Raw genomic sequence first — 112,600 nt, forward strand, 5'->3', positions numbered from 1 at the left:
CTCCAGGTGCCAGCCCGGCCGGCCGGCGCCCCACGGCGAGGCCCAACTCGCCGTCGTCGGCTCCCCGTCTTTGTGGCCCTTCCAGAGCGCGAAGTCGCGGGGGTCCTTCTTCCTGCCGCTGAATTGAGCTTCGACGTCCGGGGCGCCCTGCATGTCGTCGACCTTCTGCCGCGTCAGCGAGCCGTACTTGCTCCAGGAGCGAACGTCGAAGTAGACGTCGCCGGAGCCGTCCGGCGCCGGGTAGGCGTGGCCCCGGTCGACCAGCTGTTGAATCAGGGCGTGCATCTCCGGGATGTGGCCGGTGGCGCGGGGTTCGTAGGTGGGACGGGAGACGCCGAGGGTGTCGTAGGCCGCGAGGAACTCCTGCTCATAGCGGTAGGCCAACGCCCACCATTCCTCCTCGCGGACGGCGCCGGGCTCGTCCTCGAAGTCCGGGCCGAAGGACGCCGCGGACTTGGCCAGGATCTTGTCGTCGATGTCGGTGACGTTGCGGACCACCGTGACGCGGAAGCCGCGGTACTGCAGCCAGCGGGTGAGCTGGTCGAAGGCGATGGCGGAGCGGATGTGCCCGACGTGCGGCATGCCCTGCACCGTCGCACCGCAGTAGTAGAGGCTCACTTTGCCCGGAACCAGGGGGACGAAGTTCCGGACTTCGGCGGATGCAGTGTCGTAAAAGCGCAGGGTCACCGCTCCAGATTAGCCGATGGCCCGGCTCCACCCGCCCGCAGCGCTGCCCGCGGTGTTGACCCGCGGTGTTGACCGCAGTCGTGACCCGCAGTGTTGAAGAGGCGAGCTACTTGCAGTACTCACCGATCTTGTTGATCTGTTCCCTGAACTGGGCCGTCTGCTCGGCAGTCTGGGTTCCATCTGCGGTGGCGGCCACCTCTTTCATCACGTCCGCCATCTTCTGGATCGGGGCCGCCACCTCCGGGGCCACCTTGTCCGCCACTTCCTGGTAGTGCTGGGCGATCTGGCCCGCACGCTCCTTCTGGGTTCCGCTGGGCACGAAGTTGTCGCCGTTGAGGAAGCTGCAGCTTTCCTGCACGCTCATCCTGGCCGGCGCCGGCGTGGTCCCGGATCCCGCGCAGCCGCTCAGCAGCGTTCCTGCGAGGAGTACGACGGCGGCTGCCAGCTTTTTCACGGTGTCTCCTGTTGTCGCGGGACCGGGACCTCTCCCCTAATGGTAGGCCCGGTCACGTCCGGCCGGAGCGGTAGACGAGGGCGGTGGCAATGGCCGAAATCCCCTCGCCGCGGCCGGTGAAGCCGAGCCCGTCGCTGGTGGTGGCCGTGACGCTCACCGGAGCCGCCGCCGCCTCACTGAGGACCCGCTGCGATTCCTCGCGGCGCGGCCCGAATTTCGGCCGGTTGGCGACAAACTGCACGGCGATGTTGCCGATTTCGAACCCTTCCGCGCGAACGATCCGGGCCGCCGCGGCCAACAGGGTCACTCCCGACGCCCCCGCATATTCGGGCCGGTCCGTGCCGAAGTGGGTGCCCAGGTCCCCCACTCCGCAGGCGGAGAAGAGGGCGTCGGCCGCGGCATGCGCCACCGGATCGCCGTCCGAATGGCCGGACAGCCCGCGTTCCCCTTCCCAAAACAGGCCACCGAGCCACAGCGGCCGGGCCGCGTCTTCAGGGGCGTAAGCGTGCACATCGACGCCGATTCCGGTCCGCGGGATGACCGGCAGGGCGGCGTTCGGGGGCACGTCGTTCGCGGTCGCCGTCATGGTCAGCCTTCCACCCAGCGCACACCAAGGGGTCCTTCGAGGAGACCCTCGGCAATGATCAGGTCCAGGGGCGTGGTGATCTTCAGCGACTGGCTGGCGCCGCGCACGGCGTGGACGGGTACGCCCAGGAGTTCGACGAGCATGGCGTCGTCCGTGACGGCGGCCGCCTGGCCGGCGTCGAATCCGGCAGCAGCGTCATGGGCGCGGCGGAGCGTGGCCAGGTCGAAGCCCTGCGGCGTCTGCACCGCGCGGAGCGTCTCCCGGGCCGCCGTGCCGGTCACCAGCTCCGGGGCAATGGCCGCGCCGTCTCCCGTCGTAGGCCGCACCGTCTTGACGGTGTCCACCACCGGCATGACCGGGATGACGGCTTTCGCACCGGCTGCCAGTGCACCAACCACGCGGTGGAAAACCGATTCCGGCGTCAGCGCGCGTGCAGCATCGTGCACCAGCACTGCCTGGGTTCCACTCTCCAGCACGGCCATGGCGGCGCGGACCGAATCGGCCCTGCTGGCCCCGCCGTCCACGAGCGTCAGCAGCGGGCCGCCGTCGACCAGCTCCCTGCTGAAGTCTTCGCACATGTCCCGAAGCGCCCTGTCGCCTTCGGGTAAGGCCACACAGACTTGCCCGGCCACGCCCGAGGCCACTATCCCCCGCAGGGCATGGATCAGGATGGGCTCGCCACCGAGCGGAACGCGTGCCTTGGGCATGCCGTAGCCGAGCCGCTGCCCGGAGCCAGCGGCGACGACGATGACGGCGGTGGCAGGGGTCCTCGATCCAGTATTCATGCGCTCAAGACTACGTCCCAGCCCCGTCCCGGCGCCGAAGCAGCTCGCAGTTTTTGTCGGACTGGGCGCTCAAAACGACAACGAGTGCGAGCCAGCTGTGCGCCCCGCTCCTGAAAGCAGGCAAAAAGAAACCCCGGCGGCTTTCGCCACCGGGGTTCAATTCTTGTCTCAGGAAGCCAGGACTTCGTCGAGAACGCTTGCGGCCTTCTCTTCATCCGTCTTTTCAGCCAACGCCAGTTCTGAAATCAGAATCTGGCGGGCCTTGGCCAGCATGCGCTTCTCACCTGCGGAGAGACCCCGATCGTGATCGCGGCGCCACAGGTCGCGGACGACCTCTGCCACCTTGATGACGTCACCGGAAGCAAGCTTCTCCAGGTTTGCCTTGTAACGACGCGACCAGTTGGTGGGTTCTTCAGTGAACTCAGCGCGCAGCACATCAAACACGTGCTCCAAGCCTTCCTTGCCCACTACGTCCCGGACCCCAACCAGGTCAACGTTTTCTGCTGGAACTTCAATGGTCAGATCACCCTGAGCCACCTTGAGCTTGAGATACATCTTCTCTTCGCCCTTGACGGTGCGCATCTTGATTTCTTCAATTTTAGCTGCACCGTGGTGAGGGTAAACTACTGTCTCGCCGACCTCAAAAACCATGTGGACATTCCCCTTTCCCGCAGACCAGTTTATCACGATTAAGGCATATGACTGCCATCGTTTGTGCCCTGGAACCGCATGAATCCGGGGAAAATGGCCGAAACGGAGCCCTCTGACCCCTTGACGAACGCGGATATTAGTGCATGTAACCGTCTTTGCCAAGGGTCTTCGGCTGGACCGTCCATGGCCCACGGGTAGCCCGCCCGGACACCCGGTAGGGCCTTGGACCGGTGCCGGGACCGCGCCTATGTGTACGAGCGGAATCCGCGTTTGCCGGCGATTGCGGATAGGCTATGGCTGAATACTGTTTCAAGACTCTCAAGGAGTGCGTGACGTGCGTTTCACTGCGATGAACCGGGGCCGGCGCGGCAAGCTGGCAATGGCAACGGCTGCACTTGGCATCGGCCTGCTGTCGGTAACCGGCTGCGGCTACATCAACCCCCAGCAGACCTCTGAGCAGTACGCCGCATCGGACGGAACCCACACGGACCTCGGCCCGCTGCAGCTCCGCAACATGATGATCATCTCGGCGGGCGAAGACAAGCCGGGCCGTGTCATCGGCGCGGTCTACAACGACTCGGACCGCGACGTGAAGTTGACCATCAGCGGTGTCGGCGGTGCGCAGGCCGAGATCTTGGTCCAGAAGAACTCCTACGCCCTGCTGAACGAGGATTCTGCGGACGAGGCGCTCCTCAGCGCCACCGGTGCCAAGCCCGGCTCCGTGCTGGAGGTCAGCGTGCGTGAAGACGGCACCAACCAGAACGCCAGGTTCAAGGTACCGGTCCTGGACGGCACCGTCGTCGACTACCAGCAGTACCTGCCGAGCACCGCGCCGACCGGGGGCACCGATACGGCCTCGCCGACGTCGACGCCGACTCCGACGAGCAGCGCGAACCACTAGCTTCCGCATAAAAGGAGGGGCACCCGGTCCGGGTGCCTCTCCTTTTTGCTGTCTCCTGCTGTCTGCTGCCCGACGCCCGTCCCGGGCCCGTGCGGCTCAGGGCTCGAACTTGTAGCCGAGCCCGCGGACGGTGATCAGGTACCGCGGCGCCGAGGGGTCGGGCTCGATCTTGCTGCGCAGCCGTTTGACGTGGACGTCCAGGGTCTTGGTATCCCCCACATAGTCCGAGCCCCATACCCGGTCGATCAGCTGCCCGCGGGTCAGCACCCGGCCGGAGTTCCGCAGCAGCATCTCCAGCAACTCGAATTCCTTCAGCGGCAGCGGGACCTGCTCGCCTCCGACGCTGACCACGTGCCGTTCAACGTCCATCCGGACCGGGCCGGCCTGCACAGTGCTGGAGATCAGTTCCTCCGGCTCACCCTGCCGGCGGAGCACGGCCCGGACGCGGGCGACGAGTTCGCGGGAGGAGTAGGGCTTAGTGACATAGTCATCAGCGCCCAGTTCCAGGCCCACCACTTTGTCGATCTCCGCGTCTTTGGCCGTCAGCATGATGACGGGGACGGAGGAGCGCTGCCGGAGCTGGCGGCAGACTTCGGTGCCGGACTGGCCGGGAAGCTGCAGGTCCAGGAGGACGAGGTCGGCGCCGTTGCGGTCAAATTCAGTGATGGCGTCAAGCCCGTTGTCCACGACCTCCACCTCGAACCCTTCCTTGCCCAGTAAATACGACAGCGGGTCGCTGAACGACTCCTCGTCCTCGACAATCAAAATCCTGCTCAAGCGCTGGCTCCTTGCTCATGGACGCCTGCGGCGTCACGTCTTTGGGGTTGTCCGGGGGGCGGGACGGCGGGCCGGGCGGGGGCCTGGGCCGCCGGTTTGCGCGCCTCGAGGGCGTCGGCGTCGTCCTGGCCCTCCATCTCCGGAAGCCTGATGGTGAATGTGGATCCCTGACCGGGCTGTGACCAGAGGGTCACTTCGCCGCCATGGTTTGAAATGACGTGCTTCACGATACTCAGGCCCAGGCCGGTGCCGCCGGTGTGCCGGGACCGGGCGGCATCTACCCGGTAGAAGCGTTCGAAGACGCGTTCCTGCTCGTCCGGGCTGAGCCCTTCACCCTGGTCCGTCACGGATACGGCAACCAGGCCGTCCTTGACGCGGACGCCGACGCCCACCCGCGTGTTTTCCGGCGAATACCGGATGGCGTTGTCGATCAGGTTCCGCAGTGCGGTCACGAGCAGGTCCTGGTCGCCGTAGACCATCGCGTCCGCGCGGCCGCCGACGACCAGTTGGATGTTCTTGGTCTCGGCGGGCAGCTGTGACCGGTCGACAGCCTCCGACACCACGGTGTTGATATCCACCGGCCGTCCCTGCTGCGCGACATTCGCGCCCTGCAACCGGGAGAGTTCAATGATGTCCTGGACCAGGGCGGCGAGCCGCGCGGATTCCTTGTGCATGCGTTTAGCGAAGCGGCGGACGGCTTCCGGATCGTCCGCGGAGGACTCCAGTGCTTCGGCCAGGAGCGAAATGCCGCCGACCGGAGTCTTCAGCTCATGCGAGACATTGGCGACGAAGTCGTTCCGGACTTCCTCGGTGCGGGTGAATTCGGTGCGGTCGTCGGCCAGCAGGAGGATGTATTCCTCGCCGATCATGGCCGCCCGGACCTGGACCACGATGGTGCCCTGGCCCAGCGGGCCGCGGGGCAGCTCGAGCTGTTTTTCGAGGATGACCCCGTCGCGCCGGACCCGGGCGGTCATTTCCAGGATCTGGTCGTGGACCAGAGTGTGGCCGCGCACCAGGCCGTAGGCGTAGGCTGCCGGACTGGCCCGCACTACGCCGTCGATCGCGTCCACCACCACGAAGGCGCGTCCGACGGCGGCCAGGACTTCCGCGGCACCGTCCGGGAGGGCAGGATCCTCGAACTCCAGGTCCGTGAGCTGGCGTTGCTGTTCGCTGACCCGGAACGCGAGCACGCCGAAAACGCCAAGCGAGAGGCCGATCAGGCCGGCAATCACACCGATGAGCATTGGATCCACGGCTCCAGCTTATGCGCTGCCCTGCGGCCTGATCTGACATCTCGTGCCATTCCGGCTCCGGTTCAGCTAACGTTCACCTATTGGGGCGTAACAGTTCACCGGGGACTGGAAGAGTTGACCGGTGAAGCGCCGAGAGGTGAACCGAAATAGGCCAGCCGCCGTCATGGCCGGCAATATTTCCGAGGAAAGGACGCACACGTGCGTAAGGTTTTTCAGGAAGAGCTCACCCAGGTAGGGGAACAGCTCGTCGAAATTTCCAAGCTGGTCAGTGAGGCCATCGAGAAGGCCGTGACGGCCTTCGAGGGCGCCGACATTGACCTGGCCGAGGACGTCATTGCGGCCGATGCCAGGATCGACTTCCTGCAGAACAGCCTCGACGAGCGCGCGATCGACATCCTGGCGCTGCAGGGCCCGGTGGCCAGCGACCTGCGCATGATCGTGGGCTCCCTGCGGATGAGCGCTTCGCTGGAGCGCATGGGTGACCTCGCCCGTCACCTCGCACAACTGGCCCGGCTCCGCTACCCCGCGGCGGTGGTTCCCGCCCAGCTGCAGGAGACGTTCCGCAGCTTTGCCGAGCAGGACCTGTTGATCGCCAACAAGCTCACGGAACTGCTGGAAACCCGCGACCTTGAGGTTGCCCGGGACATCATGAAGGCCAACAGCGCGGTCAACGATCTCCACCTGAGCGTGTTCAAGGCGATCGCGCGCAGCGACTGGCAGGAATCCCCCGCCACCACCGTCGACGTCGCGCTGGCCAGCCGCTACTTCGAGCGCTTCGCCGACCACGGCGTCTCTGTCGCCCAGAAGGTGACCTACCTGGTCACCGGGGCCTGGCAGCCGAACAGCATCGAGCACAGCTGACGCCGGCAGCACGGCGCAGCGTACGACGGCGGCCGGTCACCTCATGAGGTGACCGGCCGCTCGTCATTGCCTATTGCCTGGCTGCGCGGGCTCTACTTCTTGCCCTGGCTGGCGACAGCCAGGATCGCCTCGGCAGCGGCGTCCGGGTCGAGGTACGTGCCGCCCGGCTTCAGCGGCGCAAAGTTCTCGTCCAGTTCGTAGACCAGCGGGATGCCCGTGGGGATGTTCAGGCCGGCGATGTCCTCGTCGCTGATACCGTCCAGGTGCTTGACCAGGGCGCGGAGCGAGTTGCCATGGGCCGTGACCAGGACGGTCTTCCCGGCCCTGAGGTCCTCCTTGATATCCGATTCCCAGTACGGCATGAGACGGATCAGGACGTCCTTGAGGCACTCGGTGCGGGGAATGGCATCGCCCAGGTCGGCGTATCGGGGATCGCCCACCTGGGAGAACTCGGAGTCGTCGGCGAGGGGCGGCGGCGGAGTGTCGTAGGACCGGCGCCACAGCATGAACTGCTCTTCGCCGAATTCAGCGAGGGTCTGCGCCTTGTCCTTGCCCTGCAGGGCACCGTAGTGGCGTTCGTTGAGACGCCAGTCACGCTTGACATCGATCCAACCACGGTCGGCCGTCTCGAGGGTCAGGTTTGCCGTGTTGATGGCCCGCTTCAGCCGCGAGGTGTACAGGATGTCCGGGAGGATGTTGTTCTCCACGAGAAGCTCGCCACCGCGAACCGCCTCAGTGCGGCCCTGGTCGTTCAGGTCAACGTCCACCCAGCCGGTGAACAGGTTCTTGGCGTTCCATTCGCTGTGGCCGTGGCGCAGCAGAATCAGCTTGTAAGTCATGGTTTTCATCCTAGCCGAGCAGTCAGGGACGGTGCCGAGCGTTACATTTGCCCCGCATGTGTTCCCGCACGTGTTCCCGCACGGTCGCGGGATAGGGTGGGCCCGTGGTGCATAAGGCTGAGCGCGTGGATTCCTCTGTGATCAGGAGCGGTGCCAAGAGCGCGGTCCGCAGCGGGCGGCCGGTGGGCAACGTTACCCGCGGGACCACCAATCCCAACCGGATGCGCCGGCTGGACCGCTGGCTGACCGGACCGCAGGCGTGGCGGCTCCGCGCCGCGGCCGACCCGCTCGTCGTCGATCTCGGCTACGGCGAGTCCCCCGCCACCGCCGTCGAACTTTTCGAGCGCCTCGCGGCGATCCGTCCGGACGTCCGGGTGGTCGGCATCGAAATCGAGCCCGAGCGGGTCCGGCTGGCGAAAGAACTGGAACGGCCGGGCCTCAGCTTCCGGCTCGGCGGTTTCGAGCTCCCGGTGCAGGGCCGGCCGGTGCTGGTGCGCGCCTTCAATGTGCTGCGGCAGTATGAGGAAGCCGATGTTTCCGGTATCTGGCGGCTGGTGCAGGGCCGGCTCGCGCCCGGCGGCCTGTTCATCGACGGCACCTGCGACGAAATCGGCAGGCGCGTCACGTGGGTCGCCCTCGACGCCGAGGGACCGCTCAGCCTGAGCCTGTCGATGCGCTTCGGCAGTTTTGAGCTGCCGTCGGACGTGGCGGAACGGTTGCCGAAGGCCCTCATCCACCGGAACGTGCCGGGCGAAAAAGTCCATGCCTACCTCCACGCGATGGACCAGGCCTGGCTGGAGGCGGCGCCGCTGGCCTCTTTCGGGAACAGGCAGCGCTGGTCCGCGATGTGCCGTGGACTGGTCGACGCGGGCTGGCCGGTCGGTGACGGGCCGTCGCGTTGGCGGCTCGGCGAACTGACCGTAGCCTGGGACGCCGTCGCCCCCGACCCGTGGGCCCACGCCGGCAGGGTTCCCTGAGCGAGCCTGCGAGCTGAGGGTGCCGTGGGTGGGCCCACGCCGGCAGGGTTCCCTAAGCGAGCCTGCGAGCTGAGGGGGCCGTGGGTGGGCCCACGCCGGCAGGGTTCCCTAAGCGAGCCTGCGAGCTGAGGGGGCCGGTGGGGATTACCAGGGGCCGTAGGGTCCCTGGCTGCGGTTCCCGCCGCGGCCCGCGTCCGTGACAGCGGGGCGGACATCGGCGAGATAGACGGATGCCGCGGTTACGGCGGCGATTCCGAACAGGCCCAACGGGCCGAGGAGTCCCCCGCCACCGCCGCCCAGCAGTGAGACCAGGCCCACGGCCAGGGCGCCGCCGGTGAGCGCCAGCCAGAAGGTTTTGGTCCGCTTCGACACGGCTTCAAAAGCCGGGGCCTTGTGGCGGAGGCAATCGAAGAACGCCCACACCTCGATGACCAGGGCTACCAGGGCCAGGAGGAGATAGATCCCGGTTTCGACATAGAAAATAAGCGCGCGTCCGTCCATAACCCCCAGCCTAGCCGTCCAGAGTACCCAGGGCCTGCTCCAAATCGGCCCAAAGGTCCTCGACGTTCTCGATTCCGACGCTCAGCCGGACCAGGTTCTCCGGCACACTCACCGGCTCCGCCACGTGCCGGCGGCGCCGTTCAATCAGCGATTCCACCCCGCCGAGCGAGGTGGCCGGCAGCCACAGCTGCAGCGCACTGATCATCCGGTCGGCCGCGTCCGCCCCGCTGAGGCCCTGCGCTCCGCCGACCGGTGCGAATTCGATACAGAGGACGGAGCCGAAGCCCTTCATCTGCGCCTTGGCCCGGCCATGGCCCGGATCCGAGGCGAGGCCCGGGAAGCGGATGCTGGCGACCCTCGGATGGGTGCTCAGCCGCTCGGCGAGGTCGGCCGCCGACGCCTGCGAACGCTCAATCCGAAGGGCAAGGGTGCGCAGTCCGCGCAGCGCGAGCCACGCCTCGAAGGGTCCGGCGATGCCGCCATGGATGGTGCGGTGGTGCAGCAGCGTGGCGCGCAGACCGGCGTCGGACGTCACGAGGGCGCCGAGCACGACGTCGGAATGGCCGGAAAGGTACTTCGTCACGGAATGCAGCACGACGTCGGACCCCAGCGACAGCGGCTGCTGCACCAAGGGAGTCGAGAATGTGTTGTCCGTAACGACAATGGCGCCCGCGGCATGGGCAGCCCCGGTCAGCGCACGGATGTCGGCGACGCCGAGCATCGGGTTCGTCGGGCTTTCCAGCCAGAGCATGCTCGCTGCCGCCCCCTCCGCCGGCGTGAGCTGCGCCAGCACGGCGTCGGTGTCCGTGATATCCACCGTTCGCAGTTCCAGGAAGCCCTTTTCGGCCAGCTCGGTGGCCATCACCAGGGACCCGGCGTAGCTGTGGGACGGCATCACCAGCACCCCGCCAGCAGGCACCAGGGCCAATGCGGAACTGACGGCGGCCAGCCCTGAGGCGTACAGCAGCCCTGGAAGCCCGGCGCCTTCGAGCTGGCCCAGCGCCTCCTCGAACGGGTCCCAGGTGGGGTTGGAATACCGGCCGTAGCCGCGGTCGCCGTCGCCCAGGGGTCCCGTGCCGAAATAGGTCGAGGACAGCACAAGCGGCGGGTTGACTGGCTGGTCGCGGGTGCGTGGCGGGCGGCCGGACGCCACCACCACAGTTTCGGCGGCAAGCGAGGCTGCCTGCTCTTCGGAAAGACTCATGGTCACAGGGTACTTCGGCGGCACGCAGGGCTGCCAAGGCGTGACGCCGGCACACACTGGTGTCGGCGATTGTCGGTAGGCTAGAGCAGTGACTACCCAGAACCCCGGACTGTTTATCGCCTTCGAAGGCGGCGACGGCGCCGGCAAGTCCACGCAGACCGCAGAACTGGCCGGGGCGCTCGAGTCACGCGGCCTCACGGTGCTGCGGACCCGCGAGCCGGGGGGCACTCCGATCGGCGAAAAGTTGCGTTCCCTGGTGCTGGATCACGGGCACGGCCACATTGACGCCCACACCGAAGCCTTGATCTTCGCGGCCTCCCGGGCCGCCCACGCCAGCCAGGTGATCCGGCCCGCCCTCGAGCGCGGCGAGATCGTCCTTACCGACCGTTACATCGACTCCTCAGTGGCCTACCAGGGCGCGGGACGGGACCTCGGTACCGACGCCGTCCGGGAAATCAACGAATGGGCCACCTCCGGACTTCTGCCGAATCTTACGGTGCTGCTCGACGTCGACCCCGAGGTCGGCCGCCGCCGGCGCACCGCGGGCGATGCCGCCGAGGACCGCCTGGAATCCGAGGCGGATGAATTCCACGCCCGGATCCGGACCGCCTTCCTCGACCTTGCCGCCGCCCGGCCGGAGAAGTACCTCGTGCTCGCCGCGCACCTGCCGGTTGAGGCACTTTCCGCCCGGATCCTCGAACGCGTCGAGTCCTTGCTGGCCCTGTCCGGCAGCGTGACGGCATGACCGTCTGGGACGACCTCCAGGGCCAGCCTGCCGTCGTCGCGCAGCTGCGCCAGGCAGCCCAGGGCGAAGGACTCAACCATGCCTGGCTTTTCACCGGCCCGCCCGGTTCCGGCCGGTCCAATGCGGCGAAGGCATTTGCCGCGGCCCTGAACTGCGACCAGGAGGATGTCAGCCAGCGCGGCTGCGGGGAATGCGCCGCCTGCCGCACCATCCTCGGCGAAACGCATTCGGATGTGGCGTTCGTGCGCACCGAGAAGGTCACCATCACCATCGACGAAGCCCGCGAGCTGGTGGCCACCGCCGGAAACCGGCCGTCCTCGGCCAGGTGGCGCATCATCATCGTGGAGGACGCGGACCGGATGGCCGAACGCACCACCAACGTGCTGCTCAAGGCCATCGAAGAACCCACTCCCCGCACCGTGTGGATGCTGTGCGCACCTTCCCCGGCCGATGTGCTGGTCACTATCCGCTCGCGCTGCAGGTCCGTCGCTCTCCGGCTGCCGCCCGCCGCCGACGTCGCGGCACTGCTGGTCAAGCGCGACGGCGTGGACCCGGCCGTGGCGGAACGTGCGGCCCGCGCGGCGCAGAGCCATGTCGGCATCGCCCGACGCCTGGCCCGGGATCCGGAAGCCCGGGAGCGCCGGCTCGCAACGGTACGGTTCCCGCTGGGGCTCCGTGGCGTCACGGCGGCGGTCATGATGGCGGAGAAGCTCGTCAAGATCGCGACCGAGGAAGCCAACAGCTCCAACGATGAGCGCGATGCCGCGGAGAAGATCGCGTTACTTGCCACGCTCGGCGCACCGGAAAGCGGCACCCTGCCCCCGGCCATGCGCGCCCAGGTCAAACAACTCGAGGACGACCAGAAGCGCCGCGCGAAACGTTCGGTGACGGATTCCCTTGACCGCACGCTGACCGACCTGTTGTCCTTTTACCGGGATGTGCTCATCATCCAGATGGGGAACGCTGTTGAACTTGTCAACGTTGAACTCAGAAGCGAACTCGAAGAGTTCGCCGGACATTCCAGCGCGGAGACGACCCTTGCCCGGATGGACGCCATCAACAAGGCCCGTACCAGGATCACGACCACCAACGTTGCTCCGCTGCTGGCCATCGAGTCCATGGCCAGCAGCCTCATTTGACCCCGCCCGTGCCGCACCCGTCCGCTCGGTCTGATGCTGCTGGCAACACCGCTCCGTTCCAACCCCTTGAGGAGAACCGCATGAAGACTGCACGACCAGTGCCCGCCAGATTCCGGTCCATAGCGATCGGCGTGCGGGCTGTCGGCGCCATGGCCCTGGCCGCGGCGCTTGCCTCGTGCAGCCTCTTTGGCGGTGACGGCGGGTCCAAGGACGCCAACCCGGGGCAGCCCAATCCTGCCATTGCTGCTGCTGCGCCGGCTGAGCTCCGCAGCTTCTACTCGCAGCAGGTTAACTGGACACCTTGCGAAAGCGATTTCCAGTGCGCGAAGATCAAGGTCCCGATGGATTACGGCAATCCGGATGGGGAGAGCATCGAAATCACCGCCATCAAGCTGGCCACCAAGGGCACGAAGAAGGGCAGCCTGCTGGTCAACCCGGGCGGACCCGGCGGCTCGGGGTACGACTTCGTCAAGGACGCCGCGGCGACCAACATCTCGGACAAGGTCCGCGCGAATTACGACATCGTCGGTTTCGACCCGCGGGGCGTGAAACGCTCCGCTCCGGTCACCTGCCTTACCGACCCGGAGCGCGACGCCTCCCGTGCCAAGATCTACGCGCTGAACACCGACGCCGGTCTGGCAGAGGCCCTTGCCGACAACAAGGCGATCGCGGCCAAGTGCACCGAAAAGACGGGTCCCCTGTTGGGCCACGTCGATACCGTGAGCGCGACCAAGGACATCGACGTCCTGCGCGCCGCAGTAAATGACACCAAGCTGAACTACCTCGGCTACTCATACGGAACCTTCCTCGGCTCCACCTACGCCTCGCTGTTCCCGGACAACGTGGGCCGGATGGTCCTGGACGGGGCGCTCGATCCGTCGATCACCTACGAGGAACTCACCAGCGGACAGGCCAAGGCCTTCGAGAAAGCTCTGCGCGCCTACGTGCAGCGTTGCCAGCAGGAGAGCGGTTGCCCGCTGACCGGGAGCGTAGACGACGGCCTCCAGCAGATCCGCGATCTAATAGCGGCTGTGGAAGCGAACCCGATGAAGGCACGGGACGGCAGGATCGTCTCGGCGTCGAACGTGGTAACCGGGATCTTCGTGCCGCTGTATAACGACGACAACTGGCCGATCCTCACCCAGGGTCTCGACCAGATTCTCAAGGGCGACCCGAGTCAGATGCAGCGGCTCGCCGACTTCAATGCCGACCGGCAACCCGACGGCACCTACTCGTCGAACAGCACTTTCGCGTTCCACGCCATCAACTGCCTGGACCACCCGATGCTGACGGACGCCGCCGCGATGCGCGCCGACGAGCAGAGGCTGCGCCAGGACTCCCCGACGTTCGGCTACTATTTCGCCTACGGTGGGAGCAACTGCAAGGACTGGCCTTACGAGAGCGTCCGGACCCCGGCGCCGGTGGAGTACAAGGGCGCTGCCGAGATCGTGGTGGTGGGAACCACCGGTGACCCTGCCACTCCAGTGGAGTGGGCCAGCGCGCTGCGCAAGCAGCTCGGCACCGCTTCTCTGCTGACCTGGAAGGGCGAAGGCCACACCGCGTACGGTCGTTCCAACGATTGCATCCGCAATGCCGTGGACAGCTACCTGGTGGACGGCAAGTCCCCGGCGGACAACACCGTCTGCTGAACGCGGTTCTGGTTTCGGCGGCACCGCCAGGAGTGTGCAGTGCTACCGCAGGACGTCATGGTGCCTCATTTTGACCCGGGCGCCGGAACTCCATTACAGTTATCTCTTGCATGATCCGCCCGGTTTTCCGGGATTCATGCGGTTGCTTCCTTAGCTCAGTTGGTAGAGCGTCTCACTCGTAATGAGAAGGTCGCCAGTTCGATTCTGGCAGGAAGCTCGGGATAGACCCCCTAGGAACCAAGGTTTCTGGGGGTCTTTTCGTTGGTTTTTGAGCAACGCTGATTCGTGAGCGTTCCCCTATGTCCGTGCAATCCCCAACATATCGGTGCCTCGTCAGGATGGACGAGTCGGTGCCCGGTCGGCTACACGATGGTTTCCCCGAGGGCACCGCGTTCATCGCGCGCTAACTTTAGCCGGAAACCGGGAATCTCCATGGACAACGCCGGGGGAACAATGCCACCATGGCCGGATACCGGCAGGGTGACGCGGTGCGCGCCGCCACGGCTCGATAGCGAAGGCTGGCGAATCAATGTCAGAGTCAGATTTTGATGTGGTCGTGGGGCAGTACCATGCGGCACTCGACGCGGTAGGCCGGGGGAATCCTGCTCCGATGAAAAAGCTGCTGTCGAGGCGGGATGACGTCACGCTCGCCAATCCGCTTGGCCCTACTGTCCGAGGCTGGAGCGAGGTCGAGCAGACGATGGACAGGGCCATTTCCCAAGTCAGCGAGGGCGAGCCCAACCAATTCGAGAGAATCTCCGGGCACGCCGGAACAGATCTGGCGTACCTCGTGGAAATTGAACGAAACCGGATGAAGCTCGGCGGATCCGACGAGATGTCCTCAGTGGCGCTTCGGGTAACAACGATCTTCCGGCTGGAAGACGGGTTCTGGAAAGTCATCCACCGTCATGCGGATCCGATAACGACCCCCAGGCCGATCGAGTCCATCGTCCAGGCGTAGCTGGAGCCTGGAATAGCGTGCCCTCGCGGGTCTAGAGGCGGCACCGCAGCCATGAAGGTCCCCGCCGGGATCGGACCCTGAGTTCAGTACTGCCTGCGTCACAGGTTGGGATCGTGGATGTTCCCGCCCTCGTTACATCTGGGCGGGTCCGGCCGATAGGGACTATTAGGCCGCCCACTGCCGTTCAAGCAGTGCCGCTGAAGGACTCCCCCTAGGCTGGCGCCGAATTCGCCCTGCGGTGTACGCCACCGCTCTGGTTCCGCGAGGAGTAGTCGCGGGACCACCACCAGCTTTGAGGAAGTTGCATGAGCAATCCGATCCAGCGTCTCAGCGCCGCCGTCACCGCCGGAGCGATGTCCGCGGTTGTCCTGTCCACTATGTTCGGCGGCACCGCCAACGCGGCCACACCCGCTGCTGTTCAGGCACCCCTGCAGGTCTCCGCCTCGGGGACCTACACGGTTCGGTCCGGCGACACTCTCGGCGGGATTGCGGCCCGGCATGGGGTGAGCCTCGCGTCCGTCTTCGCGGCCAACAACATGAGCGCACGGACCATCATCTACCCGGGGCAGAAGATCAGGCTGCGCGCCGCCACCAAGGCTGCTGCACCCAAGCCGGCGGCTAAGCCAGCTGCCAAGTCCGCGGCCAAACCGGCGGCCGCTCCCGCCTCGGCGTCGCACACCGTGAAGCCCGGCGATACGCTCAGCGGAATCGCCGCAAAGCACCGGGTCAGTCTGTCAAGCCTCTTGGCGGCGAACGGCATGAATCTGCGGACCATCATCTACCCTGGGCAGCGGATCCGACTGAATGCCAAGGCCACACCGGCACCCGCCAAGCCCGCATCCAAGCCGGTCGCTAAGCCAGCGCCCAAGCCGGCCGCTAAACCCGCTGCCAAACCCGCACCGAAGCCGGCTGCCACGAAGTCCTACGTGGTCAGGGCCGGTGACACGTTGTCCCGGATCGCATCCAACCACGGCGTCAGCCTGTCAAGCCTCCTGGCCGCGAACGGCATAAATCTGCGGACCGTCATCTACCCGGGGCAGAAGATCGCCATTGCCGGAAAGACCACTGCTGCCCCTAAACCCGCGCCGACGGCGCCGTCGTCCTCACCGTCACCAACCCAACTGAAGACGATGGTGGCCGATACCGCCCGCCGCATGAAGGTGGATCCGTCCCTGGCATTGGCATTCGCCCTGCAGGAATCCAGCTTCCGCCAGAACGTCACCTCGTCGGCGGGTGCGATCGGCACGATGCAGGTCATGCCGACCTCCGGCGAATGGGCCTCCCAGCTCGTCGGCCGGCCTCTTGACCTGCGCAAGGCACAGGACAACGTCACTGCCGGGGTCGCCATCATCTCGGCCCTGATCAGCACCAGCCCGAGCAAAGAGATCGCCATCGCGAGTTACTACCAGGGCCAGTATTCGGTGATGAACCGGGGCATGTACGAGGACACGAAAGCCTACGTCGCCTCCGTCCTGCGGCACCAAAAGACCTTCCGCTAGACGGTTGCACCGGTCGCCGCGCGCCGACAGCTGGCAACGGCTCGTTGTGGCGGCTAGTGACGTGCCAGCTGGCAGGCGGCCTGATTTCGAAGGAGGCGTGCGCCCGTCACCGACAGGACCGCTGGCCGAACGGAATTGTTAGGAGTTCAAAGCCGCTGGCGTTGTGTTGCTGTTGCCGCCGCGGTGCCTTGCGGTGCCTCCAGTGCAGGTTGGCAGGTAGGCAGGTTTGCAGGCAGGGCAGGTTGCAGATGGTCCCTTCGTCGTAAATCTGTCGCGAGGTGTCGTCGTTCCAAATGCCGAGAGAGTGGAGTAGGGTGACCCTCGTCATATTCGAGGGAACTGGTCTCGGCCCACTTGACTTCGAGAGAAGAAAAACATGGAACGCCGAACATTTCTCGCTGTACCGCTGGCTGCCCTGGCCGCGCCCGGGGCATTGCTCGCACCCAAGGCCGGCCCGATTCTGGCCGCTCCTAGGGCGCTCAAGGGCGTAGCCCACGGAGGAGATGACGCCTCGGCGCTCCGGCAGATCCAGAGTCTCAAAGCGGATTGGTACTACTCGTGGGCGTCGGCGTATACAGTCACCACTAGCCCAGGATTTGTACCCATGGTCTTTTCCGCGAGAGCCCTGCTCGAACTAAACGCCATCGGCGACGTGATGCGCCAGCTTCCCGAGACGCGAGCCAGGCACCTCCTCGGCTTTAACGAGCCAGACCACCCCAACCAGTCCAATATGTCCGTCGATGAGGCCATCCGGCTGTGGCCCCAGCTCCAGTCCACCGGCCTGAGGCTGGGGTCTCCGGGAACCGTCAATCCAGCCGGGCCGTGGCTGGATCAGTTCATGACCAAGGCTAGGAGGAAAAACCTGCGCGTGGACTTTATAACCGTGCATCGCTACGCCTCACCAGATGCGCAGAGCTTCCTCGCAAGGCTTTCGTATCTGCATGCCAAGTATGGTTTGCCGATCTGGGTGACGGAATTTGCCGTCGCTGACTGGTCGGCAACCCCGTCACGACCGTCCCGGTACAGCGGACTCGAAATCCGACGTTTTATGAAGGATGCGATAGCCGGGATGCGCGCGATGCCGTTCGTCGAGCGATATGCGTGGAAAACCAGGCGGCCGTTCGACCCGGTCATGGGAGCGTCGGCCCTCTTTCACACGGATGGTCGACTTACAGCAACCGGCAGACTTTACGCATCGTTCTGACGGTCCTTCAGCCGCTTGCCCTCGTCGGTGCCCCGCAGTGCGCAGGACCGCCCGGCCTCCCCCAGGATGGCGGCCCATAGCGCTTCGACGGGTACGTCAGTGCCGCCCCGCTGTGCCATGGGTTGGCGGTCACTGTGCCGCCGCCCATGAAGGATCCGTCCCCTTTCGGCCCCACCACGATCGCTTCCTACACGTCGACCATGCCGACGCGAGGATTGCGCCGTTGTACCGCCTACCCATCAGCAGGGGCACGTAGCTGTCCTTCCAGCCCATCACGTCAACGTTCGTCCTCCCGCCGTCGTCTGCGCCCGTGGGAACATACGAGGCGGAAGTGGCACCTTCGAAGTCGTGTTCATTCATTCCGGACTTACTGACCGTCCTGGTAGCGGTACTTGTCGCCGGATGTCAGGAGCAGCTGCAGCCGCGGATAGGGTCTTGAAACCTTGTCTTTCCGCGGGCTGTCCGGAAGCCTTGGTGGATGGAACGGCCAGGCCGGAGGTTGCCAGTCCGAAGCCGGCGGCATTCTGCCGGAGCGTTCGGAACGAGAGCGGATCCCTCCTGGGGCCCGGTGGTGGGCTTTGGCCTGGTAAGTCTGGCGGCGGACGTGGTTTCCGACGGCGCCCGGCCGCTGGCGGGTCCGTTGCTGGCCCAGCTCGGCGCCTCGGCACTGCTCGTGGGCCTCGTGACCGGAGGCGCCGAGGCCGCCGCCCAGGGCCTGCGGCTCGTTTTCGGTCCGTGGGCGGACCGCACCCGCAGATACTGGACCTTCACAGTGGCCGGATACGCGCTCACGGCGGTCAGTGTCCCACTGCTTGCACTGGCTCCAGCTATAGGAGCAGCCGGCCTGATCCTGGCCTCTACGCTCATTCTCGGAGACCGCGTGGGCAAGGCTGTCCGCAGCCCGGCCAAGACCGTTCTGCTGGCCGCCGCGGCCAAGCCCGTCGGGCGCGGGCGCGGCTTCGCCGTCCACAAGTCCCTCGACCTCGCCGGGGCGCTACTCGGGCCGCTTCTGGTTTCGGCGGTGCTTGCCGTCACCGGTCTTATCACGGCGGCCTTCGCAGTGCTGGCACTTCCGGCTTCCGCAGCGCTGTTCCTGCTGGTCCGGCTGCGCCGCCGGGTCCCGGATCCGGGCGCCGGCGCACAAGCGGAGGGGTCGACGTCGGCATCCCCACCGACGGCGGCCCGGCGGCCGTCGTTGTTCACGGGACCCTTCCTGCTGTTCGGCGTCGCCGCCTTCTTCTGGAGCTCGGGCCTGGTGGCGTTCGGCGTCATCTCGTTCCACCTGACGACGACGGCGGCCGTTCCGGTCGCGGTGATCCCGCTGCTCTACGCCGGAGCGATGGGCGCCGCGGCGCTCGGTGCGCTTGCCAGTGGCGTGGTTTACGACCGCGTGGGAGGGGCTGTGCTCCTTGCGCTGCCCTTTATGATTGCTGCCGTGCCGGTACTGGCGCTGGCGCCGGGAACCGGTCTGGTCATGGCCGGGGTCCTGGTCTGGGGAACCGCCACGGGCATTCAAGATTCCACGGTCAAGGCGCTCATTGCCGACCTGGTGCCGGAACTCCGGCAAGGGACGGCGTACGGCGTCTTCGCGGCGTTCGAGGGTGCCGGGGCACTGGCGGGCGGCGCCCTGTACGGCGCGCTCTACGACGCCCGGCCACTGCTCATCGGGTCAGTGGCCGCGTTGCAGGTGGTCGCCGTCGTCGTGCTGCTGGCGGCGATGCGCAGCTCGCAGCGGACCTAGCCTCCGCCGGGTCCCCTCCCCGGCACAGGACCCTGGCCCCGCTGCTTGAGCGGCGCCGCCGGGTTGCGGCTTCTATGATTCATGCATGGGAGAGCTGGAGCTGGCGGGCATTGCGGCACGGCTTTATGCCTTGCCGTTCGACGATTTCGTGGCCGCCCGGACAGCCGCCGCAAAGGAAGTCGCCGCCTCCGCGCCGGGCAAGGGAGCCGCCGCGAAGGAACACCGATCCCTGGCTGCCGATGTGCGCTCGCTGCCCAAGCCGTCCGTGGCGGCGTGGGCCGTGAACATGCTCGCGGCGCACCAACCCGAGACCCTCACTGAGCTCGCCGCGTTGGGCCAGACCATGCGCGCCGCACAGGCTGCCCTGGATGCTGCCGAACTCCGCCGGCTAGCCCACCAGCGGCGGCAGCTCCTGGCCAGTGCCGTCAGGGATGCCCAGACTGTGGCAGAACAGCACGGCCGGAAGATCAGCGGTGCGATCGCCAGCGAAGTGGAAGAGACCCTGCGTGCCGCCACGGCCGACGAAGGCGCGGCGGCGGCCGCGCAGAGCGGCCGTCTGCTCCGGGGGCTGTCCGCCGACGGCGTCGACGTCGTGGAGCTCGCCGGTGCCGTGGCGCTTCCGTCCATCGCCGGCCCGGCAGTCGCCGGTATCGCCTCGACAGGTACATCCCCCTCGACGGCGCAAGGCAGGACGAAGGCGGCAAAGCAGCCGGCGCAGGCAGCAATGCCGGCTGCACAAGCGACCCAGCAGGCGATCAGGCAGACGACCAAGCAGCCGACGCAGCCCCGGCTGCGAGCGGTGCGGGAGGCGCCCCGCGCGGCCACGCCGTCCGTGCTCGAACGCGCCCGCGCCGCGTTCACCGCAGCCGAAGAGTACGCGCGCGAAGCCGCGGAGGACGCGCTCCGGTCCGGGCAGGAGCTTGACGAGACCAGGGCCCTGACGTCGGAGCTGGCCGAGGCGGCACGCTCTCTGAGGAAGCAGCTGGAACAGACGGAGCTGGACCTCAAATCGGCGCGCAAGCGACAGGAGCTGTTGGCTGCCCAGGCCCAGCAGGCGGTCCGGGCCGCAGACCGGGCACGGCGGCAAGAGGACCTCGCCCGCGAACGCGTACTGCGCCTTGGCAACACGCCGGACTAGCGAGCGAATACTGTCGGAGGCCGGTTGCACACTTGATTCATGGAAACGAATCAGTACTTTGAAGTGACATATCTGGACACCGACTGCGGCCGTATCCGCACGGAGACATTCGACGACGCCGCCGCTGCGGGGCGCTTCGCCAGCCGACGCGTTGCCGATGAAGACGGCTGGGCCACCATCGACACCGTGCCCAGCGTGGAGCGCCGGAAGGCTGCCTGAGCCGTCCCCGACGGGTGGTTTACCCGGCAGAAGGGCCTCCACCCGAGATAGGTGAAGGCCCTGCGCGGTCCCCGTTCAGCCGCCGCACATGTCCTGGCTGAACCGCGGTCCTGGGTCAGGCGAAGTCGGAAACCGCCGGGTCCGCACCGATGCGACCGGCGCCCCCGGCGGAGTTGTCCAGGCCGTTGATGGCCTGTACATCCGTTTCGTCCAAAGCGACGTCCAGGGCCGCGTAGTTCTCGCGGATCCGGGACTCGGTCACGGACTTGGGGATGACCACGTTGCCGATGGCGAGGTGCCATGCGATGACAACCTGCGCCGGCGTGGCGCTGTGCTTGGCCGCGATCTGAGCGATCACGGAGCTCTCCAGCAGCTCGCCGCCCTGGCCCAGCGGCGACCAGGCCTGGGTCAGGATGCCCTTGGCGGCATTGAATTCGCGTAGCTCGGCCTGGTTGAAGAAGGGGTGCAGTTCGATCTGGTTGATGGCCGGAACGACGCCGGTCTCGTCGATTAGACGCTGCAGACCTTCCTTGGTGAAGTTGGAGACACCGATGGTCTTGACGCGGCCCTGCTTCTGGAGCTCTATGAGAGCCTTCCAGGTGTCGACATATTTGTCCTGCTTCGGCTGCTGCCAGTGGATCAGGTACAGGTCCAGCGTCTCGAGGCCGAGCCGTTCCAGGGAGGCCTCGAACGCCGCCAGCGTCGATTCGTAGCCCTGGTCCGCGTTCCACAGCTTGGTGGTAATGAAGATTTCCTCGGGCTTGAGACCGGAGCGCTCAACGGCGCGGCCGACCCCGGCTTCGTTGCCGTAGATCTTCGCGGTGTCAATGTGGCGGAAACCTGCTTCGAACGCCTGGACAACCACCTTTTCGGCTACATCGTCTTCAACCTGCCACACCCCGTAGCCGAGCTGGGGAATGGTGTTGCCGTCATTAAAAGTCAGTACTGGAGAAGAAGTCATCCGACCATCCTGCCAATTTGCGTACCATCGGGCCAGAGCAGGGGCAAAGCTAAGCTACCCGCGTAACTCGGAATACCGTCCGGCGGCCAGCGCCGCCACGGCCTCAGCCCTCGGCGGCGGCTTCGCCAAGACGCCTTTCAGCGTCGCGGACGTGTTCCAGCACCGACTCGGCCCGCCGCCGGACCGATTCCGCGCCGGCGGGCACGGGACCGACCGCCAGCCGGAGCATCGCCGCCGCCTCCGCCGTCGTGGCGAGAGAGTTGCCCGCGGTAGAGAGCGAGCGGTGGACACCGGCCAGTGCGCCCGGAATGTCGAGGCCGTCGCTGGGTGAGCACCTCTGGGCCTCGACGCAGATCAGCCGGACCCGTACGGCGACTTCAGACAGTTCATTGGCGACGTCGACGAGTTCGGCGTAGAGCGCGTCGTCCTCCACACCGTCCAGGACCTGGTGGTATCGGTCCAGTCCGCGGATGAAGCGGTCATTCGCCCGCCGCCAGAGTCCCTTGCCGAGCTCGGCGTCGTCCTTCTTTCCCTGCCGGGCAGTAGTGAAGAATCCCAAGGGTCCCCTAGAGGTACTGGCCGGGACCGTGGTCCGGATCGGCGCGTTCTGACGGCGAGGTGTGGTCAGCCCCGGACCCGGGCGCGCCCGCCCGCTGGGGTTCACCGTTTTCGCCGATGACGACGCCCGGAGCGATCACCGTTCCGGGTGGCAACTGGCGAAGCTGGCGCTGGACGGCGGCGTGTTCCCGTGCTGCGTGCTGCGCCGCGAGGGCCGTCTGGATGCCATGGAAGAGGCCTTCGAGCCAGCCGACCAGCTGGGCCTGGGCGATCCGGAGTTCGGCATCCGAGGGCGTGGCGTCCTCGGAGAAGGGAAGATTGATCCGTTCGAGCTCCTCAACTAGCTCGGGCGCGAGGCCGTCCTCAAGCTCCTTGATCGAGCGTTCATGGATTCCGGCAAGACGGGCCCGAGCCGCATCATCCAGCGGCGCCGACTTAACCTCGTCCAGCAGCTGCTTCATCATGGTTCCAATCCGCATGACCTTGGCGGGCTCATCCACGAGGTCCTGCAGTTGGCTGCCCTTGGGACGCGGGGCTCCGGGCTGCCCGCCGTCCGGGTGACCGTGCGGTTCCGGCACCGCGGGCTGCCCCGGCTGCCCGGGCTGCCCCGGTTGCCCGGCCGGTCCCGGTTGCTGCCCTGCGCCCGGGGTCGGGGCAATGGCCTCGTCCAGGGTGGTGCCCTCGACGGCAACGTCTTCGGCAGGCTGGGTGGCGTTCGGATCGCTCATGGCTTCATACTCTCACGAGCCGGAGACGGGAACCGGCCGGCCGCTTCGCCGACCCGCAAGGTACGCAGGAAACAGCGGCACCCGCCAAACCGCAGCGTGACATGAAACGAACGGAGGACGCCGTCGCGCCTCAACGTGCGCGATGACGTCCTCCAGAATGTGGCTGGCAGGCCAGCAATACCGGGTCAGTAATATACCTGGTCAGTAATATACCGGGTCAGCAGCACCGACCCTGCGGGTTGCTGTCCTGGCGGTCCGTGTGGTCCCGCCAGAACTCGCGCTCCGTCAGCGGCGGGTCTTCGTGGCCCGAGCCTGCGTGGTGTTCCAGGTACTTCGCGTACGCATCCGCACCCATCACCCCGCCCAGATAGCGGGCGAAGCCCCGAAGGCTCTCAACCACTGCGTTCATGACCGGTTCCGCATCAGTGGTGCGCGGCCTTTTCGAACCGCTTATCCGCCGGGAGCTTGTTCCACTCGGCCAGGAGCTCACGCTCGGACGGAGTGGGTACCGGGCCAGCCGGAGCGAAAACGCGGGCCGGCAGTGCGGGGTCCTCGTGATCCTTGTTGGTCACGCCGGCCCTGGTGTTGCGGATCGCCTTGTAGGTGGCCAGCAACGCCGTCGTGATGACGATGATGCTGAGCACCACGAAGATGACCGAGAGCCAGCCCTGGATCGCCGTGTTGCGCACTACGGCCTCCATGGCAGGCACCGTCCTGGCTGTGCCGAAGGAGGTCTCGCCTTCGGCGAGGGCCTTGGAGAACGCCGCGTTGTTGGCGAAGTAGCCGACAGCCGGAGTGGAGGAGAAGATCTTCTGGTAGCTGGCTGTGATGGTTACCACGGCCGCGAAGGCCAGCGGGAGTGCCACAATCCAGAGGTACTTGAAGGAACCGCGCTTCGCCGCGATGGCGAGGCAGACGGACAGGGCGATGGCGGCCAGCAGCTGGTTGGCGATGCCGAACAGCGGGAACAGCGTGTTGATGCCGCCCAACGGGTCAGTCACACCCATCAGGAGCACCGCACCCCAGGCGCCCACCATGACGGCCGTGGCGAACCAGGCGCCAGGCCGCCAGGAGTGCTCCTTGAACTTCGGGAGGAAGTTGCCGATCGAGTCCTGCAGCATGAAGCGCGCGACGCGGGTACCGGCGTCGACGGCGGTCAGGATGAACAACGCCTCGAACATGATGGCGAAGTGGTACCAGAAGCTCATCAAGGCGGTGCCGCCGATGAACTGCTGCATGATGTGGGCCAGGCCCACTGCCAGGGTGGGAGCGCCGCCGGTGCGGGAGACGATGCTTTCCTCGCCGACGTTGGCAGCCGTATCGGTGAGCAGGCTGGGGCTGATGTTCACGCCGGAGAGGCCGAGGCTGTTGACCCAGGCAGCGGCAGTTTCCGCGGTACCACCGGTGAGGGCGGCCGGAGCGTTCATGGCAAAGTACAGTCCACGGTCGATCGAGATGGCCGCAACGAGGGCCATGATGGCCACGAAGGACTCCATCAGCATGCCGCCGTAACCGATGTAGCGGCTCTGGCGTTCCTTCTCGATCAGCTTCGGCGTCGTACCAGAGGAGATCAGTGCGTGGAAGCCGGAGAGGGCGCCGCACGCAATCGTGACGAACAGGAACGGGAACAGCGCGCCCGGGAAGACCGGACCATTGTCACGGCTGGCGAACTCGCTGAAGGCCGGGACGTTGATCTCAGGGCGGACCACGATGACGGCCAGCGCCAGCATCACAATCACGCCGATCTTCATGAAGGTGGAGAGATAGTCACGCGGGGCCAGCAGCAGCCACACCGGCAGGATCGCGGCGATGAAGCCGTAGATGATGATGGCCCAGGCGAGGGTGACCTTGTCCAGCGTAAAGAGCGCGGCACCCCACTCGGTGCCCGCGACGACGCCGCCGCCGATGATGGCGGCCATCAGCAGCACGAAACCGATCAGGGAAACTTCCATGATCCTCCCGGGCCGGAGGAAGCGCAGGTAGACGCCCATGAAGAGCGCGATCGGGATGGTCATGCCGACGGAGAAGACACCCCAGGGGCTCTCGGCCAGGGCGTTCACGACGACGAGGGCCAGGATGGCGACAATAATGACCATGATGAGGAGCGTGGCGATCAAGGCCGCGGTCCCGCCGACGACGCCGAGTTCCTCGCGGGCCATCTGGCCCAGCGAGCGTCCACCGCGGCGCATCGAGAAGAACATCACGAGGTAGTCCTGGACGGCGCCGGCGAGAACGACGCCGATGATGATCCAGATCGTCCCCGGGAGGTACCCCATCTGGGCGGCGATGATCGGGCCGACCAGCGGGCCTGCGCCGGCGATGGCGGCGAAGTGGTGGCCGAACAGGACGTTGCGGTCCGTGCGGACGTAGTCTTTGCCGTCGGCCTTGTATTCGGCCGGGGTGGCGCGGCGGTCGTTCGGCTTGAGCAGGTGGCGCTCAATGAACTTGGAGTAGAAGCGGTAGCCGATCAGGTAGGTGCAGACCGCTGCAAAGACAAACCAAATCGCGTTGACGGTTTCACCGCGGACAATCGCCAGCATGAACCAGGCAACGGCGCCCAGCAGGGAAATTGCCACCCAGATGGCGATCTTGGCGGGCGTCCATTTGCGCTCCTCGGCTTCGCGGACCGAGTCGTCCACGGACGTGGGCGGCAGCTCCGGATCCGGCGTGATGCCGTCCACGACCTGTAAGTTTTTTGGCGTGCCATCTGGCATTGTGCCCATGTCTCCTCCTTGAGAAACCCAGCCGGACAAAATCCACTCGACGGATCCGTCCCCAGGCACCCTACCAACCCGCCGATTGCAATCTTACGGATACGCGGCAGCCGTGCGCCAGACGGTCTGGAGGCGGCGCTGAACGGTAAAAGCGGCGCGACAAACGACGGGAGCGGCTAGCGCGGCGGATTGGCCAGCTGCATCAGTCGGGCCTCACAGAGATCGAGCCAGCGGACTTCGGCCTCGGTCTGGAAGATGAGCGAATCCAGGACCAGAAGCCGCGCCGTGTCGGCCGGGCGGTGCTGGGCCGCGGTGTCGCGCCGGGCCTTGGTGTAGTCCTGCAGGGCCCGGATTGAAACGCCTCGCTGGGCCTGGATGATGGCTCCGACGTCGACGCCGGGAAGCGTCAGCCCCAACGCCAGTTTGATGGCAAGCTCGTTCCGGGGAGGCGCGGCGCGGGAAACGGGAGAGCTAAACCAGCTGCTGACTTCGGTCTGCCCTTTCGCAGTGATGCGATAGATCACGTGGCCTTCGCCGTCCGCGCCCTCTTTTCGTACGAGGTCGTCACGTTCCAGCCGGTCCAGCGTCGTATAGACCTGTCCGATGTTCAGCGGCCAGGAGGCGCCCGTCCGATCCTCGAACTCGCTTTTCAGCCGGTAGCCGTAGCGGGGGCCCTCATGCAGCAGCGCGAGGAGACTGTGGCGTATCGACATGATGCTCCCGGAGGTAGCGAGGACGACAGCATACACGCGCCCCAAGACGCGTGTATACCGCGTATGGAACCACAATACGGGCACCTAGGGTCCCGAAGCAAAAGGAGTATTCCGGAGGTGGCATACGTCCCTAATTGCCCGCTGACTCCTACATCACGAGGAGGATCTTGCCAACGTGGTCGCCGGAGTCGAAGTAGCTGTGCGCGGTCTGGACCTGGTCCAGCGGGAACGTTTTGGCCACCAGCGGCCGGATCCGGCCGTCGGCGAGCAGCGGCCAAACGGCGTCCCGGACCGCGTTCATGATTACGGTCTTTTCCTCAGCCGGGCGCGGCCGCAGTGCCGTCGCAATGATGGCCGCCCGCTTGCGCAGCAGCTGGCCAAGGTCCAGCTCTGCCTTGCTCCCCCCTTGCAACCCGATCACGACGAGCCGCCCGTAGTCGGCCAGCGCGTCGACGTTCCCGCTGAGGTACTTGGCCCCGACGACGTCGAGGATGACGTCCGCACCCTTTCCGCCGTTCTGTGCACGCAGGCTCTCCGGAAAGTCCTCCTCGGCATAGTTGATCGCGATGTCGGCGCCGAGGAAAGCCTTCGCGGTGCCGACCTTCTCGGCCGTGCCCGCGGTCGTGGCCACCACGGCACCGAGGGCCTTCGCGAGCTGGATGGCCATGGTGCCGATGCCGCCCGTGGCTCCGTGAATGAGCACCGTCTCGCCCGGTTGCAGCTGGGCGGTCATGATCAGGTTGGAGTAGACCGTGGCCGCGACCTCCGGCAGGGAGGCAGCCGTGACCAGGTCAACGCCCTCGGGAACCCTCAAGACCTGCCCGGCCGCGACGGCGACCTGCTGGGCGTAACCGCCGCCGGCCAGCAGCGCCACAACCTTGTCCCCCACCGAGAAGGGCTTCGTGACTCCGGGCCCGAAGCCAGCGATCCGGCCGGACACCTCCAGACCGGGGATTTCCGAGGCGCCGGGCGGTGGCGGGTAGTGGCCCTTGCGCTGTTGGACGTCGGCGCGGTTAAGCCCCGCGGCGACGACATCGATCAGCACTTCTCCCGGGCCTGGCTCCGGGGCCGGGACCTCGCGTACTTCCAGGACCTCGGGGCCGCCGGGCTCGGAGATGTAGACAGCCTTCATGGAGAACTCCCGTTTCCTTGCTCACTTCGTGCAGGACTGCACCTGCGCCGGACGCCTCCGGCTGCAACTTCATCCAGAGTAAGTGGGGGAAGCGTCCGTGTCCGCGAGCGCAGCCACCTTTTTGTGGCAGCCGACTGCCTATGAAACACTACTCGTTAGGGAAGGTTGTCCGAGCGGCCGATGGAGCTGGTCTTGAAAACCAGTGTGCGGTAACCCCGTACCAAGAGTTCGAATCTCTTACCTTCCGCGTTGGAGCAGTTGAGAGGCCGGTTACGGGAAGCATGTGGCTCCCGATAACCGGCCTCTCTTGTGCGGTTTCTCGCGCCCACCGGAAATGAGCTCTCCCCCAGAGCCTGTGTACGGTTTTCGAGCCAGCCGTGATTTTCCAGTTCAGCTTTCGTTGCCGTGCCCGTGGATCGCTTATCGCTGAAGGCTTTTAGGAACTCGGCTTTCAGATCTCGCGGCCCCCGGCTAATCTCCCGAACCATTGAAACCGTCGGTCCCCCGGCATAGTCTCTCTGATGTCTCCACCACCCAGACGAACCCCCGCGCCCATGCAACGAGGCGTGAGCCGCCACGCAGAGCAGGAGTCCGCAATGCCAACACCTGACCACTCCACTGGAGCGCCATGCTGGATCGACCTGATGACCTCGGATACCGAAAAGGCCAAGGCGTTCTACGGCACGCTCTTCGGCTGGACCTTCCAGACGGGCGACGAGGAAAAATACGGCGGGTACATCACGGCGGCGAAGGACGGGAAAACCGTTGCCGGCATGATGCAGAAGGACGACGCCATGGCGGGTATGCCGGACACGTGGAGCACCTATTTGGGCTCCGATGATGCCGCAGCAACCGTGCAGGCAGCGGTCCAACACGGCGGACAGATTTATCTGGAACCCATGGACGTCCCGGAGCAAGGACGCATGGCCATGATCGCCGATGCCACCGGGGCATCCGTCGGAATCTGGGAGCCACACGAAATGCCAGGCTACGGGCTCGCCGCCGAGCCGGGCACACCGGCGTGGCACGAACTCCATGCCACCGACTACGACAAGGCGGTCAAGTTCTATCAGGACGTGTTCGGCTGGAACACCGACGTCATGAGCGACACTCCCGAATTCCGCTACACGACGTTGGGGGCCGGGGATTCCGCGAAGCCCGGAATCATGGATGCCTCCGGCTACCTTCCCGCCGAAGTGCCGGCGAGCTGGCAGATCTACTTCAATGTTCACGACACCGATGCGTCCATCGAGAAGGCGGTGGCAATGGGGGCAACGGTGATCGACGGTCCGGACAACACTCCATTCGGCCGGCTTGCCACCCTTGCCGACCCCACCGGCGCCATGTTCAAGATCATGGCAGACACCACGCAGGACAGCGCAGACGCCCGACCGCAGTCGAGCTGACCGCAGTCGACCTGGCCGCAGTCGACCTGGCCGCCGCAGAAAACCGTCAGAAGCGCGCCTCAGGAAATACTCCAGAAAGCTTCACAAAAACTTCTTGAGGAATACCGGCCAACCCCTTCCCTCCGGATTACTGGCCGGTATTCCCGCCAGCGTGCACCACGCCCGCCGGTTCCGCCGAAGAGGTGGCACGACGTATTCGGGCGGATCATATACTCGGCCGACTTGCTCCAGTACCAGAAATGTCTCAGGGGCTAGCACCTTAGCCTTCCCGCACTGGGCATGCCCTCCCCCGCGCTGCAGCACTGGACACTTTGCCAATATGTCCACTGCTCAGTCCGGCCGGAGGGCATGCTCATTTTTTGGTGTGGCGGACCCTTGGCGGGCGGTAGCGTGGGAGCCGATTCCCGACCGCCCGGGGCTTCGAGCGCCGGGAAGGGGCGAGCCGTTTCGTCCGCCGCCCAGCCGGGCCGATGGTATCCATGTGCCAGGAGGTACACCTGAGACTCTGCTACCATCTCGCGAATGGGCAGGGGAAGATTTCATCGGGCGGTCGGCATTGTCATCGTCTTTGCGGCCGGGGGCGCCGCGGCGCTGTTGTGGTTTGCGGTTGCCGCCGAAGGGCCGCGCCTTGACGAGTCGCCGAGCAAAGGGCTCGTCCTGGGCGTCTGGAATGTGCTCTACAACACCGACGCTCCGGCGCTGCGCAACATGGTCGCCGCCATTGCCCTCGCCCTCCTGCTGGCCGCCGGGATCGCGCTGCTGGAACGCCGGATCACTAACAGGTCGCGCCGTTCCGCGAACCCCCGGGACGCCCCGCTGGCGCCCCGGATCGTCATGGCGGATACCCGCGAGATCTTTGGCGGTCCCGTGACCGTGACGGTACTGATCCCGGCACATAACGAAGAAGCGTCGCTTCCCACCACGATCGCCTCACTCCTGACCCAGTCCCACCGCCCCGGGCGCATTATCGTGGTCGCGGACAACTGCACCGACAGCACGGTCGCCCTCGCCCGGCAGGCCGGCGTCGAGGTCATGGAGTCCGTCGCCAACACCCAAAAGAAGGCCGGCGCGCTCAACCAGGCACTCAAGCTGCTGCTTCCCGGCCAGGGCGACAACGACGTCGTAATGGTGATGGACGCTGACACCAGCCTCGACGACGGGTTCCTCGCCGCGGCAGCGGCCCGCTTCACCGACGACCGGGCCCTGATGGCGGTGGGCGGCCTGTTCTACGGGGAAGAAGGCCACGGCGTACTGGGGCAGTTCCAGCGCAATGAATACATCCGCTACGGACGTGAGATCCGCCGACGCCGGGGCCGCGTCTTTGTGCTCACCGGCACCGCATCCATGTTCCGGCCGCGCGCCCTGCGCACCGTCGCCGAGCAGCGCGGAGATTCCCTTCCGGGCAATCCGGGCGACGTGTACGACACCGTCGCCCTGACGGAGGACAACGAACTGACCATCGCCTTGAAGTCCCTGGGCGCCCTGATGATCTCGCCGGCCCAGTGCACGGTGGTCACCGAACTCATGCCCAGTTGGCGGACCCTCTGGTCCCAGCGCTTGCGTTGGCAACGCGGCGCCCTGGAGAACATCGGCGCCTACGGCGTGACCACGCAGACGGTCCGGTACTGGGCGCAGCAACTCGGCATCGGCTACGGTGTCATTGCCCTGAGCGCCTACTTCCTGCTGATCCTGCTGATGGTGTTCTCGCTCGACGTCTGGATCTGGTTCCCGTTCTGGCTGGTCCTGGGAGCACTGTTTACAGCGGAACGCGTCGTCACGGTGTGGAAGGGCGGCTGGCGTGCCCGTCTGTTGGCCCTGTCGTTATTCCCCGAACTTTTCTTTGACATGATCCTCAACATCGTCTACGTCAAAGGAATCATCGACATCGCGCTCGGACGCACCGCCAACTGGAAACACCTCACCCACGAGACCGCCCCCGTCAGAGTGAAGGTACCGGCATGATCCCGGCAGTCAGCCACCTTGTCCCCGCCGGGATCCTGCTTCCCGAGTCGATCCTGCACACCGGGTGGTTCGCCATCCTGGCAACCTTCGTGGCGATCAATACCGTCATGTATGCCGCCCTCGCCGTGGCGAAGATCCTGCCGAAGCTGCACCCCGGGTCCTGGCTTCCGGCGCGTCACGAACGGGCCGAGACGCGCAGCATCTATCCCGACGCGCAGCGGTAAGTACGCCCGAGCGAGGGCGAGGGACATGCCCAATCCTCAGCGGCACCGGTGGACACAGGGGCACCCTGCCCATCCGCCAGCCCGGGCGAGGGACATGCCCAATCCTGGGCGGCAGCGGTGGACACATGGGCACCATGCCCATCCGTCGGCCCAAGCGAGGGGCATGCCCCCGGGCGCCCGGTCAGCGCCCCAGGATGTCGCGGGCAATCTCGTCGGCGTCGTGCAGGGTACGCTGGCCGCTGCGGTAGGCGGGGCCGTTCTTCTGCCGGGCCTCTGCTGCGATGGCTGTCCCCCACTGCGCGGCGGAAAGCTGCAGCCCGAGGACGTAGAGGCCCTCCGTCACGGAACCGTTCGAGCCCAGCGGCCGGTACGGATGCGGGACAACGTCCAGGCCGGAGGTCTGCACCGGGACGCCTTCCACCGTCATCATCAGGCGCGCTCGTACCAGCCCCTCACTGAGCAGCTGTTCCAGCAGGGGTGACTCGTTGATGGTGACCCGGTTGGCCGGGGCGAGCGCTTCAATCAGGGATCGGGCCGCCACCGCCTCCCCCTGGGCATCTCCGGCGCCGGTCCCGCCAGAGGCCGGGCCCGCGGCACCCCGGCTGCCTGGGCCACCGTCCACCCACGGTGACGCCGCGGTGAAGGTCCCCGCCTCGCGGTCCACGCCGAACTTCGGGTCCGGTCCCACGAACCGGACGACGCCGGCCCGCGCCAGGGCTGCCAGCTGTTCGGCGCGCAGCGCGGGCGGCCCGCTTGCCAGTCCTTCAACGAAGGACTCGAACCAGCCGCGGAGCCCGGCCACCCACGACTCGTCCGTGATGCCACCGTCGGCCACCGCGGACTTGAGCACCGCCCGGCCATGGTGCAGGGCGCCGATCGTCATCTTCACCGGGTCGTCCTCGCCGAGCGCGGATCGCCGGGCATCGTCGAGGAGGTACTCCACGACGGCGGCGTCCAGCTCCGTCCGGGAGCCGAACGATCGGCCGGCCAGCGGCGCGGCCAGCCCAAGCAAGTTCAACCGGTGGGCCGGCCGGACATGCGCTTCGATCTCGGCGTCCACCGCGTCCTCCCACTTTGCAGCGCTGTGCGCATGGGGGCGCAGGGATTCCTCCAACGCCTGAAGGAACTCGGCGGGATCGGAGAGGATGGCGCCGGGGTGCGAGCGCGCGAGCGTCGAATAGTAGGCCCAGATGGCGTCGCGGTGCAGCAGGGGCCAGAGATCGTGGTCGAAGGCGGGCTGGATCCCCGCCCCCGCGAACCGGGCCAGCGCACTTTCGGTGCAGTACCGCAGCGTCACGGCCGAGGGGTAGTACCCGGCGAGGGCGGCCTTGGCCCGGTAGGGAGTGCCGCGGCGGGAGGCCGCAATAATGAGAGGTTCACGGCCGGAGGGCCGGTAGCCCAGGCGGCCATCCTCCCCGGCCACGAAGGTACCCCCGCGGCCCTCGGTGAGCTGGCCCATGACATCGAAGAAGTTCAGGCCCATGCCCCGCACCAGCACGGGCCTGGCCGCCGGCACCAGGGACCAGTCGACGTCCGCCGGCACCGACGGGGGCAGGTACAGCAGCCCCAGCTCCTCGGCCGCAGCCTTGAGCTCCCGCTGTTCCGGGTTGAGCCGCGATTCGAGATGGCCCAGGGCCAGCACCACGGAGTCGACGGTCAGCACCGCGCCGCCCTCGAGCCCGACGTCGAGCTTTCCGCGCGCGTTCCGGCCGCCCCCGAGTGCCGTGCCACTGCCGGATCCATTGGCGTCCTCAGCTCCGGTGCCGCTGCGGTGTCCAGCCCCGGCGGCCGCCGGCCGGACCGAGACCGCCGTCGTTTCGTGGAATTCCACCGAGACGCCGGCCGGCAGCCGGGAGAGCAGTTCTTCGAGCGTGGAACGCAGGTAGCGTCCGTACAGTGCGCGGCTGGGGAAGTCCGCGGAGCCCAGCCCCGCGAGTTCGGCGCGTTCCTCGGCGGTGAGCGAGGGGTGGGGCTGCCGCTGCTGCCGTTCGCGCCAGCGGTCGAAGGTGTCCCCGGCCAGCGGGGAGGCCAGTTCCGGGTCCTCGGGTATGACCGTGGGGTAAAACGACTGCGTGTTCATCAGGTACAAGCGGGACTGGCCGGGCTGCCACACATGGCCCGGGCCCGCGGGGTAGGGATCAACCACATCGATGTGGAGGGTGGCGTCCGGGCCTGCCGGTGCCCAGTTCGCGAGCAGCCGCTCCAGCACGCTTGTGCCCCGGGGACCGGCGCCTATCAGTGCCGTCCGGATGCTCTGCGATATGACCACGGCAACCAGCGTATCGGCAAGCGGGATGCCGCTTTACCGACGGATGCCGCTTTACCGACGGCTGCCGCTGGTCCCGTGACTTGCTAGCGGCGCGCTGATGTTGCTTGGATGGGATGATGACCACCACCGAAGCTGCTCACCCGTCCTCGTCCCGCCACCCAACCGGACCCGTCGGCGGTGCAGGAACCGCCCCTGAACCCGTCGATGAGAACATCTGGCTCGAGGAGACCTACGGCGAGCAGCAACTGGCCTGGGTCCGTGAACAGAACGCCCGGACCGAGGACCTGCTCGAGGACGCGCAGTACGCGGACCTCGAGTCCAGCATCCTGGAGGTGCTGGACTCGACCGACCGGATTGCGATGGTCGGCAAGCACGGCGGCTGGTACTACAACTTCTGGAAAGACCGTGACAACCCCAAGGGCCTGTGGCGCCGGACCAGCTGGGAGAGCTACCGGGGCGGATCACCGGAGTGGGACATCCTTTTGGACGTGGACGCCCTGGCCGCGTCCGAGGGCGAGGAATGGGTTTTCCACGGCGCCAACTTCCTCCGCCCGGCACAGGGCGAGCCGCACCGGCGGGCCCTGCTGGCCCTCTCCCCCGACGGCGGCGACGCCAACCGCTACCGCGAGTTCGACGTCGAGTCCCGCAGCTTCGTGGACCCCGCCGCCGGCGGCTTCGACCTGCCCACGGCCAAGGGCAATGCCTCGTGGCTCGATGCGGACACCCTGCTGGTGGCCACCACGGCGGAGGGGCTGCCCAGCACCACCTCCTCCTACGCCCGGACCGGCGTGAAATTGCACCGCGGCAGCTCCCTGGCCACGGCGGAGCGGGTGTTCGAGATCCCCGAGGACCACATGATGGCGCTCGTGGCCCACGACTCCACGCCCGGCTTCGAGCGGACCTTCGCCGTGGACTGGATCAGCTTCTTCGAACGGAACACCTCCGTGCTGCGCGACGGCCAGTGGGTGCAGCTCGATGTCCCGGCGGACGTGAACCTGAGCTCGCACCGCGAATGGCTGCTGTTCCGCCCGCAGAAGGACTGGACCGTCGACGGGACGGTGTACCCCGCAGGGTCCCTGCTCGCGGCCGGGTTCGAGGACTTCCTGGCCGGCAGCCGGGACCTCGCCGTGCTCTTCACCCCGGACGCACACACCTCGTTGCAGTCCTGGAGCTGGACGCGGGACTTCCTGCTGCTGAACCTGCTCCGCGATGTGTCCTCGGAAATCCGGGTGCTTGATCCGCTGCGCGGCGGCACGGACGGCGCTTGGGCCTCCACCGTGCTGGACGCCTGCCCGCCGCTGCACGATGTCAATGCCTACGCGGTCGACGACGAAGACGAAGCCAGCGACACTGACGACGACGGCACCGGCGGTACCGGCGGCGCCCCGGTGGTGGAGCGTGAAGCGCCCGGCGCCGGGAACGACTTCTGGCTCGTGGCCACGGGGTTTACCACGCCCAGCACCCTCACCCGGGGAACCCTGAAACGGGCGGGAACCGCCGAGGACGTCCCCGGCGTGGCCAGCACGCACGAGGTGGTCCGCTCCTCGCCGTCGTTCTTCAACGAGGAAGCCTACGAGGTTCAGCAGCACTTCGCCGTCTCCAAGGACGGCACCCGGGTGCCGTACTTCCAGGTGGCAGCCCGGGACCTGGTGCTCGACGGCCAGAACCCGACCCAGCTCTCCGGCTACGGCGGCTTCGAGATTTCCCGGACCCCGGCCTACAGCGGCGCGGTCGGCCGCGCCTGGCTGGAACGGCGCACCGAGGCGTCCTTCGGCGCCGAGGGGGACGGCCCACATTCCCGGGGCGGCGTCTACGTCGTGGCCAACATCCGCGGCGGCGGGGAATACGGTCCGTCCTGGCACCGCGCCGCGCTGCAGGAGAACCGCCACCGGGCGTATGAGGACTTCGCCGCGGTGGCTCTGGACCTGATCTCCCGCGGCGTCACCTCCCGGGAGCGCCTCGGCTGCGTGGGGGGCTCCAACGGCGGTCTGCTGGTGGGCAACATGCTCACCCAGTATCCGGACCTGTTCGGAGCCGTGTCCTGCGGGGTGCCGCTGCTGGACATGCGCCGGTACACCAAGCTGTCCGCCGGCTACTCCTGGATCGCCGAATACGGCGACCCTGACGTGCCCGAACAGTGGGACTTCATCAAGACCTTCTCGCCGTACCACCTGCTCAAGGACGGCGTGGAGTACCCGGAAACGTTCATCTGGACCGCCACCTCGGATGACCGCGTCGGACCCGTCCAGGCCCGGAAGATGGCCGCCCGGATGCAGGCCATGGGGATCCCCAATGTCTGGTTCCATGAAGCCCTGGAAGGCGGCCACGCGGGCGCCTCGGACAACCGGCAGGCGGCGGCGCTGCAGAGCCGCAGCCAGCATTTCCTGTGGCGGGCGCTGGCCGGCAACGCAGCCTGAGCCGGCACGCCCGGCAGCCGGGTAGCGCCGGGCAACGGGCGGGTAGCGTCCGGTCCGTCGGGGTAGCGCCGGGCACCGTCGGGCCGCCTGGCGCGGGCGGGACGCCGCCCAGCGTTCGTCGTTTTGCGCTGCATGCCCCCTTCTGCGTATCCTTGGTTGGCTAGTTACTAGCAATTGGAGACGTGCCAGAGCGGCCGAATGGGCTTCACTGCTAATGAAGTGTGGGGCACAACTCCACCGGGGGTTCAAATCCCCCCGTCTCCGCGTTTGGCCCCGGTCCTGGACCGGGGCCTTTTGCGTTCCCGGCGGGTTTCAGGCCCGGATGGCGGCCCGGCGGGACGGCGGCTCGCGGCCCGGCCGGACGGCACCCCGCGGCCCGGCAGGACAGCGGCCCGTGCGACGCCGGCGCCTACCTGGCGCATCCCGGCCCGGCGGGATGGCAGGATAGGCCCATGTCGAGCAGCAACGCAATTGACGCGATCATCGTGGGCGGCGGCCACAACGGCCTGGCCGCCGCCGCCTACCTGTCCAAAGCCGGCCGGAGGGTCCTGCTGCTGGAAAAGCTCGGGCACTCAGGCGGCGCGGCGGTCTCGGCCCAGGCGTTCGACGGCGTCGGCGCCCGCCTCTCGCGCTACTCCTACCTCGTCAGTCTCCTGCCCCAGCAGGTCATCGACGAGCTTGGCCTGCGGATCCAACTGGCCCGTCGGCGGTATTCCTCCTACACGCCCGAGCCGCACAGCAGCGGCCGGGGCCTGCTGATCGACAACGAGGACGCCGCCGCGACTGCCGCATCCTTTGCCGCTGTCGGCGCCCCGGCCGGGGAATTCGAGGCCTTCAACGATTTCTACGCCCGCTGCCGTGGGCTCACGGAGGCCCTCTGGCCGACCCTCACCTCGCCGTTGCCGACCCGGTCCGAGGCCCGTGCGCTGGCCGTCCAGGCCGGTGCGGGGGAGTCCTGGGACGCCATGGTTGAACGGCCCATCGGGGAGGTGATCGCCGAAAAACTCCAGCACGACCTGGTCCGCGGGGTCGTCCTGACCGACGCCCTGATCGGCACGTTCGCCCGGGCCGGCGATGAGGACCTGCAGCAGAACATCTGCTTCCTCTACCACCTGATCGGCGGAGGCACGGGCGACTGGGACGTGCCCGTCGGCGGCATGGGCGCGGTCTCCGGTGAGCTGGAACGCGCTGCCCGGGACGCCGGCGCCACGATCCTGACCTCGGCCGAAGTCACCGCCGTCCGTCCCGGCGGGATGGTCAGCTACCTCCACGACGGCGTCGAGCACCTGGCCACGGCACAGTGGATCCTGGCAAACGTGGCCCCGGTGGTCCTCGACCGGCTCCGGGCTTCCGGCACCTACCCGGCCGCCCCCGCGCCGCTAACGACGCGAAACCCCAACCACCTGCGCGAGGGCGCCCAGGTCAAGGTCAACCTGCTGCTCAAGAGACTCCCCCGGCTGCTGGATGGAAGCGTCAGCCCGGAAGCGGCCTTCGGCGGTACGTTCCACATCAATGAGACCTGGCCGCAGCTCGACGCCGCGTACCTCACCGCGGCCTCCGGGGCCGTCCCGGACCCGCTGCCCTGCGAGATCTACTGCCATTCCCTCACCGACCCGAGCATCCTGTCCCCCGAGCTCCAGGCGGCCGGCGCACAGACCCTCACGGTGTTCGGCCTGCACGTCCCGGACCGGCTGATCACCGGGGAGAACAACGAGGAGCAGCGTGCCGAACTGCAGGCCGCCGTGTTGAAGTCGCTGAACTCGGTGCTGGCCGAACCGGTCGAGGAGCTGCTGTTGGCCGGCCCCGACGGACAGCCCTGCATCGAAACGAAGACCACCCTGGACATCGAACGCGCCGTCGGGATGCCGCGGGGGAATATCTTCCACGGCGGCCTCGACTGGCCCTTCGTGGAGGACGGCGAACCTCTGGACACCCCGGCCCGGCGCTGGGGGGTGGCGACCGACGATCCGCAGATCCTGCTGTGCGGCTCCGGCGCCCGGCGCGGCGGAGCCGTCAGCGCCATCGGCGGCCATAACGCCGCCATGGCGGTCCTGGAATCCGGCCCCGCGGGCGCTGACCTCAGCCGGCCTGGCCAAGCACCAGCGGCAGTACCGCCCCGGCGCCGGCGAGCCTGAGGGCCCGTCCGGCGACGGTCACCGTCCAGCGGCTGTCGACCAGGTCGTCGATGAGCATTACGCTCTGGCCCTGCAGCCCGGTGAGGGCCGCTTCCAGTTCCGGCCCCACCACGAGCCGGTCCCAGACCCCGGCGAGCCGGTACGCGCTGTTGCCGCCGCGCCCGCCCGTGGGGCCGCCGTGTTCGAGCTGCAGCTGGCCGAGGTAGGGGATGCGGCCGATCTCCGAGATGCCGCGGGCCAGCGAATCCACCAGCGCGGGCTTGCCGCGGGACGGGACACTGATGATCGCGGCCGGCCGGCCTGCGCCGCTCCACCCCGGAGTGCGGGCGTCTCCGGCTCCCCATTCCCGCAGGACCTGGACGCAGGCCTGCAGCATGCCGGGGTCCACCGTGCGGTCCGGAGCCCCTGCGGCGAAGGCCTCACGCAGTGCACCGCCCCAGCCAAGGTCCGTGAGACGGGCCAGCGCCCGGCCGCCTGCTACGCTTTCCGCCGGCTTGATCTTGCCCTTCACGCTCACGCCGAGGCGGTCCATGCCGCTGGGCCACTGCAGCCTCGGTTCCAGCGGCACGCCGGCGCGGCTCAGCGTCTGGCCCGCGGCTTCCGTGGCGGAGGCGGCAATGTCTGCCGGGAACCACCGCCCGGCGCAGTTGTCGCAGCGTCCGCAGGAGTGCGCGGTCTCGTCGTCGAGGACCGAGGTGATGTATTCCATCCGGCAGCCGGCGGTGTCCTGGTAGATGACCATGGAATCCTGCTCGTCCACCCGGGCCTCGGCAATCCGGCTGTACCGTTCGGCGTCGTACGTCCAGGGCTGGCCGGTGGAGCGCCAGCCGCCGCCCACGCGTTCCACGGCCCCGTCCACTGCCAGCACCTTCAGCAGCAGTTCCAGCGGCGTCCGGCGCAGGTCCACGCGGGCCTCGAGCGCCACGGTGGACACGGCGGTTCCCGCTTCGGCGAGCGCCGTCAGGACAGCGGCGGCCTTCTCCTCCGACGGCATCGACGCGGTGGCGAAGTACTGCCAGATGTCGCGGTCCTCGGAGCCGGGCAGCAGCAGCACATCGGCGTTCGCGGCACCTCGGCCGGCGCGGCCCACCTGCTGGTAGTAGGCCACCGGCGAGGACGGGGCGCCCAGGTGCACGACGAAGCCGAGGTCCGGCTTGTCGAAGCCCATGCCGAGGGCGGAGGTGGCCACGAGGGCCTTGACCTGGTTGTCCTTGAGGAGCTGTTCCGCGCGTTCCCGGTCTGCAGGGTCAGTGCGTCCGGTGTAGGCGAGCACCTCGTGGCCCGCTTCGGCCAGGAGACGTGCGGTGTCCTCGGCCGCGGACACCGTGAGCGTGTAGATGATGCCGCTGCCGGGCAGGTCCGAAAGGTGCGTCAGCAGCCAGCCCAGCCGGTCGCGGGAGTCCGGCAGGCTCAGCACCCCCAGCCGCAGCGATTCCCGGCCCAGGGCGCCGCGGATGGTCAGCACCCCGGCGCCCAGCTGCTCCTCGATGTCGTGGACCACCCGGGAGTTGGCGGTGGCCGTGGTGGCCAGCACCGGCACGGACTCCGGCAGCTGCGTGATCAGGTCCGCGATGCGGCGGTAGTCGGGCCGGAAGTCATGGCCCCAGTCCGAGATGCAGTGCGCCTCATCGATGACCAGGAGCCCGGTGCGGCGGATCAGCTCCGGCAGCTGGTTCTCGCGGAAGGAGGGGTTGGTGAGCCGTTCCGGTGACACCAGCAGGACATCGACCTCGTCGGCGGCCAGCTGCTCGCGGACGGTGTCCCATTCCAGCTGGTTGGCGGAGTTGATGGCAACGGCGCGGACACCGGCCCGGGCCGCGGCCGCAACCTGGTCGCGCATCAGCGCCAGCAGCGGGGAAACGATCAGGGTGGGGCCGGCGCCGCGGCGGCGGAGCAGCAGGGAGGACACAAAATACACGGCCGACTTGCCCCAGCCGGTGCGCTGCACGACGAGGGCGCGCCGGCCGGCGTCGACCAGCGCCTCAATGGCCTCAAACTGGCCGTCATGGAACTCCGCGGCCGGGTGCCCGACCAGCTCGCGCAGCACCTCCTGCGCCTGTTCCCGCGTCCCGGAAACCCCTGCCGAACCGGTGGTGGAAGCACCGGCAGGAGCGGAGTTGAGTGCGGGAAGGACTGCAGCGTTCTGGTTATTGGCCATTGATTCAGTATCCCAGCCTCCTCCAAGGGCCGCGAAGCCGGGCACGGAAAGGTGGAAAACCTGGCCGCTTGCGCCGCCACTGCTCCTCCACAGGGTCCTTGGGCTTCCACGTAAGATAAGACGCGTGACTACGGACAAGACGAAGACTTTTGACCTCTCGGCCTCCTTCAAGGCCTACGACGTGCGCGGAATTGTGGGCGAATCCATTACCGCGGAAATCGTCGAGGCTGTGGGGGCGGCGTTCGTCGACGTCCTGGACCTCGAAGGTCAGACGGTGCTGGTGGGCGGCGACATGCGCCCGTCGTCCCCCGAGTTCAGCAAGGCCTTCGCCAACGGTGCCGCCACCCGCGGGGCCAACGTGCAGCTGCTGGACCTGATCTCCACCGACGAGCTCTACTACGCCTGCGGCTCCCTCGACGCGGCCGGTGCCGTGTTCACCGCGAGCCACAACCCGGCGGCCTATAACGGCATTAAGATGGCCAAGGCCGGCGCCGTGCCGATCTCCTCCGAAACCGGGCTCAAGGAGATCCAGGCCCTCGCCGAGGAATACCTCAACGCCGGCGCCATCCCCGAGGCCGCCAGCCGCGGCCTGATCGGCGTGCAGGACGTCCTCCGCGGCTATGCCGAGTACCTGCGCGGCCTCGTGGACCTCCGCGCGGGTCACGCCCGCTGAAGGTCGTCGTGGACGCCGGCAACGGCATGGCCGGCCTGACCACCCCGGCGGTGCTCGGTGATGCCATGCTGGCCAAGCTTCCGCTGGAAATCGTCCCGCTCTACTTCGAGCTGGACGGGTCCTTCCCGAACCACCCCGCCAACCCGCTGGAGCCGGAAAACCTGCGTGACCTGCAGGCCGCCGTCGTCGAACACGGCGCGGACATCGGTCTGGCCTTCGACGGCGACGCCGACCGCTGCTTCGTCATCGACGAGCGCGGTGAGCCCGTCTCGCCGTCGGCGATCACCGGAATGGTGGCCCGCCGGGAGATCGCCCGGGCGCAGGGGCTGGGCGAGGCCAATCCCATCGTCATCCACAATCTCCTGACGTCCCGGGCTGTTCCCGAACTGGTGGAACGCCACGGCGGCAAGGCGGTCCGTACCCGTGTGGGCCATTCCTTCATCAAGGCGGTCATGGCCGCAGAGGGCGCCATCTTCGGCGGCGAGCACTCGGCCCACTTTTACTTCCGTGACTTCTGGAACGCGGACACCGGCATGCTGGCCGCCATGCACGTCCTGGCAGCCCTGGGCGAGCAGGACAGTCCGCTGTCCGCGCTGGGCCGCGAATACGAACCGTACGTGTCCTCCGGCGAGATCAACTCCGAAATCGAGGACAAGGCCGCCGCCGTGGAACGGGTCCGGCAGGACTTCCGTTCCGAGGACGTCGAGGTGGACTACCTTGACGGCAGCACGTTCATCGCCACCGGCGGCAGCTACTGGTTCAACCTGCGGCCGTCCAACACCGAGCCGTTCCTGCGCCTGAACGTCGAAGCCACGGACAGGGGCACCATGGAACTCATCCGTGACCGCGTCCTGACGCTGGTCCGGGGCTAGACGGCGATGGAGATTCCCGAAAGCGGCGTGCGGACCGGAGAAAACCAGGCCGGGGCCCTGCAGCCGGCCGATCCCGCCGAAGACTCCTGGCGCGGATCCGTGCCGGAGGCCAGCGCAACCGATCTGGAGAACCTGCTCGGCACCGGAGTCGGCGCAGCGCAGGAACAGCTGGAGCGAAACGGCGGCTTCCTTCCCTTCGCCCTGGTGGTGGAGAACGACGGCGAGGTGCGGCTGGTTGCCGTAACGCCGGCCGACGCCGCGGAGGGCAGCGACGCGGATTTCGACGCGGATTCGATGATCAGCGACCTCACCGAGCTGCTCCGGCAGCACCGGGACGAGTTCCGTGCCGCCGCCGTGGTCTGCGACATCACCCTGCTGGAAGAAGACTCGGACGCCATTCATGTGGCCGCCGAGCACCGGGACGGTTCCCTGTTCGCCGCGGTCCTGCCCTACACCGCGAATCCGGAGACGCAGGAGCTGGAGTTCGGCCTGCTTTCCGCCGATACGAACAAGCCCGCCGTCTGGGTGGACTAGACCGGCCTCGGCTGGTGTCATGAAGATCAACGCCTTCGCGGATGTCAGCCTGCGCGCCATGATGGTGCTCGCAGCCGCTCCCGACGGCGGACTCCTCACCACCCAGAGCATCGCCGACGCCGTGGGAACGCCGTACAACCACGTCAGCAAGGCGGTCGCGAAGCTCCGCGAGCTGGGCCTGATCGAGATCGAGCGGGGCCGCCGCGGCGGGTCGAGGCTCAGCGGCGCCGGCCGCGCCGCCACCGTGGGACAACTCCTGCGCCAGCTGGACACCCGGACCGATCCGGCCGATTGCGTCGCCGCGACAGCCACCTGCCCGTTGGTCAACGAATGCCGGCTCCGGGCCGCCCTGTCCCGGGCCCGCGAGGCGTTCTACAGCGAACTCGACGGCATCGTCGTCGCGTCCCTGCCCACCTCGCGGCAAATGAACCCCGTGTTCCAGGCCATCGGGCTGCGCCCCGGGCTCTGAGCCGCCAGCCGGGCCGGCCGGCACGCCCGGGAGTCCCGGCGATTTGGCCATGTTTTCTACGCCGTGTAGAACTGAGCTATAGATACTCGTATTTCAAATGCGGGTATTCAGCCGGTCCGGTTGAAGACGCCCGGGCCACTATCTCAGGAGTCAACATACTCTCGGACAAGTCCTTCCCCGTCATCGAGGCCACTCTTCCGCTGGTCGGTTCCCGGATCGGGGATATCACGCCCAAGTTCTACGCCCGCCTCTTCGCAGCCCACCCCGAATTGCTGGACGGGCTCTTCAGCCGCTCCAACCAGCGCTCCGGCAACCAGCAGCAGGCCCTGGCCGGGAGCATCGCCGCTTTCGCCAGCCACCTGGTCAGCAACCCCGGAACCCTCCCCGAGACCGTACTCGCCCGCATCGCACACCGGCATGCCTCCCTCGGCATCACCGAGCCGCAGTACCAGGTGGTTTACGAGCACCTCTTCGCCGCCATTGCCGAGGATCTGGCCGACGTCATCACTCCTGAAATCGCCGAGGCCTGGACCGAGGTGTACTGGCTCATGGCGGACGCGCTGATCAAGCTGGAGAAGGGCCTCTACGCGGCGCAGGCCAACGGCAAGATGTGGAGCCCCTGGCGCGTCGCCGCGAAGACCGCCGCCGGCACCGGTGCCATGACCTTCACGCTCGAACCCGCCGATGACACCCCTATTACGCCCGCACTGCCGGGCCAGTATGTCAGCGTCAAGGTTCAGCTCCCGGACGGACTCCGCCAGGTCCGCCAGTACTCGCTCTCCGGTGACGCCGGCACCAGCCGCACTTTTACCACCAAGAAAGACGACGGCGGCGAGGTCTCGCCTGTACTGCACAACACGGTCCAGGTGGGCGACGTCCTCGAAGTGTCGAACCCCTACGGCGAAATCACCATCAAGGACAGCGACGGCCCGGTGGTCCTGGCCTCCGCCGGTATCGGCTGCACGCCGACCGCCTCCATCCTGCGTTCCCTGGCCGCGTCCGGCTCCGAGCGCCAGGTCCTGGTGCTGCATGCGGAGAGCACCCTGGACAGCTGGGCCCTCCGTTCCCAGATGACGGACGACGTCGAACGCCTCGACGGTGCGGATCTGATGCTCTGGCTGGAACAGCCGGTCGCCGGAACCAGGGCGGGCTACATGACCCTGCGCGAGGTGGACCTGCCGGCCAACGCCTCGCTGTACCTCTGCGGGCCGCTGCCGTTCATGAAGAGCATCCGCAATGAGGCCATCAACGCCGGCATCCCGGCCACCCGGATCCACTACGAGGTCTTCGGTCCGGACATCTGGCTCGCCAGCTAGCCGAGTTCGACGGCGGCCTGGCACCTTTCGCAGCAAAGGCGCTGGGCTGCCGTCGGGGTTAAACCGAGCAAACAGCCCGGACATCTGGCTCCCCCGCACCGGTCACCCGGCGGCCGGAACCCCGGTGATCGCGTGGCCGAAGCGCAACAGGTTGCCCGGGTCGTAGCTGGACTTTGCGGCCCTCATCCGTTCGTAGACCGCCGGCGACCATGCCCGGGCACGGTCAGCCTCATCGCCCGGCTCGCCGTGGAAGTTGACCAGCGTGTACCCGGTCGAATAGGGAGCCATCGCGGCGAGGATGGCACGGATGGATTCGGTGACGGCCGGCAGCACCGGCGGCAGCTTGAACCCGAGGAGGAACAGCAGGAACGCCGCGTCGCGTCCGGAGACGGCGTCCGGCAGGACACCGCCGCGGGACAGCGCCCCGCCCAGGGGCCGGATCTCGATCATGAGCAGCGGGCAGTCCGTACCGTCCCCGGCAAGCCTGAGCAGCTCCCCGACGGCCTCCTCGCCAAATTCCTTCAGGAGCGCGCCACCGTCCGTGAACGGGAGCGGATCCACCGGATCCATATGGATCTGGTCGACGTCCAGGTAGTTCATGGGCCCGGCCGTGTCCATCAAAGGGGTCGAGACCGCGCGCATCGGAGCAAGTAGCGCATCGCCTTCCTCCCGGTTCCCAAGGAAGGCCAGGCGCAGGTGGACCACAAACTGGCCCCGGAGCGGTGCGGGAACGAAGTCCATGTCCGGAAGGCGCAGCAGGGAGATCGACGGCGAGGCAGCGTCAGGAAGCGTGGGCAGCCACGCGCGGAACGCGGCCAGGACAGGGGCCGCATCCGCCCCGGGGTAAATAATCCCTCCGCCGTAGAACTCGCCCAGCGGAAAGAGGCTGAACTCGAGGGCGGTGACGATCCCGAAGTTGCCCTTGCCCCCGCACATCAGTGCGAAGAGCTCGGCCTCGGCATCGATCCGACGCAGCGCGCCGTCGGCAGTTACGACCTCCATGCTGCGGACGTGGTCCGCCGCGAAGCCGTGGGCGTGGCCCAGCACGGGCAGTCCCCCGCCGAGGGTGTATCCGACCACGCCGACGTCGGTGCTCGATCCGTGCAGTCCGATCAGCCCATGCGGGACGCTCGCTTCCAGGACGCTCCGCCATTTGACGCCGGCCCCGACCTGGGCGGTCCGTTCGACCGGATCGATCTGCACCTCCTGCAGCCGCCGCGTGTTGATGAGCAGCCCGCCGTCGACCGCCGATTCCGTGCCGTGCCCGGTGGACTGGACGGAGACCGGCAGTCGGCGTTCCGCCGCCCACTTCACCCCGGCGGCGACGTCCTGCGCGTCTGCGGCACCAAGCACGACGTCGGGCCGGTGGACCGTGGCGACGTTAAACGCGAACGTCTCCTCGGCGAATTCGGGACTGTCCGGCACGGCCACGATGCCGCTGACGGCCATGGACAAGGCATGGATGTCGTCGTTGACGAGCATGATGAACTCCTGAGGGCTCGCTTCAGCGAGCAGGTCGGGGGCACAGCTGCATGCGCCTGGAATGCCCCAGCACTCTCTCCGGTCGGCGGACGGCCCGGCTGATGAATGCGGTCGAGCCTAGTGTGCTTCCTCGGACCCTGGCTAGAGACCAAAGTCCCCCAGTGAACTACCTATCTGACACCCGTGGCCCGGCGCTGGCTTCGGGGGCTGATACCCACACCTCGGCCTCGGCGCCCGCCACGGCGGGACCGTACCCCAACACGAACTACGGCATCACCCTGGACACCGGCCTCATGGCCGGCTGGACCGTGTCCAGCCGGCCATCACGGGCACCGGCGCCGACAGCTCCTGGTTCTGGTCCCGACAAGCGACAGCTGCCGCTGACGACGGCGGCGCCGCACCTCTCGAAAAGGTGCGGCGCCGCCGTCGGTCACTGCTGCTGTGGTGCCGGCTGCTAGCGAGCCGCCAGACGGGACTTCAGTCCCACGAATTCGGCGCGGAGCGCCTTCGGCAGCGACTCGCCGAACCTGGCGAACCACTCTTCGATTGAGGCCAGCTCTGCCGCCCACTCCTCGGGATCCACGCGGACCGCGTCTTCAACGTGCGCCTCGGTCAGATCCATGCCCGTGAGGTCCAGGGAGTCTCCGGTCGGTACGTAGCCGATCGGCGTATCGACGGCGTCAGCCTTGCCTTCGAGGCGCTCGATGGCCCACTTCAACACCCGGGCGTTGTCGCCGAAGCCGGGCCAGGCGAAGCCGCCGTCGGCCGTGCGCCGGAACCAGTTGACCAGGAAAATCTTGGGCAGGCGTTCCTGGTTGGCCTTGGCGGACAGGTTGACCCAGTGGTTCAGGTAATCGCCTGCGTCGTAGCCGATGAACGGCAGCATGGCCATCGGGTCGCGCCGCAGTACGCCGACCTGGCCCGCGGCCGCCGCCGTGGTCTCCGAGGAGAGCGTCGAACCCATGAACACGCCGTTGGACCAGCTGCGGGCCTGCGTCACCAGGGGGATGGTGGTCTTGCGGCGTCCGCCGAACAGGATCGCGGACAGCTCGACACCGTCAGGGCTGAAGTATTCCTCGGCCAGCATGTCGATCTGGGAGATCGGCGTGCAGAAGCGGGAGTTCGGGTGGGCTGCCGGCTTGTCCGAACCAGGCGTCCAGGAGTTGCCCTGCCAGTCGGTCAGGTGCGCTGGGGTCTCCTCCGTCATGCCCTCCCACCACACGCCGCCGTCGTCGGTGAGGGCGACGTTGGTGAAGATGCTGTGGCCCTTGGCGATGGCGCGCATGGCATTGGGGTTGGTGCCCCAGCCGGTGCCAGGGGCGACGCCGAACAGGCCGGCCTCCGGGTTGGTGGCGCGCAGTTCGCCTTCCTTGCCGATCCGCATCCAGGTGATGTCGTCACCGAGGGTTTCGACTTTCCAGCCCTCGATGGTCGGATCAAGCAGGGCGAGATTGGTCTTGCCGCAGGCCGACGGGAAAGCCGCGGAGATGTAGTACTTCTTCTGCTCCGGGGAGGTGAGCTTGAGGATGAGCATGTGCTCGGCGAGCCAGCCCTCGTCGCGGGCCATGACCGAGGCGATACGCAGGGCGTAGCACTTCTTGCCCAGCAGGGCGTTTCCGCCGTAGCCGGAGCCGAAGGACCAGATGGAGCGCTCTTCGGGGAAGTGCACAATCCACTTGTCCGGGTTGCAGGGCCACGGGACGTCGGCCTGGCCGGGGGCCAGCGGGGCACCCAGGGAATGCAGAGCGGGGACGAAGAAGGCGTCTGTAGCGGTGATGCGGTCCAGGACCTCGGTGCCGATCTGGGCCATGATGCGCATGGAGGCGACAACGTAGGCACTGTCCGTGATCTCCACGCCGAACTTGGGATCCTCGGCGTCGAGGTGGCCCATGACGAAGGGGATGACGTACATTGTGCGGCCGCGCATGGAACCGGCGAACAGGCCCTGCAGCTTCGTCTTCATCTCCGCCGGAGCCATCCAGTTATTGGTGAAACCTGCGTCGCGCTTGTTTTCGGAGCAGATGAAGGTCTGCTCTTCGACGCGGGCCACGTCGGCGGGGTCGGAGAACGCTGCGAAGGACTTGGGGAACAGCTCCTCGTTCAGCCGGGTCAGGGTGCCGGCTGCTACCAGCTCGTCAGTGAGCCGGGTGTTCTCCTCTTCGGATCCGTCAACCCAGTGGATCCGGTCCGGCTGGGTCAGTTCAGCTATCTCTTCGACCCATGCCAGCAGACCGGCATGTGTGGTGGGTGCTTTTTCAAGCAGCGGCAGTCGCGCCAGATCGCCCATTACGGTTCCCTTCCTCGGGTTCAGTGGTGTGTCCTAAATGTAGGGCTAGATCACCCCGCAGAAATTGGCCCAGATGTGGGATGCCCGGGAGGCTGGAAATGAAAAAGCCCGGAAATTCAGGGAAGTAACGCTACGAACACACGCCCTTTAGTGATGAAGGTCACATAGACCGGTCTAGTCGCCGAGATTACACCTGTTTCGATTTGTAACTACGGCCCCTCCTCGCGTAAAGTAATTCGAGGTTCGGGGAGCGAGAAGTTCTCCAAGAGCCGAGAATGCGCCCATAGCTCAGCTGGATAGAGCGTCTGTCTACGGAACAGAAGGTCAGGGGTTCGAATCCCTTTGGGCGCACAGGAGAAAAAGATCCGCACCGGTCCGCCGGTGCGGATCTTTTCGTTTACCCCGCGAGGCGGTTACTCCGCTCGCTTGCCCCGCGAGGCGGTTACTCCGCGATCACCTCGGTGATCCAGCGTCGGATTCCATCGAAGTGCCTGCTGAGCAGCTCGTCGCCCAGCGGCTCGTTGCCGGTGGCGACGGTCTCACCCAGGCAGTGCCGGTCGGGGCCGGGAGAGCCGGGCGTAGGATTCTGCCATGACTGCACAGCTTGAGCGGGAATTCGATGTCATTGTGATCGGCGCGGGCGCCGCGGGTGAGAACGTGGCGGACCGCGTGGTCCAGGGCGGCTTGTCGGCGGTCCTCATCGAGGCGGAACTGGTGGGCGGTGAGTGCTCGTACTGGGCGTGCATGCCGTCCAAGGCGCTGCTCCGGCCCGGCACGGCCCTGCACGGAGCACAGTCGGTCCCCGGCGCCGCCCAGGCTGTCACCCGGACCCTCGATGCCGCTGCCACCCTGAAGCGACGTGACTACTTCACCTCCAACTGGCAGGACGACAGCCAGGTCAAATGGGTCGAAGATACTGGAATTGAGCTGATCCGCGGCCATGGCTGGCTCACAGCTCCGCGGAAGGTGGAGGTATCCGGGCTGGACGGCAACAGCTATGCGCTCACGGCGCGGCACGCCGTCGTGGTTGCGACCGGGTCCACGCCCAACCTGCCGCCGGTCGAAGGACTGGCCGGCGTCGAGTATTGGACCACACGCGAGGCCACGTCCGCCCGCGAGATTCCCGAACGGCTGGCCGTGCTCGGCGGCGGCGTCGCCGGCACGGAACTCGCCCAGGCATATGCGCGCCTGGGATCGAAGGTGACACTCGTTGCCCGCGGGGGCCTGCTGCGAGTTTTCCCCGAGGAGGCTACGAAGCTCGTTGCAGCGGGGCTGCGAGCCGACGGCGTCGAACTCCAGCTGCACACCGGAACCCAAAGCGTCCGCGAGAACGGCGACCGCTCCCTCACGCTGGTGCTCGAGGGCGGCACTGAGGTCACGGCGGACAAACTGCTCGTCAGCAGCGGCCGGCACCCGGCCCTCGAGGGGCTCGGCCTGGAAAATGTGGGGCTCGCCGCCGGGGAAGGAAAACCGCTGCGGCTCAGCACCGACGCCACCGGCCTGATCCCCGACGCGACGGACGACGGCGGGCCGTGGCTCTACGCCGTGGGTGACGCCGCCGGGAAAGTGATGCTGACGCACCAGGGCAAGTACGAGGCCCGGGCCAGCGGGGACGCCATCGCCGCCCGGGCCCGGGGTGAACTCACCGGCGAGCCGGCCCCTTGGAGCCGCTACGCCCAAACAGCCGACGACCACGCCATACCCAATGTGGTGTTCACCGACCCCGAAATCGCGAACGTGGGCCGCTCCGTGCAGCGGGCGGAAAAGGAAGGCTTCCGGGTCGCCGCGGTGGAGTTGCCCATCCAGGTTGCGGGATCCTCGCTGCATGCCGAGAACTATGAGGGGTGGGCGCAGCTGGTGGTCGACGAGGACCGCAAGGTCCTGCTGGGCGCCACCTTCGCCGGCCCCGACGTGGCGGAGCTGCTGCACGCCGCCACGATCGCGATCGTGGGCGAGGTCCCGATGGACCGCCTCTGGCACGCGGTGCCGTCCTACCCGACGATCAGCGAAGTCTGGCTCCGGCTGCTGGAAGCATATGGGCTGTGAGCGCGCGGGAGCCCGGCAGGTCCGGTGGCCAGGCGTAACGGGACGTCCGACAGCTCGCTTCCAACCGAGGGACATGCTCATTCTGCGCGGCGACTCCGCGGGACATGCCCATTCTTAGCGGCGCCTCCGCGGGACATGCTCATTCTTCGCCGCGACGGGCGGACATAATGCCACTATGTCCATCCCCGGTGCCCGCCACGGGACATGCTCGGTGCTGACGACCGGACACGCCCGGCTCCAACCGCGGGACATGCTCATTCTGCGCGGCGACTCCGCGGGACATGCCCATTCTTAGCGGCGCCTCCGCGGGACATGCTCATTCTTCGCCGCGACGGGCGGACATAATGCCACTATGTCCATCCCCGGTGCCCGCCACGGGACATGCTCGGTGCTGACGACCGGACACGCCCGGCTCCAACCGCGGGACATGCCCATTCTTCGCGGCGACTCCGCGGGACATGCCCATTCTTCGCCGCGACGGCCGGACATAATGCCACTATGTCCATCCCCGGTGCCCGCCACGGGACATGCTCGGTGCTGACGACCGGACACGCCCGGCTTCCAACCGCGGGACATGCTCATTCTTCGCGGCGACGGCCGGACATAATGCCACTATGTCCATCCCCGGCGTGCGCCACGGGACATGCTCGGTGCTGGCGACCGGACACGCCCTGCTCCAACCGCGGGGCATGCTCATTTCTGTGCCGTTCGGTGGGGCATGGCGCTTGCGCACGGCGCCAGCGAAGGTCCATGCGCGGCTATGTGGCTAAAGTAGCCGATGCTCAGGGATGATTGGTCACATGCGTCACATGGGTAACAGCGGCAGGATGGCCATCGGGGCGTTCCTGGCCGCCGTCGCGTTGCTGGTCCTGACAGGCGCCACCTTGCACGAGGCGGTGCTCATGTGGTTCCTGGCCGCTTCGGCCGCGGCCTACGTGGCCTGCGTGGCGGAGGTAGTCATCCGTCGTCGGCACAAGACCCTCGCGGCCAGCGGAATCGGCAGTATCCTCTTCCTCGCCTTCGGCATCGCCTTCCTGCGGCAGTGGGGGCTGGCATTCAACCCGGATCCGGGCGCCATGTCCGCCCCGGTGAACATGTCCCATCCTGACCTCTACTTCTACCTCGCAGCAGGATCAGGCGCAGCCACCCTGCTGCTGCTGTTTGCCGGAACCGTGCTGCCCGGCAGGCGCGGAAGAGCCCGTGCCTACGCCTCGCGCCGTCCGGCGTCGGCCCCCCGCTCCGGCGCCAGGGGTGCGTCGTCGCGAGGCACATCCTCCCGGGGCACATCCTCCCGCGGCACAGTTGCCAGGGGCGCAGCCCGTGGGACGACCGCGCCTCCGGCGCCGCGGGGCCCTGCCGCCAGGACGGCCGTCCCCAGAACAGCAACCCCCCGGCCCGCCGCCAAGGTGCCTGCCATCAAGTCCCCTCCGGCCAAGTCACCCGCCCCGTCTCCGACCCGTCCGTCGGCAAGGACGTCCGCCCGCCGCTGAGTGTGCCACCTCGGGCGCGCGGGCCGCAGCACAGCCGCGGCGACCCGACCCAGCAACAGCACTTCCGCCATGGACGGCACCTAACCGGAGCACCAGCCACGCCGCCGGCATGCCGACGATGGGGACCAGCAGCGTGAGAGGGACGACGGCGGAGGACGGGTAAAGCCCGACCAGCCGGTTCCAGATCCCGTAACGCACCAGGGAACCGAACACGGGGGTAAACAGGGCGCTCACGAAGGTGACGGGCTGCAGCACCGCTCCACGGCGCCGGACAGCTCCGCCGGGCCGTCCAGCAGGAGTGAAAGTCCCAGCAGCCGGGTAGCGGCACCACGGCCCGGACCAGACCACAAGCCCCAACCCGGAGGCCGCCTTCACCTTTCGGGGCGACCAGGCGAACTGGCCTGCGCTCATGAAGAGCCCGACGCCGACCGTCGCCTTCCAGCTCACGCCGGGCGAGGGTTCACGGTGCCACTATGCCGGTTTCAGCCGCGCCGCGCCCCCCTCTGCGGGAGGGGTGTTCGCGTTCCAGGGCAGGCCCGAGCGCCCGTGATTTCGTAGCTAGCAGTCAGAGATTCCGAGGCTTGTCGCCGCGAGGCTGATCATCCTCCGGCCGGTGGGTGCCGGGGCCTCCCTCGACATGGTTCCTCGCGCCGCGGTCCCGGCGCAGATCCTCACTGCTGGATCCTTCGCGTGTCGCTTCTTTCCCTGACTTGTTCTCGCCGCCTTTGGTGGTCACCACGTCAGGATCCAGCTCGTCAGCCTTCCGCCGTTTTTCCTGGACGTCGGTACGGACACTCTCGGCCTCTTTCTGCCTGCCGCGGGCCTCCTCGCGCAGACGCTCGGATTCCACTTCCGCCTGTTTTGCGTCGGCTTCGGCGCGCAGCCCCTTCGCCTCACGCTCCTTGGCGCCGAGCTCGTCGGCTTTGGCTTGCTCACGCATCTCCACTGCCCGGTTCCGGTTCGCGTCCACTTTGCGCTTGCGGCTAAGGACGACTGCCACCGCGATGATCGCCAGCACGACGATGACGCCGATGATGATTCCTATGAGCTGCCCAGAATCCACGATGATCCACCTTTTCTCTCGAACGTTAAAGTCGATGAGTAGACAGCATCAGTAAACCGCAGAAACGGTCCGGTGACCATGGATCGGGCGGCACGGGAAGCCGCGGTTGAGTGGCTATTTGGCCCGGGGAACCTTAAAATGCGTGAGCCGGGCGTCCTGGCCATCGAGTTCGGCCCAGGTCTTCTCCGTCTCCAGCACGGTCAGGCCGCTCGTGGGATAGCGCGTTGCCGCGTCCATATAGGCATCATGGTTCGAATCACGGGAAGCCAGGTGCATCGCAAGGTCCTGCACGCCCGGCATGTGCGCGATCACCATCAGCGTGGTGACCGTGTCCGGAACATGGTTGATGACGGTCAGCATCCGCGGCGCCGAGGCGGAGTAGAGGCCGTCCTCGAGTTTCGGCGTCGGGGCCTTGTCGCCGAGTTCATTGCAGACCCAGGTGCAGGTCTGCCGGGTCCGCAGCGCGCTGGAGCACAAAATGAAATCGGGGATCACGTGATGCTTGAGCAGCCATTTTCCGGCCATCGGAGCGTCCCGGTGCCCACGCTCTTCCAGGGGCCGCTCGTGGTCCGCAACGCCCCCCGGCCAGTCGGCTTTGGCATGGCGCATTATCACCAGCCGTTTGATGTGATGGGCGCTCATGACCCAATCCTAGTGGGGCGGCGATTCGACCGGCGCGCACCGCTCCATCCTCTGCCGTTGCAGCAATGGGGTCCCCTGGAAATGGACGGGGATCCGCCCGGATAGTGCGCCGAGGGACGTCCGAAGAACGAAAAGGCGCCCGCCCCCGCAAGAGGGACGGACGCTTTGCGTGAAACTAAAGGCTTTACGTGAGACTAAGGCTAGATCGAGTATTCCGGGGCGGCCCAGACCACAACTTCGGGGTGCTCGTAAAAGCGGTAGCCCTGGCCACGCACCGTGCGCACGGTGTTCGCGAGCCGGCCGAGCTTGGAGCGCAGGCGGCGGATGTGCACATCGATCGTGCGCTCGTTGGGCACTTCTTCGGCGTTGCGCCACAGTCCTTCGAGCAACTCGTCACGACCCACCGTGCGGGTGCCGTTCTCCACCAGGTAGTTCAGGAGCTCGAATTCCTTGAACGTGAGGTTCAGGGATTCTCCGTCGAGGTGGACCTCACGGCGGGCAAGGTCGATGAGGACGCCGGAAGGACGCGGATCCTGCGGCTGCTGGAGGCGGGCCGTCTCGGCGCGCTGGCGGGCACCGACGGTCGGGTCGCCGAAGGTGGAACGGACGACGTCGAGAGCCGAACCCTGGGCGCTGGCCGGCGCGAGGGCGACGGCGGCGTAGCTTTCCGCGCCGGAAACGAGGGACTGGGCGTAGGCCCGGATCTCCTGGGCGAGCTTGGCAATGGAGGTGCCGGCAGCTGCCGCGGTTTCCTCATCGATGCCCATGTAGAGCACGAAGCCACGAGCCACGTTGTCGCTCGCGACGGGGCGGACGGGGCTGCCGCCGCCCGGGGCGATCACGGGGATGGGAGCCGTGGCCGGGGCTGCCGGAACAGCGCGGAGCTGGCCGTAGGAATTGGGGTTGTAGCCTTCTGCCACATAACCCGGGGCCGGGAAGGTGTTGCTGGGGCCGGCAGGAGCGAAGGACTGCCGTCCGCCACCGAATCCCTGGCGGGTTCCGGAGGCCTGACCGGGCTTGCCGGCGTTACGGACGGAGATGTGGACGTATCCGGATGCAACTGACATGAATGCTTACCTCAATGTGAATTGGCCGACATCGCGGCTCGAATGCTACTTTTCCCGCAATGAAAACTGGGGAGGGGCGCCCGACTCTCTGGGCTGTGGCGAATGCCTAAAAACTGTCTGGGGTGCAAAAGTTAGGCGTGCATTCGACAACAGCGCATCTCGAACACAGCGGGTGCGCTGATCCAGGAAGCTGCGGCTGCAGGTGCTGTTGAGTTCTTGTTCACAATGGAAGTGTGCAACGTAACAATGAGAACTTGCAAGTAACAAAGGGCCGCAGCGTCCGCATGGTGAGACCAAAATGCCGAATGTAGTGTAAATCACAATTCTACTGCCGCGGGAAAATAGCGGTTGTTTTCTTGTCTCGCCCCCCAGTTCGCGTACTTCGCCGAAGAAAGTTCGATGCTATGGATGAATCGCGCAGAATCATTCAAAGCCACCCACCTTGGCGAAACCCCCGCTTACTGATCATTGAATGTCCATCGTCCACGAGGTGGTCATGCGCCTGAAGCCCGAAACGCCGGAGGGGCAGGCGGAGGGTCGTCTTCCGGGAACGCGTGCCGCCAGCTGGCCTGCGTCCAGCTCGTCAGGCTGGGATTCACAGGTGCCGCACAGGATTCCCAAAGCCCCGCCTAACCGGTAGAACGGAGAGTTGTCCCATGGCCACCTCGCACTCCATGACCAACAACCTTCCCCAACTCAGCCACCCGGACGGCTCCCCCATCCGTGCTCTTGTGGTGGACGACGAACCGAGCCTGTCCGAGCTCATGAGCATGGGGCTGCGGATGGCCGGCTGGTCCGTGGCCGTCGCCGCCGACGGGCCCGAAGCGGTCAAGCTCGCCAAAGACTTCCGCCCCGACGTGCTGGTGCTGGACGTCATGCTTCCCGGGTTCGACGGCGTCGAACTGCTCGGCCGGATCCGAGCCTTCGCACCGGAGATCCCAGCCCTGTTCCTGACCGCCAAAGACGACGTCCACGACCGGATCATCGGCCTCGCAGCCGGCGGTGACGACTATGTCACCAAACCCTTCAGCATGGAGGAAGTCCTGCTGCGCTTGCACCGGCTGGTGCAGCGATCCGGCGTGGCGGCCATGGACTCAGCGGAACTCGTGGTCGGTGACCTCGTGCTCAATGTCGACACCCGGGAAGTTACCCGGTCAGGCGAGGAACTGCACCTCACGGCAACGCAGTTCGAACTGCTGCGCTATCTCATGGAGAACCCCAAACGCGTCATCAGCAAAGCGCAGATCCTGGACCGGGTCTGGGATTACGACTTCGGCGGCCAGGCCAACATCGTCGAGCTGTACATTTCCTATCTCCGCAAGAAAATCGACGTCAACCACCCGCCGATGATCCATACCGTGCGCGGCGCAGGCTACGTCCTGAAGCCGGCGGACTGATCCGTGTCCGACATCTCCGGTAAGGTCCGCACTCCCGGGCGCAATTGGCGGGACCCCGCCACCTGGCATCTGCGCACCCGGCTGGTCCTGGTCGCCATGGCGCTGCTGGTGGCCATCTGTGGTGCCATCGGGCTGTTCAGCTATGCCTCCATGGATTCGTTCCTGACCCGCCAGTTGGACGTACGCCTTGGACAGGTTTCACGGATTTCCAACGACGCTGGTCGCCCCCCGGCCGGCAACCCCGGAGGCAGGCCGGATCCCTTGGAAGCCAGGGGCCAAGGGATCGGTACGTTGACGGCCCGTATCGCCGGCAGCGCGGTCAGCAGTGCCGGCTTCCTCGCCGGGGACGCCACCCGGAAAAGCCTCTCGCCCGACGACGAACAGGTCCTCCTCGCGCTCCTTCCCGACGGCGTCCCTGTCGACCGGACACTCTCCTCCGGTGCGTACCGGCTCTCGGCCGTGCAATCCCCCCAAGGTGACGTCATCGTGACCGGACTGCCACTGGCCGAAAAGCAGAACACCCTGTCCTCGCTCGTGTGGACCATGGTGGTGGTATCCGCCGGCGGCCTCGTTCTCATCGGCCTCGCCGGCACCGTACTCATCCGCCGCACCATGAAGCCGCTGGAAAAGTTGTCGGAGGTGGCCACGAAGGTTTCCCGCCTCCCGCTCGACGCCGGTGAGGTGGCATTGGCGGTACGGGTTCCGGCGTCGGCTGCCCATCCCGGCACGGAAGTAGGCAGCGTGGGCCACGCGCTGAACCAGATGCTGGACAACGTCTCCAAGGCACTGGAGGCGCGGCAGCACAGCGAAATGAAAGTGCGCCAGTTCGTGGCCGACGCCTCGCACGAGCTGCGGACCCCGCTGACGGCCATCCGCGGCTACACCGAGCTGATGCGGATGACCGAGCACTTCACCCCGGACGGTGCGAAGTCCCTGGCCCGGGTGCAAAGCCAGTCCGAGCGGATGACTGCACTGGTTGAGGACCTGCTGCTGCTGGCCCGCCTGGATGAGGGGCAGCCGCTCAAGCTCAGCGACGTGGACCTGACCCAGCTGGCGATCGAAACGGTCAGCGACGAAAAGGTCATGGCGCCGGACCACGCCTGGCGGCTGGAACTCCCGGAGGAACCGGTGGTGGTCCGTGGCGACTCCACGCAGCTCCACCAGGTTCTGGCGAACCTGCTGTCCAACGCCCGCAAGCACACCGCCCCCGGGACGACGGTGGTCACGGGCGTGATGCGTGCAGCCGACGGGAGCGCGGTGGTCACGGTGACCGACAACGGCGACGGGATCCCCGCCGAATTTTTAAGCCAGGTCTTTTCACGCTTCGCCCGCGCGGATGCCGCCCGGAAAAACCCGGCGGTTACGACGGCGACAGCCGGCGGTGCCGGCAGGTCCGTCGGCTCCGGGACGGCGGGCGGACCGGGAGCTCAGACCATGGCCCCGGCGCCCACGGCCGAGGGGACCAGCGGGCTGGGCCTGTCGATCGTGCAGTCGATCGTTGAAGCCCACGGAGGCAGCGTCGAAGTCAGCTCCCGACCGGGCCGGACCGAATTTGCCGTACGGCTCCGCGGAGGCCCCCGGCCGTCCTAGTGTGCCCTCTCGGCCACCCCGCAGCCCGCCGCAGGCGCCCGTTTCCACGGTTTCGTGCCGCCCGGCTTGCGGTGCCTCGGATGGGCAGCAGTGCACCGTCGAATCGGCGCGCAGTCCCGGCAGCGGAGGAGCGCAAGGCGACACACCGCCGCCGTGTGTTCCGTTATCCAAATGTGACGTACGTATGAAACTCCTGTACGGTCGATAGAGTGCGGCCGGAACTGGAGCCGCATATCCGGATGACGCCCAACTCTGCCGCCTCCCGGAAACCGCTGGACCAGGCAGAGGCGGGGAACCCAGAGTTCCCGGGCAGCCTGCATCCAGGCACCCTTGGGGTTAAGCCGACACGTGAGAATCCGTGCGGCCGGATTTCTCATCCGCACCCGACAGCTAACTCCGTAGGCGTTGAGAGGCATCATGACTGAATTCAAGCTACAAACGCGCCGTGACGGCGATGCAGGCACGCCCCGCCGTGCCGATTCCCGCCATCGCGCCGATCCAGCCCAGCCCATCCCGGCCCGGTCCCGGTTTGCCAAAGGCGTCGGTTACACCGGGCGTCGGGCCGCCGTCGTCGCCACCGCCTGCGCGGTCCTCCTCGGAGTCGGCGCGGCCGGACAGGCTGCCGAGTCCAGCCATTCCAGCGCCGGCAATGCCGGCGCGTCCGCCATCGCGGCCGACCTGCTGACGCCCCTCGACTTCGAACGGGTCCGCGCCGACGCACCGTCGCCGGCGCCTTCGGCGGCAGCTCTCCCGGCACCTTCGGCTGCGGCCAGCGTAGAAGCCCCCGCCACGGCGGAACAGCCAGCCGTAGCGCCGGCCCCCGCCGCCGAAGCCGCTCCTGCCGCCGCGCCGGCACCAGCCGCGGCACCAGCGCCGGCGCCGGCACCGGCCCCGGCCCCTGAAGCGGCAAAGCCCGTTGCCGTCGACGACCCCGCCGGGGCGCAGGCATATGCCGCAGCCCAGCTGGGTTCCTACGGGTGGGCCGCCGACCAGATGCCGTGCCTGGCGAAACTCTGGACCAAGGAGTCGGACTGGAAGACCACCGCCACGAACCCCAGCAGCGGCGCCTATGGCGTGGTCCAGTCCCTGCCCGCCGAGAAGATGGCGAGCGCCGGCGCGGACTACCGGACAAATTATCGGACCCAGATCAATTGGGGCCTCGACTACATCAAGCAGCGGTACGGCTCCCCGTGCGGGGCCCTGAACTTCCACTACGCGCACAACTGGTACTAAACCGCAAGGCACTGCCCGCCCGCACAACAGCATCAGAACGCCCCGGATCCCCGCGATCCGGGGCGTTCCTGCTACTGGGGCGTCCGTGGCCGGCGCCGTCCCACGTGCACGGCACCCGCACGGCCCGGCTACAGCCCTCGTCAGGGCCGCCGCCCTTAGGGCCGGGGGAGGTCTAGCCGTCGGGCCGGTTGGGGAGGTACTGCACGGCCCATTTGTTGCCGTCGGGGTCGGCGAAATAAACGAAGTGCCCCCAGTCCTGGATATCGACGTCGCTGACGTCCACGCCGTTGTCCTTGAGCTGTTTGTGCGCGGCCTGGATGTCGCTGACGACGAGCTGCAGGCTGGGGGCGGTGCCCGGCGGCGCGTCGTTGAGGCCCTCGCCGATGGCGATCGAGCAGCCGGAGCCCGGCGGGGTCAGCTGGACGAAGCGGAGGCCCTCCACGGGCCGCTCGTCGTAGTCGGCGTTGAAGCCGACCTTGTTGACATAGAAGTCCTTGGCACGGTCCACATCGGACACCGGGACAAACACGAGTTCAAGTTTCCAGTCCATGGGGGTCAGGCTAGTCCCGGGGCGGTGCTGTGCGGAACCCCCGGTGGCCCGCAGGCGGCGCAGAGCACCGGCCCGCGGCACGGCTTGGTGTGGCTAGTCAGCCGGCGATGCCGTAGAGGCGGTCGCCGGCGTCGCCCAGGCCGGGCACGATGTACGACTTCTCGTTGAGCTTCTCATCGATCGACGCGAGCACAATCGTCACGTTGGCGTCCGCGAGTTGTTCCTCCAGCTTCGCCAGCCCTTCGGGGGCGGCGAGCAGGCAGATGCAGGTGACGTCGGAGGCGCCGCGCTTGAAGAGGAACTTGATGGCCTCGCGCAGGGTTCCGCCGGTGGCCAGCATCGGGTCCAGGACGAAGATCTGGCGGTCCGTGAGGTCCTCGGGGAGTCGCTCGGCGTAGGTGATGATGTCCAGCGTTTCCTCGTCCCGGGCCATGCCCAGGAAACCGACCTCGGCGGTGGGGACCAGCTTGGTCATGCCCTCGAGCATGCCGAGTCCGGCGCGGAGGATGGGAACCACCAGCGGGGTGGGCTTCGTGAAGGCCGTGCCGATGGTGGTGCTGACCGGCGTCTCGATGGTCACGGGCTGGGTGCGCACCTCACGGGTGGCCTCATACGCCAGGAGCGTGACGAGCTCTTCCGTGAGCTGCCGGAAGACCGGGGACGGGGTGTTCTTGTCCCGCAGAACGGTGAGCTTATGGGCGACCAGCGGGTGGTCGACAACGAGAGTGCGCATCCGTCAAAACTATCACCCGGCCGCCGGGGATCTGCCCGAGGGTCCCGGCGTATCGGGATCGTCCGTTTCGATGGGACGGCTGCTGCCGGAGCCGCCGCTAGCCACAGTTTCGCCGTCGTTGAGGTGGGCTGGGTGATCAAACGTGGGTGCCGGACCCACGTGTTCCCGGTGTCGCAGGGCGTGGAAGAGCCTGTGGGCCAGGATCACGATCCCCACCCAGGCCAGCCCCAACGCCCACCCGATGATGACGTCCGTCATCCAGTGATGGCCGAGGTAGACCCGGCTCATGCCCATCCCGCCGATGAAGATCACACCCGCGGCGATCATGCCGATGTGGGCAAGCGTACGTTTCACCTGCAGGCAGGCGAGGTACACCACCAGCCCGATCACCACCGTGGTGTTGAGGGTGTGGCCGCTGGGGAACGACGGCGAGTTCTCGTAGGGCGCCACAGCGTCGGCGTGGTCCGGGCGGTTCCGGCCGATCAGTTTCTTGCCCAGCGTGGTGGCCGTGGTGGAGACAGCGGCAGCGCCTCCGATCAGGATCAGCGGCCGCCAGGTCCGGGAGGCCCAGGTCAGCCAGGCCGTGAGGATGCTGGCCAGGATGGGCATGCCGGTTCCGCCGCCGATGTTGGTGAACCCTGTGACGAAGGAGTCCAGCCCGGGGCTGCGCAGCTGTTCCATGAAGGCCAGGGTCGGCCTGTCCAGATTGGCCAGACCGGCATCGTCCACGACGTTGGCATAGACCTCGGCGCTCAGCACTGCCAGAACCACCACGATGACGCCGCCGACGAGCATCGTGATCCAAAGAGCGGCGTAAGGCACCACCCATTTCCCCCAGCGCTGCGTCAGCCAGCTCTCAGTTCGGGTGCTCACGGCTGCCTCTCCACTCTCTTGTGTTGCACAGCTTGCTTACCGTCGAAACTATCATTGAGCCATGACTTCCCGGGAGCCACGCCATGCCGAATGGATGGGCCTTGCCCTCGCCGAAGCACGCCGGGCGCTGGCCACCGACGACGTGCCGATCGGCGCAGTCGTGATCGGACCCGACGGCGCGGTCCTCGGTTCCGGCCGGAACGAACGGGAGGCGCTCGGGGACCCGACGGCGCACGCGGAGATGGTGGCCATTCGGGCGGCAGCGGCCCGGCTGCGGGAACGGCGCGCACAGGACGGGCAACGCGATGACGGCTGGCGACTGGAGGACTGCAGCCTGGTGGTGACGCTGGAGCCCTGCGCCATGTGCGCGGGGGCGGTGGTGCTGGCCCGGATTCCCCGGGTTGTCTTCGGCGCCTGGGACGAGAAGGCCGGGGCCGCGGGTTCGGTGTTCGACATCCTCCGCGAGCGCCGGCTCAACCACTGGGTGGAAGTGTATGCCGGGGTCCGGGAGCCTGAGTGCGCGGCGTTGCTGTGGGACTTCTTCGCCGGCCATCGCGGCAACTGATCCTCGGACCCGCACGGCTCTCCCCTATCTGCTGCTTACTTGCCGCCGGCGGCGGCGCCGGCGGAGCGTGCGGCGGCGGAGCGTGCGGCGGCGGCGCCGGCCAGGGCGTCGATCCGTTTCTGCCGGGTGGCCGGTGAGTCGAGGCTGAAGGCCCGGAAATCGCCCAGGTCCTCGCGGATCCAGGCCTCCATCTCGGCGATCCGCCGGGTCACGGCCGGCGTCGGGCCCTGGAACAGCCAGGACACGATCCGCTCCTTGCCCGGTTCGTACTGCCACAGGCCGATGATCCGGCCCCGGTCCAGGATCGGGTGGTCCGGCAGATCCGCCTGCAGCGCCAGCGAAGCCACGACCTGCCCATCAATCCTCTCCCCGTCAGGGCCTTCCGCCGCCAGCAGTTCCGCGGCGTTCCGGCGCAGCAGCACCAGCGAGTCCGTACCGGCGAGCAGCTGGATCTGTTCCTCGGCCGGTTCCTCGAAAACGGCCAGGCGTTCGACGTCGTCGGGCAGCATCCACAGCATGTCACCGGTGGCGGTGGGCACCTCGACGGCGCCGACGGCGGCCAGCGCCGCCTTGCTCTGCGCCACGGTGAAAGCCGTGAACCATTGCGACTGCTTGAGCGTGGCCCCGCCGGTCCAGCCAAGGTAGCGGCGGATCAGTTCGGCGCGGATCCCGTCGTCAGCCAGGGGACTGTCGGGCAGGTTCCACAGCTCGTAGCCATAGCGCTGCTGGTCGAGGCGTCCATTGGTCGGGACCCGGCGGATCCGCCCCTGCGACTGCAGGATGCCGAGGGCGGTGGGCAGGGTAGTGGCGGCGCCCTTCCTTTTGCCTTCTTCCCCGAGGTTGCGCACCGAGTCGCCGAGCTCGTCCTTCAACTGCCGGGGATCCATGGGAACACCGGCTTCGGCGAGGGTGTGCAGGACCTGTTCCTCCAGGAGGGTGATTTCGCCGCGGTCGACGCCGAGCCTTCCGAGCACCCGGATGGCCTCGGCGGCATCTTTGCCCAGCTTGAGGGCCCAGCCGAAGTCCTCGCGGCCCAGAACATAGGTACAGCCGCGGGCCGCGGGCAGTTCCAGGATCCGGTGGGCGCGGACATCGGCGTCAACCTGATCCCGGCGGATGCCCGCGCGGGCAAAGAGCGTCAGGTACGGGTTGGCGCCGCCGACGGAACGGGCCCAGCCGGCCCGCGCGAAGACCTCTTCCGCGGTGCGGCCGGCGAGGGAACCGTCCAGGCCCTGCTTGTGCCAGGCCCAGGCGCGGAGCAGCTCGGGCGTGAGCGTCCTGGCCGGAGGAATGTTCGCGGTCGGAGGCTGCGCGGTGAGCGGCTCTGGCGTCATGGGGTCATTGTCCACCAGCAGGTCCGGCAGGGGAATCATCTGCCGGCGGCAGTTCCGCCGGGCTGGTCCGCGGGCGGCTCCCCCGGGCCGCTCCCCGGGCCGCTCCCCTGGCTGGTCCCCGGATTGCTTCCCGGGTTCCCCGCGGACCCTGCGCGCAGGGCTTCGACCACTGTCCGTGCAGTGCTGTCCCAGCCGGGCAGGTGGTTCCTTGCGGCCACGGCGGCCGACTGCCAGCGGGTGCGGAGCGCGGTGTCGGTGAGCCAGCGGTGCAGGATTTCGGCGAGCGGTGACGGGTCCGCGGCGAGGGCGACGGCGGTGCCCGGCAGGGTGCCTGCCCCGGCTGCGGGGGCACCCGGAAGGGTGTCCGGCTTCCGGCTTTGCGGCGTGCCGGCCGCGAGCGCTTCCACGGCTCCGGTGCCGGCGCGCACCACCACGGGGACGCCGCGGGCAATCGATTCCGGAACGACGAGTCCGTAGGTCTCTGCCCGGGAGATGAGCAGGCTGAGGTCCGCGCTGGCCCATTCGGCCTCCAGCGCCCCGCCCCGCAGTTCGCCCGGAATGCTGACGCGGTCCTGGAGCCCCAACCGACGGACGGTGTCCCGGAGCTGCGCGGCGTACGCCGGGTCGGCGGAGTCGGAGCCGACGAGGGCCGCCGTCCACGGCAGCTCGGTGAGCAGGGACAGCGCGTCGAGCAGCAGCGACTGGTCTTTGTTCGGCAGCAGGGCCGCCATGGCCAGGAGGTGAGGGGGCTCCGAACCGCTGGCGAGCGGGGCGGACACGGTGCCCGGGAGCGCGACCGTGATGCCGGCGAGTCCGTGCCGGGCGCGGAGCCCGGCCGCCGCTGAACTGCTTGTGCAGATCACCCCGGCCGCTTCCCGGAGCGCCCGTCGTTCCAGTCCCGGGTCCTCGAGCGGCATGTGCAGCAGGATCCAGGCCGGCCGTCCGGCGGCGGCCGCGGCGGCGAGTTCCTCCGGCGCCCCGCCGGCGAGCAGCCCGTCGACCAGGGTGACCCGGTGGCTGGCTCCGGAGCCGCCGTCGGGGTGCAAGCCGTCCGAATGCAGGCCGTCGGTACCCAGAACAGCGGCCAGCCGCCGTCGGTCTTCCGGGCTCCCCCCGGGCCAATCGCCGTCGAGCGGGCAGGTCTCCACCTCTACGCCCTGGAGGGTCAGCTCCCGGGCGAGGGCGGCGTTATAGACGTTCCCGCCGGAGTTGTGCCGGACATTGCCGGGCACCACCAGGCGGAGGTGGAGGCCGGACGGCTGCACCTTGGGTCCTAGCGGGCGTCGAAGTCGAGCGAGTAGGTGGCCCAGGCATCCGGGGTTTCGCGGAGCGTGACGTCCAGCCCGGCCAGGTCGCGCCCGTCCTGGCCAGCGCGGATCTTCGATGCCACGGCGTCGGCGACGTACTGGGCCAGGGCCTCGGTGGTGCTGAGCTTTCCGGCGAAGTCCGGGTGCTCGTCCAGGTTCTTGAAGTTGAGGCCTTCGAGGACGGAATCCAGCATGTCCCCGGCCTCGCCGATGTCCAGCACGATCGAGTCCTCGTTCAGCGCGCGACGGCGGAAGGTCACCTCCGTGACGAAGGTGGCGCCGTGCATACCCTGGGCGGGGCCGAAGGCCGGACGGGGAAGGCTGTGGGCAATCATGAAGTTGCGGCGGACGGTCAGGCTGAACACGGTCTTACCTCGTGGCTTCTGTGGGAGTGGAATCGCTGGGACGGTATCCAATGGCAGGCTTGTCGATGACTGGGTATTCAATGACGTGGCAAAGTGCGTCCAGGCTTCCGTCGGACAGCCGCTGGACGACGTCGGGAAGCTCCCCGAAGCTGGAGGACCCGGTGACGAAGACGTCGAAGACGGGGTCCCGCAGCAGGGAGGCGGCAAGCTGGAGCCGCTCCGCAGTGGTGCGGCGGTGGCGCCGCGCACGGGCCACCACCCCGACCTGGCTGGCACGGATGGAGAGCCGGCGGGCATGGAAGTCCTGCCCCAGCGGCAGCGTGACGGTCCGGTCGGCATACCAGGACATCTCGATGATGTCGCCTTCGTCGCCCGCCAGCTGCAGGCTCCGCTCCAGGCCAGCCTGGGACGCGGAGCAGTGGATCACGATGTCGCAGTCCGGCAGGGCGTCGTCGGGGTGACTGAACTCGACACCGAGGGTCGCCGCGAAGGAGCGCTTGTCCGGGTCGATGTCGATCAGCTGCAGCCGTCCGAGCGGGAAGGCGCTGAGGAGCTTGGCCACCATGCCGCCGACGAGTCCGGCGCCGATCACGGCGACGCGGTCACCCAGGCGGGGGCCGGCTTCCCACAGCCCGTTGACGGCTGTTTCGACGGTTCCGGTGAGGACCGCACGGCGGGCGGGGACGCCGTCGGGGACAACGGTGAGCGACTCGGCCGGGACCACGTAGCGGTCCTGGTGCGGGTACAGGCAGAAGACCGTCTTGCCCAGCAACTCCGCCGGGCCGTCCTCGACGATGCCGACGGAGAGGTAGCCGAATTTCACCGGGCCGGGAAAGGAGCCTTCCTGGTTGGGGGCGGCCATTTCCGCCGCGACGCATTGCGGCACGCGGGCATTGTGGACGACGAGTTCCGTGCCCTTGCTGATGCCCGAATACAGGGTGCGGACGAGGGCCTCGCCCGGTCCGGGGGCGTGCAGGTCCTCGCGCCGGAGTTCGCCTTTTTCGGGTCCGACGGTCCAATATGCGGTTGCTGTTGCCTGCTGTTCAGAAATACTCATCCTGCTTATGAATCTAGTGCCCCCGGCAGGGCGGGGGAAGTCCGGCGCGCCCGTCGCGGGTCGCCGCGGGCCCTGGACGAGCGCCGGCGGTCCGGCCGTTTGGGGATGAGCGCCTTGCTCCGGTAGCCTATACGGGTTGGTGACGTGTCCGAGCGGCCGAAGGTGCAACACTCGAAATGTTGTTTGGTGTCAAAGCCAACGTGGGTTCAAATCCCACCGTCACCGCCAAGTGAGCAGGCGTCTACATCGTTGATAACACAGCGAAGTAGGCGCCTTCGCTTTTTGTAATTTAGTCCCGTGAGCGCACTTTGAGCGCAACCTGCTGTGATGCAGCGGCATCGAGCGCGACGGCGACAGCGTCGAGATCATCCGGGAATAGATCTGCGTAGGTGTCCAGCGTCATCGTGGCGGAGGCATGCCCAAGCATTGCCTGGACGCTTTTCACGTTCGCCCCTGCTGAGATCGCCAGCGATGCTGCGGTGTGGCGGAGGTCGTGAATCGTCATCCGTTCAAGACCCGCCCGGCGTAGTGCGTTCACAAACCATCCATTGCTGGTCTGATTAGTACCGCTTCGTTTCATGTACCTGCCGTCCTCCCCAGGAAACAGCAGGTCGTCGGGGTGCTTACCCGCCATCTGACCGGCGAGCGCATCCGCCAGAAACGCTGGGAAGGGAACGCTGCGCTTCTTGTGCGTCTTCGGAGTGCCCACCTCGATCTTGCTCCCCACCTCGACGGCATTTAGGACCACGTTGAGACGGCGACGCATGGGGTTGACATCCTTGACCCGGAGCGCCGTCACCTCACCCCAGCGGAGTCCTGTGTAAGCGAGGACAAGAACCATAGTGCCGTGCTTCGCCTCAGCGGCGAGATCGTGTACCTGCTGGTGGGTCAGATAAACGTGCTCTTTCTTGACCTTCCGGGGCATCTTCACCCCCCGGGCGACATTCGACGAGAGCCTCCGGTCCTTCACCGCGATGTCCAGAATCTTGGCAAGGATGCCGTAACAGCGGATGACAAGCGTGGCAGACTTCTCGGCGCTTAGCTTGGCTACCCACGCCTGCACATCAGAGTGGCGGATGTCGGCAACGGGGGTCTTGCCCCAGCGAGGTTCGACGTGGACGCGCCAAGCGCTTTCGGTTGGCCGCAGCGTTGAGGGCTTGATGTGCGTGAGGTTCTCCAGCCATGCCCCACCGAGAACAGACACCGTGACCTTGCCCGCTGAGACGTTGATGAACTCACCTCGGGCCTGTTCCACAACGTTCTGCGACTTCCACAACTCGGCGTCGCGCTTGGTCTTGAAACCTCGCTTCATCGATGTGGTGCGGTCCGGCTTCCGGTAGCGGACCGTGTAGGTTCCGCGTGCTTCATCTTTGGAGATTGTCGCCATGTCACGTCACCGCCTCTGCTGCCTGCCGCACGTGCTCGCCTGGGTGATCATGCCCACCCATACCTGCAATCGTCTGTCGGATGCCCTGACGGGATCTGTACAGGTCACTGCTACGCATTTGTCGACTCCTGTTTGAGCAGGCGGCTCGCACTGGACTGACTGACACCCAATACTTCCTGAATCAGCTTTAGCTCAGGCTGACCAAACGCCCGAGCAATGACGAATAGTCGTTCAGCTTGCGTCCGCCGCCAAACCTCAAGGTCCTGCTTCTTGTGGGGTACGCGCTCCCAATAGAGTTCCCCGTCTTCGAGCGTCAGGCGGTCCGGGTAAGGAAGCTTATAGTCGCCCCCACTCTGGAGCCCGAAGCTGGTTTTCCGCATGACTTCCCCAAACGCCTCCTGGACCCGCACCCTTCGAAGAATGGTTCCAGTGATGGGTTCCGCCCCTTCGCCTTGGACGACCGTCAACCTGCGTATCTCGTATTGCTCGGAGTCGCGGTTGAAGGTGGCCACAAATTCAACTTCCACTGATCGATCGCCGTAAGATCCCGAGTTCTTGACCTCTGCCGGAAACTTCAGCCCCGCGCCTGCATTGATGTTTTTCATGCATCTGACGCTAACAGATGTGAGCACACGACTACAATCAGGTCTCCAAAAATACGACTAGTTGACACAAGATTGTTCCCGTGATTGTATATGAACATCAATCCACTGGGCACCTCATTCAAATAATGTGCCCAGAATGCCACAGGAGGAACAGATGTCTCGAAAGCGCCCCAATGACCACCTTGCACCAAGTGAGGTTCTCTACCGCCCTGACATGGCGGCGAACTACACCGGCTACAGCCGCCAGACGATGGCCCAATGGCGATACCTGGGCAAAGGCCCCCGGTACCTGCGGCCGACTCCACGCACCATCATCTACCGCAAGTCTGATCTCGATGCCTGGCTGTCAGCCAGCGTGGTCGATCCCGCAGCCAGCTAATCCAGCAAAAAGCCGGGTTCACCCGAAACGACAAAACCCGGCTCTTGCTTCTAACGAAAGGTGTGACGGTGAGCATCCGAACACAAACCCATACTAGGACGGGCGCATCGGCTCGCCTGAGGCGGAAGAGAAGACCCTCCTTGGAGATCGAGGTTGACTTCAGCCGCGTCGCCGAAAACTCCCCGCAGGCAAAGGCGCTCCGGATACCTGCCGGTGTGAATGAGATGACTCCCCTCAATGCGGCGCTGGCTTACGCAAGGGCGGGCATCTATGTAGGAACGCTCGCACCGGGCACGAAGAATCCGGGCTCTCTCTTGAAGAAGGGTTGGGACACCAAAACCAGTACGGACCCTGCTGTAATCCGAGCATGGTTCGAAAAGTGGCCCGACGCCGGAGTGTTCATCCACGCAGGTCGAAGCGGGCTGGCCATTTTCGACTACGACGGCGACAACCTCGACGATGTTCCGCCCGAGATAGCGGATGAACTACGCAAGGGGTTGTTCCACAGCTCCCGCGGTTCCGGTGACCGGGGGCACTACGTTTTTTGCACTGATGAATCACTTGGCAACTCCCCCGGTGAGTTCGCACCCTGGGGTGACTTCCGAGGCAAGAACGGTGTCATCGTTGCCTCCCCCACAATCCACCCCGTAACGGAAAACCCTTACAAGTGGGTTAGGGCAGGGGAAGTGCCGAATCTGGAAGCCAGCCTGCGGAGCCTTGTGCAGTCTGCCGGTATAAGTGCGAACGAGCCGCTATCCCCGGCTCACCTCACGACCTTCTGCCGGGAACACACCACGTCCAAGCACCCCGGCAAGATCGACGGGCCGGTCACCAGCTTCCGAACCCGAGTTGGCGAAGGCGAATCTCGGCACGGAGCTATGGTCGCCGTTCTTGGCTGGGCAGTCCGCGAAGTGCGCGCTGGCGATTACTCCGCTGATCAAGCAGTTGATGCCCTCAGAGAGGCATGGGACAAGGCCTTCTCACCGGCACAAGGTCGTACGCCTCATGCCCAAGAGTTCGACAACATGGTTAGGTGGGCCGCCGCCCAGCCCGACGCTCGCGAAGTTGCCGATGAAATCTGGGCTATGTCCGTGGTCATGGGCCTGATCAAGCGCTTCGCCAACGATCACGGCGTCGGTCCTTTCGGCATGTTGGGCCTCGGTATCATCCGTGCGCTGCTAGCGGTACCCGCCTACGTATGCCTACCGGATACCGTCGGGACCCCTGCGCCTCCAAACCTGCACTTGGCGATCGTTGCCAAATCCGGCGCGGGCAAGGGCATGAGTGAAAAGCTTGGTCGGCGTCTCTACACCCTTCCCGCATCCGTCGAAGAGGACGTCTTCCAAGGCTCCCCAGGCTCGGGAGAAGGCGTCGCCAAGATGTTTGGCTCGCTTCAGCCAGTCGATGGTCAGAAGGGTTTTGAGGTTGTCTACGGCTACACCCGTGTCCTTCTGTCAGCCCCTGAGGTCGACAGCCTGAAAGCCATGTTCGGTCGGGACAGCAGCACGCTCTCCGAAACGCTACGGAAGGCTGGTACCGGCGAGGCGTTGGGCTACGGGTACGCGAACAAGTCCAAGAACATACCCGTTGGCGATGATCGCTACCGCCTGTGTATGCAGGTAGGGGTGCAACCCCTCCGTGCGGACGCATTGTTCAGCGAAGCAGGTGGTGGCCTCCCCCAGCGCTTCGTATGGGTGACTGTAAACGACCCCGACGCGGTGGATACCGACCCGGAGTCCAGAAGTTCTGCAACCATCGCCTTGCCGGAATGGCCGCACGAGCGTCACCGAACAGAACGTTGGAAGTCCAAGATGGGCGAGGCTGCAGGCTATGAGGAGCTCACCCACGTCACAATCCCCAAATCCGTTGAAGCCATCATCCGTTCAGAAAACTTGCGCCGACGCCGCGAAGACCCGTTTGAGACCGGCGAAAGCGACAAATATGACGGTCACCGTCTCTTGGTTATCGAGAAGGTCGCGCTCGGGATTGCGGTCCTCCACGGGAAGACTCACGGTTTTGACGAGATCCACTGGGAGATGGCGCAACGCTTCATGACCCACAGCGACTGGGTTCGGGAAAGCACCGAGCAGGTCATGCGGGGCGAGGCGCAGAAGAAACATCTGGCCCGAGCTAAGGCTGAGGGCAAGGCTGCTGTGATCCGGGACGACGCTGCCCACAACACCATGCGTCGGGAGGTCCGCGAAGTTGTTCTCATTCTCCTGAAGGAGGGGCCAAAAACAGGCTCGGCATTCTCAAAGAAGTTTGGAGAGGCCAAGCGCAAGCTACTGCCCGAGGTTCTCGATGACCTCCGCCGGAACGAAAAGTTGATCACGCGGCAGCGCGTCGCCTCGGGAAATACCGAGGGGTGGCGATACTCCTTGCGATAACCCAGCAGCCTCTACCAATAGCCGCAAGATCCACCATCCGAAAGGAAGTACCACCATGAATGAACAGCCAACCCCCTACACGCCGCCCAGGCGACGCTCACGCATCACGGTTGTAAAGGGTGCGCCAGTCGCGCCCGTGACTCTGTCGCCGCTAATCGATGGCATGGTGACAGGCACCTTGGGCAACGTCACGCTGACGTCTGCCGTGTACGTTCAGCTCGCGACAGCACACCGTGTCGATAGGCCCCTCGCCTGGGTGCGTTTCGACGGCACTGTAGAAGTCCTCGGTCTCTTCGACCAGCGACCGGTCAGGACGACCGCCGACTCTGAAGGCCTACCGCAACTGATCCTGACCGGCGGTGCGCGATGACCCTCGTGGACGTCGATTTCACCCGCCCGAAGAACAGATATGAACTGCAACTGCCGGTACCGGGACCTGCGTGGCGTGAAGCTCCGGTCGATACCTACGACGTGCCCGGGGAACGCGAATTGGGCTTGCTGATCGGGAATCTCTACTTCACCGCCGACATGTTCCACATTCTCCCCGAGCACACCGACTGGCGATCAGTGAAGCGTGGCGACATCGCAATCCTGGGCCGGGTCGATCTTGATTGGCACATGCTCGACCTGGTGCTCATGGACGACGACGGATACCTCAAATCCGCCTCGATCAGTTTTCTGTCTATCTGGCTCAAGCCCCAGACCATGCGTTCGTTCCTCTTCCGCTGCTGGGACCTGGCACCCCTAATTTTGACCAACGAAACCCCCTACCAAAGGAGCACCAAATGAACGTCCAAGAATCGATGGCCGCCCACCGCGACGGAACATTCGAGGAGAAGGTTAAGGCCAGCGCCGAGCGCCGTCAGACCGCCAAGGAACGCAAGTCTGAAGGGGGCGTCCAAAAAGGCCGCGACCTCTACGAATCCATGTACCCCACCAAGAAGGAGCAGTAATCATGACCATCACAGCAAAGGCCTACACCCACATCCCCGGCTTCGATGACCACACCAAGGCCGAGAAGCGCATCAATGAAGAGAGCACGAGGAACCGAGCCATCAAGCCCGAAGCCCTGATCTCCACCACGGACTACGTCGAAGCTGCACTGGCCGGTGAGGACTTCCCCAAGGAACCTCATTTCCACAACGAAGAAATCCGGTCCGAAAGGCAGAACGCAGCAGTCTGCGCACAGATGCTCAAGGACGCCTTGAAAGCCGTCCAGGAGCGGAAGCGCGATCTGATCAGGGACAACTCCGATTCCGCCCTCGGTTTCCTCCGTGCCGAACTCGCCAAACTGATGGACGACGTTCGAGCCAACGACGAAGTCCTCGGCACCATCCGAGCTGCAGAACAGGTTCTCGCCGCCAACGATCCGAAAATCCTGTCGGCTTGGGGTGCCAGGGAAGAACTGATCTCCCGCTACAGCGAAATCCGAACTGTTCAGCACGGCCTCACCGCTCCCGGCCTTGCTCAAGGCGAGCCCTTCAAGATCGCCGTCGTGGGGCACATCCGCAATTCATTGGAACTGTCCGACTACTGGCTCAGCAAACGCGAGCGGTCCACGTCCCACCGTGCCGCCAATGACCAGCTCGAAGGCGTCAGGAACTTCGACACATGGCTCGGTGCTGGAGGATCAGCTCTGTTCAAGCACAGCACGTCCGCCATCCCGAGCACTGACATCAACGGGAAGCCGGCCAACCCCTGGGACTATCTGGTGTGGCTCGCAACGGTAGCGGAACCGTGGGTGCCGTCCACCGCCCAAGTTGTTTCCGCCTACGATGCGGCGAATCTCGCTGTTGCCGAAACCGACTACAAGAAGTTCCGTGTCCAAGAAGCCGCAAGGGGCCGGTACTTCGAGGTCATCGGACTGGCCCCGGTTGTCGCCTACTCGAACACTCCTAAAAAAGACGGTGACGACAAGCTCGAGGTCGGCCGCATGAAGCGGTCATCTTGGGGTGAAGCAGGAGCCCGAGCAATGGGTTTCTAGTCTGTAAACCGCGATACCCCGTGCCACTCGCAGGTACGGGGTTTCGTGGTGGATAGCCGCCAATGCAATCGATCAACACGAACGGGAACGCTGCGACAGCGCCCGTGACGCGTTCTGCAGATGCCAGCACGTGCGCTCGTAGGTGATCGATCATCGAACGATTCTTGGACGCTCACAGACGCGCCTGGGCGTTCGGGTCCCCGAGATGCCGCGCACCGCGCTCATCTCCTATCGTCGCTACATGAATTCGATTGCATGGGATGGACGACGTAACCGAAGCATCGACCTGTGAGGTGCCGGTTTTGCACCGGAGCCCTTGAGCCGCATCAGTCGGTTTCGTGCTCGCGGGAGACCTGCCGCAGGGCAGCAAAGCGGGAACGCCAACGGCTTCGCAAGGGCGGGAGCATAGTTCCGGTCGTTCGAGAGGACGACGAAGGAAGCTGGGAGTTCCCGCCCGAGCTTGAGTACCTCGACCAAGACCCAGGCATCACCGTTGACCAGATGCTCACCGCACGGTATGACCCACATCTACGCCGCCGGATCGAGGCAAAGCGAGCCGTCAGACATGCACGGTTACGCGAACGCCTGACCCGTGTGGCGTTACTTTGATGCCAGACGTTCGATTTGGTCAACCCTAAATTCAGGCGCCGCCGTTTGCCCACCCATCATCGTCTTGTATTCGACCAAGCCCTTTACCGTCGCAAGTACCTTGACTTCGTCCTTGTCAACGTAGCTCTTGAGTTGGTCGCAGCTGACCCCTCCCGCCCCCCCGACGAAGAAGGAATTGTGGTTATACCCGAACGTGTCCTCAGGGCGAACATGCGCCGCTTCAGCGCGGAAAGAACAACCACCAGTAGCCGTATCGAACTGGGTCACTCGCGCGTGGAGCACGACCATCTCGCCTTTGTGGCTCTCAGGGTCTTTGACCAGAACCGCAAGATCCCGTTCAGGCATCTCCTTGTAGTCCGTAGCGACGAACGGCTTCGTTGCCGATGGTGCCGCCGGTGAAGGGGTTGGAGACGAGGCAAGGGAAATAGTCACAATTAACATGATTGGGGCGATAAACAGACTGGCGATCGCAAGTCCCTTCAGTCTTTGTCTCTTCGCGAGGGCGACTATGGCGAAAACAACGGCTGCGATGAGAACCAGCCCCGCCACGAACCCGAGAGGCGACCCGACCAAGCCAACGAGGGTCAATGCCGCAGCAGTCACCGCAAGACCAAACTTGGGACGTGGCTTGGCAGCAGGCACAGTCTGAGCGGCTGGCTTCGTCTGATCGGTCCATCCCGAACCGTCCCACCAACGCAAGACCGCTGGATTGTCGGGTTGCGGATACCAACCTGCGGGTGTGCTCATGTTGCCCCCCATGATCGCTCGTTGTAAATTTCCAGCAATCATATGCTGAGCAATAGCGAAAACTGCACGAAAACCTGAATGTCGGTCCGTCATGGTTCAATCGGTTGTACTTGCAATTTAGATGGGGAACTGATGCACCGCACGCGTAACGAGATCGTCGAATCGCTGAAGACCTTCGTGGCCAATTGGTCCGGGTACTCGGGAACGGAGCGTGCTGGAGCTCAGACATTCGTAAACCAGCTCGTCCAGGCTTACACCGGAGTTGAAGACCCCCGCACGCTCGACGCCAGCCACGAGTCACATCTCCCCTTGGACGAGGGCCAACGCCACGGTTTCATCGATTTCTACTGGCCTGAGGTCGTTCTCGTCGAGATGAAGGGACCGAGGGAGTCTGTACGGCTCGCCGAGCACCGACCCCAGATGCTCCGCTATTGGAAGTACTGCGCGACCGATGACATGGCCGCTCCCCCGTTCACCGTCCTGTGTTCCTTTGACCGTTTCGAGGTATGGGAGCCGGGTAGATTCCCCAATGCGCCCAGGGACGTTTTTACCTTGGAGCAGTTGCCGGACTTTGTAGACTCGCTCGCATTTCTGATGGGACGCGGCAAAGTACCCACTTACGGTGGACCCGGCCAGAAGATCACTGTTGGCGCTAGCGCCGACATGATCGGCCTGTTCAACCGGTTGTATGACCGCTTCCACGAGCGCGAGGAATTCGGGCTGAAGGATGACGACCTGCGCCGTTTCATCATCCAGACAACGTGGACACTGTTTGCCGAAGATCTAGGCCTCATTCCAGAGAACCGATTTGCGAACCTCATCAGGGACCTGTCAGCCGATTCCCGCGGTGCAAAGCAGAGAATCCCGGGGAGAGAAGTTCAGTCGTTCCTCGCAGCGATGAACTCCCGGAATGCAATCGATCGCAGTGAGGGGTTCCTTGCAGGGCTCCCCTACGTGAACGGCGGACTTCTCGAATCTGTCCCTTACGTGCCGCTGAACAGCTTCGACCTCGATCTGCTCGTGCAGGCGTCAAAGTACGACTGGCGCTACGTGAACCCGACGATCTTTGGTTCGCTTTTTGAGGGGTGCCTGGGCGACCGACGCCGGCAGTTTGGGGCGCACTACACCCACGAGCAAGACATCATGCAGATCGTGGAACCGACGATCCTGAAGCCTTGGCGTGAGCGCATCGACGGCACCCAGGACTACAAAAAACTGGAGCTTGTCCTCAAGGAGCTGTGCCAGTTCAAGGTGCTCGACCCGGCCTGTGGATCCGGAAACTTTCTCTACCTGGCCTACCGAGAACTCCGCCGCCTGGAGCACTACCTTAAAGACCGCATCGACGACCTCAAGCATGCAGCTGGAAAACCAGTCTCGATGCACCTTGAGTTCTACCCGATCGAAAACTTGTACGGCATCGAGATCGAGCCCTTCGCCGTGCAGATTGCACGACTCACGATTTGGATGGGTCACGCGCAGATGGCCAGAGAGATGAACGTTCAGGGCGACGACCCGCTGCCGCTGCACAACCTTGACACCATCATCGAGGCAGACGCTTTGAAAGCGGAGTGGCCGACAGTTGACGCGATCATCGGAAACCCGCCGTTCATCGGCTACTCACGAATCCGTGAGTCCAACGGCGCGGACTATCTAGACTTCTTGGAATCTGAGTTCCACGCAGGAATCGTGGACCTTTGCGCCTACTGGTTCCGCAAGGCACAGGACCACATGAAAGACGGCCAGAGGGCTGGGTTGGTGGCTACAAACTCCATCCGACAGAACAAATCTCGGCTAGCGGCTTTGGACTACATCATGGCCAAAGGGGCAGTAATTACTGATGCTGTCACCACCCAAGTGTGGCCAGGCGAGGCCAATGTTCACGTTTCGATCGTCAACTGGGTCAAGTCCCCCGCCATCCCGCCGTCTGGCGTTCTTCTGGACAAGGTACCGGTAGCGGGCATAACTAACTACCTGAAAGTAGGTGCAAGCGCTCGGGCCGCTGTTCCTCTCCCCGCTAACCAAGGCATCGGATTCGAGGGGAACAAACCCTCCGGCGGCGGCTTTGTGCTGGAGGACGAGGAAGCGAAATCTCTCCTTTCGCGATCCGACTCCCCATATGAACAGGTCGTGAAACGCTACTTCATCAGCAAGGACATCGCAGCTGAGCCGACGCAGGAGCCGACAAGATGGATCATCGACTTCGGGATTATGGAGCTCGATGATGCGATGGCTTTTCCTGCTGCCCTAGAAATCGTCCGAGCACGGGTGAAGCCATTCCGAGACCAAAATAATCGACCTGCCCGACGCGACCGATGGTGGAGATTCGGTGAAGTCAGCCTTGGTATGCGGCATGCAACTGCCAAGCTCGACAGGTATTTTGCAGTCGGGAGAGTCGGCAAGCGCCCGCTCTTCACCTGGGCTGAGTCCGACTGGTGTTCCGGTGATGCACTAACTGTCATTGCTCGACAGGACGATTGGAGTTTCGGTGTCTTATCGTCGAAAATCCACACTGCTTGGGCGTGGGAACAGTGTTCGACCATGAAATCGGACCTTAGGTACACGCCCAAGACAGCCCTTTGGACTTTCCCGTTCCCGTCGCCTGACGATCCTCAGGGAGACATGATCGAACAAGCGGCACGAGACGTCGTCGCGGAGAGGGAGCACGCCTGCGCGAAACTGGTTGCGATGGGCAAGAACCAGGCGGGACTCACTGCTGTTTACAACGCGATGGACGAAGGGGCTTTCACCGACCTGCGCGCAGCGCACAAACGCCTTGATGAGGCAGTGTGCAGGTCGTACGGCTGGCCAACCTCCGTCCTTGGTGATCAGGCAGAGATCGTGGATCGACTATACGAACTCAACGCTAAGGTCGCTACAGATCCCAGCGACTACGCCCCATTCCGCGAGGGGGAGAGGAACTGATGCCCCGCTTCTCAGAACGCAACGGATACGTCGAGCCACGAACAATCGTCCAAATCGACGACCTAGACAACGAGACGCGAACCCAGATCTGGAATGTTGTCTACGTCTTGAAGATGACCTCATACGATCACTACGGACCCATCGAAATGAACGATACGTTCGCGGTAGGCCTGTGGATTGAATGGAACGAATCTCTTGAGTACCTTCAGGGAACAAGAGGGAAAAGCTTCCTAGGCACGGTCAAGAAAACCGTAGTCAAGGGCACAATGGCCGAAGCGTTTGACCTCGTTGAAGCGTGCATCGAAGCGGTAGGCCATCCGTTGCCTGACTTGCTGAACGACGTCTTCACGAAGTACCTCGTGGGATACCGGGTAGTGAACGGCGAAATTATCCAAGTGACCGAGACGGCCGAGATTGAGGCTATTGAGACCGCATTGGATGTGCTGCAGCCATATGGGGGCGCACGGAAGCATCTGCTGAATGCGCTGTCTCTGCTTTCGAACCGACAAGATCCCCACTACTCGAACGTAGTCAAGGAGTCGATCAGCGCAGTCGAAGCCGTCGCCCGTCATCTGACCGGCGAAAAAACACTTGGAGATGCGCTCAAGAAATTGGAAGCCAAGGGTGTTCCGACACAACGGGCCTTGGTCGATGGCTGGCTAAAACTCTATGGGTACACCAGCGCCGAGGGTGGAATCCGACATGGCAGCATCGAACTCGGCGAAGTGGACGAGGCACTCGCCACCTACTTCCTTGTCACGTGCTCATCGATGGTCGGCTACCTGATCAAGAAAGCGGGAAGCGGGGCGTAGACCGTTGGAAAGTCGTCCTTGGGACTGCTGAGCAAAGTCTCTTAATGTCATCTCGTCGATCCGCCAGGAACGACGAAACGACAAACGAAGGACTGATCAACATGACCGCACGCATTCCGGCCACCCGCAAGACCACCGCCGCCCCGACCGTGAAGCTGTCCGGTGAACTCGTCGAGGTGCCGTCCGTGGCACTCGCCAACGAAGCTGCCGCCGCTGTGTCGATCGCCCAGGACGTTGAAGCCCCCGCCGGCGAAGTTGCCGACGCCACCGCCGAACTTGAAGCCGAAGCGAACGGCACGCGTCAGACCCCGAAAAAGGCACCGGTGAAGAAGCCCGCCAACGCCCCCGCGAAGAAGGCTCCCGCCCCGACCGCACACACCGACTGCACCCACGCCAAGTCCGGCCCCGAAGGCAAGAAGGCACGCGCCGCGTGCCGCCGTGAAAAGGCCGCCGAAGCCGCGAAGGCTGCGAAGGCATGACCCGGGACCAAATGATCGCCGCTGCCGAGTTCGTTCATGCGTCGTTCGGCCCTGATGCCGACCTCGACATCGACGACGATGGCTCCGCGTTCATCACCACGCCGCACGCCACTCTTGAAGGCTTCTTCGCCTTCGACCGCGACGACGTCTCGCGCCTGACGCTCGTCCCGTAACTACAACCCACACCCCCGGCAACGGGGGTTAGTGGTGGATGCGCCCAACCATGCAATCGTGCATCGACGCGCTGACAGCTGTCTGTCGCTGAGACGTCCGTAAAACTCTCCCTGACGATCCAACAATCTCGCTGTGTGCGAATCTGTCACTTCGCTAGTCCGCCCGCTTACACGCTCACTGACGCTCGATTGCATTCATGTGCTGACGACGACGCCTGTGTCCGCGTGCTTGCGCCGTCCGATGATGCCGAATCGTTCAACGCCCGTGTGCCTGTGCCGCTCGCTCCTCTGACGCCATGCGTTGAACTGACGTGCTCTGACATCGCCTGTCGTTGCATCCACGCGTGATGATGCACGCGACGCCTGCTGCCGTCTGACGAGACACCCTGCGTGTCTGCCGGGCGTCTTGCCGCGTTGATCGACGCGACGACCACGGGTCGGCACCCCCTCCCCTGGGCAGTTAATTCCACCCGGTGCGTTCGGGCGCTCGTTTTGTGTACGGGTTTGGGGAAACAATAAATAGTACTTATTGTGCCCTCCGTGGAGCCTTTTCGGAGGCCCGGGGCGGTCCTACATGCAGGGGTAGTCGAACTTGGCGAGTTGTCGTCACCGTTGGGCGGCTCGCCAAGCGGCCAGTCAGCTTATATCCACGGTCAGCCCGTCCTTCCACTCCTCGGGGGTCATGTCACTGTTCCCCTGAAGAAGATCTTCCGCCTTGAGTTGCCTGTCTGACGTCCACTCCACTTGGCGACAAACGAGAACGTCTATTTCTTGACCCGTGAGCGCACAGGCGTAGAGGCGGTGCAGGCCGTCACGTAGCTTTCCATCAGGATCGATCCAGATCGCCGCCACCGTGGGACGCCACACCCAGTCGGACTTGCCGGGCGTGAGCATGTCCACGAAGTGATGAAGCTTGGCTCTGTCGAAAGGCTGGGCTGCGCGCTCCTTCGCATAGTTGCCGCCGAACAGAAGTTTCCGAGCATCGGCTGGGGTAATCGTCTCGAACTGTATTAGAACGTTCTGTTCCACACGCATCTTTCCTCCTTGGTCGGTAAATTCAACAAGCAAGAAATTACAGGGCAATTAATGAAAAAGGAAATGGACCGGAGTTGAATTCGCTAATAGCGGACAAATCATGAATGGCATGATTTAATTCCCGGAATTCCTAAATGTGAACGTGTGAGTCAGTAAACATGACAATAACGGCGCTTTGCAGGCACGGCCGCAATAGCCCCATGAGCGCACACCGTGAGTTAACCTTTCAAATCGGAGCTGAAAATTGCCACTCAGATACGCTGGGGGTGACGGGGTGATGATGGGGTGATGGGCGTACATACCAGTGTTTGCATGGGGTCGACGGGTCGACGGGTTGACGCCTCGTGAGAACGAGCAAACCGGTCAGCCCCTATATATAAAGATAAAGATCATCGCTTCATACACGTATAGGTGATTTTGCTGGTGTTCGCACGCCGTCAACCCGTCACCCCGATCAACCCGCGTGAATACTGGTCTGCGCGCTCATCACCCCGGCATCACCCCGTTTTTGGCGTCACCCCGACGCGTCCAGAAATCGACGCCAAAACTGAGCACGATTTGAGCGCAATACGTTGTGATCAGCAGACATTTTCAGCGCCTAGGGAGTATCACAATTCGCGAGTTTTCAACGATCTTGCTCTGTCGCCTGTGCTTCTGCGAAAGTTCAAATCCCACCGTCACCGCCAATGAGAAAGGCCCTGGTTCCCTTCGTTTGTGAGGGAACCAGGGCCTTTTGCTTCAATAACGGCAGGCTGGCTCCGGCGTTCCTGCCCGCCCGCCCACCAAAGTCGTTGGCGGGATTACTGTTGGTTAGTTTGAGCTCTCCAAGAGTTGCCTGCCCGCGTATAAGAACCCCGGCGTTGAACCCGTGAAGGGGGCTGAGTTGAGGTTCCGTTCGAATAGTTGGCCTATGATCCGAGGAGGCCACCGCGGCCTCTTAGTATTATTGGGGGAAATAATCGTGAAATTTGCGTTTCGCAGCGCCGCAGTGGCGGTCGTGCTCGCCGGGTCTTCGCTTCTGCTCGCACCAACGGCCAGTGCCGCAGTCTGCCCGCCAGGTCAGTCCTGCACCGTCGGAAAGTCATCTGTATATGTGGAGTCCGGAACGGTCGTGAAGGCAAACAAATACGGTTGGCCCAAGGGCGCCATGCTGAGATACCGCTGGTACCGCAACGGAACCTACATCGCCGGCGGCTGGAACGACAGCCTTAAAGTCGGCGGGCCCAAAGGCACAAAGTACGTCGTCCGCGTCCATAACACCAAGGCCGACCCGATGATCTTCAAGGTCAGCAGGACGTACGTCGTCAAGTAACACAACGGGACGCAACAAACCCCCGCCAGCAACTGACGGGGGTTTCTGTCGTCCCTGACCGCCAGTGTCCGTTCCATGGTGAAGATTGACGCTGAAGCGGTCGGCGCGATACTGCCGGCCTGGCTGCGATCTGCCGCTGTCTGCATTACATTCAGGTCGACCCAGCCGATAAGAACTGATATGCGAGCTAAGTGCAGCGATTTATCGGGGGGGAATTTGAAGAGAAAAGTCATCCTTCCGGGCGTTGCCGGGCGCTTACCAAGCTGCAGTAGGGTTCGCCTCGTGAAGACCACGAGCACCATTGCCCTCGGGCTTGCCATGACGTTCGGCGCGGCTGCGGTGGCTCCGGCGGCCAGTGCGGCGACCTCAACAACCACGCGCGCGCCGCAACAACGGGGGCTCCCGCACGCGCCCCCATGACCAAAGCCGCCTACACCGCGGCCCTCACCACCCTGTCCGTCGACTACCAGGTCGCAGCCCAACGCTTCGTGGACGACCAGGCCAAGGAATACGCCTACGAGCAGACCCTCCGACCCACCCTGGACAGAGCACTCTCGGCCAAGCGAACCGACCTCGACGCCACGGACGCAGCGTACAAAAAAGCAGTTGCCGCACTGACCAAAGCGAACAGCAGGAAACGGCCCGCGCTCGACAAGGCCCTCGAATCGGAAAGGCGGCCTATGCACAGAAGGCCGCAGCGAACACGAAAGCCCTGAACACCCTCGGCGCCGCCTAGGACAAGAAACGCCCCGGCCTGGACGCCGCGATCGCAGCAGAGCGGGCAGCCTTTGACGTCAAGACCACGACCTACTCCAAATCCATCGCCGCGCTGACCGAAGCGAACAACCGGAAGAGGCCAGTGCTCGACCGGGCCGTCGCGAACGAACACGCCAGCTACGCCGTCAAGAGGGCTGCCTACGACGCCGCAGTGTCGAAGGCCAAGACGACGCGCAGCGCGAAGCAGGTCGCCTACGCCAAAGACTATGCCGCGGCGAAAACCATGGCCGCTAAGAACCAGCTGAAAGCGGTCTACACGAAATACGTCGCCAGCTACGAAGCTGAACTCGCCGCTCTGAAAAAGGCGTACGCCAAAGAAGCTCCCGGCCGGGACGCCCGCATCCAGGCGCTCCGGGACGGGTACACCAAATCCAAGGCAGATTACGAAGCGGCTAAGGCTCAGCTGAAGGCAGAATACGACAGCGCATACCGGGGCAAGTCCGACCGCATCGAAGCCCTCAAAGACGGGTACACCCAGTCCAAGGCCGACTACAAGGCGGCCCGGGCCCGGATAAAAGACGCCTACGCCAGGGAAGCCCCTGCCCGGGACGCGCGAGTGGCCGCACTCCGGGACGGGTACACCAAATCCCAGGCCGACTACGCGATCAAGCGAACCGAACTCGCGGACGCTCAAACGAAAGCCGTAGCCGGTTACAAGACCAGCACAGCAGCCCTCCGGACCCGCTACGCCAAGACGGTAGCGGGTAACGAGTCCCGGCTCGCGGCCACCCGCACCGCCTTCGCGGGAGCAGGCGCCACGTACACCGTCGCTCTGAAGGCGCTGCGTGCGAACTACCCTGCCTACGTCCGCTAACCCCAAACGAACAGGGCACACCCAACCGCGGAGCCCAGCGTTTCACACCCCACGAAGGAATCACATGGAACGCCGACAATTCCTCACCCTCCCACTGGCCGCCCTGGCAGTGCCCGGACTCCTCGCGGCCGGAGCCGGATCTGCGCACGCCGCGCCTGCGCGCGCCCGGGCGCTCAAAGGCGCATCCAATGGTGGCAGCGACGCCCTGTCCTTCCAGCAGATCAAAGGCCTCAACGCCGACTGGTACTACACCTGGCAGTCCACTCGGACCTACACCGGCAAGCCCTTCGTCCCCATGATCAAAGACGCCCGGCGGCTCCTCGAAAAGGACGCGCTCGGGTACGTGAACAGGGAACTGCGGCAGACGAAAACCAGGAACCTCCTCGGCTTCAACGAACCCGACCACCCGCTTCAGGCCAACATGAGCGTCGATGAGGCTGTCCGGCTGTGGCCGCTGCTGCAGACGACCGGGCTGCGGCTCGGCTCTCCGGCCACCGTCAGCTCAACGGCCCCCTGGCTGGAGCAGTTCATGCTCAGGGCCAAGCGGGAGAACCTGCGCGTCGACTTCATGACCATGCACTGCTACGCCTGGCCAAACTCGGAGAGTTTCCTCAGGAAAGTCGCCGCACTTCACGAGAAGTACCAGCGGCCGGTCTGGGTCACGGAATACGCGGTCGCGGACTGGAGGGCAAGCAAAACGCGCCGCAATGCGTACTCCCGCAAGCAGGTTGAAACGTTTATGCGTGAAACCGTAGTGGGCATGCGCGCAATGCCGTTCGTGGAAAGGTTCGCATGGAAGACGCGCCCCATCACGGACCACCAAATGAGCACTTCAGCCCTGTTCCGCTTGAACGGCCAGATGACTTCAACGGGCAGGCTTTACGCATCACTCTAGGCCGCTCATCGCCAAGCTGCTGAAGGGCCCCGGGCACGGCCCTCCCGGGAACTTCCATGTTCCTCTCCGATGAGGTCGTGGTCCCCGACACCTGGGTCCTGGCACCGGCCACCCTCCGTTTTCAGTGGCATTGCTCCCGGATCGTCATCCTCGGGCCCATTGAAGTCACCGCCCAGCGGCCAGTGAGGACCTTCCTTATGGATGCGCCCGAGAGCTGACTGAGCCCTTGGCTATGTTGGCTGCGGCTCGCCGGTACGCGGAAAGGTACGTTTTCCCCAGGTACTCGACGCCAACTCGGGAGAAGTGGCTCCTGTCCCCCGTGCTCACACCGCCGGCCATAGAAGCTGCAAACCCGGTGTAAGCGACGCGCGAGGGGGTTTCGCGGTGGCTCCTGTCCACGTTAACCCTGCCCGGTGTGGCCGCGATTCCCTCTGGCGCCATGCCTCCCACTACAAAGGGCAGTTTCGGCGCCGCAAGCCGCGACCGGAAGAAGGCAATGAGTTCGTCCAGCTCCGCGCTGTATCCGGAGGTCGTCATCGACGAGTTGTTTTCGCCCTGGTGCCAGAGGATGCCTTTGAGGTCAACGACGTGACCGGCCGCCCTCGCCGCTTCCATACCCTCCAGCGTCTGCGCAACCGCCATCGCCGCGAGGTTAAACTTCCGTGCCGAGGCCCCGGCGACCGACCAGCTGAGGGTGGCAGCGGCGCTGGTGAATGACGTGCCGCCGTGCGCCGCCGGGATGATGAGAACCCCGACGTTGGCTGGCTGGGTTTTCAAGTACTCGCGGGCCAGCGTTGACGCAGGCGACATTCCTGTTGCATTGTCATGCATGTCCAGGGGAACCGTTGCCGGCCTGAGTGTGCGAAGTTTCGCGCCGTACTGGAAAATTCGCGGGTCCACCCTGTCATCGGTGCCACTGAGGGGAAGGCCGCGCCCGGACATGTTCGACTGCCCCACCGCCAGGAACACATGCAGGACGGCGCGCCGCTCCGGTCCGTAGCGGCCGTCCGTCGAACGGGGCGGTTCTGCCGTCCCGGGTGCTGTATCAGGAGATGCATCCGGCACCTGCGGTGCGGACACCGGCGCCAGGACAAACATGAGAACGACAATGAGGAACACTCGAAGCAGGTCGAGTAGCGGCCGAACGCGGTGAACAGCCGCCATCAAACATGCCTCCAGATTGCAATGCCCGAAGGTGGTCGGGGCGCGCAGGCCATGACCTTAGCCTGGGAATCCAGCACAAACGTATTTCCTCGCTAATGAGTGGGGGCACGAGCCAACGTGGCACCCCGATGACAGCCCTTTCCCACTATGGTTCACCGCGCCCTTTTTGGGATTGGCCGCCAGAGGCTTTGGCCCAGGGCCGGCGGCGGTGCGGACCTTAGACGGTGTCCGTCCGCTGGTCGCCCTTATGGCCGCGCAGGTTGTCCTGCACCTTGCCGAACAAATCCTTGATGGTTGACTCTGTGTTGGTGAGCATGTCCGGCTGCACGTAGACCTGCTGGCCCGGAGGCAGGCTGTAGTGGGACGGAAGAGCGCCCGTACCGTCCACTCCTTCCAGCGCGATCGTCACGCCGCCCTCCTTGCGCGCAATCGCGCCGACCCGGCCGAAGACCACAGTGAATTCGTCCGGCTGGAAGCTCACCGTCAGTCCAACATGTGCCCGGCTGAGATCACTTGCCGCGACGGCCTTCTCGTTCCCGGTCCCTGAATAGCTCATGTCCATCTCCCCGACGTTGTTTGCGTTGTACGAGAAGTCTAAGTCCGGGCCGGGAGGCCGCCTAGGTATTATTGCCGCCCTGCAGCGATGCCGTTGACCGCGCCCGGCCGTTGCGGCGCCGTCGGCACCGCGACCACCCGGAAGCAGTCCCGCCGCCTCCGCGAACCACGTTCCGACGGCTGGTCCGCCTCCTGGCGACTGGACGCCTGCACAATGAATCACCGGTTCGGCCGTGGAGTGGTCCATTGAGCCGGCGCCCGCCCACCGGGTTAGCTAGGTCACACCAGCGTTTTCCCTTTATGACACCAGGAAGCATCGTGACATTGCAGCAGAACCGGGCCACCCCCAGCCCAGCCCATTGGGACGACGTCCAGATCGGTGACCGCGTCCGCCTCCAGCGGAACGGCCAGCTTGAGCACACCGGCCGGGTGGACAACCGGACCGCCGACGGCGCCGTCGTCTGGGTGACTCCCGAGGGCGGTAGCCGGAAACTCTTCCACATCACTGACGGCTACCGACTGACGGCCGTTGCTGTGGAGGGAACGCACGATGAGGACAGCTGATGCTCCTGTCCTGCGGCGAGCCAAGGCCGAGGAAGCTCCCTTGGCCGGCCGGCCGGCCCGGGCAACGGCGCGGCAGGTGGCTGACGATGCCTGCCCGGACGACTGCCATTACTGCTGGGGCCCGGAGACGGACTAGCGGCAAGCACTCCCCTCATCGCCGGTAGAATTTGGGAAACCGCCGCCAGCGACGAGCAATGAGGGAGGATTCCGTGCGCCCACCCGCAGACCGTACGCCCTTCCATTGCGTCCGCTCGGCCATGCTTGCCACGGCTGCGGTGACGCTGGCAGCCGGTGCCCACGTTCTGGCCGGCGGCCACCTGCCGGCCCCCGGCATCCTGCTCGGCCTGCTCGCCCTGATCAGCCTGGCCGCCACGGCGGCCACCCGCCTCCGCCTCAATTCCGCAACCATGACGGCCCTGCTGGGAGCCGGGCAGCTTGTGCTGCACGAGGCTTTCTCCGTATTCGGTTCCGCGTTCACCCCGGCCGCGTCCGGCGCGGCTAAAGGATCGCACCACGCAGCTCCCTTCACCGCACCGCTGGCGGCGGGGCCGGCAGAGCTACACATTCCGGATTCCCAGCTCACCGTCGCGATGCTCGCAGGGCACGCCCTGGCAACGATCGCCTGCGCCCTGCTCCTTGCGAAGGGCGAGGACGCCCTGTGGTCGCTCGCCGCCTGGCTGCGCCCGCTGGTCCAGCTCCCTGCTCCGGTGACGCCCGACGCCGTCGCGTCGCCGGCGGTGGCTATCTGGCCGGCGGAGGCTGCACCTCTGCCCTGGCGGAACCTCCGGTTCGATTGCCGCCGCGGGCCACCGTCCGCCGTCGTCCTCTCCTGACCTTCCGCTTGACCGGGCCGCACGTCCTCCCGACCAGCTCCAGCCCGGGCACTCGCCGTGCCGCCACGGCACCCCCTTTTTGTGCGCCCGCAACGCGGGCTGCACGCACCAGCGAAAGGCCCATCCCTTGAAGAAATCAACAGGTTCGTTTGTCCTGCGCCGCACGCTTTCTGTCTCGGCCGTGGCCGGCAGCACCGCCGCCCTCATGCTCGCGGGGATGAGCGGCGCCTCGGCACACGTCGGCATCAACCCGGACAAAACCACCGCTAACTCCTACGCCCTGCTGACCTTCGGCGTCCCGCATGGCTGCGAAGAGTCCGGCACCACGAAAATCACCATCACGCTCCCCGCCGAGCTGGACGATGCCCAGCCCACCGTTAACCCGAACTGGACGGTCCAGAAGGTCGTCGAGCAGCTGCCCGAGCCGAAGGAAACGGCAGACGGCGCCACCATTACCAAGCGCACCAGCCAGATCATCTACACGGCCAAGGCGCCTCTGGAGCCGGAGCTCCGTGACGCGCTGGTGCTCTCCGTCAAACTGCCTGATGCCGCAGGGAAGACGCTGTACTTCCCGACCCTGCAGAACTGCGAACAGGGCCAGACGGACTGGTCCGAGATCGCGCCGGAAGGCCAGGATGCACACGCTCTCAAGGCCCCGGCACCCGCTGTGACCGTCACCGAAGCCGCCCCGGCCGGAGCCGGGCACGACGACCGCGCCGCTGTTTCGTCCGACACCGCGGCCGACACTGCGGCCGTCGCCGCGCCGGGTGCCGCGTCCGGCGCATCCGATGCCGCCGCGGCGGATGACGCGGGCGCCCAGGCGCGGAGCTGGGCCGCCCTTGCAGCCGGTTTCGGCGGTCTGGTTCTCGGCGGCATCGCCCTCTTGCGGAGCCGGGGCCGACAGTCCGCTCCGGTCCCCGTGCCGATTCCCAAGAAGTAGCTGACCGCGATTGGTGCCCGGAAATTACGATCCGGGCATCAATCCGGCACGTCCCGCCGTCGCACCGTTGACTACGCCCCCGGGAGGGGGCATAAGTGGTGCCATGACGGTTCAGCGAATTCAGAACGGACTGGCACTTACCGCCGCCGCAGCGGCCGCGCTCATGTTCAGCGGCTGCGGGTCCGGCAATACGCCCTCCCCGACGCCGAGCCAGCCGGCGTCCGCCACGGCGAGCCCGCCGTCGGCCAGCACAGCTCCCGCCAGCACGGAGACCCCCGCGCCGACGCCGGCTTCCCCGCCAGCTCCCGCGCCGGCCGGGACCGCGCGCTGCCAGGCCGCCAGCCTGGCAGCGACCACGGATTCCACCGGCGGCGGCGCGGCCGGCAACGTCAGCATGAAGCTGATCGTGACCAATGCAGGAGCGGAGCCCTGCCTCCTGACGGGCTTCGCCGAAGTCTCGCTGACCTCTGGCCCCGACGGCGAACCCATCGGTGCCGCTGCGACTCGTGACTACTCCACTCCGGTTCCGGAAGTACTGCTCGCGCCTGGCCAGGCGGGCACCGCAACGCTGCAGTACAGCCAGGCCGGCAACTACCCGGACTGCACCCGGACTGCAGCCGCCGGCTTCCGGATCTACCCGCCGGAAGACACCGCGTCCCTGTTCATCGTTGAGCCGCGGGACGCCTGCGCCAATCCCAGCATTGCGCTGCTGACCGTTGAAGCTTTCCAAGCCAGGTAGCCCCACGGCCTCCCGTGACGGCGTCGCGTCCGCGCCAAGAAGTAGCTGACCTCGGCTGATGCTCGGCGATCACAATCCGAGCATCAATCCGGCGCCGCCGACGCGGCGTCGTTGACTCAGCCAACAGTGGGCGTAAGAGTGGTGCCATGACGGCTCAGCGAATCAAAAACGGACTGGCACTCACATCGGTTGCTGCCGCGGCAGTGCTCCTGCTCAATGGCTGCGGCAGTTCCCCTGCCCCTGCTGCCAGTGAACCGGCATCCCCCACGGCAAGCTCGCCGTCCACGCAGGGCACAGCCGCAGCCGCGACCGGAGGAACCCAGACACCCGAGCCGTCGGCGGCTTCCCCCTTGCCGGCGCCCCAGGCCGGGCCCGCGATGTGCAAGTCCGCCAACCTGACGGCCGCCACGGATTCCACCGGCGGTGGCGCAGCCGGCAGCGTCTACCTGCAGCTGGTCCTGACAAACTCCGGAGCCGAACCCTGCCTGCTCAAGGGCTACCCCGGGGTCTCCCTGACCGCTGACGCCAACGGCGACCCGATCGGTGCCGCCGCTACCCGTGACGGTTCCACTCCCGTCACCGACATCTTGCTGGCGCCGGGCAAGGCAGGCACTGCGACGCTGCGCTACACGCAGGCCTCCAATTACCCGGACTGCACCCGGACCCCGGCGGCCGGCTTCCGGATCTATCCGCCGGAAGACACCGCTTCCCTGTTCGTCGCCAGTCCCCGGGATGCCTGCAGCAACACCGGCGTCGGCCTGCTGACTATCGGCGCTTTCCAGGCCAAGTAGGCTCCACGGGCCCGGTCAGGCCGGGACCTGTCACCCTGCAGGCGGCCCGCCCCGCTCATGCGAGACCCCCGGAACTGCCGCGATGGCGCCCGCCGGATACTGTCGGTGCCGTAGGGCATGATGGAGGAATGAAGGGGCAGCAGTTCGCTGGCGGCGCACTCACAGCCGAAGCCATGGACCGGTTCAGCCAGCCGACCCGGGATTGGTTTTTGGGCGCTTTTTCCGCGCCCACCCCGGCCCAGAACGGCGCCTGGAACGCGGTCTCCTCCGGATCACACGCCCTCGTGGTCGCGCCCACGGGCTCCGGCAAAACGCTCGCGGCCTTCCTCTGGGCGCTGGACCGGCTGCTCGTCTCGGCCCCGGCGGAGCCCGCTGAACTGCCGGGCCTCGACGCCGCGAAGGGCATCCGGCGCAAGACGCCGAAGCGGAACACCCGAGTGCTGTACATTTCACCGCTGAAGGCGCTGGGCGTCGACGTCGAACGGAACCTGCGGGCCCCGCTCATCGGCATCACGCAGACCGCCAAACGTCTCGGCCTGCCCGCTCCGTTAATCACCGTGGGCGTCCGTTCCGGGGACACCCCGGCGTCGGACCGCCGCGCACTGCTCAGCCACCCGCCGGACATCCTCATCACCACGCCCGAGTCGCTGTTCCTGATGCTCACCTCCAAGGCCCGGGAGACGCTCAGCGAGGTGGACACCATCATCGTGGACGAGGTCCACGCCGTCGCCGGCACGAAGCGCGGGGCCCATCTGGCGGTATCGCTGGAACGCCTCGACGCGCTGCTGGCCAAACCCGCCCAGCGGATCGGGCTCTCGGCCACGGTGGAACCGAAGGAGCTCGTCGCGCAGTTCCTGGCCGGTTCCGCACCGGTGGAAATCGTGGCCCCGCCTTCGAAGAAGAACTGGGACCTGACAGTGTCCGTCCCGGTGGAGGACATGTCCGATCTCCAGGGCGCGGCGGGGGCCTTCGATTCCGGTCCGGCGTCCGGGCTCCAGCCGCAGGCGTCGATCTGGCCGCATGTGGAGGAGAAGATCGTGGACCTGGTGCTGGCCAACCAGTCCACCATCGTGTTCGCGAACTCCCGCCGGCTCGCCGAACGGCTGACCGCCCGGCTCAACGAGATCTATGCCGAGCGGCAGCTCGTGGCGGCCGGCGGCGGCTGGGACGAGTTTGGCGCCGCCGCTGCGGACTTCGATGGGCGGCGCGGGCCGACGGAGCCGTCCGGCGGCGTGTCGCTGCCGGCCGCACCTCCGACGTCGACGGTACCTCCGACGTCGACCGCGACCCCGGCCCATATGATGGCCCAGGCCGGCAGCACGGCCGGAACCGATCCGGTACTGGCCCGGGCCCACCACGGCTCTGTCTCCAAAGACCAGCGGGCCCTGATCGAGGATGATTTGAAATCCGGCCGGCTGCGCTGCGTCGTCGCCACGTCCTCCCTGGAACTGGGCATCGACATGGGCGCCGTGGACCTCGTGGTCCAGGTGGAGTCGCCGCCCTCGGTTGCCAGCGGGCTGCAGCGCGTGGGCCGCGCCGGCCACCAGGTCGGCGAAATTTCCCAGGGCGTGCTGTTCCCCAAGCACCGCGCGGATCTGGTCCACACGGCGATCACGGTCGAACGGATGCTCGGCGGTAAGATCGAGCGGCTCAGTGTCCCGGCCAATCCGCTGGACATCCTGGCCCAGCAGACCGTCGCCGCCACCGCGCTCGGGTCCATCGATGTGGAGGAATGGTTCTCCACGGTCCGCCGCTCCGCACCCTTCGCCTCCCTGCCCCGCTCCGCCTTTGAAGCCACCCTGGACCTGTTGGCCGGGCGCTACCCCTCCGATGAATTCGCGGAGCTGCGGCCCCGGATCATCTGGGACCGCAACGCCGGCACCATCGAAGGCCGGCCCGGTGCCCAGCGGTTGGCCGTCACCTCCGGCGGCACTATTCCGGACCGCGGCCTGTTCGGGGTCTACATCATCGGCACGGAAACGGAAGGCTCGGGCGGGGCTGGCTCCTCCGGCACGGCCAGCGCCGATGGCCGGGCCGCAAGCCCCGCCGCCGCCGCGGCCAAGGGCGGCCGCCGGGTGGGCGAACTGGACGAGGAAATGGTCTACGAATCCCGCGTCGGGGACGTGTTTGCCCTGGGCGCCACCAGCTGGAAGATCGAGGACATCACGCATGACCGGGTCCTGGTATCCCCCGCCTTCGGCCAGCCCGGAAAGCTCCCCTTCTGGAAGGGTGACTCCCTCGGCCGGCCGGTGGACCTGGGCCGGGCGCTCGGCGCCTTTGTGCGCGAACTGTCCGCGTCCGACGTCGGGCCGGCCACGGAGCGGTGCAAGGCCAGCGGACTGGACGATTTCGCCGCCAACAACCTGATCCAGTATCTCGCCGAACAGAAACTGGCCACCGAAATGGTACCCAGTGACACGACCCTCGTGGTGGAGCGTTTCCACGACGAACTCGGCGACTGGCGCGTCGTGCTGCACAGCCCCTTCGGCATGCCGGTGCACGCGCCGTGGGCGCTGGCCGTCGGGCAGCGCCTGCACCAGCGCTACGGGACGGACGGCTCCGCCATGGCCGCGGACGACGGCATCGTGCTGCGGGTGCCCATGATGGAAGACGAACCGCCCGGAGCCGAACTGTTCCTCTTCGACCCGGAGGAACTCGAGCAGATCGTCACCGCCGAAGTCGGCGGGAGCGCCCTCTTCGCCTCCCGGTTCCGCGAGTGCGCCGCCCGCGCACTGCTGTTGCCCCGGCAGAACCCGGGCAAACGGCAGCCGCTGTGGCAGCAGCGGCAGCGTTCCGCCCAGCTCCTGGACGTCGCACGGAAATACCCGACCTTCCCGATCGTGCTGGAAACGGTCCGCGAATGCCTGCAGGACGTCTACGATCTCCCCGCCCTGAAGGACATCGCGGCCTCCGTAGAGCGGCGCGAACTGCGGATCGTGCAGACCACCACGCAGCAGCCTTCGCCGTTCGCCAAGTCCCTGCTGTTCGGCTACGTCGCACAGTTCCTCTACGAGGGGGATTCCCCGCTCGCCGAGCGCCGGGCGGCCGCGCTGGCGCTCGATTCCACCCTGCTCAACGAGCTCCTGGGCCGGGTGGAGCTGCGCGAACTGCTCGACGCCAAGGTCATCGAAGCCACCGAACGGGAGCTGCAGCGACTCGCCCCGGACCGGAAGGTCCGCGGCCTGGAAGGGGTGGCGGACCTGCTCCGGCTGCTGGGCCCGCTCACCCCGGCGGAGGTCGCGGCCCGCCTGGAACCGCGGGCCGAGCCGGTTGCTGCGGCGGAGCCTTCCGCGGCGGAGCCTTCGCCGCCGGTTTCGCCGCCGCCGGCGCCGGCGCCGCCGGGCGCGGTCGGGCCGGACCCGGAGCTCCAATCTGCGGAGCCCGCACCTGAAGCTCTGGAAATCCTGGTCGTCGACGCCGCCGCGCACCTCGCCGCCCTCCAGCGAGCCAACCGTGCCATCAAGGTCAACGTGGGCGGCGTGGAACGCTTCGCCGCCGTGGAAGACGCGGCCCGCCTGCGTGACGCCCTCGGCGTCCCCCTGCCCCTGGGTGTCCCGCTGGCCTTCATCGAACCCGTCGCGGATCCGCTGGGCGACCTTGTCTCGCGCTACGCCCGGACACACGGCCCCTTCACCTCCGCCGAGGCGGCCGCCCGGCTGGGACTCGGGGTCGCCGTCGTCGGCACCGCACTGAAAAGGCTCGCCGCGGACGGCCGCGTGGTGGAGGGCGAGTTCCGCCCCCACGCCGCAGCCCCGGAACCGACCGCGGCGGGCGCCGGGACCCTCGCTCGCCCGGATGCTGGTCCCGGGATCCAGCAGTCCCCCGCCGCGCCGTCGTTGGCCGGCGTCAGTGAATGGTGCGACGCCGAGGTCCTGCGCCGGCTCCGCCGCCGTTCCCTCGCCGCGCTCCGGGCCGAGGTCGAGCCGGTGGACGCCGCCGCATTCGGCCGCTTCCTGCCCGCCTGGCAGAACGTCCTCGCTCCCGGCCGGCGCGGCCAGTCTGCACTGCGCGGACTGGACGGCATCATCACCGCCGTCGACCAGCTTTCCGGCGTTCCCATCCCGGCCTCGGCGTGGGAACCGCTGGTCCTGGCGAGCCGGGTGTCCGGCTACCAGCCGGCCATGCTCGACGAGCTCATGGCTGCCGGGGAAGTTCTCTGGTCCGGCGCGGGCTCACTGCCGGGCAGCGACGGCTGGATGAGCCTGCATCTTGCCGATTCAGCAGAGCTGACCCTGAACCCGGCCGTCGACTTCGAGCCCGGTGACGTGCAGCTGCGGCTGCTGGACCACCTGCGGAACAACGGCGGCGGGTATTTCTTCCGGCAACTGACCAAGATCGCCGGCGGCATGGACTCGGTACTGAGCGACCAGGACGTCGTCTCAGCACTCTGGGACCTTGTCTGGTCCGGCCGGGTCACCGGCGACACCTTTGCCCCGGTCCGTGCCCTGATTGCCGGCGGCCACACCGCCCACCGGCAGGTGGCCCGGGCTCCTCGGGCCCGCGCCCCCCGGTTGAGCAGGCTCGGGCGCGCCCACGGCACCGGGCTAATGGGATCGCCCGGGTTGACCGGCGGCCGTTACGGATCGGTCACCGGTTCCGCGCCGACCCCGCCGCTGGCCGCGGGCCGCTGGTCGGCGCTGCCTGCCCCCGAACTGGACCCCACCATCCATGCCCGGGCGACGGCCGAACTCCTGCTGGACCGGTACGGGGTGGTCACCCGCGGCTCCGTCATGGCGGAAAACATCCTGGGCGGCTTCGGGCTGATGTACAAGGTGCTGGCCCGGCTGGAAGAGGCCGGGCGGTGCCGGAGGGGCTACTTCATCGAGCATCTCGGCGCTGCCCAGTTTGCCGTGCCGGCCACCGTGGACCGGCTGCGGTCCTACGCCGAGGACACCGAGCTGCACAAACCCGAGCCGACTGCCCTGGCCCTCGCCGCAACGGACCCGGCCAACCCCTACGGCGCCGCGCTGCCCTGGCCGGCCCTCAACGTCGACGCGGGGACGGGCCACCGCCCGGGCCGGAAGGCGGGAGCGCTCGTGGTGCTGGTCGACGGCGCCCTGGTCCTGTATGTGGAACGCGGCGGCAAGACCCTGCTGGCCTTCAGCGAAGATACCGAAACCCTCACTGCGGCGGGCGCCTCCCTGGTCGGCGTTGTGACCCGCGGGGCGGTCGACAAACTGATCATGGAAAAGGTCAACGGCCACGACATCCTGGACACGCCCATCGCCACCGCCCTCGCCCAGGCCGGCGCCTACTCCACCCCGAAGGGACTGAGAATCCGTGCCTGAGGGCGATTCCGTGTTCCGCACCGCCGCGCAGCTGCACGCGGCCCTGGCCGGCCAGCAACTGCTCTCCTCCGACTTCCGGGTGCCACGCTTCGCCACGCTCCGGCTCGGCGGCTGGACCGTGACCGAGGTGGTGCCCCGCGGCAAGCACCTGCTGATGCGGCTGCAGGGACCGGCCGCGCCCGCACCGGACAACCAGCCCCGGCCGGCGGACCAGCCCGGACAATCCCCGCCCCAACCACCGGCCGCCGGACGAGCCACCCCGGCAGACCAGAACCGGCTGACCATCCACTCGCACCTCAAAATGGAGGGAACCTGGCAGGTCTATCCGCCGGGAGGACGCTGGCGGAAGCCCGGCTTCACCGCCCGGTGCGTCCTGCGCACCGCCACGGCAGACGCCGTCGGCTTCTCGCTCGGCATCCTCGAAGTGGTCCGGACGTCCGAAGAGGACTCGATCGTCGGGCATCTGGGGCCGGACCTGCTGGGCCCCGACTGGGATCCGGCGGAGGCAGAACGGCGGATCCGCGCTTCCCCCGACGTCCCGGTCGGAGTGGCGTTGCTGGACCAGAGGAACCTGGCCGGAATCGGGAACATCTATCGCTGCGAGGCCTGCTTCCTCTCCGGCATCCACCCGGCATCGCCCGTCTCTGCAGTGCCCGATCTGGCTGGCCTTATCTCCGATGCGAAAGTTTTGCTGGAGGCCAACGTGGGGGCCGGCCGCCGGACCACCGTCCTCAATCCACGCGGTGTTGCCGTGGGCCGGACGTCGAGGCTGCCCGGCTATTGGGTCTACCGCCGCGAGCACCAGCCATGCCTGAACTGCGGCACTCCGATCCGGCGCGGAGTGCTGGGTCCGGCGGGGGGCACCGAGGAACGAGACACCTACTTCTGTCCCAAGTGCCAGCCACAGCCGGGCCCAGGCTCAGAATAGCCACGCCTGCCCGGGTAAGGCCACGCCGGGCCCCGGGGGGACGGGGGCGCTGCCCGGTGGGGCTGCCGGCGTCGTGGTCAGGGGGCGACCGCAACGCCTGGCGCCAGCGGCGTCGGTACTTTTGGTTCGGGCACCGTGAAACGCGGCAGCAGGAGCTGCACGAGCGGTCCGATCGCCACGGCATAGAGCACCGTCCCGACGCCGACGGAGCCGCCCAGCAGCCAGCCGGCGCCCAGCACCACGACCTCGATTCCGGTCCGGGAGGCCCGCACCGACCAGCCCGTGCGCCGGGCGAGTCCCGTCATCAGACCGTCCCGGGCCCCGGGCCCCAGACGGGCACCGATGTAGCAGGCCGAGGCGATGCCGTTGAGCAGAATGGCCCCGGCGAGCATTCCGGCCTGTCCGCCGAGGTGCGAGAACGCCGGAATAAGGGCAAGACCGATGTCCGCGAAGACCCCCACCAGCACGGCGTTGCACAGCGTACCGACGCCGGGCCATTGCCGGAGCGGGATCCAAAGGAGCAGCACGAGGAAACTCACGATCACCACGACCGTGCCGATGCTCAGTCCGGTCTTGACCGCGATGCCTTGGTGGAAAACATCCCAAGGATCCAGTCCGAGACCGGCCCGAATGAACATCGCGAGCGAGACGCCGTACATGGCGAGGCCAATGAGGAGCTGCAGGAACCGTCGGGTCATCATCCCACCATCTTCAAGGGAAACTGGCCTTGCAATCCATAGCCAGTTTGAAATACTGGCTTGATGTCCGGTTCCCTGAATCCCGCCTCGCTGGCCCGTCTCCTCGGTCAGTGGCATCTCGGGGCGTCCCCTGCGTACCGGGAGCTCGCCGACGTGGTCCGTTTGCTGGTGCTCGACGGCCGCGTCCCGCTGGACGTCGCCCTGCCCAGCGAGCGGTCCCTGGCCGGAACACTCGGCGTCAGCCGCACTACCGTGACTGCCGCCTACGCGCTGCTGCGTGAGCAGGGCTTCCTCAGCAGCGGCCAAGGCAGCCGGGGGCGGACCTGCATCCCTCGCCGGGGGCCCGAAGGAGCGGTGCCGGACAACAGATCCGAGTTCAGCCGGGCACCTGGGTTGGCCGTTCCGGACGGGCTCCTGGATCTTGCCTATGCCTCCCTGCCTGCCAGCGGGGAGGTGGTGCACCGGGCGTTTGCCGCCGCGTTGACCGAACTGCCGGCGCTGCTGCCGGGGTTCGGCTACGACGCGCTTGGCGTCGCCCCGCTGCGGGAAGCCATCGCCGCCCGGTATTCGGCCGCCGGCGTTCCCACGACCGCGCACCAGATCCTGGTGACCTCCGGCGCCCAGCATGCGCTGAATGTCGTCCTGCGCACCCTGGGCAGCCGTTCCGCCAAGGTACTAGTGGAGCACCCCAGCTACCCCAACGCCCTCGACGCGATCCGCGCGGCGGGCTGCCGGATCGTGCCGGCGCCCCTGCCGCCGTCGTCTTCGATCGGGGAGCCCGGCTGGGATATGGATGCCCTGGAGACCGCCTTAAGGCAGCAGCGGCCGGCAATGGCCTACGTGGTCCCCGACTTCCACAACCCCACCGGGCGGCTGATGCCGGATTCCCAGCGCCGGCGACTCGCCCGGGCGGCAGCCGCCTCGGGCACCGTGCTCGTGGTCGATGAGACGCTGCGGGAGCTCAACCTCGACGGCGCCCCTTCCACCCCGCTGGCCGCATTCAGCCCCGCGGTGGTCTCCATCGGCTCGCTCAGCAAGTCGCACTGGGCCGGGCTGCGGACCGGGTGGATCCGGGCAGGCGAGCCGCTCATCCAGCGCTTCGCCGCGGCCCGCACCACCATGGACCTGGGCGGGCCCGTCGTGGAGCAGCTAGCAGCGGCCCACCTTGTCAACGCCCTCACGGAACCGCTCCCCGCCCGGCTCGCCTCACTGCGCCACAACCGCGACACCGTGTTGGAGCTGATCAGCGGGCACCTGCCGACCTGGCAGACGGAGCGGCCCGACGGCGGGCTGTCCGTCTGGTGCCGGCTGCCGGCCCCGCTCAGCACGGCCTTGACGGTGATCGCCCCGGAATTCGGCATCCGGCTCGCGGCCGGCCCCCGCTTCGGGATCGGCGGAGCCTTCGAACACTATCTGCGCGTGCCGTTCACCCTGCCTCCGGAGCAGCTCGAGACCGCTGTGCTGTCCCTGCGCTCTGCGCAGGACCGGCTGGAGGCGTCACCGCAGTTGCGGCGGGAACTGAACAGCCCGCCCGCCGTCGCCATCGCCTGACGGACGGGGGCCGGGCGCCGCCGTGGCGAGAGGCGCGGGCGGCGCGGGCGCGGCGCGGGAGGCACGGGCGCAGCGCGGTCGTGGCGCGGAATCCCTGCGAGGCGCTTTCGACACCGCGTCGCGCAATGTACCTGGCGACGCCGGAATCCGGGCATCGTCAGGTACATTGCGCGTCACCAGCGAATTTGCGCATCGCCGGCCGCCGGTTCGGTCCTAGACATACACCTTTTCCAGGAACCCGCCCCAAGCCCCAAGCCTTGGCCATGGCGCCGGAATCCCCGCGGCCGCTGAAATTGTGAACGGTCATGCCCACCGGGGCGCCGAACGCGTTACGGCCGAAGAAGCGGTACAGGGTGTCCGCCGTCAGCAGGCCCAGGAAGTGTTCGTTGGCGAAGTCCACCTCGCCGGAGAGGCCCCCACGCCGTCGAGCTCCAGGTCCACGGTGCCGCCCGGGGCCGGGTCGGCCACACCGAGGGCCTTCTTGAGCCGCTCGAACCCGTCCTGGGTCTGCGAGGCAGCGGGTGCCTGGACGTCCGTGAAGACCACGGGCCTGCCGTCGAAGTACTTCAGGTACTGGCCAACGGTGTGCAGGTAGAACTCCGTGTGCCTGCTGGCGCCGTCGTACTGCTCGTCCCAGTTGTCCGCGAAGATGCCACCGTGGACGTAGTGCAGCCGGCTGCGGCCGGCGCACTCCCGCCAGCGCCGGTACCGGCGCCGTCGTGGTACCTGTCCACCAGCCGGGTCACCGCGGCGCCGAGCTCCTCGGCGAAGGCGGCCCGGTCCGCTGCGGTACGGAACATGATCTCGCCGTCGATGGCAAAGGTGGCGAGTTTCTGCCTTGCCGCCGTGGCGCCGCTGCCGGGTTCGCGGGAGCGCTGCGAGTTCGCCGGAAACTTCCGGCGAAACCGGACGGTTTCCAGCGAATTCGGCGAGGCAGCCGCAGGAGCGCCGGGCGGGTGGTCGGGGCGGCGCCGGGCGGGGCGGGCAACCGCCGAAACGGCGGGGAGAACGGCGCCAAGTAGAATGGACCCGTGATGCAATCCCCCCTTCCCGTGCGCGACGGCGTCAACGCGACCCGCCTCCGCCTCCCGGACGGGGGGCCCTGGGACACCGCGCTGGACTACATGATGCACCGCTGGGGCCACATCGACCCGCAGGGCATCGAGGACCGGTTCGACGCCGGAGAAATCGTGGGCGAGGCCGGCGTCCCGCTGGACCGTGCCACCCCGCTGGAGAGCCACACCTTCATCTGGTACTACCGGACGCTGCCGCCGGAGACCCGCATCCCGGTTGAACTGGACATCCTGCACCAGGACGAGCACCTCCTCGTGGTGGACAAGCCGCACTTCCTGCCGACCACGCCGGGCGGAACCTACATCCAGGAGTCCGCCCTGGTCCGGCTCCGGAACCAGCTCAAGCTGCCGGACCTCATTCCGATGCACCGGCTGGACCGCATGACGGCCGGAATCCTGCTGCTCTCCACCAACCCGGAAACCCGCGGCAAGTACCAGGTGCTCTTCGAAAAGCGCCAGGTCCAGAAGGAATACGAGTGCGTGGCCGCGGCCGAGTCCGCCGCCGGACACCCCGCCGTCGGCTTCCCCGTGGTGGTCCGCAACCGGATGACCAAGTCCCGCAGCTATCTGCTGGCCGAGGTGATCGACGGCGAACCCAATGCGGAAACCCGGATCGAGCGGGTCCGGACATTCGACGCGACCCCTGGGGCTGGAAGTGCCGGCGCGGCCGACGGCGGGAACGGGCGCCGTGCGCTCTACCGCCTGGAGCCGCACTCCGGGAAAACCCACCAGCTCCGGGTGCACATGGCGTCGCTCGGGCTGGGCATAGTCAACGATGCGTTCTACCCGGAACTGCTGGACAAAGCCGCGGACGACTACGCCAAACCCCTGCAGTTGCTGGCCCGCGGCATCCGGTTCCTCGATCCCATTACCGGCAAACCCGTCGAATACCGCAGCCGGCTGAGGCTCAGCGAGGCCCCCTAGGCCTGCCGGCACCGGCCTGCCCGGCGGGCCGCCGAGGGCCGCCTAGCGATCAGGAGGGGAGGCGGGCCCGGAAGTGCGGTACTTTGTGCCCATGGACTTCAGCAACGCGGACAGCTGGGGGGACACGATCTATTTCTGGATCGTCCCGATAGTTATGGGCGACGCCATTTTCCCGCCGGTCCCGTCCGAGATGGTCGTCATTACCGGCGGCGCATTGTCCGCGGACGGACGGGCGAACGTCGTCCTCGTGGTGCTCGTCGCCACCCTTGCGTCCTGGCTTGGCGACATCCTCGTGTTCCAGCTCTTCAAGCGACGGCTCAGCCACGTGCTCGACCGCTGGAAATGGGGCCGGTCGTTCCACCTGGCCGCGCATCGGGCCATCGCCCAGGCCGGCCGCTCCTCCACTTACGGAGCGATCATCGGCATCCGCTTCATCCCCGGCGGCCGCCTCGGGACGACGGCTGCCGCCGGGATAGCCGATGTCTCCACCCGCGGCTTCAGCCTCTGCGCCGCTCTGGGCGGCCTGCTTTGGGCCATCTGGTCGGTAGGCCTCGGCTACTTCACCGGCGCCGCCACCAAGCTGCCCTTCTGGGCAAGCTCCCTGATCGGGCTCGGTGTCGGGCTGGCGATCGGTGTGGTCGTGGGCGTCATCGTCACGCGCCGCCGCCGCAACCGCTCCCCCGTGGTGGACGGCCCCGAGGAGCTGGACGCCTGAGGTTTTCGGCCTCCGCTACACTGGCGCCCAACGGCCGCGGTTGCGCCGGAGCACCATCATGGCACCAGTCACCGCAACGCGTTCGACGGCGTCGCGCATCATCGCTGCCGACTCGCACGCCTGGCTGTTCTCACCGCTGTACGTGGTGGCGTCGACCAGGAACCGCAGATTCAGCTGCGGAACGCCTCCCGCCAGCTCCAGCTGGTTCGCTTCGACATGGTGCCGGGTCTCCAGCGCCTCCACGGCCGCAGCCATCACGGCTTCCGGCGGGGTGCCCGGTTTGAGCCCGGTGATTTTCAGTCTGGTCTGGAACGACGGCATGACCTCAAGCCTAGATGGTCGGGGCTACCGCCTCGCGCGCGCTCAGACACCGGTGCCGGCGTCCGGGTTCTTAACCGGCCCCGACCATCGTTCCTCAATATGGCCGAACCGCCACACGCCTACGGCGAGCAGCCAGGTGCACAGGAAGAGGGCGACGACCGTGTACCCGATCGAATCCAGGTCAAGGCCGCCGATGGCGGACAGTGGACCCGTGCTGATCCCGGCCCGTTCAACGAGGATGGAGATCAGCTCGATGGAACCGATGCCCAGCGACGGCGCGGACGCCGCTGCACCGGCTGCCAGGATCAGGAGGCTGACCTCCGTCGCGGTGTCGAAGCCGAGTCCGAACAGCAACCCTAGGCCGTACACCTGCCACGGACGGGTGATGAAGCGGCTTGCCCGTCCGAACACCCGGTACAGGAAACCCGGCGCAACCGCCTGCCCCTCCGGACCTGCACCGGCGTGACGGCCTTCCCGCATGCGGAGGACGGATTTGATGATGCCGCGCAACACCACCAGGTTCAGGATGCCGATGCACAACAGGAACACTCCCGAGACTGCGGTGCCCACCAGCCCCAGAAAAGAATGGAGCTCGGCTGTCCCGTCCGCCGTCCGGTCCGCCAGGCTTCGGATTCCTGCTGCCAGCAAGGCGCACAGGCCGAACACGATGCTTGAGTGGCCCAGCGAAAACCAAAACCCCACGGACATGCTGCGCTTGCCCTCGGCACAGAGTTTGCGGGTGATGTTGTCGATGGCGGCGATGTGGTCGGCGTCAAAAGCATGGCGCAGGCCCAGCGTGTAGGCGGCCACGCCCAGGCCGATGCCGAAAGCACCGGTGGAAGCAACGGGAAGGCTTTCCGGGGCGATGACGATCACCAGTACACCCCAACCCAGCACGTGCAGGAACGTGACAAACGCGGCCATGCCGCCGATCGAGGCCCACTCCCGGCCCGAAAGGGCCAGGCGTGCCGCACGGATTCGGCCAAACCGCGCAACCTCCGGTTGCTTCATTGTCGAGCCTCAGGTTCCACACCAGATCGACGCTGGATGAACTGCCCGCTGGTAGCGGAGTATACGCCCGCAGCAAATCGAACGGTCTGCTATTCCGACGGCGGCCACGACCGCCGTGCCGTCGCCGTACATTACGGCGACAGTACGGACCTGGCGCGGCGTCCGCCGTCGGAGCGTCCGGCGAACGGCAGCGCCAACTGAGGGAGCGTCCGGCGAACGGCAGCGCCAACTGAGGGAGCATCCGGCGAACGGCAGCGCCAACTGAGGGAGCATCCGGCGAACGGCAGCGCCAACTGAGGGAGCATCCGGGGGAACGGGTTTAGCCGGTGTTGCGGAGGCCTGCGGCGACTCCGTTGACGGTGATCAGCATGGCACGCTGGAGCCGTTCGTCGATTTCGGCGCCGGACAGGCTCTCCCCGGCGGCCGACTCGGCCCGGATGCGGCGCAGCAGCTCCACCTGGAGGTAGCTGATCGGGTCAAGGTACTGGTCGCGGATCTCCAGCGAACGCTTGAGCGTCGGCTGGGCATCCAGGAGCAGATCCTCGCCGGTGAGCCGCTGGATTTCGGCGACGGTGAGTTCGTATTCGGCCCGGATGGCGCGGAAAAGATGGTGCAGTTCCGCCGGCACCAGCGTGGAAACGTAGTAGCCGGCGATGTCCATGTCCGTCTTGGCCAGGGTCATTTCCACGTTCGAGAGCACCGAACGGAAGAAGTGCCAGCCGTCCATCATCTCCACCAGCTGGGCCGAGTGGCCGGCCTCGCGGGCGGCCTTGAGACCGGAGCCGACGCCGAACCAGCCCGGCACGATCTGCCGCGACTGGGTCCAGCCGAACACCCAGGGGATGGCGCGGAGGCCTTCCAGTCCCGCGCCGGATTCGGGGCGCTTGGACGGGCGCGAGCCGATGTTGAGGGAACCTAGCTGCTCCACCGGGGTGGAGGCCAGAAAGTAGGCGGGCAGGTCCGGATCGTCGATCAGCGTCCGGTAGCGTGCGAAGGCGGCGTCGGAGATGGTCTCCATCACGTGGCCGTAACGCAAGCGCTGGTCCTCCGAGGTGCGCGGGGTGCGGTGCAGGGCCGAGCCCTGCAGCACGGCGGCCAGCGACAGTTCCAGGTTCTCCCGGGCAAGCTCGGGCAGCGAGTACTTGTCCGAGATGACCTCGCCCTGTTCGGTGAACTTGATTTCGCCCTCCAGCACGCCGTTGGGCTGGGCCATGATGGCGTCGTAGGTCGGTCCGCCGCCGCGGCCCACCGAGCCGCCGCGGCCATGGAAAAGGCGCACCCGCACGCCATGCTTCGCCGCGACGTCCCGGAGTTTGCGTTGGGTTTTGTGGATCTCCCACTGGCTCGTCATGACGCCGGATTCCTTGTTGGAGTCCGAGTAGCCGAGCATGACTTCCTGCACGTCGCCGCGCAGCCGGACCAGCTCCCGGTAGGACGAGTCGGAAAGCAGCCGGTCCACGATCTCGGCCGAGGCGCGCAGCTCCTCCACGGTCTCCAGCAGCGGGGCGAAGCCGATCCTGGCGTAGGGAGCCGCCCCGAAGAGGTTCACGAGTCCGGCCTCGCGGGCCAGCACGGCAGCGGCCAGGACGTCGTCGGCCCCGCGCGTCATCGAGATGATGTAGGTCTCGATCACGTCCGGACCGTAGGTCTTCAGGGCCCGGCGGATCTCCCGGAAGACGTCGTACGTGCCGTCCGCGACGCCGTCGAGCTTGATCGGGTGGCCGGAGAGCGGGCGGCGCGAGGCCAGCTCCGAACCCAGCACCTCCAGCCGCTCGGCACGGCTCAGCTCCGCGTACCGGACTCCGGGTCCGCCAAGCCGGTCCATCAGCTGCCCGACGGCGTCGTGGTGGTGGTCGGCGTGTTCGCGGATGTCCAGGGTGGCCAGGTGCAGCCCGAAGGAGGCGATGGCCCGCCGGACCCTGGCCAGCGCACCATCGGCGACGAGGGCGGCGTGATGGTTCCGCAACGACTCCTCCAGCAGGGCCAGCTCGGCGAGGAGCTCCGTGGTGGCGGTGTAGTCGCGCCCGGGCTGGTGCGGGGACCCCGACGTGACCCGCCGCGCGGTGTTCAGCAGCTTGGCCTTGATGCAGGTCAGTTTGAGGCGGTAGGGCTCCTGCGCGTTCAGTTCAAGGACCCGGCGGTCCAGGCCGGGCAGGTTCCGAACGTCGGTGTCGATCGAGTCCAGCAGCTCCTGGTCCGCACCGGCGAGCGCCGTCGAGTTGGACAGGATCGAGATGAGTCCGTCGAGCAGGGCGATGCTGATCCGGATGGCGTGCTGGTTCTGGATCTGCAGGATCTCGCGGGTGACCGCCGCGGTGACGTTCGGGTTGCCGTCGCGGTCCCCGCCGATCCAGGAGCCGAAGCGGATGGGCGGTTTTTCCACGGGCAGCGTGACGCCGTGCTCGCCGAGCAGCTCCGAGAGGTCCGCGAGCATTTCCGGCATCGCATCGGTGAGGATGCCGGTGAGGTAGTAAATGGCGTTCCGGGCCTCGTCCACCGGCGTAGGCCGGACCTGCCGGAGCTCATCGGTCTGCCACATCTGGTCAATGACTTCGGACAGCTGGCGGTCCTGGCGGCGCCGCGCGGACGTCCCCTCCGCGGTGGTCTCGGCGAGGATGTCGGAGAGCCGGCGGACCTTGTCCAGCACGGAGCGGCGGGAGGCTTCGGTGGGGTGGGCCGTGAAGATGGGGCGGACGTCGAGTTCGTTCACGACCTCCTGCAGCACTGCCGCGCCGGCCTGGCCGGCGATGTCCCCGACGGCCTTGGCGAGCCAGCCGTCCTTTTCCTGGCGGGTCCGCAGCCCGCGGACCCGATGGACCTGTTCGGCGGCGTTGGCCAGATGGAAATAGAACGCGAAGGCGCGGACCAGATCGGTGGCCTGCTCAAGCGGCAGGGAGCCGAGCAGTTCGCGGACCTGCGCGACGACGTCGTACGAGCTCCACGGACCGGTGGCATCGGCGCCGCCCCGGGCGGCTTCCTTGGATTCTTTGGCCAGCAGTCGGACTTGCTCCACGAGGTCAAGGAGTTCGGGGCCGTGCTGGCGGACGAGGGATTCACCGAGCAGGGTGGACACCCGGCGTACATCGGCGCGCAGTTCGGCGGCGAGATCGGTGTCGGAATTCATTGCAGTGTCAGCCATGGAGACTATCTTTCGAGGGTTCGGCTTGGCTCGTACACTGCGCTGGATACTGTGAGCCCGGTTACTTCTTCCTATGGGATGGTACCCGCTGCCGGGGCCTGCCGTGAATCTGTCTCGGATATTGTGCGGTCTCTTGACCGGAGGCCTGCCCGGCAGGATGATCATGCCGGGCCACTTGCCGCCCGGTGCCGGCGGCCCGCCTCGTGGCAGACAGCACCGGGCGCAGCTCCCCCTCGGAAGGAAACGCATGAACGACGACGCCGAAGCCCAGCTCGCCCGCTGGCAGCGCTTCCGGAACAGCCGCAACACCGCCCTCGCGAGCGAGCACGGCTGGCTCACGCTCACCTCGTTCCAGTGGCTGGACAGCGAGCCGTCCGCCGTCGACCTTGCGCCGGGACTCTGGTCCACGGACGGCACGACGGCGTTCCTCACCGCGGACGCCGCAGCGGGACTCACGCTCGTGGACGGCGGCGAGGCCGTTGACGGCACCATCAGCGAGCGGCTCTCCGATGAGGAGTCGCTGCTGTGGGTCCAGTACGGCGGGGAGGACGGGCGGCAGGTGGTGGTGGAACTGGCCATGCGGGCCGGGAAGTACGCCCTCCGCACCCGGGACTCGCAGTCTCCCGTGCTCACCGAGTTCGACGGCGTACCCACCTTCGACTTCCGGCCGGACCTCGTGATCGAGGCGAAGTTCCTCCCGTATCCGGAACCCGTGGACGTCCCGATCGGAACCGCGAACCCGCTGGTGGACGGCGTGCACCGCTCGGTGGGTGAGCTGGTGTTCCGGCTGCCGGGCAAAGACCACGAGTGCCATCTGCAGGCAGAAGAGGCGAAGCTCGGCGCCCTCACCGTCACGTTCCACGACGAGACCAACGGGGAATCGACAGACGAATGGCGCAAAGTCTCCACGGGCCGGCCCCGCCCGGACAACACCGTGATCCTGGATTTCAACCGGGCCATCAACTACCCCAGCGCCTTCACCCCCTACGGCACCTGCCCCATGCCGGTGAAGAACAACAGCCTGGACTACCGGATCGAAGCCGGAGAGAAGGAGCCCGGGCTCTTCTAGACGATCGCGGACACCCCGGTGACGGCGCGGCCCACGATCAGGGTGTTGATCTCGTATGAGCCCTCGTAGGTGTAGATCGCCTCGGCGTCGGAGAATATCTTGGCCATCCCGTAGTCGGTGACGATCCCGTTCCCGCCGAGCAGGGAGCGGCCCATCGCCACGGTTTCGCGCATCCGGGCGCTGACGTAGGACTTTGCCAGCGCCACCTGGGGCATGTCCGCGGCACCCTGCTCCTGAAGCTGGGCGATCCGGACCATCATGCCCATGCTCGCCACGGCATTCCCGAGCATCGTCACGAGCTGCTGCTGGACGAGCTGGAACTTCGCCAGCGGCCGCCCGAACTGCTGGCGTTCGACGGCGTACTGCCGGGCGACGTCGAACGCCGCCAGCTGCTGTCCGACGCCCTGCCATGCGACCATGATCCGTGAGCCGCGCAGCAGTTCGTTCGTGTCCTCGAAGCTGTTGATGCCGGCGAAACGGTCCGCCTCGGCCACCCGGACCTCCTCGAACACGATGTCGGCGTTCTGCACCGTGCGCAGGGCGATCTTGTTCTCGATCCTGCTCCGGCGCACCCCGGGCAGCGTCGCGTCCACGATGAAGCCGCGGACGCCGCCGTCGGCCTCGTCGCGGGCCCACACGAGCAGGTAGTCACAGAACGTCCCGTTGCCGATCCAGCGCTTGGCGCCGTTGAGCACCCAGCAGTCGCCGCCGTCCGCGGCTCCCCCGGGAACGCGCCGGGCCCGGGTTTCCATGCCCCCGGCGACGTCAGAGCCGTGCTCCGGTTCGGTGAGCGCGAAGGCGCCCGTGGTCCGGAGGTTGGAGGCGTCGTCGAGCAGGCGGGTCTTCTGTTCCTCGGAGCCGAAGCCGTAGAGGGATTCCACGAAGAGGTCGTGATGGACCAGGAAGAACGTCGCGAGGGAGGTGTCCACGCGGGTCATCTCGGCGATCACCAGCCCCGCGAACAGATGGCTGTACCCGCGCTGGGCCGGGGCGCTGAGTTCCAGGGCGGCCAGCTTCGGCAGGATGTGGGCAGGGAATTCGGCCCTGTTCCACCAGTCCGTGGCGAACGGGGCCACTTCCCGGGCCAGGAACCCGCGCAGCTCGGCCAGCTTCGCCTGCTCCGTGTCGTTGAGCAGGGATTCGAAGTCGAAGAAGTCGGCGGCCGGCAGACCCTCCGTCGACGGCGAGCCGGGGCCGAGCCCGGTCTGCATTACTTTGGCCCCATCCGGATGGCGCCGTCGAGACGGATGGTCTCGCCGTTGAGCATGGCGTTGTCCACAATGTGCCCGACAAGGTTCGCATACTCGGCCGGACGCCCCAGCCGGGACGGGTGCGGCACCTGGTGGCCCAGGGAGTCCTGAGCTTCCTGAGGCAGGCCGGCCATCATCGGCGTCTCGAAGATTCCGGGTGCGATGGTGACGACGCGGACCAGCGAGCGCGCCAGCTCCCGCGCGATCGGCAGCGTCATGGCGGCCACGGCCCCCTTGGAGGCGGCATAGGCGGGCTGGCCAATCTGGCCGTCGAAGGCGGCGACGGAGGCGGTGTTGATGATGACGCCGCGTTCCGGTCCGCCGAGCCCGGTCACCGCAGGCTCGGTAGCCACCATGGCTGCGGCGGCCAGCCGGATCACATTGAAGGTGCCCACGAGGTTGATCTGGATGACGCGGCTGAAGCTCTCCAGCGGCAGCACGCCGTTCCGGCCCAGCACCTTGCCCGGGGTGGCGATCCCGGCACAGTTGACCACGATGCGCAGCGGGCCGAGTGCCACGGCGGCGTCGACGGCGGCCTGGACCTGCTCCTCGTTGGTCACGTCCGCGGGAACAAAGACCGCCTTGTTGCCCGGTTGCACGGGATCGGCGGGCTCCGGAGCGCCGGGCTGCCGCGCGTCCCGGGCATTCAGCTCGGCCGCGAACGCCTCCCCGGCGGAGCCCGGCAGGTCCAGCAGCACCACTGAGGCGCCCGCGTCGAAGAGTCGCCGCGCGGTCGCCGCCCCCAGGCCCGAGGCCCCGCCGGTCACCAGCGCAACCGTACCTTTGATCTCCATGCATCCTCCTTGATGTGGAACCTGCTCCCGACGACGTCCAGCGGGCTTCGCGGCACCGGCCGCAGCAACTGCACCGCCGTCGCCGGCGGCACTCGCCATGCTCTGGAACGTTAGTTAGTTCAGGTTAACTGAAACACGGGCGTCCCGCACCTCCGCTCAGATCCCGCTCCGCCGGCATTCCCGCCGCTAGGCTGAATCCATGACCCCAGCAGATGCCGCCGCTCCCAACTGGTCGTTCCGCGCCGACGAAGCCGCCCGCTCGGTGACCAGGCTTTTCGGGCAGCGGCTCTTCTTCCTGCCGGGGACCCACGTTGCCGCGGTCGTGCGGCCCTCGGGCCGGCTGAAAAACCTCGTCGGCCCGTGGCACTACTGGTGGCAGGCGCAGTATCTGGACTGCCTGGTGGACACCGGCCGCCGCGAACTCGGCTACGGCGGCCGGCCCGGAGCGCGGTTTGACGGCGAGAACCGGGCCAGCGCGGGCCAGCTCGCCTCCCGGCTGGTGGCCGGCATCCGGCTGCGCAACTTCTTCACCTTCGTCAACGACTATTTCGACGACATGGCCTGGCTGGCCCTCGCCACCCGGCGGCTGGAGGACCTGGCCGGGGACGCCCGCAACCCGGCCGGGCGGCGGCGGAACGCCAGGGCCCTGAAAAGCCTCACCCTGCAGTTTGATTCCGCTTCCACCGACGATCTTGGCGGCGGCACCTTCTGGAGCAAGAAACGGGACTTCAAGAACACCCCCGCCACTGCCCCGGTGGCGCTGCACTACGCCCGCAGCGGCAATCCGGCCAAGGCGCAGGCCCTGCTGGACTGGCTGGACGCGCGGCTGTACGACCCGGCACAAGGCCTGTACCAGGACGGTCTGCGCATCTCCGGCGCGGGCGAGGTGGTGCTGGAAGGCGTGATCTACACCTACAACCAGGGTCCCGTCCTCGGCGCCCTGCTGGAGCTCGGCGGCGCAGCCAACCTGGAGCGTGCGTCCAGCCTCGTGGCATCGGTGGCCCGCAGCCTCACCTTGCCCGCCCCGCTGTTGGGGCGCGCCGCCGCCGTCCTTCGTTGCGAAGGAAACGGCGACGGCGGGCTCTTCACCGGCATCCTGGTCCGGTACCTTGCCCTGGCCGCCGTCGACGGCCGGCTCCCGGCCGAGACCCGCGCCACGGCCGCCGTGCTGGTAAATGACACCGCCGAGGCATTCTGGGAGGGCCGGCGCATCCTCTCGGCCGAGGACCCCCTGGCGCACAGGGGCAGCCGGCTGATCTTCTCGGCCCGGCCGGAACTGCCGGCGCGCCGCAGCTATCCGCCCGGCACCGCCGTCGAACTCTGCACCCAGCTCCAGGCCTGGATGGTGCTGGAGGCGGCGGCGGCAATTGCCGGAAGGACCGAGGTCCGAGCCGCGGGCGACACACCCGGGGCAGGGGCCGACGCCGCGCCGGCGGGCGGGGACACTCCCGCGGCGGGGGCGGAAGCGGAACCGGTGGCCGCGCCGGGAGCCGAAGCGCCGTCGGAAAGCAGCCGAACGAATTAAGTCACGACATGGTTTCGTAATTCATGTGATCCTGCTCACTTAAGCGGCTGCCGGCTTGGTCGCTTAGGTTGGGCTAACCTACAGTTTTTCTTTAGTGAGCATGCCCTAAGTTCCCCGCTCACGGGGACCCGGGCTCCCTGAAGAATTCCTTGTAGAAAGTAGCCCCATGAAGATCCGCAAAAATGCGCTGGCGGGCATCGCCCTTGCCGCCTCCGCCGCGCTCGGCCTGGCAGCCTGTGGCGCCGGTACCTCCACCCCCGCCGCCACCAGCGCCGCTGCCGACGGCAAATCCTCCGGCGAAATCACGGTCTACAACGCCCAGCACGAATCCCTGACCAAGGAATGGGTGGACGCCTTCACCGCGGAGACCGGCGTCAAGGTCACCCTCCGGCAGGGTTCCGACACCGAGATGTCCAACCAGATCATCCAGGAAGGCGCAGCCTCCCCGGCCGATGTCTTCCTCACCGAAAACTCCCCCGCCATGGCCCAGTTGGAGAACGCCGGCCTCTTCGCGGACGTGGACCAGGCCACCGTCGACCAGGTCCCCGCCGAATTCCGTCCCTCCACGAACAAGTGGACGGGCATCGCAGCCCGCTCCACCGTGCTGGTCTATGACAAGAACAAGCTGAGCGAAGCCCAGCTGCCCAAGTCCATGCTGGATCTGGCCAAGCCCGAATGGAAGGGCAAGTGGGCGGCGTCGCCGTCCGGTGCCGACTTCCAGGCGATCGTCTCTGCACTCCTCGAGCTCAAGGGCGAAGCCGCCGCCGAGGAATGGCTCACAGGCATGAAGGAAAACTTCAAGGCGTACAAGGGCAACAGCACGGCCATGAAGGCCGTCAACGCCGGCGAAGTGGACGCCGCCCTGATCTACCACTACTACTACTACGGTGACCAGGCGAAAACCGGCGAGAACTCCAAGAACGTCACCCCGTACTACTTCAAGAACCAGGACCCGGGCGCCTTCGTCTCCGTGTCCGGCGGCGGAGTGCTGAACTCCTCCAAGAACGCTGCGGCGGCCCAGGCCTTCCTGAAGTTCATCACCGGCAAGAAGGGCCAGGAGGTCCTGCAGAAGGGGACCTCCTTCGAGTACGCCATCGCCTCCGGCGTCCCGGCCAACGACAAGCTCGTGCCGCTGACGGAGCTGCAGGCCCCCGTCGTGGATCCGGCGAAGCTCAACTCCGCCAAGGTCACCGAGCTGATGACCAAGGCAGGGCTGCTGTAACAACTGTGACAAGCAGGCTGGCGGTTTCCGGAAAGTCCGGGGACACGACGACGGCGGGCAGGGGCAAGCGTCCCCGCCCGCCTTTCGGCGTTTCTGTGGTATCAATCGTTGCGGTCCTGATCGCGCTGTTCTCGCTCATTCCGCTGGGCTACGTCATCGTCATGACCGCCGCCACCGGCTGGGACACCGCCGCCGCCCTGATCTTCCGGGAACGCGTGGGCGAGCTGCTGCTGAACACCGTGCTGTTGATGGTGTTCACCGTGCCGCTGTGCCTCCTGCTCGGCGTCGGCGGGGCCTGGCTGGTGGAACGCACCCGGCTCAAGGGCCACAAATGGTGGGCGGTTTTGCTCGCGGCCCCGCTGGCGATCCCCGCCTTCGTCAACAGCTACGCCTGGGTCTCGGCCGTGCCCTCGCTCGGCGGCCTGTGGTCCGGTGTCCTGATCGCCACACTGTCCTACTTCCCGCTCGTCTACATCCCGGCCGCCGCGACCCTCAGCCGGCTGGACCCGGCGATCGAGCAGTCCGCCGCCTCGCTGGGCCTCGGCGCCTGGCGGACCTTCTTCCGGGTGGTGCTGCCGCAGCTGCGGATCGCCATGACCGGCGGAGCGCTCCTGGTTTCCCTGCACCTGCTGGCCGAATACGGCGCCTTCGCGATGATCCGGTTCGACACCTTCACGACCGCGATCATGGTGCAGTACCAGTCCACCTTCAACGGGACGGCCGGAAACATGCTGGCCAGCGTGCTGGTCTTCATCTGCCTCATCCTGCTGCTGGTGGAAGTGCGCAGCCGCGGCACTGCCCGCTATGCCAGGATCGGCTCCGGCGCGCAAGCCCGCGCCCTGCGGCTGCCCCTGCACGCCTACCAGCTCCCGGCGCAGCTGGCCCTGCTGGCCCTGACCGCGCTGGCGTTCGGGCTGCCGCTGACCTTCGTGCTCCGGTGGATCGTCGCCGGAGGTCCGGACATCTGGGCCGCGGAGGAATTCCTGCCGGCCCTGCTGCAGACCCTCACCTACGGCCTCGCCGGCGCCCTCGCCACCACGGTGGTCGCGTTCCCCATGGCCTACCTCGCGGTCCGGCACCCCAGCTGGTTCAGCAAGGCATTGGAACTGTCCAACTATGTGACCAGTTCGATGCCGGGGATCGTAGTGGGCCTGGCCTTCGTGACCGTCAGCATCCGGCTCGTGCCCGGCATGTACCAGACCGCGGGAGTCCTGATTGCCGCCTACGTGCTGCTCTTCCTGCCACGCGCCCTGGTCAATCTCCGCTCCGGACTGTCCCAGGCGCCTAAGGAACTCGATGAGGCCGCGCAGGCGCTGGGCAAGCCGCCGCTGCTGTCCTTCCTGCGGGTGACGTTGCGCCTCACCGCCCCGGCCGCCGCCGGCGGCGCCGCCCTGGTGTTCCTGGCGATCGTCAATGAGCTGACCGCAACGCTGCTGCTCTCGCCCAACGGCACCCGCACGCTTGCCACCGAGTTCTGGAGCAAGAGCAGCGAAATCGACTATGCCGGCGCGGCGCCGTATGCCTTGCTGATGATCCTGATCTCGGCTCCGATGACCTACCTCCTCTTCCAGCAGTCCAAGAAAGCAGCGGGACAGTGACCGAAACTTCGCCCTTGCGCGACGCCCCCGCCAGGCTGCCGGAACCCCGGATCGCCGCGTCCGTGGCGACCAGCACGAACAGCCACCTGGAGATCGGCTCGCTGACCAAAAACTTCGGTTCGCAGGCCGTCCTCCAGGGCGTCAACCTCTCGGTGGCCAAGGGCGGGACGACGGCGATCGTGGGTCCCTCCGGTTCCGGCAAGACCACCCTGCTGCGGCTCATCGCCGGTTTCGAGCACCCCGAGACCGGCACCATTTCGCTCAACGGCCGCAAAGTGGCCGGCGACGGTGTCTGGGTTCCCGCGCACAAGCGCCACGTCGGCTATGTGGCGCAGGACGGTGCCCTGTTCCCGCACCTGACTGTCGGCCAGAACGTCTCGTTCGGCCTGGACGCCTCCAAGCTCCCGGGCGGCCACCGCGGGATCAAGGCCCGGGTCGCCGAGCTGCTGGAGATGGTGTCCCTCGATGCGGCGATGGCCAAGCGCCGGCCGCACCAGCTGTCCGGCGGGCAGCAGCAGCGCGTCGCCCTGGCCCGGGCACTGGCCCGCGAGCCCGAACTCATGCTGCTGGACGAACCTTTCTCCGCCCTGGACGCCGGGCTCCGCGTGGCCACGCGCCGGGCGGTCGGCAAGGTCCTCCACGACGCCGGCGTGACCACGATCCTGGTGACGCATGACCAGGCCGAGGCGCTGTCCTTCGCGGACCAGGTGGCGGTGATGCGCGGCGGGCGGCTGGCGCAGATCGGCAACCCCTTCGTCGTCTATACCCGGCCCGCGGACCGCGCTACCGCGGAGTTCCTGGGCGACGCCGTCATCCTGGATGCCTGGATGGAAGGCTCGCTGGCCACCTGCTCGCTCGGCGGCATCCCCGTGCGCAGGCCCCCGGCGCAGGGACGGGTCCAGCTCATGCTGCGCCCGGAGCAGATCCGGATCGCCGAGGACGGCCCGATCCGCGGCGTCGTGGTGGACACCGACTACTTCGGCCCGGAATCCACGGTGCGGCTCAAGCTCGCCGTCCCGGCCGTCCTCGCCGAGGGCGCCGTGGCCGACTACCGCTACCCCGGCGGCGGCGAAATCATCACCATCCGGCACTGGAACGCCTCGATCGCCCGTCCCGGCACCGAGTTGTGCCTGCGGGTGGTGGGCGAGGCCGTCGCCTTCCCGCTGGAAGACGCGGCGCCGCAGTAGAGGCCGCCGCGCCCCCGCGCGTTCCGTTGAGCCCGTCCGCGCCCGGGCATAGGGTGGGCGCATGACCGTTCAGCCAGCGCTTCACCGCCAGCACTGCGCCATTGCCGCTCCCACCCAGTTGTGGCTCGACGCCGACGGCCGGCTCGAGGGCGGGGATAGCGCGGCGGCCGCTGGTGACGGCGCCGGCGGCTCGGGCCCGGGCGGCTCGGGCCCGGGCGCCTCAGGCGCGGGCGCCTCGGGCCCCTCGGGAGCGGGCTGGTTCACCGGGTTGCTGCACGGCGACACCCGCATGCTGTGCCGGGCCGAGGTCC

General features: G+C 66.7%; 103 protein-coding genes, 5 tRNA genes, 1 pseudogene and 1 riboswitch (2 of these 110 cut by a window edge). Of the genes and pseudogenes, 63 read left to right on the forward strand and 46 right to left on the reverse strand.

Annotated elements, in window-relative coordinates; all coding sequences use genetic code 11:
- The 5 genes from cysS to QFZ69_RS17820 form a co-directional block, all read right to left on the reverse strand.
- Positions 1-687, reverse strand: the start of a protein-coding gene (cysS, locus tag QFZ69_RS17800) for a cysteine--tRNA ligase (RefSeq protein WP_306913245.1). It extends 783 nt beyond the left edge of the window; only the first 687 of its 1,470 coding nucleotides appear in the window; the start codon lies at positions 685-687; its stop codon lies off the left edge, out of view.
- A 106-nt stretch (positions 688-793) separates the two neighbouring features.
- A complete protein-coding gene (locus QFZ69_RS17805; protein WP_306913247.1) occupies positions 794-1,141 on the reverse strand; it encodes a hypothetical protein in 348 nt (115 codons plus the stop codon).
- A 52-nt stretch (positions 1,142-1,193) separates the two neighbouring features.
- A complete protein-coding gene (gene ispF, locus QFZ69_RS17810; protein WP_306913249.1) occupies positions 1,194-1,727 on the reverse strand; it encodes a 2-C-methyl-D-erythritol 2,4-cyclodiphosphate synthase in 534 nt (177 codons plus the stop codon).
- 2 nt (positions 1,728-1,729) lie between these two features.
- Entirely contained in the window at positions 1,730-2,512 is a 783-nt protein-coding gene (ispD, locus tag QFZ69_RS17815) for a 2-C-methyl-D-erythritol 4-phosphate cytidylyltransferase (protein ID WP_306913251.1), read from the reverse strand.
- A gap of 168 nt (positions 2,513-2,680) precedes the next feature.
- On the reverse strand, positions 2,681-3,163 hold the full coding sequence (locus QFZ69_RS17820; protein WP_026266570.1) for a CarD family transcriptional regulator: 483 nt from the start codon (positions 3,161-3,163) through the stop codon (positions 2,681-2,683).
- A 349-nt stretch (positions 3,164-3,512) separates the two neighbouring features.
- Here QFZ69_RS17820 and QFZ69_RS17825 point away from each other — a divergent pair, with 349 nt between their 5' ends.
- A complete protein-coding gene (locus tag QFZ69_RS17825; protein WP_373461912.1) occupies positions 3,513-4,064 on the forward strand; it encodes a hypothetical protein in 552 nt (183 codons plus the stop codon).
- A gap of 96 nt (positions 4,065-4,160) precedes the next feature.
- On the opposite strand, the gene QFZ69_RS17830 is transcribed toward QFZ69_RS17825, so the two are convergent.
- A complete protein-coding gene (locus tag QFZ69_RS17830) occupies positions 4,161-4,841 on the reverse strand; it encodes a response regulator transcription factor (protein WP_306913254.1) in 681 nt (226 codons plus the stop codon).
- The gene (locus tag QFZ69_RS17835) at positions 4,838-6,085 is read right to left on the reverse strand and encodes a cell wall metabolism sensor histidine kinase WalK (protein ID WP_306919494.1); all 1,248 of its coding nucleotides are present in this window, start codon (positions 6,083-6,085) and stop codon (positions 4,838-4,840) included. The genes QFZ69_RS17830 and QFZ69_RS17835 overlap by 4 nt, the downstream gene beginning before the upstream one ends.
- A gap of 207 nt (positions 6,086-6,292) precedes the next feature.
- On the opposite strand from QFZ69_RS17835, the gene phoU reads away from it, so the two are divergent.
- Positions 6,293-6,955 carry a phosphate signaling complex protein PhoU gene (gene phoU, locus QFZ69_RS17840; protein ID WP_306913255.1) on the forward strand — a complete coding sequence of 221 codons (663 nt, stop codon included), beginning with the start codon at positions 6,293-6,295 and terminating at the stop codon, positions 6,953-6,955.
- A gap of 92 nt (positions 6,956-7,047) precedes the next feature.
- Here the strand turns inward: phoU and QFZ69_RS17845 are convergent, their stop codons facing one another.
- Positions 7,048-7,794: a phosphoglyceromutase gene (locus QFZ69_RS17845; RefSeq protein ID WP_306913257.1), complete on the reverse strand. Its 747-nt coding sequence runs from the start codon at positions 7,792-7,794 to the stop codon at positions 7,048-7,050.
- Positions 7,795-7,898: 104 nt separating this feature from the next.
- Here QFZ69_RS17845 and QFZ69_RS17850 point away from each other — a divergent pair, with 104 nt between their 5' ends.
- On the forward strand, positions 7,899-8,771 hold the full coding sequence (locus QFZ69_RS17850) for a class I SAM-dependent methyltransferase (protein ID WP_306913258.1): 873 nt from the start codon (positions 7,899-7,901) through the stop codon (positions 8,769-8,771).
- A gap of 144 nt (positions 8,772-8,915) precedes the next feature.
- Here QFZ69_RS17850 and QFZ69_RS17855 read toward each other — a convergent pair whose 3' ends face one another.
- Together QFZ69_RS17855 and QFZ69_RS17860 are read right to left on the reverse strand one after the other, a co-directional pair.
- On the reverse strand, positions 8,916-9,272 hold the full coding sequence (locus QFZ69_RS17855) for a DUF2516 family protein (protein ID WP_306913260.1): 357 nt from the start codon (positions 9,270-9,272) through the stop codon (positions 8,916-8,918).
- Between the two features lie 10 nt (positions 9,273-9,282).
- A complete protein-coding gene (locus tag QFZ69_RS17860; RefSeq protein WP_306913262.1) occupies positions 9,283-10,476 on the reverse strand; it encodes a PLP-dependent aspartate aminotransferase family protein in 1,194 nt (397 codons plus the stop codon).
- Between the two features lie 88 nt (positions 10,477-10,564).
- Here QFZ69_RS17860 and tmk point away from each other — a divergent pair, with 88 nt between their 5' ends.
- The 10 genes from tmk (at position 10,565) to QFZ69_RS17910 (ending at position 20,771) form a co-directional block, all read left to right on the forward strand.
- The gene (gene tmk / locus QFZ69_RS17865; protein WP_306913264.1) at positions 10,565-11,221 is read left to right on the forward strand and encodes a dTMP kinase; all 657 of its coding nucleotides are present in this window, start codon (positions 10,565-10,567) and stop codon (positions 11,219-11,221) included.
- Complete coding sequence (locus tag QFZ69_RS17870; protein WP_306913266.1) at positions 11,218-12,360, forward strand: DNA polymerase III subunit delta'; 1,143 nt, start codon at positions 11,218-11,220, stop codon at positions 12,358-12,360. Before tmk ends, QFZ69_RS17870 begins: the two co-directional genes overlap by 4 nt.
- An 80-nt stretch (positions 12,361-12,440) precedes the next feature.
- On the forward strand, positions 12,441-14,009 hold the full coding sequence (locus QFZ69_RS17875; RefSeq protein WP_306913267.1) for an alpha/beta hydrolase: 1,569 nt from the start codon (positions 12,441-12,443) through the stop codon (positions 14,007-14,009).
- 144 nt (positions 14,010-14,153) lie between these two features.
- A tRNA-Thr gene (locus QFZ69_RS17880) sits at positions 14,154-14,226 on the forward strand.
- Between the two features lie 312 nt (positions 14,227-14,538).
- Positions 14,539-14,970: a nuclear transport factor 2 family protein gene (locus QFZ69_RS17885; RefSeq protein WP_306913268.1), complete on the forward strand. Its 432-nt coding sequence runs from the start codon at positions 14,539-14,541 to the stop codon at positions 14,968-14,970.
- 305 nt (positions 14,971-15,275) lie between these two features.
- Positions 15,276-16,469 (forward strand): LysM peptidoglycan-binding domain-containing protein, encoded by a 1,194-nt coding sequence (locus tag QFZ69_RS17890; protein ID WP_306913270.1) that lies wholly within the window; start codon positions 15,276-15,278, stop codon positions 16,467-16,469.
- Positions 16,470-16,845: 376 nt separating this feature from the next.
- A complete protein-coding gene (locus QFZ69_RS17895) occupies positions 16,846-17,673 on the forward strand; it encodes a glycosyl hydrolase (RefSeq protein WP_306913272.1) in 828 nt (275 codons plus the stop codon).
- Between the two features lie 604 nt (positions 17,674-18,277).
- Complete coding sequence (locus QFZ69_RS17900; RefSeq protein WP_307000315.1) at positions 18,278-19,414, forward strand: MFS transporter; 1,137 nt, start codon at positions 18,278-18,280, stop codon at positions 19,412-19,414.
- An 85-nt stretch (positions 19,415-19,499) separates the two neighbouring features.
- Positions 19,500-20,552: a hypothetical protein gene (locus QFZ69_RS17905; protein WP_306913276.1), complete on the forward strand. Its 1,053-nt coding sequence runs from the start codon at positions 19,500-19,502 to the stop codon at positions 20,550-20,552.
- A gap of 39 nt (positions 20,553-20,591) precedes the next feature.
- Complete coding sequence (locus QFZ69_RS17910) at positions 20,592-20,771, forward strand: hypothetical protein (protein ID WP_306913279.1); 180 nt, start codon at positions 20,592-20,594, stop codon at positions 20,769-20,771.
- 115 nt (positions 20,772-20,886) lie between these two features.
- Here the strand turns inward: QFZ69_RS17910 and QFZ69_RS17915 are convergent, their stop codons facing one another.
- The 7 genes from QFZ69_RS17915 to QFZ69_RS17945 all read right to left on the reverse strand — a co-directional run bounded on the left by QFZ69_RS17915 (position 20,887) and on the right by QFZ69_RS17945 (position 27,577).
- Positions 20,887-21,732 (reverse strand): aldo/keto reductase, encoded by an 846-nt coding sequence (locus tag QFZ69_RS17915; RefSeq protein WP_306913280.1) that lies wholly within the window; start codon positions 21,730-21,732, stop codon positions 20,887-20,889.
- Between the two features lie 103 nt (positions 21,733-21,835).
- Positions 21,836-22,291, reverse strand: coding sequence for a hypothetical protein (locus QFZ69_RS17920; RefSeq protein WP_306913282.1), 456 nt, complete (start codon positions 22,289-22,291; stop codon positions 21,836-21,838).
- A 7-nt stretch (positions 22,292-22,298) separates the two neighbouring features.
- On the reverse strand, positions 22,299-23,018 hold the full coding sequence (locus QFZ69_RS17925; RefSeq protein WP_306913283.1) for a bacterial proteasome activator family protein: 720 nt from the start codon (positions 23,016-23,018) through the stop codon (positions 22,299-22,301).
- Between the two features lie 217 nt (positions 23,019-23,235).
- A complete protein-coding gene (locus QFZ69_RS17930; protein ID WP_306913285.1) occupies positions 23,236-23,427 on the reverse strand; it encodes a YbdD/YjiX family protein in 192 nt (63 codons plus the stop codon).
- Positions 23,428-23,440: 13 nt separating this feature from the next.
- Positions 23,441-25,741: a carbon starvation CstA family protein gene (locus QFZ69_RS17935; RefSeq protein ID WP_306913287.1), complete on the reverse strand. Its 2,301-nt coding sequence runs from the start codon at positions 25,739-25,741 to the stop codon at positions 23,441-23,443.
- 167 nt (positions 25,742-25,908) lie between these two features.
- Positions 25,909-26,445: a PadR family transcriptional regulator gene (locus QFZ69_RS17940; protein WP_307000317.1), complete on the reverse strand. Its 537-nt coding sequence runs from the start codon at positions 26,443-26,445 to the stop codon at positions 25,909-25,911.
- 148 nt (positions 26,446-26,593) lie between these two features.
- Positions 26,594-27,577: an NAD(P)H-quinone oxidoreductase gene (locus tag QFZ69_RS17945; protein WP_306913289.1), complete on the reverse strand. Its 984-nt coding sequence runs from the start codon at positions 27,575-27,577 to the stop codon at positions 26,594-26,596.
- Positions 27,578-27,736: 159 nt separating this feature from the next.
- On the opposite strand from QFZ69_RS17945, the gene QFZ69_RS17950 reads away from it, so the two are divergent.
- From QFZ69_RS17950 to QFZ69_RS17965, 4 genes are all read left to right on the forward strand, one after another.
- Positions 27,737-27,824: transfer RNA gene (locus QFZ69_RS17950), tRNA-Ser, on the forward strand.
- Between the two features lie 349 nt (positions 27,825-28,173).
- Positions 28,174-28,983 carry a VOC family protein gene (locus QFZ69_RS17955; RefSeq protein ID WP_306913292.1) on the forward strand — a complete coding sequence of 270 codons (810 nt, stop codon included), beginning with the start codon at positions 28,174-28,176 and terminating at the stop codon, positions 28,981-28,983.
- 522 nt (positions 28,984-29,505) lie between these two features.
- Positions 29,506-30,945, forward strand: coding sequence for a glycosyltransferase (locus QFZ69_RS17960; protein WP_306913294.1), 1,440 nt, complete (start codon positions 29,506-29,508; stop codon positions 30,943-30,945).
- Positions 30,942-31,169: a hypothetical protein gene (locus QFZ69_RS17965; RefSeq protein ID WP_306913296.1), complete on the forward strand. Its 228-nt coding sequence runs from the start codon at positions 30,942-30,944 to the stop codon at positions 31,167-31,169. The genes QFZ69_RS17960 and QFZ69_RS17965 overlap by 4 nt, the downstream gene beginning before the upstream one ends.
- A gap of 181 nt (positions 31,170-31,350) precedes the next feature.
- Here the strand turns inward: QFZ69_RS17965 and QFZ69_RS17970 are convergent, their stop codons facing one another.
- The gene (locus QFZ69_RS17970; protein ID WP_306913298.1) at positions 31,351-33,438 is read right to left on the reverse strand and encodes an FAD/NAD(P)-binding domain-containing protein; all 2,088 of its coding nucleotides are present in this window, start codon (positions 33,436-33,438) and stop codon (positions 31,351-31,353) included.
- Positions 33,439-33,554: 116 nt separating this feature from the next.
- Between QFZ69_RS17970 and QFZ69_RS17975 the strand changes: the two genes are divergently transcribed.
- The 3 genes from QFZ69_RS17975 to QFZ69_RS17985 all read left to right on the forward strand — a co-directional run bounded on the left by QFZ69_RS17975 (position 33,555) and on the right by QFZ69_RS17985 (position 37,990).
- Positions 33,555-35,855 carry a prolyl oligopeptidase family protein gene (locus tag QFZ69_RS17975; RefSeq protein ID WP_306913299.1) on the forward strand — a complete coding sequence of 767 codons (2,301 nt, stop codon included), beginning with the start codon at positions 33,555-33,557 and terminating at the stop codon, positions 35,853-35,855.
- A gap of 176 nt (positions 35,856-36,031) precedes the next feature.
- Positions 36,032-36,119 (forward strand) — tRNA-Ser (locus QFZ69_RS17980).
- Positions 36,120-36,307: 188 nt separating this feature from the next.
- Positions 36,308-37,990 (forward strand): NAD(P)/FAD-dependent oxidoreductase, encoded by a 1,683-nt coding sequence (locus QFZ69_RS17985; protein WP_306913301.1) that lies wholly within the window; start codon positions 36,308-36,310, stop codon positions 37,988-37,990.
- Here QFZ69_RS17985 and QFZ69_RS17990 read toward each other — a convergent pair.
- Complete coding sequence (locus QFZ69_RS17990) at positions 37,935-40,148, reverse strand: ATP-dependent DNA helicase RecQ (RefSeq protein ID WP_306913302.1); 2,214 nt, start codon at positions 40,146-40,148, stop codon at positions 37,935-37,937. The two genes, QFZ69_RS17985 and QFZ69_RS17990, sit on opposite strands and share 56 nt — an antisense overlap.
- A gap of 124 nt (positions 40,149-40,272) precedes the next feature.
- On the opposite strand from QFZ69_RS17990, the pseudogene QFZ69_RS17995 reads away from it, so the two are divergent.
- The 4 genes and pseudogenes from QFZ69_RS17995 to QFZ69_RS18010 all read left to right on the forward strand — a co-directional run bounded on the left by QFZ69_RS17995 (position 40,273) and on the right by QFZ69_RS18010 (position 44,012).
- A pseudogene (locus QFZ69_RS17995) lies at positions 40,273-41,693 on the forward strand (phosphomannomutase/phosphoglucomutase).
- 6 nt (positions 41,694-41,699) lie between these two features.
- Positions 41,700-42,227, forward strand: a complete 528-nt coding sequence (locus tag QFZ69_RS18000) for a hypothetical protein (RefSeq protein ID WP_306913305.1) — start codon at positions 41,700-41,702, stop codon at positions 42,225-42,227.
- 19 nt (positions 42,228-42,246) lie between these two features.
- Entirely contained in the window at positions 42,247-42,696 is a 450-nt protein-coding gene (locus QFZ69_RS18005) for an Rrf2 family transcriptional regulator (protein WP_306913308.1), read from the forward strand.
- A gap of 155 nt (positions 42,697-42,851) precedes the next feature.
- Positions 42,852-44,012: a globin domain-containing protein gene (locus tag QFZ69_RS18010; RefSeq protein ID WP_307000478.1), complete on the forward strand. Its 1,161-nt coding sequence runs from the start codon at positions 42,852-42,854 to the stop codon at positions 44,010-44,012.
- A 102-nt stretch (positions 44,013-44,114) separates the two neighbouring features.
- Here QFZ69_RS18010 and QFZ69_RS18015 read toward each other — a convergent pair whose 3' ends face one another.
- Together QFZ69_RS18015 and QFZ69_RS18020 are read right to left on the reverse strand one after the other, a co-directional pair.
- On the reverse strand, positions 44,115-45,494 hold the full coding sequence (locus tag QFZ69_RS18015) for an FAD-binding oxidoreductase (RefSeq protein ID WP_306913310.1): 1,380 nt from the start codon (positions 45,492-45,494) through the stop codon (positions 44,115-44,117).
- Positions 45,495-45,948: 454 nt separating this feature from the next.
- Positions 45,949-47,781 (reverse strand): phosphoenolpyruvate carboxykinase (GTP), encoded by a 1,833-nt coding sequence (locus QFZ69_RS18020; protein WP_306913313.1) that lies wholly within the window; start codon positions 47,779-47,781, stop codon positions 45,949-45,951.
- Positions 47,782-48,058: 277 nt separating this feature from the next.
- On the opposite strand from QFZ69_RS18020, the gene QFZ69_RS18025 reads away from it, so the two are divergent.
- Positions 48,059-48,132: transfer RNA gene (locus QFZ69_RS18025), tRNA-Arg, on the forward strand.
- A gap of 91 nt (positions 48,133-48,223) precedes the next feature.
- On the opposite strand, the gene QFZ69_RS18030 is transcribed toward QFZ69_RS18025, so the two are convergent.
- A complete protein-coding gene (locus QFZ69_RS18030) occupies positions 48,224-48,382 on the reverse strand; it encodes a hypothetical protein (protein ID WP_306913315.1) in 159 nt (52 codons plus the stop codon).
- Between QFZ69_RS18030 and QFZ69_RS18035 the strand changes: the two genes are divergently transcribed.
- Entirely contained in the window at positions 48,373-49,827 is a 1,455-nt protein-coding gene (locus QFZ69_RS18035; protein WP_306913316.1) for an NAD(P)/FAD-dependent oxidoreductase, read from the forward strand. The two genes, QFZ69_RS18030 and QFZ69_RS18035, sit on opposite strands and share 10 nt — an antisense overlap.
- A gap of 800 nt (positions 49,828-50,627) precedes the next feature.
- Complete coding sequence (locus QFZ69_RS18040) at positions 50,628-51,317, forward strand: hypothetical protein (protein WP_306913318.1); 690 nt, start codon at positions 50,628-50,630, stop codon at positions 51,315-51,317.
- Positions 51,318-51,882: 565 nt separating this feature from the next.
- Here QFZ69_RS18040 and QFZ69_RS18045 read toward each other — a convergent pair.
- The 3 genes from QFZ69_RS18045 to QFZ69_RS18055 form a co-directional block, all read right to left on the reverse strand.
- Positions 51,883-52,380: a hypothetical protein gene (locus tag QFZ69_RS18045; protein ID WP_306913320.1), complete on the reverse strand. Its 498-nt coding sequence runs from the start codon at positions 52,378-52,380 to the stop codon at positions 51,883-51,885.
- A 114-nt stretch (positions 52,381-52,494) separates the two neighbouring features.
- Positions 52,495-53,022: a histidine phosphatase family protein gene (locus tag QFZ69_RS18050; protein WP_306913322.1), complete on the reverse strand. Its 528-nt coding sequence runs from the start codon at positions 53,020-53,022 to the stop codon at positions 52,495-52,497.
- 200 nt (positions 53,023-53,222) lie between these two features.
- On the reverse strand, positions 53,223-54,089 hold the full coding sequence (locus QFZ69_RS18055; RefSeq protein WP_306913324.1) for a winged helix-turn-helix domain-containing protein: 867 nt from the start codon (positions 54,087-54,089) through the stop codon (positions 53,223-53,225).
- Between the two features lie 656 nt (positions 54,090-54,745).
- Here QFZ69_RS18055 and QFZ69_RS18060 point away from each other — a divergent pair.
- The 3 genes from QFZ69_RS18060 (at position 54,746) to QFZ69_RS18070 (ending at position 58,309) form a co-directional block, all read left to right on the forward strand.
- Complete coding sequence (locus QFZ69_RS18060; protein ID WP_306913325.1) at positions 54,746-55,486, forward strand: response regulator transcription factor; 741 nt, start codon at positions 54,746-54,748, stop codon at positions 55,484-55,486.
- A gap of 3 nt (positions 55,487-55,489) precedes the next feature.
- On the forward strand, positions 55,490-57,076 hold the full coding sequence (locus QFZ69_RS18065; protein ID WP_306913327.1) for a HAMP domain-containing sensor histidine kinase: 1,587 nt from the start codon (positions 55,490-55,492) through the stop codon (positions 57,074-57,076).
- Between the two features lie 260 nt (positions 57,077-57,336).
- Positions 57,337-57,493, forward strand: a riboswitch (cyclic di-AMP (ydaO/yuaA leader).
- Entirely contained in the window at positions 57,494-58,309 is an 816-nt protein-coding gene (locus tag QFZ69_RS18070; RefSeq protein ID WP_306913329.1) for a hypothetical protein, read from the forward strand.
- Positions 58,310-58,481: 172 nt separating this feature from the next.
- On the opposite strand, the gene QFZ69_RS18075 is transcribed toward QFZ69_RS18070, so the two are convergent.
- The 3 genes from QFZ69_RS18075 to QFZ69_RS18085 all read right to left on the reverse strand — a co-directional run bounded on the left by QFZ69_RS18075 (position 58,482) and on the right by QFZ69_RS18085 (position 60,465).
- Entirely contained in the window at positions 58,482-58,859 is a 378-nt protein-coding gene (locus QFZ69_RS18075) for a VOC family protein (RefSeq protein WP_306913331.1), read from the reverse strand.
- A 97-nt stretch (positions 58,860-58,956) separates the two neighbouring features.
- On the reverse strand, positions 58,957-59,592 hold the full coding sequence (gene upp, locus QFZ69_RS18080; protein WP_306913333.1) for a uracil phosphoribosyltransferase: 636 nt from the start codon (positions 59,590-59,592) through the stop codon (positions 58,957-58,959).
- 12 nt (positions 59,593-59,604) lie between these two features.
- Positions 59,605-60,465 carry a phosphatase PAP2 family protein gene (locus tag QFZ69_RS18085; RefSeq protein ID WP_373461724.1) on the reverse strand — a complete coding sequence of 287 codons (861 nt, stop codon included), beginning with the start codon at positions 60,463-60,465 and terminating at the stop codon, positions 59,605-59,607.
- A 61-nt stretch (positions 60,466-60,526) separates the two neighbouring features.
- Here QFZ69_RS18085 and QFZ69_RS18090 point away from each other — a divergent pair, with 61 nt between their 5' ends.
- Complete coding sequence (locus QFZ69_RS18090; protein WP_306913334.1) at positions 60,527-61,030, forward strand: nucleoside deaminase; 504 nt, start codon at positions 60,527-60,529, stop codon at positions 61,028-61,030.
- A 35-nt stretch (positions 61,031-61,065) separates the two neighbouring features.
- Here the strand turns inward: QFZ69_RS18090 and QFZ69_RS18095 are convergent, their stop codons facing one another.
- From QFZ69_RS18095 to QFZ69_RS18110, 4 genes are read right to left on the reverse strand one after another with little or no spacing between them, the layout of a single operon-like run.
- Complete coding sequence (locus tag QFZ69_RS18095) at positions 61,066-62,364, reverse strand: DNA glycosylase AlkZ-like family protein (RefSeq protein WP_306913336.1); 1,299 nt, start codon at positions 62,362-62,364, stop codon at positions 61,066-61,068.
- A 35-nt stretch (positions 62,365-62,399) separates the two neighbouring features.
- Positions 62,400-63,629 carry a glycosyltransferase gene (locus tag QFZ69_RS18100; RefSeq protein ID WP_306913337.1) on the reverse strand — a complete coding sequence of 410 codons (1,230 nt, stop codon included), beginning with the start codon at positions 63,627-63,629 and terminating at the stop codon, positions 62,400-62,402.
- A gap of 8 nt (positions 63,630-63,637) precedes the next feature.
- Positions 63,638-64,036 carry a 6-carboxytetrahydropterin synthase gene (locus QFZ69_RS18105; RefSeq protein ID WP_306913338.1) on the reverse strand — a complete coding sequence of 133 codons (399 nt, stop codon included), beginning with the start codon at positions 64,034-64,036 and terminating at the stop codon, positions 63,638-63,640.
- Positions 64,037-64,040: 4 nt separating this feature from the next.
- The gene (locus tag QFZ69_RS18110; protein WP_306913339.1) at positions 64,041-65,093 is read right to left on the reverse strand and encodes a zinc-binding alcohol dehydrogenase; all 1,053 of its coding nucleotides are present in this window, start codon (positions 65,091-65,093) and stop codon (positions 64,041-64,043) included.
- A 138-nt stretch (positions 65,094-65,231) separates the two neighbouring features.
- Here QFZ69_RS18110 and QFZ69_RS18115 point away from each other — a divergent pair.
- A tRNA-Ser gene (locus QFZ69_RS18115) sits at positions 65,232-65,321 on the forward strand.
- Between the two features lie 61 nt (positions 65,322-65,382).
- Here the strand turns inward: QFZ69_RS18115 and QFZ69_RS18120 are convergent.
- Both QFZ69_RS18120 and QFZ69_RS18125 read right to left on the reverse strand, forming a co-directional pair.
- Positions 65,383-66,480, reverse strand: a complete 1,098-nt coding sequence (locus QFZ69_RS18120) for a site-specific integrase (RefSeq protein ID WP_306913340.1) — start codon at positions 66,478-66,480, stop codon at positions 65,383-65,385.
- Between the two features lie 110 nt (positions 66,481-66,590).
- Complete coding sequence (locus QFZ69_RS18125; protein ID WP_306913341.1) at positions 66,591-67,085, reverse strand: hypothetical protein; 495 nt, start codon at positions 67,083-67,085, stop codon at positions 66,591-66,593.
- 154 nt (positions 67,086-67,239) lie between these two features.
- Here QFZ69_RS18125 and QFZ69_RS18130 point away from each other — a divergent pair, with 154 nt between their 5' ends.
- The 6 genes from QFZ69_RS18130 to QFZ69_RS18155 all read left to right on the forward strand — a co-directional run bounded on the left by QFZ69_RS18130 (position 67,240) and on the right by QFZ69_RS18155 (position 71,835).
- On the forward strand, positions 67,240-67,464 hold the full coding sequence (locus QFZ69_RS18130) for an AlpA family transcriptional regulator (protein ID WP_306913343.1): 225 nt from the start codon (positions 67,240-67,242) through the stop codon (positions 67,462-67,464).
- 140 nt (positions 67,465-67,604) lie between these two features.
- Positions 67,605-69,851, forward strand: a complete 2,247-nt coding sequence (locus QFZ69_RS18135; RefSeq protein ID WP_306913345.1) for a bifunctional DNA primase/polymerase — start codon at positions 67,605-67,607, stop codon at positions 69,849-69,851.
- Between the two features lie 55 nt (positions 69,852-69,906).
- Complete coding sequence (locus tag QFZ69_RS18140) at positions 69,907-70,221, forward strand: hypothetical protein (protein WP_306913347.1); 315 nt, start codon at positions 69,907-69,909, stop codon at positions 70,219-70,221.
- Positions 70,218-70,640, forward strand: a complete 423-nt coding sequence (locus tag QFZ69_RS18145) for a hypothetical protein (RefSeq protein WP_306913349.1) — start codon at positions 70,218-70,220, stop codon at positions 70,638-70,640. Before QFZ69_RS18140 ends, QFZ69_RS18145 begins: the two co-directional genes overlap by 4 nt.
- Positions 70,637-70,804, forward strand: coding sequence for a hypothetical protein (locus tag QFZ69_RS18150; RefSeq protein ID WP_306913351.1), 168 nt, complete (start codon positions 70,637-70,639; stop codon positions 70,802-70,804). Before QFZ69_RS18145 ends, QFZ69_RS18150 begins: the two co-directional genes overlap by 4 nt.
- 2 nt (positions 70,805-70,806) lie before the next feature.
- Positions 70,807-71,835, forward strand: coding sequence for a hypothetical protein (locus tag QFZ69_RS18155; RefSeq protein ID WP_306913353.1), 1,029 nt, complete (start codon positions 70,807-70,809; stop codon positions 71,833-71,835).
- 600 nt (positions 71,836-72,435) lie between these two features.
- On the opposite strand, the gene QFZ69_RS18160 is transcribed toward QFZ69_RS18155, so the two are convergent.
- The gene (locus QFZ69_RS18160) at positions 72,436-73,191 is read right to left on the reverse strand and encodes a DUF2510 domain-containing protein (RefSeq protein WP_306913355.1); all 756 of its coding nucleotides are present in this window, start codon (positions 73,189-73,191) and stop codon (positions 72,436-72,438) included.
- A 132-nt stretch (positions 73,192-73,323) separates the two neighbouring features.
- Here QFZ69_RS18160 and QFZ69_RS18165 point away from each other — a divergent pair, with 132 nt between their 5' ends.
- The 4 genes from QFZ69_RS18165 to QFZ69_RS18180 all read left to right on the forward strand — a co-directional run bounded on the left by QFZ69_RS18165 (position 73,324) and on the right by QFZ69_RS18180 (position 77,577).
- Positions 73,324-76,113, forward strand: coding sequence for a DNA methyltransferase (locus tag QFZ69_RS18165; RefSeq protein WP_306913357.1), 2,790 nt, complete (start codon positions 73,324-73,326; stop codon positions 76,111-76,113).
- Positions 76,113-76,925 (forward strand): AbiJ-NTD4 domain-containing protein, encoded by an 813-nt coding sequence (locus QFZ69_RS18170; RefSeq protein WP_306913358.1) that lies wholly within the window; start codon positions 76,113-76,115, stop codon positions 76,923-76,925. The genes QFZ69_RS18165 and QFZ69_RS18170 overlap by 1 nt, the downstream gene beginning before the upstream one ends.
- Positions 76,926-77,026: 101 nt before the next feature.
- Positions 77,027-77,404 (forward strand): hypothetical protein, encoded by a 378-nt coding sequence (locus QFZ69_RS18175; RefSeq protein WP_306913360.1) that lies wholly within the window; start codon positions 77,027-77,029, stop codon positions 77,402-77,404.
- A complete protein-coding gene (locus QFZ69_RS18180; protein ID WP_306913362.1) occupies positions 77,401-77,577 on the forward strand; it encodes a hypothetical protein in 177 nt (58 codons plus the stop codon). The genes QFZ69_RS18175 and QFZ69_RS18180 overlap by 4 nt, the downstream gene beginning before the upstream one ends.
- Positions 77,578-78,213: 636 nt before the next feature.
- On the opposite strand, the gene QFZ69_RS18185 is transcribed toward QFZ69_RS18180, so the two are convergent.
- Entirely contained in the window at positions 78,214-78,606 is a 393-nt protein-coding gene (locus tag QFZ69_RS18185) for a hypothetical protein (protein WP_306913364.1), read from the reverse strand.
- 967 nt (positions 78,607-79,573) lie between these two features.
- Here QFZ69_RS18185 and QFZ69_RS18190 point away from each other — a divergent pair.
- From QFZ69_RS18190 to QFZ69_RS18205, 4 genes are all read left to right on the forward strand, one after another.
- Positions 79,574-79,924: a hypothetical protein gene (locus tag QFZ69_RS18190; RefSeq protein WP_306913366.1), complete on the forward strand. Its 351-nt coding sequence runs from the start codon at positions 79,574-79,576 to the stop codon at positions 79,922-79,924.
- Positions 79,925-80,340: 416 nt separating this feature from the next.
- On the forward strand, positions 80,341-80,640 hold the full coding sequence (locus tag QFZ69_RS18195; protein ID WP_307000319.1) for a hypothetical protein: 300 nt from the start codon (positions 80,341-80,343) through the stop codon (positions 80,638-80,640).
- A gap of 143 nt (positions 80,641-80,783) precedes the next feature.
- A complete protein-coding gene (locus QFZ69_RS18200; protein WP_306913369.1) occupies positions 80,784-81,515 on the forward strand; it encodes a hypothetical protein in 732 nt (243 codons plus the stop codon).
- 64 nt (positions 81,516-81,579) lie between these two features.
- Positions 81,580-82,410, forward strand: coding sequence for a glycosyl hydrolase (locus QFZ69_RS18205; protein ID WP_306913371.1), 831 nt, complete (start codon positions 81,580-81,582; stop codon positions 82,408-82,410).
- A gap of 195 nt (positions 82,411-82,605) precedes the next feature.
- On the opposite strand, the gene QFZ69_RS18210 is transcribed toward QFZ69_RS18205, so the two are convergent.
- A complete protein-coding gene (locus tag QFZ69_RS18210) occupies positions 82,606-83,574 on the reverse strand; it encodes a sialate O-acetylesterase (RefSeq protein WP_306913373.1) in 969 nt (322 codons plus the stop codon).
- Positions 83,575-83,791: 217 nt separating this feature from the next.
- A complete protein-coding gene (locus QFZ69_RS18215; RefSeq protein WP_306913374.1) occupies positions 83,792-84,130 on the reverse strand; it encodes a hypothetical protein in 339 nt (112 codons plus the stop codon).
- A 317-nt stretch (positions 84,131-84,447) separates the two neighbouring features.
- On the opposite strand from QFZ69_RS18215, the gene QFZ69_RS18220 reads away from it, so the two are divergent.
- From QFZ69_RS18220 to QFZ69_RS18230, 3 genes are all read left to right on the forward strand, one after another.
- Positions 84,448-84,693: a hypothetical protein gene (locus QFZ69_RS18220; RefSeq protein WP_306913375.1), complete on the forward strand. Its 246-nt coding sequence runs from the start codon at positions 84,448-84,450 to the stop codon at positions 84,691-84,693.
- 209 nt (positions 84,694-84,902) lie between these two features.
- Complete coding sequence (locus QFZ69_RS18225; protein ID WP_306913376.1) at positions 84,903-85,526, forward strand: hypothetical protein; 624 nt, start codon at positions 84,903-84,905, stop codon at positions 85,524-85,526.
- Positions 85,527-85,731: 205 nt separating this feature from the next.
- A complete protein-coding gene (locus QFZ69_RS18230; protein ID WP_373461913.1) occupies positions 85,732-86,466 on the forward strand; it encodes a YcnI family protein in 735 nt (244 codons plus the stop codon).
- Between the two features lie 120 nt (positions 86,467-86,586).
- Here QFZ69_RS18230 and QFZ69_RS18235 read toward each other — a convergent pair whose 3' ends face one another.
- Complete coding sequence (locus QFZ69_RS18235) at positions 86,587-86,862, reverse strand: hypothetical protein (RefSeq protein ID WP_306919724.1); 276 nt, start codon at positions 86,860-86,862, stop codon at positions 86,587-86,589.
- On the opposite strand from QFZ69_RS18235, the gene QFZ69_RS18240 reads away from it, so the two are divergent.
- The 4 genes from QFZ69_RS18240 to QFZ69_RS18255 all read left to right on the forward strand — a co-directional run bounded on the left by QFZ69_RS18240 (position 86,810) and on the right by QFZ69_RS18255 (position 94,212).
- Positions 86,810-87,205, forward strand: coding sequence for a DUF4232 domain-containing protein (locus QFZ69_RS18240; protein ID WP_306919496.1), 396 nt, complete (start codon positions 86,810-86,812; stop codon positions 87,203-87,205). The two genes, QFZ69_RS18235 and QFZ69_RS18240, sit on opposite strands and share 53 nt — an antisense overlap.
- A 146-nt stretch (positions 87,206-87,351) precedes the next feature.
- Positions 87,352-87,996 (forward strand): DUF4232 domain-containing protein, encoded by a 645-nt coding sequence (locus QFZ69_RS18245; RefSeq protein WP_306913379.1) that lies wholly within the window; start codon positions 87,352-87,354, stop codon positions 87,994-87,996.
- Between the two features lie 128 nt (positions 87,997-88,124).
- Positions 88,125-93,284 carry a DEAD/DEAH box helicase gene (locus QFZ69_RS18250; RefSeq protein ID WP_306913380.1) on the forward strand — a complete coding sequence of 1,720 codons (5,160 nt, stop codon included), beginning with the start codon at positions 88,125-88,127 and terminating at the stop codon, positions 93,282-93,284.
- Positions 93,277-94,212 carry an Fpg/Nei family DNA glycosylase gene (locus tag QFZ69_RS18255; RefSeq protein WP_306913381.1) on the forward strand — a complete coding sequence of 312 codons (936 nt, stop codon included), beginning with the start codon at positions 93,277-93,279 and terminating at the stop codon, positions 94,210-94,212. Before QFZ69_RS18250 ends, QFZ69_RS18255 begins: the two co-directional genes overlap by 8 nt.
- Before the next feature lie 77 nt (positions 94,213-94,289).
- On the opposite strand, the gene QFZ69_RS18260 is transcribed toward QFZ69_RS18255, so the two are convergent.
- Positions 94,290-94,913, reverse strand: a complete 624-nt coding sequence (locus QFZ69_RS18260) for a YitT family protein (protein WP_306913382.1) — start codon at positions 94,911-94,913, stop codon at positions 94,290-94,292.
- Between the two features lie 60 nt (positions 94,914-94,973).
- Here QFZ69_RS18260 and QFZ69_RS18265 point away from each other — a divergent pair, with 60 nt between their 5' ends.
- Positions 94,974-96,461 (forward strand): PLP-dependent aminotransferase family protein, encoded by a 1,488-nt coding sequence (locus tag QFZ69_RS18265; protein ID WP_306913383.1) that lies wholly within the window; start codon positions 94,974-94,976, stop codon positions 96,459-96,461.
- A gap of 363 nt (positions 96,462-96,824) precedes the next feature.
- On the opposite strand, the gene QFZ69_RS23400 is transcribed toward QFZ69_RS18265, so the two are convergent.
- Positions 96,825-97,007: a hypothetical protein gene (locus QFZ69_RS23400; RefSeq protein WP_373461727.1), complete on the reverse strand. Its 183-nt coding sequence runs from the start codon at positions 97,005-97,007 to the stop codon at positions 96,825-96,827.
- A gap of 111 nt (positions 97,008-97,118) precedes the next feature.
- On the opposite strand from QFZ69_RS23400, the gene QFZ69_RS23405 reads away from it, so the two are divergent.
- The 3 genes from QFZ69_RS23405 (at position 97,119) to QFZ69_RS18285 (ending at position 99,173) form a co-directional block, all read left to right on the forward strand.
- Positions 97,119-97,496, forward strand: a complete 378-nt coding sequence (locus tag QFZ69_RS23405; RefSeq protein WP_373461728.1) for a hypothetical protein — start codon at positions 97,119-97,121, stop codon at positions 97,494-97,496.
- Positions 97,496-98,458 carry an RluA family pseudouridine synthase gene (locus tag QFZ69_RS18280; protein ID WP_306919497.1) on the forward strand — a complete coding sequence of 321 codons (963 nt, stop codon included), beginning with the start codon at positions 97,496-97,498 and terminating at the stop codon, positions 98,456-98,458. Before QFZ69_RS23405 ends, QFZ69_RS18280 begins: the two co-directional genes overlap by 1 nt.
- A gap of 91 nt (positions 98,459-98,549) precedes the next feature.
- The gene (locus tag QFZ69_RS18285) at positions 98,550-99,173 is read left to right on the forward strand and encodes a DedA family protein (RefSeq protein WP_306913384.1); all 624 of its coding nucleotides are present in this window, start codon (positions 98,550-98,552) and stop codon (positions 99,171-99,173) included.
- Between the two features lie 15 nt (positions 99,174-99,188).
- Here QFZ69_RS18285 and QFZ69_RS18290 read toward each other — a convergent pair whose 3' ends face one another.
- The 3 genes from QFZ69_RS18290 to ppc all read right to left on the reverse strand — a co-directional run bounded on the left by QFZ69_RS18290 (position 99,189) and on the right by ppc (position 103,644).
- Complete coding sequence (locus QFZ69_RS18290; protein ID WP_306913385.1) at positions 99,189-99,494, reverse strand: hypothetical protein; 306 nt, start codon at positions 99,492-99,494, stop codon at positions 99,189-99,191.
- A 42-nt stretch (positions 99,495-99,536) separates the two neighbouring features.
- Positions 99,537-100,505, reverse strand: coding sequence for a HoxN/HupN/NixA family nickel/cobalt transporter (locus tag QFZ69_RS18295; RefSeq protein WP_306913387.1), 969 nt, complete (start codon positions 100,503-100,505; stop codon positions 99,537-99,539).
- 319 nt (positions 100,506-100,824) lie between these two features.
- Positions 100,825-103,644 carry a phosphoenolpyruvate carboxylase gene (gene ppc / locus QFZ69_RS18300; RefSeq protein ID WP_306913389.1) on the reverse strand — a complete coding sequence of 940 codons (2,820 nt, stop codon included), beginning with the start codon at positions 103,642-103,644 and terminating at the stop codon, positions 100,825-100,827.
- Positions 103,645-103,891: 247 nt separating this feature from the next.
- Here ppc and QFZ69_RS18305 point away from each other — a divergent pair, with 247 nt between their 5' ends.
- A complete protein-coding gene (locus tag QFZ69_RS18305; protein WP_306913390.1) occupies positions 103,892-104,713 on the forward strand; it encodes a DUF1684 domain-containing protein in 822 nt (273 codons plus the stop codon).
- Here QFZ69_RS18305 and QFZ69_RS18310 read toward each other — a convergent pair.
- Positions 104,710-105,924, reverse strand: a complete 1,215-nt coding sequence (locus QFZ69_RS18310) for an acyl-CoA dehydrogenase family protein (RefSeq protein WP_306913393.1) — start codon at positions 105,922-105,924, stop codon at positions 104,710-104,712. The genes QFZ69_RS18305 and QFZ69_RS18310 overlap by 4 nt on opposite strands.
- Positions 105,924-106,757 (reverse strand): SDR family NAD(P)-dependent oxidoreductase, encoded by an 834-nt coding sequence (locus QFZ69_RS18315; RefSeq protein WP_306913394.1) that lies wholly within the window; start codon positions 106,755-106,757, stop codon positions 105,924-105,926. The genes QFZ69_RS18310 and QFZ69_RS18315 overlap by 1 nt, the downstream gene beginning before the upstream one ends.
- 199 nt (positions 106,758-106,956) lie before the next feature.
- Here QFZ69_RS18315 and QFZ69_RS18320 point away from each other — a divergent pair, with 199 nt between their 5' ends.
- The 5 genes from QFZ69_RS18320 to QFZ69_RS18340 form a co-directional block, all read left to right on the forward strand.
- Positions 106,957-108,282, forward strand: coding sequence for a glycoside hydrolase family 76 protein (locus QFZ69_RS18320; protein ID WP_307000321.1), 1,326 nt, complete (start codon positions 106,957-106,959; stop codon positions 108,280-108,282).
- A 166-nt stretch (positions 108,283-108,448) separates the two neighbouring features.
- Positions 108,449-109,504, forward strand: a complete 1,056-nt coding sequence (locus QFZ69_RS18325; protein ID WP_306913396.1) for an iron ABC transporter substrate-binding protein — start codon at positions 108,449-108,451, stop codon at positions 109,502-109,504.
- A gap of 95 nt (positions 109,505-109,599) precedes the next feature.
- Positions 109,600-111,102 (forward strand): iron ABC transporter permease, encoded by a 1,503-nt coding sequence (locus tag QFZ69_RS18330; protein ID WP_306913399.1) that lies wholly within the window; start codon positions 109,600-109,602, stop codon positions 111,100-111,102.
- A gap of 50 nt (positions 111,103-111,152) precedes the next feature.
- Complete coding sequence (locus QFZ69_RS18335) at positions 111,153-112,289, forward strand: ABC transporter ATP-binding protein (protein WP_373461914.1); 1,137 nt, start codon at positions 111,153-111,155, stop codon at positions 112,287-112,289.
- 61 nt (positions 112,290-112,350) lie between these two features.
- On the forward strand, positions 112,351-112,600 hold the 5' portion of the coding sequence (locus QFZ69_RS18340; protein WP_306913403.1) for a glycogen debranching N-terminal domain-containing protein. The gene runs 1,721 nt beyond the window's last position; 250 of the gene's 1,971 nt are visible here — the first part of the coding sequence; its start codon is at positions 112,351-112,353; its stop codon lies off the right edge, out of view.

Origin of the sequence: Arthrobacter sp. V1I7, from assembly GCF_030817015.1 — a bacterium.
Taxonomy (GTDB): domain Bacteria; phylum Actinomycetota; class Actinomycetes; order Actinomycetales; family Micrococcaceae; genus Arthrobacter.

What these genes read in the sequence shown, in the direction of transcription:
- ispF (WP_306913249.1), bottom strand. Translation starts at nt 1,727, where the DNA reads ATGACGGCGACCGCGAACGACGTGCCCCCGAACGCCGCCCTGCCGGTC.
- ispD (WP_306913251.1), bottom strand. Translation starts at nt 2,512, where the DNA reads ATGAATACTGGATCGAGGACCCCTGCCACCGCCGTCATCGTCGTCGCC.
- QFZ69_RS17820 (WP_026266570.1), bottom strand. Translation starts at nt 3,163, where the DNA reads ATGGTTTTTGAGGTCGGCGAGACAGTAGTTTACCCTCACCACGGTGCA.
- QFZ69_RS17825 (WP_373461912.1), top strand. Translation starts at nt 3,513, where the DNA reads ATGAACCGGGGCCGGCGCGGCAAGCTGGCAATGGCAACGGCTGCACTT.
- QFZ69_RS17835 (WP_306919494.1), bottom strand. Translation starts at nt 6,085, where the DNA reads ATGCTCATCGGTGTGATTGCCGGCCTGATCGGCCTCTCGCTTGGCGTT.
- QFZ69_RS17845 (WP_306913257.1), bottom strand. Translation starts at nt 7,794, where the DNA reads ATGACTTACAAGCTGATTCTGCTGCGCCACGGCCACAGCGAATGGAAC.
- QFZ69_RS17855 (WP_306913260.1), bottom strand. Translation starts at nt 9,272, where the DNA reads ATGGACGGACGCGCGCTTATTTTCTATGTCGAAACCGGGATCTATCTC.
- QFZ69_RS17860 (WP_306913262.1), bottom strand. Translation starts at nt 10,476, where the DNA reads ATGAGTCTTTCCGAAGAGCAGGCAGCCTCGCTTGCCGCCGAAACTGTG.
- QFZ69_RS17870 (WP_306913266.1), top strand. Translation starts at nt 11,218, where the DNA reads ATGACCGTCTGGGACGACCTCCAGGGCCAGCCTGCCGTCGTCGCGCAG.
- QFZ69_RS17875 (WP_306913267.1), top strand. Translation starts at nt 12,441, where the DNA reads ATGAAGACTGCACGACCAGTGCCCGCCAGATTCCGGTCCATAGCGATC.
- QFZ69_RS17885 (WP_306913268.1), top strand. Translation starts at nt 14,539, where the DNA reads ATGTCAGAGTCAGATTTTGATGTGGTCGTGGGGCAGTACCATGCGGCA.
- QFZ69_RS17890 (WP_306913270.1), top strand. Translation starts at nt 15,276, where the DNA reads ATGAGCAATCCGATCCAGCGTCTCAGCGCCGCCGTCACCGCCGGAGCG.
- QFZ69_RS17895 (WP_306913272.1), top strand. Translation starts at nt 16,846, where the DNA reads ATGGAACGCCGAACATTTCTCGCTGTACCGCTGGCTGCCCTGGCCGCG.
- QFZ69_RS17905 (WP_306913276.1), top strand. Translation starts at nt 19,500, where the DNA reads ATGGGAGAGCTGGAGCTGGCGGGCATTGCGGCACGGCTTTATGCCTTG.
- QFZ69_RS17910 (WP_306913279.1), top strand. Translation starts at nt 20,592, where the DNA reads ATGGAAACGAATCAGTACTTTGAAGTGACATATCTGGACACCGACTGC.
- QFZ69_RS17915 (WP_306913280.1), bottom strand. Translation starts at nt 21,732, where the DNA reads ATGACTTCTTCTCCAGTACTGACTTTTAATGACGGCAACACCATTCCC.
- QFZ69_RS17925 (WP_306913283.1), bottom strand. Translation starts at nt 23,018, where the DNA reads ATGAGCGATCCGAACGCCACCCAGCCTGCCGAAGACGTTGCCGTCGAG.
- QFZ69_RS17930 (WP_306913285.1), bottom strand. Translation starts at nt 23,427, where the DNA reads ATGAACGCAGTGGTTGAGAGCCTTCGGGGCTTCGCCCGCTATCTGGGC.
- QFZ69_RS17935 (WP_306913287.1), bottom strand. Translation starts at nt 25,741, where the DNA reads ATGGGCACAATGCCAGATGGCACGCCAAAAAACTTACAGGTCGTGGAC.
- QFZ69_RS17940 (WP_307000317.1), bottom strand. Translation starts at nt 26,445, where the DNA reads ATGTCGATACGCCACAGTCTCCTCGCGCTGCTGCATGAGGGCCCCCGC.
- QFZ69_RS17945 (WP_306913289.1), bottom strand. Translation starts at nt 27,577, where the DNA reads ATGAAGGCTGTCTACATCTCCGAGCCCGGCGGCCCCGAGGTCCTGGAA.
- QFZ69_RS17955 (WP_306913292.1), top strand. Translation starts at nt 28,174, where the DNA reads ATGCCAACACCTGACCACTCCACTGGAGCGCCATGCTGGATCGACCTG.
- QFZ69_RS17960 (WP_306913294.1), top strand. Translation starts at nt 29,506, where the DNA reads ATGGGCAGGGGAAGATTTCATCGGGCGGTCGGCATTGTCATCGTCTTT.
- QFZ69_RS17965 (WP_306913296.1), top strand. Translation starts at nt 30,942, where the DNA reads ATGATCCCGGCAGTCAGCCACCTTGTCCCCGCCGGGATCCTGCTTCCC.
- QFZ69_RS17975 (WP_306913299.1), top strand. Translation starts at nt 33,555, where the DNA reads ATGACCACCACCGAAGCTGCTCACCCGTCCTCGTCCCGCCACCCAACC.
- QFZ69_RS17985 (WP_306913301.1), top strand. Translation starts at nt 36,308, where the DNA reads ATGTCGAGCAGCAACGCAATTGACGCGATCATCGTGGGCGGCGGCCAC.
- QFZ69_RS17990 (WP_306913302.1), bottom strand. Translation starts at nt 40,148, where the DNA reads ATGGCCAATAACCAGAACGCTGCAGTCCTTCCCGCACTCAACTCCGCT.
- QFZ69_RS18000 (WP_306913305.1), top strand. Translation starts at nt 41,700, where the DNA reads ATGGAGATTCCCGAAAGCGGCGTGCGGACCGGAGAAAACCAGGCCGGG.
- QFZ69_RS18005 (WP_306913308.1), top strand. Translation starts at nt 42,247, where the DNA reads ATGAAGATCAACGCCTTCGCGGATGTCAGCCTGCGCGCCATGATGGTG.
- QFZ69_RS18015 (WP_306913310.1), bottom strand. Translation starts at nt 45,494, where the DNA reads ATGCTCGTCAACGACGACATCCATGCCTTGTCCATGGCCGTCAGCGGC.
- QFZ69_RS18020 (WP_306913313.1), bottom strand. Translation starts at nt 47,781, where the DNA reads ATGGGCGATCTGGCGCGACTGCCGCTGCTTGAAAAAGCACCCACCACA.
- QFZ69_RS18035 (WP_306913316.1), top strand. Translation starts at nt 48,373, where the DNA reads ATGACTGCACAGCTTGAGCGGGAATTCGATGTCATTGTGATCGGCGCG.
- QFZ69_RS18040 (WP_306913318.1), top strand. Translation starts at nt 50,628, where the DNA reads ATGCGTCACATGGGTAACAGCGGCAGGATGGCCATCGGGGCGTTCCTG.
- QFZ69_RS18050 (WP_306913322.1), bottom strand. Translation starts at nt 53,022, where the DNA reads ATGAGCGCCCATCACATCAAACGGCTGGTGATAATGCGCCATGCCAAA.
- QFZ69_RS18055 (WP_306913324.1), bottom strand. Translation starts at nt 54,089, where the DNA reads ATGTCAGTTGCATCCGGATACGTCCACATCTCCGTCCGTAACGCCGGC.
- QFZ69_RS18060 (WP_306913325.1), top strand. Translation starts at nt 54,746, where the DNA reads ATGGCCACCTCGCACTCCATGACCAACAACCTTCCCCAACTCAGCCAC.
- QFZ69_RS18070 (WP_306913329.1), top strand. Translation starts at nt 57,494, where the DNA reads ATGACTGAATTCAAGCTACAAACGCGCCGTGACGGCGATGCAGGCACG.
- QFZ69_RS18075 (WP_306913331.1), bottom strand. Translation starts at nt 58,859, where the DNA reads ATGGACTGGAAACTTGAACTCGTGTTTGTCCCGGTGTCCGATGTGGAC.
- upp (WP_306913333.1), bottom strand. Translation starts at nt 59,592, where the DNA reads ATGCGCACTCTCGTTGTCGACCACCCGCTGGTCGCCCATAAGCTCACC.
- QFZ69_RS18090 (WP_306913334.1), top strand. Translation starts at nt 60,527, where the DNA reads ATGACTTCCCGGGAGCCACGCCATGCCGAATGGATGGGCCTTGCCCTC.
- QFZ69_RS18095 (WP_306913336.1), bottom strand. Translation starts at nt 62,364, where the DNA reads ATGACGCCAGAGCCGCTCACCGCGCAGCCTCCGACCGCGAACATTCCT.
- QFZ69_RS18110 (WP_306913339.1), bottom strand. Translation starts at nt 65,093, where the DNA reads ATGAGTATTTCTGAACAGCAGGCAACAGCAACCGCATATTGGACCGTC.
- QFZ69_RS18120 (WP_306913340.1), bottom strand. Translation starts at nt 66,480, where the DNA reads ATGGCGACAATCTCCAAAGATGAAGCACGCGGAACCTACACGGTCCGC.
- QFZ69_RS18125 (WP_306913341.1), bottom strand. Translation starts at nt 67,085, where the DNA reads ATGAAAAACATCAATGCAGGCGCGGGGCTGAAGTTTCCGGCAGAGGTC.
- QFZ69_RS18130 (WP_306913343.1), top strand. Translation starts at nt 67,240, where the DNA reads ATGTCTCGAAAGCGCCCCAATGACCACCTTGCACCAAGTGAGGTTCTC.
- QFZ69_RS18140 (WP_306913347.1), top strand. Translation starts at nt 69,907, where the DNA reads ATGAATGAACAGCCAACCCCCTACACGCCGCCCAGGCGACGCTCACGC.
- QFZ69_RS18145 (WP_306913349.1), top strand. Translation starts at nt 70,218, where the DNA reads ATGACCCTCGTGGACGTCGATTTCACCCGCCCGAAGAACAGATATGAA.
- QFZ69_RS18150 (WP_306913351.1), top strand. Translation starts at nt 70,637, where the DNA reads ATGAACGTCCAAGAATCGATGGCCGCCCACCGCGACGGAACATTCGAG.
- QFZ69_RS18155 (WP_306913353.1), top strand. Translation starts at nt 70,807, where the DNA reads ATGACCATCACAGCAAAGGCCTACACCCACATCCCCGGCTTCGATGAC.
- QFZ69_RS18160 (WP_306913355.1), bottom strand. Translation starts at nt 73,191, where the DNA reads ATGAGCACACCCGCAGGTTGGTATCCGCAACCCGACAATCCAGCGGTC.
- QFZ69_RS18165 (WP_306913357.1), top strand. Translation starts at nt 73,324, where the DNA reads ATGCACCGCACGCGTAACGAGATCGTCGAATCGCTGAAGACCTTCGTG.
- QFZ69_RS18170 (WP_306913358.1), top strand. Translation starts at nt 76,113, where the DNA reads ATGCCCCGCTTCTCAGAACGCAACGGATACGTCGAGCCACGAACAATC.
- QFZ69_RS18175 (WP_306913360.1), top strand. Translation starts at nt 77,027, where the DNA reads ATGACCGCACGCATTCCGGCCACCCGCAAGACCACCGCCGCCCCGACC.
- QFZ69_RS18180 (WP_306913362.1), top strand. Translation starts at nt 77,401, where the DNA reads ATGACCCGGGACCAAATGATCGCCGCTGCCGAGTTCGTTCATGCGTCG.
- QFZ69_RS18195 (WP_307000319.1), top strand. Translation starts at nt 80,341, where the DNA reads ATGACCAAAGCCGCCTACACCGCGGCCCTCACCACCCTGTCCGTCGAC.
- QFZ69_RS18205 (WP_306913371.1), top strand. Translation starts at nt 81,580, where the DNA reads ATGGAACGCCGACAATTCCTCACCCTCCCACTGGCCGCCCTGGCAGTG.
- QFZ69_RS18210 (WP_306913373.1), bottom strand. Translation starts at nt 83,574, where the DNA reads ATGGCGGCTGTTCACCGCGTTCGGCCGCTACTCGACCTGCTTCGAGTG.
- QFZ69_RS18215 (WP_306913374.1), bottom strand. Translation starts at nt 84,130, where the DNA reads ATGAGCTATTCAGGGACCGGGAACGAGAAGGCCGTCGCGGCAAGTGAT.
- QFZ69_RS18230 (WP_373461913.1), top strand. Translation starts at nt 85,732, where the DNA reads ATGCTCGCGGGGATGAGCGGCGCCTCGGCACACGTCGGCATCAACCCG.
- QFZ69_RS18235 (WP_306919724.1), bottom strand. Translation starts at nt 86,862, where the DNA reads ATGCTGACGTTGCCGGCCGCGCCGCCGCCGGTGGAATCCGTGGTCGCT.
- QFZ69_RS18245 (WP_306913379.1), top strand. Translation starts at nt 87,352, where the DNA reads ATGACGGCTCAGCGAATCAAAAACGGACTGGCACTCACATCGGTTGCT.
- QFZ69_RS18250 (WP_306913380.1), top strand. Translation starts at nt 88,125, where the DNA reads ATGAAGGGGCAGCAGTTCGCTGGCGGCGCACTCACAGCCGAAGCCATG.
- QFZ69_RS18260 (WP_306913382.1), bottom strand. Translation starts at nt 94,913, where the DNA reads ATGATGACCCGACGGTTCCTGCAGCTCCTCATTGGCCTCGCCATGTAC.
- QFZ69_RS18265 (WP_306913383.1), top strand. Translation starts at nt 94,974, where the DNA reads ATGTCCGGTTCCCTGAATCCCGCCTCGCTGGCCCGTCTCCTCGGTCAG.
- QFZ69_RS18280 (WP_306919497.1), top strand. Translation starts at nt 97,496, where the DNA reads ATGCAATCCCCCCTTCCCGTGCGCGACGGCGTCAACGCGACCCGCCTC.
- QFZ69_RS18285 (WP_306913384.1), top strand. Translation starts at nt 98,550, where the DNA reads ATGGACTTCAGCAACGCGGACAGCTGGGGGGACACGATCTATTTCTGG.
- QFZ69_RS18290 (WP_306913385.1), bottom strand. Translation starts at nt 99,494, where the DNA reads ATGCCGTCGTTCCAGACCAGACTGAAAATCACCGGGCTCAAACCGGGC.
- QFZ69_RS18295 (WP_306913387.1), bottom strand. Translation starts at nt 100,505, where the DNA reads ATGAAGCAACCGGAGGTTGCGCGGTTTGGCCGAATCCGTGCGGCACGC.
- ppc (WP_306913389.1), bottom strand. Translation starts at nt 103,644, where the DNA reads ATGGCTGACACTGCAATGAATTCCGACACCGATCTCGCCGCCGAACTG.
- QFZ69_RS18305 (WP_306913390.1), top strand. Translation starts at nt 103,892, where the DNA reads ATGAACGACGACGCCGAAGCCCAGCTCGCCCGCTGGCAGCGCTTCCGG.
- QFZ69_RS18310 (WP_306913393.1), bottom strand. Translation starts at nt 105,924, where the DNA reads ATGCAGACCGGGCTCGGCCCCGGCTCGCCGTCGACGGAGGGTCTGCCG.
- QFZ69_RS18315 (WP_306913394.1), bottom strand. Translation starts at nt 106,757, where the DNA reads ATGGAGATCAAAGGTACGGTTGCGCTGGTGACCGGCGGGGCCTCGGGC.
- QFZ69_RS18320 (WP_307000321.1), top strand. Translation starts at nt 106,957, where the DNA reads ATGACCCCAGCAGATGCCGCCGCTCCCAACTGGTCGTTCCGCGCCGAC.
- QFZ69_RS18325 (WP_306913396.1), top strand. Translation starts at nt 108,449, where the DNA reads ATGAAGATCCGCAAAAATGCGCTGGCGGGCATCGCCCTTGCCGCCTCC.